Raw genomic sequence first — 115,343 nt, 5'->3', positions numbered from 1 at the left:
GCCGGCCTCACTGAGGCTAGCCACACGGGTGGGTGGGGTACGGCCCGGGCCAAAGGTCACTGAAGTGACGCCGGTTTCTGCCTCACTCTCATGGGCAGTGGCATCGATGGTGCGGAACAACTGGCCACTGTCGGCCTGCCAAAGGCGGATGGTGCGGTCGGCACTGCCACTAGCGATCCAGCGACTATCTGGGCTGATGGCAACACTGTTGATCAACTCTGTGTGCCCCTGCAATTGCAGCCGCTCGTTCAGGGTGTCCAAATCCCAAAGGCGCACGGTTCGATCCGCCCCTGCACTCGCCAAGAAAGTCCCATCCGGGCTGATGGCCAGAGTTTCAACCGACCCCTCGTGGCCCACTAAGGTCTCTAGGCGCTCTCCTGTAGGCGGATCCCAGAGTTTAACCAGGCCGTCATCACCCCCGGAGGCGAGTAGGGTTCCATCCGGGCTAATGGCCAGAGCGGTAATGGCAGCGGGCCCCTCTAGGGTGGCTTGTAACCGTAGAGCCTTGGCCCAACGCACTGGGTTCAAAGCCACGGGATTCGAAGCAGGGGAAGGGATCCGAAGCGAGGGATCCCCAGAGGCAACTGAACTGAGGGTAGAAGCTTCCTGCTCTGGAGAGGTTTGCAGATTTAGGACGGGGAAAGAGCCAAAGCCTGACCGGATCTGCCATAGCCCTCCCAACGCGAGCACCCCTGAGGCTGCCAGGACTCCCCCCAACCATGCGGGTGGAACCTGAAGCCGCGCCCGCAAAGAGGGTCGAGAACGTGGTGGGGTGGTCGGTTCCTGCAAGGAATCCCAAGCCACCGGAGCAGGATTGGGCAATATTTCGGTGTTGGCGGTGGAGAGAACCAATTCTGGCAAAGCCTGTAGCGCTTCGAGAGCTTCTACCGCCGAAGGGAACCGTTGCCGCCAGTCGTAACAGACCATGCGATCCAGAAAGGCGGTGAACGGGGCACTGGTCGAGGCCAGATCGTGCCAGCGCAGTTCGCCGGTCAAGGGATCGTGAAAGACCTTCTGGGGTGGGATTCCAGACAGGGCTTGCAACGCGATCAACCCCAAAGCATAGAGATCACTGCTCAAGCGCGGATTTCCCCCCAACTGCTCGCTGGGTATATAGCCAGGGGATCCGATGCCGATGGTGTAGTCGCTAGAACCCTGAGCAGGTTCAGTTTGGGCCAGAGGGCTTAGGGTTATTTGCTTGACAGCGCCAAAGTCGATCAGAACCAGTTGCCCATCCGTCTGTCGGCGGATCAGGTTGGTGGGCTTGAGATCGCGGTGGATCACCCCCTGCTGGTGCACAAAAGCCAAAGTTTGCAAAACATCCTCCAGCAGCGCCCGCACCTCGGCTTCTGGCCAAGGGGATCCGTTCTGTAAGGCTTGCTCCAGGGTTTCTCCCTCGATCCACTCCTCCACCAGGTAAAACTCCGCCCCCTCCTCAAAGTAGGCCAGCAGGCGGGGGATGCGATCATGGGATCCCAACTGTTCGAGGATCTCAGCTTCCCGCTGAAACAGGCGCCGGGCTACCGCCAGGGCTTCCGGATCGCTAGAACGGGGCTGGAGATGCTTCACCACCACCCAGGGCTGTCCGGGGCGATGGCTATCTTGGGCCAGATAGGTTTGCCCGAAGCCGCCGGATCCCAGCTTTTGGTTCAGCCGATAGCGGCCACCGAGGGTTTGTCCCTCCATAAGAACTCCAGTCGAATGTGGCCCCATCCCCAGGGAGGATACGGCTCCGTCAGACTAATCATGCCACAGGGGCGGATCCGAGAAAATGGGCACAGCGGCAAGGGGTTTACGGCTCTACAGTAGACTATCCTGGAGCATCTTGTGCAGTTGGCTCCTCCGCCAGCAAAATGAAGTAGACATTTTCCAAGCCTTTCTCAAAGCGCAGGGTTTTGATGATCCCCTGTTCACGGGCTAGCAGGGTATTGACGATGATCATGTCCGGCTGATCGGCAACTGCCTTTTGAATGCCCTCTTGCCCGTCGCTAGCTTCGGAAACTTGGTAGCCACGGCTTTGTAAAGCCTCCATCAACAGACGCACGGTAGGCAAATGTTCGTCAATCACCAGTACCTTACGGCGGGAGGTTCGCTGCGCGATCAAAGCGTGGATCGACTCCAACAGCGCCTCCATATCAATGGGTTTGGTGAAGTAACGGTCGATGCCCAACCGATAGCCTCGCTCCCGATCTTCCACTATTGAAAGGATCACGATCGGAATTTCGACCGTATCCGGGTTGCTTTTCAAGACAGCGGCCACATCAAAGCCGCCCATCTCTGGCATCATCACATCCAACAGGATCAGATCCGGGTGGTGCAACCGCGCTTGGGCGATTGCTTCGACGCCGTCTTGGGCCTCGATCACCCGGTAGCCTTCAGATTCTAGGTTCTCTTTGAGTAAATGCCGCAGGTGCTGCTCATCGTCCACCACCAGAACGGTTTGGGATCCCTGTGAGCCAGATCCAGCCTCACCCTCTGCTGGGGTCAGCTCAGGGGTGGAGGCCACATGATCTCGCAGTTGGCGCACAAGGCCCTGCAAATCAACTCCGCCGGCGGAGGCGCTCCCTGAGTCTGTCCAGCAGGGTAGGGTGAAAATAAAGCGGCTGCCCTGGCCTAAGGTGCTCTCTACCCTAATTTTGCCGCCGTGGTGCTCGACAATTTGTTTGCTAATCGGCAGGCCCAAGCCTGTACCCTGAGGACGGTCGGTGAGGGTATCTCCCGCCTGCTTGAATTTATCGAAAATACGCTCTTGATCTGCGGTGGCAATGCCGATGCCGGTGTCGATGATGGCGATCTCCACCTGTTTGTCCTCCGGGCGCCCTGGAGGGTCAGCGGGTAAAGCCCTAGCCCGACAGGTAATGGATCCCTGCTCGGTGAACTTGAGGGCATTGGAGAGCAAGTTGATCAGCACCTGCACCAGCCGATCCGGATCCCCATAGACCTTGGGCAACTGGGGATCCACCTCTTTCAGGATGGGCAAGCCTTTTTGTTCTGCCAGGGGGGTGATGGTGCCAATTGCCCGCTCTAGGATCCCCTCCAGGGCTAAGGGTTGCATGTGCCATTCGATTTGACCAGCCTCCATCTTGGCCACATCCAGCACATCGTTGATCAGGGCTGTAAGGCGTTCCCCTTCCGAGAGAATAATGCCGAGGTTGTCACTCACCTGGCTGACGGCTCGTTTCAGCTTTCGCTCTGCTGTCGGGTCAGAGGCTTGTTCCGGAGCCAAGGCGGGAAAGATCACCTCTTCTAGGCGCTTTTGGATCAGCTTGGCAAACCCCAGCACCGACGTGAGCGGGGTACGCAGCTCGTGGCTCACGGTTGAGATGAAATCCGTTTTCATTTGGTCGATGTGCTTCTCGCTGGTGATGTCGCGGATCAGCATCACACACCCCAAACAGGCCAGGCTCCCGTTTTGCGGGCGTTGAATGGCGGCGGCTACAGCTTTGCCCACCCGTTGGTTGGCCAGCCTTATCTCTGCCGATATGGGTTTTGTGGGATCCAGCAGAGAGTGTTCGGCCAAAGCCACCACATCGGCGTTAAACACTTGCACCACCGGCAAAGCCAGCCAAGCAGACCCGTCGAGGCTCAAGCCAAACAGGGTCAGCAGGGCCGGATTCACCCGTAAAATCCTACCCGTCGGATCCGTCACCAACAGCCCGTCAGCAATGTTTTCGATCAGAGCATCCAGATAGGCGAGGGTATCTTGCAGCTCGTTCACCGCCTGAGCCAACTGGGCTGTCCGTTGTTCCACCCCCTGCTCTAAGGCTCGGTTGCTCTCCTGCAAGCGTTCTGTATATCGCTTGAGGCGTTGGATCATGTTCTGGAAAGCCTGAGATAACAGCCCGATCTCGTCGGTGCGGTTGACCCGCGGCATTTCTTGCCATTGCCCCTCTTCCACCTGCGCTGCTGCTGCCGCCAACTGCTGCAATGGGTTGATCAGATCCCGCAGCAAAAAGACCAAAATGAAGAGGATCCCGCCTCCCAACAGAGCTAACCAAACGATGATCAACTGCTGGTTCACCTGCTCGACAGTCGCTCCGACAGCCTGCCGCGTTTGCTGAACTGAAGAGAGGATCTGCTCCTGCGGCACCACCACCCCCAGGCTCCAGTCGGGATACTCCACCGGACGAACCGCAACTCGATAGCGCCCCTGTGGCAATTCCAGATCCCGCAACAAGGGATCCCCAGTCATCATCTCTTGGGCTAGCTCCACCACCTGGGGTTGTTCGGATTCCAGTAGGCTGGTATTCAGCAGCTGCCCAATTTCTAACTGCCGGGATCCCGGACTGACCAACCCAAACAACTGGGAATAGGCTTCCGGAAAGGCGATGATCTGCCCCTGTTCATCCAACAAAAAGGCAAACTCCTCTGAGCCGGCATGGATAGAAGTCCCGTTGTTGCCGCCCAACACCTGAGCCTGCAAAATTTCCCCCACAATCGTACCCAGGCTAAGATCGATACCCGCCACCCCCAAAAACTCCCCCTGGACATCGCGAATCGGAGCCACCGCCGAGGTAAGCAATCCTTGACCGGCTGTATCTTCGTACACCTCTGTCCAGCGCACCGCGCCACTGGGATTATTTTCGGGACGAACGATGGTGTAATAGGTGCCCTCAACCCGCTCATCAAACTCGGATAGGGGGGGCAACTCCGGCGCGAAGAAAGTATTGGGATAGTAGCGGGTAGAAGAAGATTCCAAAATCAGCCAACTGGCCACAATACTGGATTGGCTCTCTTTCAAGGCCCGCAACAGCGGATCCAAATGGGAAATGGCGTTGAGCTCCTGGGTAATCTCAGGGGGAATCTCATCCGCAGCCGAGAAAAAAACAGAAACCGGATCTGCAGCGGCGTTGATCCAGCGTCGGTTGGGGTAGAGGGTAAGGGTTTCTTGGGGGTTGTAATTTTGTTGTCCGTAGAAGGTTTGCTCCTCAAGGTACACAGCCGCCTGCTGAGCGATCAGGCTGGCGGCAGCCCCCACCTGAGCAAAAATGGCGTTGTAATGGGCGGCTTGCTCTTCGGTAATGCGAGTCAGGGCAGCATCCACCTGAGCGCGAATGGTGGCTTCGTTTTCGGAGGCGGCAAATTCCCCCAGCTCCTGAATGCGTTTCGAAGAAATTTGAATTAAGGCCAGCACGGAGGCAGAAGATACCACCGTCACCACCAACGAGATCCGTAGCCCAATCCGGGAGCGTAACCAGCCAAACATTCACCTACCTCCGTAAGCCCAACAATTCCGCCGCTTTGGCCGTCAGCACATCCGGGTCGAAGGGTTTGGTGATGTAGAGATCCGCCCCTACTTCTTGTCCCCGTTGCTTGTCAAATTCCTGTCCTTTGGCTGTGAGCATGACGATAGTGGTGTGCTGAAGCTCGGGATCCTGTTTCACCTGTTGGCAGACATCAAAGCCGTTCAAACGGGGCATCATCACATCCAAAAACACGATCTGGGGCCGCTCTGTACGGATCAACTCCAGCGCTTCCTCTCCATTGGCTGCCAGGATCAACTCCACTCCTTCCGCTTCCAATTCCTCCAAAGTCTGTTCCAGCAGCAGACGAATGTGAGGCTCATCGTCAACAATCAAGATCTTCTCAGACATGGATCGGCAGCAGGGGGAACTGTCCGTCATTGTAGGGATCCCGTTGCGCAGATGGGGTATATCTTGACCAGATGCCAGAATCTTTTAACCTAGGCTTGCCCTTCCTGTTACCCATCTCCAGCCAGAGAAAATCCACTACACTAATGTGAGTTACAGCTTTTTCCAGCGTTATCTGATACAGCAGATTCAGGTCAATCCCTTGCTCCACAAGGTTTTTTGCTTAGCTCAAGAGCCTGCGTGAAGTCAGAAAAGACTGTAATCGTGTGAGCCAAGCTGCATCCCTGTGCTCTGCTGCCCCAAGCTGACCCTTTCCACACCTTATGTCTTCTGTAAACCAGACTCTGCCTATTCAGTGGATTGATGCGGATTCGGGAGAGGTTGTGGAAGAATCTCCTTGGCAGATCAACCCTCATCCAGGCACCTATATTCAGCTGGCAGAGCAGTACTACTTGGTGTTGGAAAAACGCCATTCCTATCAGTTGCGCCAGGGAAAATATAGCCTCTCTGGGATCCGGGCTGTGGTTCGCGCCGTAACCCCACCCACAGAAGACGGGAGCATTCTCGGGGATCCCTCTTGCCAATTCAATGCTCGATCGCCGCTGCTGCGTTGTGCGGTTAATCCCCTAGGGCCTTGTCAGGGATGCGCTCACTACAAGCCAATTTTTTAGGCAAAACGGTGGCCCAATTGCATGGGATCATGTACAGTAATCTTCTTCTTATGGATCGAGATATATTTTTTCTTGCGTAGCTCCCCTAGAAGACGGGTAATCGTCACACGAGTAGAGCCAATTGCTTCCGCGATCGCCTGGTGAGACAGCCTGAGATCGATTGTGACTCCATCCGGGCTGGGCACACCAAAATCACGACACAGGATCAACAAAAAGCTGACCAGACGGGATCCCATATCACGGTGAGCCAGTGTCTCGATCATCATCTCCGTTTGCAGAATGCGCGAAGATAAGCTCTTGAGCAACAGCATAGAAAGCTCAGCATTCTCCCGCAAAGATTTTTCCACCTGTTCGATCGGCAGCGAGAGCAATTCGGCAGGAGTAAAGGCCACCGAGTGATAGAAGCGATCGGAGCGCTGCCCCGTGATAAAGGAGAGCACTCCAAAAATGCTGTTTTCTCGCAGAAGGGCGACGGTGATTTCTTCCCCCATCTCGTAAACCCGCGAGAGTTTAACGGCCCCTTTTGCCAGGAAGTAAACCCGTTCTGCGGGATCCCCTGGGAAAAAGATCGTTTTACCCCGCTCAAACGTTTCGATAACAGGTGGGTATTGATGTCCTCCCAACTGTTTGAAGGCTGTGATCAAAGATTTTTCCGCTACAGCCACCGCCATACTCATCAACCTTTTGAGGTCAGTTTATACCTAAGACCAGCCCAGAGGTCTTGGGTTGGGGTGCAACCGTACTGACCTCAGAAATCATCACGACGGCAGGAAGTCATATTTAGGAATTCATATTAAAGTAAAAGGTTATGCCCGAACATCTTTGTAGCAGGGGTTACATTTTTAGGTTTCGTTCATTCTCTACAGGGGATCCTTTAACCAAAGGCGGGGTTAGGATGAGAGCCATTGCCGTTGGGGCGGCAGGGATCGTGACAGGTTGGAAAGGTCTCATCAATGGTGATCTCGGAGGCAGTTGTTGCCGCACCTCTTCGGCTTAGCCGTCAGCACTTCACGGTGCGGATGCCAGAGCCCGCCAATCATCTGTTCGAGGTGGAGCTGCAACTGCGCGAAGTGGAGCCGGAGGTTCCTTTGCGGCTGCGGATGCCCGTTTGGACGCCGGGATCTTATCTGGTGCGGGAATATGCCCGGCATGTGCAGGAGTTTCGGGCCGAGAATGAGCAGGGGATCCCCTTGCCCTGGCGCAAGATCGACAAAAATACTTGGCAAATTAGGACTCCGTCCCGCTTGCACGAGCAGCCCCCTTCCAACGGCTCCCAAACCGTCTATGTCCGTTATCGGGTCTATGCCTACGAGCTAACGGTACGCACCAATCATCTGGATCTCACCCATGGCTATTTCAACGGGGCGGCCTTGTTTCTGTATGTGCCGGGGCGGGAGCAAGAACCCCATACCCTGACGGTGATCCCACCCAAGCCCGACTGGCGGATCGCCACCAGTTTGCGGCCTTTGTCCTCACTCATGCCCACAACAGGGGATCCCGGCCTCGGCCAGTCGTTTGTGGCGCAGGATTACGACGAGCTAGTCGATAGCCCGGTGGAGGTGGGCCTGCATCGGTTGGCAACATTTGAGGTAGAAGGGATCCCGCATTCTTTTGTGGTTTGGGGAGAGGGGAATCTGGATTTGGCTCGAGCAGTGGCGGATACTCAGCGGATTGTCACCACCACGGCCAACTTCTTCGGGGGGCTGCCCTACGACCGCTACTGGTTCATTGTGCATTTGTCGCCAGAGGGCTTTGGCGGTCTCGAGCACAAGTGCAGCACCACCCTTAACTACTCGCGTCTGGAGTTCCATCAGCCGGAGAAATACCAGCGCTTCTTGTCGTTGGTGGCCCACGAATTTTTCCACACCTGGAATGTGAAACGCTTACGGCCCCTAGCTCTGGAGCGCTTTGATTACAACCAAGAAAATTACCTGGAGTGCCTCTGGTTTTGTGAAGGGGCCACTAGCTACTACGAGAGCGTGATCCTACTGCGGGCGGGCATTCTCACCCCGGCGGCTTTTTTGAAAACCCTCTCTGAGCAGATCGCGCGGCTGCAACGGATCCCTGGCCGTGCCGTGCAGTCCTTGAGCGAATCCAGTTTTGATACCTGGATCAAGCTCTATCGTCCCCACGAAAATACCCTGAACAGCCAGGTGTCCTACTACTTAAAGGGGGCCTTGGTCTGTTGGTTGCTGGATCTGCACATTCGCCAGCTCTCCGGTAACAGAGGATCCCTGGATACGGCTCTGCGGGATCTGTGGCAACGGTTTGGCAAAGTAGACCATGGGTACAGCGAGGGCCAGTTGCGAGAGGCGTTTGAACGAGCGGCGGGAGCAGAGCTGAGCCAGTTCTTTGCAGCCTATGTAGATGGGACGCAGGAGCTTGACTACGACACCTATCTACAGCCCTTTGGCTTGAGCCTGAAGACCTATTTCAGTCACCCGAACCCAAGTCCGTACTTGGGCCTGAACTTTAATGGCGAGGGGAATCGCATCAGTTCGGTGGATATGGGATCCCCAGCGCAGCGGGTGGGGATTTGGGCAGGTGATGAGCTGCTGGCAGTGGAGGGATTTAAGGTGAGCGCTGCCCAGTTGCCAGATCGTCTGCGCGCGTACCAGCCCCATCAAGTCATCTGCCTGAGCGTGTTTCAAGCGGAGCAACTAAAGAATTTCTGGATCCCGTTGGATCCACCTCGCCCCGATGGGTATTCCTTGGAGGTGTTGCCCACTCTGACTCTCGACCAACAACAGCTACAGCAGGAGTGGCTGGGGGTTGTCCTCAAACTATAGGTCGGGTTCTCAGATTCAGGATCTGTGACAGGTCTTTTTTGTTAAGGATTTAATATCAAACCTGGTTCAATCTAGTCTCCTATCGGGAGGCTAGGCCACGATCTGTACCGCCTGCTCCAGGCACCACCAGGGATCCTCTACAAAAGCGGGCAGGGGGGTATTGCCGGATTTGCCCAGAATGGCCAGCCGGATGTCTCGATCCAACCGAGAACCGGCCCCATAGGGATCCTCAGAAGCAGGCTCTAGCCGTTGCCCGAGAGGAGGCATGACCATCACACCCGGCTGCATACTGCTCCCACTAACCCAAATCTTGAAGCGATCCACCGCCATGTCCAGACCTTCCGGTAGTTGCATCTGCAGCAAGTAGCGCGGCCCAGATCCGATCAGCAGCGTCTCGCTGGGGCGCAGGCGGGCGGGCAAATCCGGCTGGTAGGGGTAAACCAAATCCACGCTGTACTGCCGTTCATCCAAGGCAATGGCGTAGACGTGAACCGGGGTGGGGGCATTGTTTTTCAGGGCAATGGCCAGGTTACGGCCTGCCTGGATTTGCACCTGTCCCTGCTCGTTGCGTACCAGTGGACTGACCTCCGCCGCCACAGAACGGCTAGCTGGGGTTTCCAGTTGCAGAAATTCCACTTCCAAAACGCTGCTGAGGGCCTCGGTGGGGGGTCTGAGCTGCAGTAAGTTGCTAAAGGCGGCCACATGCTCCAGCAGCCGCAACAGCTTGCGGGGTAAGGCCTGTAGCTTTTTAACCGGGATCCGAAAGGCTACCAAGGCGGAATCTTCCCCCCGCCGGTAAAAGTGGTAGATTGCATCCGGCAGCAGCTCCACCCGTAAATCTGCAGCCTCGGGATCCGTCAGTTTCAGCAGCGGGGAAGGGGGGAAAGCCGCCAACAAATTCGCAATAGGCATTTGTACTCGACTGGGATCCCCACAGGTGAAGGCCACCGACAGAGGCTGAAATCCGACAGAAGAAGGGGGGGCAATCATGCAGAAAATCCCAGATAATTCATTTCGGCTGCGCTGGAGCAGCCAAGCTCTATGTTACCTGCATCCCGATTCGGAAAAAGGGGGGTAGCGATTGCGCGTGGATGGGCTCTGGAGCGACCCTAAGCATGTAATTAAACTTAACAACAATGGCCAATGGAACGGATTGTAAAACTGGCCGGGGATCCCGTCTGCAAATGATCTCTTAATGGTCTATTCTTGATCCTGTTGTCGGGTTAGTGGTTGGAGCGGAGTTGACCCCTCCCCTTCTCAGACTGCTCTACGGAGAACCATGTTTAGCAAATCTTTTCCTTTTCAAAATTTGTTCACGCTGGCGTGCCGTCGCTTCCTTGCTTTGATCTTGGTCGCGTTGGTGGCTGTATTTGGCTGGGGGCTGGCTCCGAAGTTCGCGGCTGCCGCCAGAGATATTCCTGCGGTCGCGTTGTCGCCGACCGAATCCATTACCTTTACCGAGCGGGAGTTGGCCAGGGGCAAAAAGCTCTTCGCCTCTACCTGCGCCCAATGCCACATTGGCGGCCAAACCTATCCCAACCCGGATGTGGGCCTAAAGCTCTCTGATTTGGAAGGGGCAACCCCCCCTCGTGATAATGTGCTGGCCATTGTCGACTACGTCAAGAACCCCGTCACCTACGACGGGACAGAGTCTCTGCTGGAGTATCACCCCAACACTCAGCTCCTCAGCGAGTACCCCCGTCTGCGTAACCTCAGCGATGAAGATCTAAAGCTGATCGCAGGCTATATTCTGGTGCAGGCAAAAACCCTGCCCGGTTGGGGGGGCACCAAGAGCGAAAGCCACAGCGACTTGGCAGGCTATCTCTAATGCCCAATCTGGGTCAGAAGCTGCCGAGACAGTCAGGGATCCCGTCTCGCCTCTGGGTGTGGATCGGGATCTTTATCCTGCTGTGGCTGGGATTGGCTAGGCCGGTGGCGGCTCGCATCGATACCTACGTGAACCAGTATTTGCGGGTGAGTGGGCCGGTGGAATTGCCCCTAGATGCCGAAGGGCATACCCTCACCTTCACCCCAGAACAGCTCACGGACGGTAAAAATCGCTTCCAGTCCGCTTGCCTGAACTGTCATGTGGGTGGTGCAACCCTGCCAGCCCCGAATATTTCCCTTTCCCTGAAAGATTTGCGCGGAGCTACCCCACCCCGAGATACGATCCAAGCCTTAGTGGAGTACCAACGGGATCCCCTCAGCTACGATGGCTCCGATTTCAGCTATGGCTGCCGCCCGGTGCCCCCTTCCTGGATGGACGATGAGGCCCTACAGAACTTGGCGGCTTTTATTCTTAGAGCGGCCCAAGTCGCCCCCGGCTGGGGAGCGAATGATTTGATGGCTCTCCGAGCTGTGCCGAGCACGACCGATGCCGGTTAACCTACCGTCTGAGATGGTAGTAGTGGCGCTCCACCCACTGCCGCACGTGGTTCTCTTCACTGAGGGTGAGCTGCTCCTGCCCATGGCGAATTTCCCAAACCCAACGGCCAGAGGGATCCCGTCGTCGCCAAATGCGGGGTTCATCTGAGGGGGTCAGCCAAGCCACCAGAGCGTTCAGGGCGTTGTGGGCTATGCGAGCCAGTTTTTGCCCACGGGAAAGGGGAGCAAGATCGGCAGCAATGATCCGGCGGCTACTGGGGATCAAAAGGTGTTGCATCGGTGGGTTCCAAACGCGTCTTTCCCCACTCTCGGTGATGGGCTAAGGCTTGTGTAGATACAGTTTGTGCTCCTTTGACCAGACCAGTTCCCGAGTTTGACAACTGTTACAGCCCCTCTAACCCAGATCCACGCGGGATCCCTATGTATGATGGAGAAGAGAGTTTAAGAAACGTAAAGTGACATCCTCATTATCGCAAGCCGTCATTTTGATCACAGGGGCAACGGGTGGCATTGGAAGTGCCCTTGTGCCTCGGTTAGCTCAGGCGGGATCCCATTTGGTCTTGACGGCTCGGCGGGCGGAACCTCTACAGGCGTTGGTGGAGAAGGCTGCCGCTCTTGGGGCCGCCTCTGGGCTAGGGATCCCTGTGGATGTAACAGATTATGCCCAGGTGGAAGCTCTGGTCGCCCAAACGGTACAAAAGCATGGGCGCATTGATGTGCTGATTAACCTAGCCGGGGCTGGGATCCTAAAGCCTGCTCCCCAGATTACCCCCGAAGATCTAGAGCAGATGTTGTCAGTCAATCTCAAGGGCAGCTTCTACACCAGTCAATGGGTTGCCAATCACATGCGAGAGCAAAAATCCGGGCATATTCTCAATTTTCCTGGTATTCTGGGCCGTCATCCCATGGCCATGGCCTCCGCTTACTGTGCGGCTAAGTTTGCAGTGGTCGGGTTTAGCAAGTGTATGGCAGATGAGCTGAAGCGATTTGGGGTGAGATTCACCTTGTTTTATTTTGGCGGTGTGGATTCCCCCTTCTGGGATCCGATTAGCTTGAAAGTGCAACGAGACAAAATGCTAAGTCCTGCCACCGCTGCTGAGGCGATCCAGTTTGCACTCTCTGCACCTGCCAATGCAGTTCCCAGTGAAGTGGTGTTGCAGCCGGAGAGTCACCAATTTCTTTGAACGGTCTTTGGATTATCCATTGCTTCGGCCTGTTAAGCCGTAGGAGCACCTCCCTTTGCGATTTCACTGGCCCAATCAAGCAGATGGTTAACGGATTCTATATCCTGCGCTTCTGCGTAGAGTCGTAGCAAAGGTTCAGTGCCGCTGCCCCGAATCATCACCCAACTGCTATTGGCTAAGGTCAATTTGTGGCCATCTTGGTCGAAGTGTTTGACAACTTTCTGCCCCAAAATTTCAAGGGGGGGATCCAAATGGAGTTTTTCCAGAACCTGAGTTTGTTGGGTTTGATCGGCGAGGTGCAGATCCCGACGTCGGTACACAGAAGTGAATCCGACTCGTTCTTGCAGAGTACGGTAAATCTCGCTCAGGTCCTGCCCTGTGTCTGTGACAGCTTCGATTAAATACAGCCCCGAGAGCAGGGCATCCCGTTCGGGAATGTGGCCCAAGTAGCCAATACCACCGGATTCTTCCCCACCCAACAGTACCTCTGTGCTCATCATGCGCTCGGCGATGTACTTAAAGCCCACGGGCATTTCCGTGATCGGCAGGCCGTAGTATTCTGCCACCTTAACGAAAAGTTCGGAACCACTGATGGTTTTCACAATTTCGCCCCGCAATCCGCGCCGCCCTGCCAAATGATCCATCAGAATTGGGATCAGGATTTGCGGACTGAGAAAGTTCCCCTGGCCATCGATAGCCGCAATCCGGTCAGCATCGCCATCAAACACTAGACCCATTTTCAAGGGGGCGGGATCCGCTGCGATGATCTGAGAAGACTTGTGCAGGTTCTGCGGCAAAGGCTCCGGGGCAAAGCCCCCAAATAAGGGATCCCGATAGGCTTGTAGTTCAGTGATGGTGTCCCCCAAAAGACGGGTGAGGCCACCCGAGCCAGAGCCAAACATGGCATCCACCCAAATCTTGGCTGGGGAGCCTTTGAGCTTTTCCAAATCCACAAAGCGGCTCAGTTGAGTGACATAGCTTGGCCAGGGATCCCAGCTTTGAATCGGGGCTTTCTGGGTATTGGCGGAGGACAGGTTTTGCATCTCCTGCTCAATTTGAGTGGTGATCTCCGGCGGGACAGATCCGCCAAAGCCTCCTTTTACCTTCAGGCCAGAATAATGGGCTGGGTTGTGGCTGGCGGTGATCACCAAGGCGCCGTGGCATCCCTGTTGTTTGGCCGCCCAACTAAACGCAGGGGTGGGGGCGGCACCAGTGGAGAGGTAAACCGGGATCCCTAGGCTAGCGACAACCTCAGCCGTATGGGTCGCAAATTGTTCTGAAAGAAAACGGTTGTCATACCCGACCACGATCCCTTCGCCGGGGTAGGTACGGGTCAACACTTGGGCACTAGCCTGGGCAGCAATGCTCAGCCGCTCGAATGTGAAACCATCAGCAATGACGGCTCGCCAGCCATCGGTGCCGAAGCGAATGGGGGGGGTGAACATGGTGCTATATCGGATCCCGTCGCATCAACTCATAGCACGTTCAGGAGAGCGAAAAAGCGGGTGCTCTCAGATTTCTCAGCCCCTTCTCAGGCAAAATTTGCTGCTTTATCAGCTTCTGTTTGCGACATTCTCAGCTTGAGCAGGGGGAATGGGAGAGGTGTTTCTCGCAGGGTTCATAGATCTCGCTCCCAAACTGACGGCCCAAGGCATCTGCGAGGGAGTTCCTCCGCGTATTGATGTGGGTACAGTTTCTGTAAAGTTGTGGTGCCAGGATGTTCAGCCTATTCCTTCTGCTGGCGTTGATTGGGGTGATCTTCTTAACCCGGCAGCTACAGCAACTCCTACAAAACATTCCGCAACGCTACTGGATCTCTCTGGGTGGAGGGGTTTCTCTAGCCTATGTATTCACGGCTTTTTTGGCGGAAATGACCGAGCTGCAACAACACCTGATGCCCCTAGAAGTGCCAGTACTGGGCTACTTGATCGAGCACATTCATCTGCTGATGTTGTTGGGCATTGTCACCGTGTACGGATTGGAAGGGTTAGCCCAGTCTTCGCAGCAAGAGGCTTGGCTGCATCCCAGGATCTTTACTGTTCACATCAGTTTCTTTGCGCTCTACAACGTACTTCTGGGTTATCTGCTAAGACACACGGTACAAGAATGGCTCAGTTGTCTGTTGCTGACCATCGCTTTGGCGATCCACCTCAGCATTGTCTGTAAAGATCTATTCGAGCATCATCCCCATCTGTTTGACAGTCGGGGGCGCTGGCTGTTGATCGGATCCCTTTTTGCCGGTTGGCTCATGGGGCAGAGGGCCATTTTGCCGGAGATAGCCTTAGCTGCCAGCATTGCCTTTGTAGCTGGGGTTTTGATCTTTCAAGTGCTCAAGCACGAACTACCCGAAACTGAAGGGCACTTTGGGGCATTTTTGGCCGGCGTTGTGGGTTTTGGCGGATTGTTGGTGGCGATTACCTGGGTGCGCATCTGGGAGTAAATCGGTCGGCAAGTAGGGGATCCCTGCCCGAAATTTCTCGGATCTGGGTGGATAATCACCATTCCTAAACCTAAACTTAACAAGCACTTAACCCTAGGTTGCTATCGTCTTTCTGTTCCTTGAAGAAAGATTAAGCCCTCACTGAGGAGTCAATACACACTATGATGAAAAACTTCTTGACAGGTCGTCGCTCTGCGCTGGTGGGCCTGGCTGCCACCGTGGCCGGTGTTTCAGTGGCTTTGACCGGGTTGGTGCATGCCCAAGCCCAAGATTGCCCCCGTCCACCGCAGATGGATGAGCGTTTCTGCGACCGTGATGGCGACTTGGTGGCAGATGCCCCGGAAGATCCGAGCGAATGGATCGACCCGGATACTCTGATCTTCGCCTATACCCCTGTTGAGGATCCCTCTGTATATGAGAACGTTTGGGGTGAGTTTCTTGAGCACATGGCCGCTGTGACCGGCAAAAACGTGGAGTACTTCGGTGTGCAATCCAATGCGGCTCAGTTGGAAGCGATGCGGGCGGGCCGTTTGCACGTCACCGGCTTTAACACCGGTTCCAATCCCATGGCGGTGAATGCGGTAGGTTTTGTGCCCTTTGCCATGATGGCCAGCTTGGATGGCAGCTTTGGCTATGAAATGGAGATCATCGTCCGGGCTGATAGTGATATTCAGTCTATCGAAGATCTGCGTGGCCGCCAGTTGGCCTTCACTTCGCAAACCTCTAACTCGGGTTTCAAGGCTCCCTCGGCGCTACTGCAAGCTGAGTTCGACATGATCGAGGGCCGTGACTTTGAAGCGGTGTTCTCTGGCAGCCACGAAAACTCCATTTTGGGCGTGGTGAATGGCGACTACGAAGTGGCTTCGATTGCCAACTCGGTGCTCACCCGCATGGATGCTCGCGGTGCCGTGAACAAAAATGACCTGCGGGCTATCTACGTGTCCCAAACCTTTCCCACCACCGGTTATGGGTATGTTTACAACCTCAAACCGGAATTGGCGGAAAAAGTGAAAGAAGCCTTCTTCACCTTTGAGTGGGAAGGAACCAAGCTTGCAGAAGAGTTCGGCAAGAGTGGCGAAGAACAATTCATTCCGATCACCTACAAAGAGTACTGGGAAGTGATCCGCCAGATTGATGAAGTGCAAGGTGTGGAGTACAGGCTCTAAGCCTCAATTGCTAAGTTCAGTCTAAGTCGCTTGGGATCCCTATTCAGATGGGGATCCCTTTTTCGTCTTGGAGCGCTACGAACGGGTTAATCTCATCCGTTTTGAACACCCAAACGAGCCAGATCTCGCTTCACCTCAAAGGCTAATTCACGATTGTTCGGTTCAGTGGCCAGGGCTTTTCTCAGGTAGGCTTCCGCCTGCTGATTTCGCCCTTCGTAGATTAAGTAATTCCCAAAGCGTTGATAGGCTAAGGCAAGCATATGCACGGCCTCACTTGAGCGAGGAAACCGCTTCAGGAGGGCCTCTGCTTGAGCCACAGCAGTAGGCAGTTGTCGGTTGCGCCAAGCGGCTCTGACTCGGGCAATCCCCTCTTTCAGCAATTTTGGATCCGGTTGGTCTTCAGAAGGGGATCCCGTGCGAATCACGACACGACCCTCCCGGCTAGAACCTGAAGTACTAGGGGGCAGAGATTGCCGTTGTGCGTCGTACTGCCGCCGTTGCTCCGGATCGCTCAGCACCTGGTAGGCTTGGCGGATTTGCTGAAACTGTTCTCGGGATCCCTCCCCGGCCACATCGGGATGGAACTGCCGCGCCAACTGACGAAAGGCCTGCTTAACTGCTTCCGTATCTGCTTCAGGAGACACGTTCAGGATCGCGTAGTAATCCATAAACGGCAACGGGTGTAGATGAGAGGAAAGGGAACTTAGGCCATGGGTTCTGGCAAACGCTCTTCAGCAACAACCCATCGGTACGCCGATCATGCCATGGCAACCAAGGCTTGACCAGTCATAGACCCGCCCTTCTGGATACTGTTCTACACCGTCACGAGTGTCTCCGGTTCTGCTGCTGCCGCTACCATCCACTCCTGAACAGCAGGGATCCCTAACACTGCCTCTGCATAAGCCGCCGCAATGCCCTCCAACTTGACCCCGTAGGTTTGGAACCGGCTGACCACTGGCGCATACATAGCATCGGCAAGGGTAAAGGAACCGAATAAGTAATCGCCCCCCTGACCATACTGCCGCCGACACTCCTGCCAAATCTGAAGAATACGGGTGATATCCCGTTGGGCTGCCGCCGGGATCCGCACATCGCTGCGCCGGGCTCGGCAATCCATCGGTAACGCCTGCCGTAAGTCAGCAAACCCCGCATGCATTTCGGCACTGACTGCCCCGTGCAATAGCCCGTGCCCCTGGGTCTGTGGGCCAAAGGTAAGCTGTGGGGAAAGTCTCCGCTAGATATTCTGCAATCGCCAATGAATCCCAAATAATTAGGGAGCTATGTCGCAAGACGGGAACCCTTCCTGTGGGGGAATAGAGGGCAATTTGCTCAGCAAACTCGGGGGTATCAAGAGGGATCCGAATTTCTTCAAAAGGTTGTCCCACCTGCTTGAGGGGTAACCAAGCCCGCAAACTCCAGGAAGAATAGTTTTTATTGCCGATCACCAAGCTCCACTCCCCCATCGTTAGTCCCTCTCTAGCACCTTGTTTGTCAGTATGACGACCGACAGAGATCCAGTGTTAGACTTTGCCCAAGCTGCCCGGAGCTTAGCATTCTACCCCAACAAGGATCCCTGTTTTTCTGCCCAACTCTTTTGTATGAGTGTGTATGAGTGAAGCCCTTCACCAAGCCCTTGAAGATCAAAATCCACAACAACTGTTAGCCCATTTACAACAAGGGGAGGATATCAATGCTCCCGATCCCCAAGGATTTACCCTCCTCCATAAAGCGGTTGTTCTCGGTAACTTAGAACTGTTGGATTTGCTATTGGCTTATGGCGCTTCTCCCAATGCTTTGGATTCTACGGGAGCAACTCCCCTCCATTTGGCTGCAGCTAAGGGCCGAGTCACCCTTGTGGATCGCCTGTTGTGGGCAGGGAGCGATATCCATCTCCCGGATCGCTATGGATATACCCCTTTGCATCGGGCTGCTCTAACCGATCAAGCAGAGGTGATCGGTCTATTGATCGAAAAAGGTGCCAATAGCCATGCTCTTTTACACTGGTCTGCGGCAACCGGTCGCAAAAGCATTCTGGCGCGGCTGTTAGCGAAGGGATCTCCGGTGGATGCTGCAGATGAAACGGGTCGAACCCCTTTACACGAAGCCGCTACCCAGGGGCATTTGGGCATTGCTCGCTTTTTGCTCTTGTATGGGGCCAATGTGAATGCGCGCAATCGCTTTGGGGCCACACCGATGCACTGGGCTGCTTGGGAAGGCCATGTGCAAATGTTGGAACTGTTGATCGAAAACGGAGCTGAATTGAACCCGCGCAATGAGGATGGACATACCCCCCTAGCCTATGCCCAAAAGCGCCAGCACAGAATGGCCATCCAGTGGTTACAAGATCGAGGCGCAACCTTTTGATACAGATTCATGAATACAGACTCATGCAGAGATCCCATAAAAAAAGGAGAGAGGACGTTAGGGTTTCCTCCCTCCGATCTCTTCGTCGCGGTTAGCGTCAACGCTGCTCCGATTTTACCTGAAGTTCCATCTTTTCGATCCTCTGATCTTATCTTTCCATCTCGTTTTTGAGCACAAAAATAGAGTATAAAAATAACAAAAGCTAGGCAAAAGAATCGCCCTGCAAAAATCAAAAAACATTATGATTTTCATCCTGCTCCTCTCACCCACAGGATCCCTAGCCAAGACGTCGTATGGCCTCAAGCGCCGAACCCATCGCCTGCACGCCCCCGAGGGACTGAACCTTAACCCAAGCCTTAAACTAAGATTAGATCTCAACAACTAGCCCCTTGACTCCGGAGAAAAAGGGATCCCCGCCTAACGCAGGATGGCTAGTTCCGCTAGCGCAGGATCCCTATCGCATCCAAGACAAGAGAGGAAGACTGATGGACATAACTCCATCACTCAACTTGAGGACAGCATAATCTTATTGAGACTAAATTGCAATATAAACCTTTGAAATTATCGTGTGCCCTTGTGGGCTCTTTGCAAAAGACTTGCATTAAGCTGGGTGGGTCTGATAAAGTACTTGGCTGAACGGCAGTTGGTAAATATTTTCAGTTGGGATCCCGGCAGCACCGGGGCAGTGGAGTTGCGGGCATGGCATGGCAACAGGTTGGGTCAGGCGTTTGGCATACCCATTTGGGCCAGTTGGCTCCCCAGTGGTGGCTGGGTTGGAGTCCTGAGGGAGGTTTTCAGCTCTATCGTAAAGAAGCTTCTGGTTCCTCGACACCTGCTTTGAGGATTCGCTACCTAGAGCACGATCAGTGGCTGGATGTGTTTCTGGGGGAAGCAGAGCAACACCCCCAGCGGCGCCGTAGCCTTATGGATCCGACAGCGCGGGTAGCCCTGCACTATTTGCCCGAGGATCTGCCCCAGATTCAAGTGCTGCAGCGTCCTCATGAACGGATCCCTCTAAATCTTTGGCAACGGCTAACCGCCTATAGAGATTGAGATTGTTATAGCAAGCTCATATCAAGCAAGGTACTCGACGTTACAGCCTTTTCCGGCTTCATGGACAACACAAGGTCAAGAAGAAATTCTTGTCGGACAAAGGGTTAGCCTGATCGGCTGTAGTCTGTATCGCTGGAAAAGGCTGCATCCTCCGACTGACCAGGTTCCAAAGGGATCCTTTGTCTCAAACACTCTCATGCTCAAGTCGCTATACCCCTGACAAGCCTACATGAATCTTGGTCAAGGCAAGGTGCGACACTATTGCCTTTTGTTGCTGAATAGGCCCGGCTATCTTGTCGATAGAGGAAGCGGGGCTAGGTTGGATAGGGATGGCGAATCGTTACTTTGCGCCACGCAGACCAGATGCCATCTGATTTGCCAAGGGAGAAAACACGCGAGGACATCTTCACTCACCGTGTGGTTATGAAAAACAATGAAAGGCAGCTAACGACCGAGCACACCCGCTCAAACCAAACGGGTTCAATTCACACCAGGGATCCTCACCCTGCTGCTGCCGAACCACAGCCAACGGCAAAAGCTCAAGCGGAACAAGCCTCTCCCCCACCGTCATCGAAACGCAAACGCTCTTGGAAACCCGCTGTCTATGCCTTAGGAGGGGTGGGTTTTGTGGCTCTGGTGGGCTGGGCGTTTTGGCCGTCCCCTGTGCCGGTGGATATGGCGGTGGTGGAGCGGGGGCTGTTACAGGTTACTGTCGAGACAGAAGGCAAAACTCGTTTGCGAGAACGTTTCGAGATCGCGGCCCCGGTGGATGGACGGTTAGAACGGATCTCGGTGCGGGTAGGGGATCCCGTTTCCTCAGGCGACGTCATAGCCCGTATCGATCCCCTGCCCTTGGCTTCACAGGTACAGTCTATTCAGGCCCAGATCCAGCGGCTGGAAGCGGAAAAACGAGGGGTGGACACCCAACGCCCCAAAGCGGCATCACTGGTGCAGGCAGAAGCTTCTATTGCTGCGGCCCAAGCCCGTTACCAGCAGACCCTTGCCCAACAAGCCGAAGCTCAAGCCACGTGGGAGCAGGCTCAACGGGAACGGCAACGGATCGAGGATCTCTTCGGTCAAGGGGCCATCCCCCGACAAGCTCTGGAAGAAGCGGAACTGGCCGTAACCAACCGTGGCCAGATCCTCACCGTCCGCCAACTAGAGGTGGAGCAGGCCCAAGCTGCTGTCCTTTCTGCCCAACAAGGGTTACAACTGCTGCAAGCCCAACAACGGGATCCCGACTATCTGCTGCAGGTGTACGATGCCCAGATTCGTAGCCTAGAAGCCGAGTTGGCCAGCCTGGCAGATTCTGCCCAGCGCACCACTCTCACCTCCCCAAGTGCAGGGCAGGTTTTACGGGTTCATCAGGAGAGCACCCGCTTTGTGCCGGCCGGTACGGTGTTGGTAGAGGTTGGGGATCCCGGTCAGTTGGAACTAGAGATGGATGTCCTCTCTAGCGATGCGGTCAGGATTCAACCTGGGGATCCGGTTCAGATCCGGCAGTGGGGCGGAGCGGAGGTATTGCAGGGCAGCGTGCGCACAGTTGAACCAGCAGCCTTCACCAAAGTGTCAGCTTTGGGGGTAGAAGAACAACGGGTCAACATCATCGCTAATATCGAGGATCCCCCGGCCCGCTTGGGGGATGGCTACCGAATTGAAGCCGAAGTGATCATCTGGCAAAACGAGGAGGCTTTGAAACTTCCCCTCAGCGCCCTGTTCCGCTGCCAGGAAGAGTGGTGTGTCTATGTGGCGGAAGAGGGACGTGCTCAAGCCCGGCAGGTGGCTCTAGGCCAGCGCAGCACCACAGCCGCAGAGGTATTGGAGGGCTTAGAAGCTGGCGAAACGGTGATCCTTTACCCCTCCGATCAAGTTCAGCCTGGACGACGGATCCAACCTCGTTAAACTGAATCTGCTGCATCAGATGCTGCATCAGATAAAAAGGCTGTAATTCACTTGCGATTGATCCTAAACATCTATTTTGTGTCTTCAGATACAAATTATGGGCATTAGCTAGCTCATCAGGATGTCGGTGTGAACGTCTTCTGGTTTCCGAGAGAGCAATCTATGCAGAGACTTTTGGGCTTCAGGTAGGTGGGGGTTTAGCTCCAAAGCCCGGCGGAACTCCTCGATCGCCAAATCCAATTTGCCCAGCCGAGCTTGCACAGTCCCAAGGCGGTAATGGGCAGCCACGTAGCTATTGTTCAACTCCAACGCTTCTTGGTAACGTTGGGCCGCAAAAATCAGGTTCCCTTTCACCCGTTGTAACTCCCCGAGGCCAAAATGAGCCTCTGGCAAATCGGGATCCTTCCGCAGGGCGCTCTCGAAGTAGCGAACCGCCACTTCCGCCTGCCGGGAGTTGATAAAGCGTTTGCCGGAATCATCCGACTGTTTTTGAGCCAGTTGCAGCAAACCCAAAGTAGCCGTGGCAACCTGAAGCTCGGGATCCAGCTCCAGCGCTTGATGAAAGCGTTGTTCGGCTTCTGCAAAATTCCCCTGGGTCATCAGAACAACGCCCGTACCGTACATCGCCAGGGCAAAACTGGGCTCCTGCACCAACGCCTGTGCAAACTGCTGCCCGGCCCCAGGCAGATCGCCCGCCTGGATAAGGGCCAAGCCATAGTCTGCTAGTAGCTGCGGCGAGGCGACGGGGGTGAGAGTCTGGGCGGTGCGGTAGGCGGCAATCGCTGCTTTCAGTTGTCCGAGTCGGTAGAGGGCGACACCCATTTGGTGATGTGCGTCCGTCAGAGCATCGTCGACGGCCAGAGCTTCCCAGCAATGATCAACCGCAGCTTGGTACTGCTTCTGGAGGATTTTCAGCTTGGCTATGCTGAGCAGAATCTCTGCCCGTTTCGGGGCCAGGCGCTGGGCTTGAGTCAGGGCTTCCAGGGCCGCTGCTCCCTCCCCTTCCGCCGCTAGGGCTTCTCCCCGCAGTTGTTGAACTTGAGCTTGCAACCCCGGAGATTTGATGTTCAGGGTCAGGGCTAGCTTCAAGGGATTCAAGGCCAAGCCCGGTTGTCGTTGCGACAGCAGCTGTTGCGATTGGGTGAGTAAAGCTTTGACCAGGTGCGTATCAACATCTGGCTGTCGGGGATCCAGCCTACGGGCCGACCAAAGGTGATCCAGCCCGTTTTGCAGTTGCCCCGTTTGAACTAGCAGTTGTCCCAGCTGCAGATGGGCAGGGGCCATATTGGGGTTGACGCTCAAAGCTTGTTGCAAAGCTCCGATCGCTTGGCTCAATTGCCCCCCTTCGATCAACCTCAGGGCACGGCTGTAGTGGGGGCTGGCTTGGTCTTTCGGGGTTTGGCTACCCGCAGCAGCTGAGTTCCGACGACGCAGTTGCCGTCCGGCGAGCCAAGTGAGGCTGAGCAAGCTTGGGATCCCCAATAATCCCCCTGTCATCCAGGCCCACCATCCTCCTGGTAGGAGCAGAGTTTCGCTGGGGCTGTAGGTGGGGGTAGCGGCACTGGTGGCACTGGTGGTGGGCGGCGGCACTTGGGCTTGCTGGGTCGCAGTCGGTTGACCCTGGGCTTGGGGGCGCTGACCTTCAGAGGTATTCGGCAGAGGATTGGCCTGAGCAGGTTGCAGGCGACTGAGGGGAATCTGCAACTTCAGTTGCTGGGCTGCTTGAGTTTCTGTAGCCGAGACGAGGCGAGAAGGGTTGGGGGTGGATTGACGGGCCAGGGTAGCGGCGATCTGTTCTTCCCGTTCCGCCTGAGCGCCAACACTCACCCGCAATACCGCTCGGGATCCGACGGCTGTAGGGTTGGTGGGGTCTTGGTCAAGAGAGCCTTCCAGTTGTGTGAGAGCAGCTTGCGTTTGGCCTTGCTGCGCCAGGAGTAGCCCCAGATGACGTTGAGCTTCTGCATCGTTGGGATCCAACCGTACCGCCTCTTGCAATTGGGCGATAGCTTCTTCTCGGCGGCCCACTTGTTCCAGAACCAAACCCAGGTAGCGGCGGGTGAGGGCATGGGTGGGTTGTTGCTGGCTGGCCTGTTGTAGGTGCTGAATGGCGTTGTCCAGGGATCCCCCCTGTTGCAGCGCTTGTTCCGCCAAAGCTATGCCCAATCCTGAGCGGGCTTGCCAATGATTGGGATCTGTCTGCAAGATCTGCTCAAACAAAGGAATGGCGGCAGCAGCATTGTCTTGGGCCACATGAACTTGGGCCAGTTGGAAACGGGCCTCCGTCAGGTTCTCATCCAAAGTTAAGGCCCGTTCGTAGCTGTCGCGGGCGGCCTGCAGATCTCCTGTTGCCTGCTGAGCCTTGCCCAGTTGCAACCGCAACTGAGGATTGTCGGGATCCGCCTGTACGGCTGCCTGTAGGGAGCTAATGGCGGCCTCGGTATACCCCTGGGCTGAGAACCATTGTCCCAGGCGTTGCTGGGCAGCCACATGGGCCGGATCCAGTTGGGCAGCCTGCAGGTAATGACCTAGGGCGGGATCCCAGCTTTCCTGCTGGGCGTAGGCGGATCCCAATTGAAAGTGGGCCTCGGCATCATTCGGGTTTTGGGCGATGGCTGTTTGTAGAGCCGTGATGGCCGCTTCCGTTTGGCCTTGGCGCAGGAGGGCGACACCCAATTGACGCTGAGCACCGGGAAGCTGGGGATCCCTAGCCAAAGCGGCGCGGTACCGTTCAATCGCCTCAAATGGGCTGTTCTGAGCCGAGTGGATTTCCGCCAACAGGAACTGAGCAGGGGCACTGTTTGGGTCAAAAGAAAGCAACGTGCTCAGCTCACTGGCAGCAGCCCTGAAGTTGCCCTGTTGGTAAAAAGCTTTGGCCAAATCCAGGCGGGCGGCAGTATTGCCTGGATCAGCAGCTAGTTGGGTTTGGGCTTGAGAGATGCGATTGCGGGTCTGGTCGAGGCGGGTTTGGGCGTGCAACAGCGCCGCCTGCAGACGGGGATCCCGCGGGCGATGGCGCAACCCAAGCTCGTACTGTTCGATCGCCTGTTGCCACCGTTCCGCTTGAGCCAGTTGCAACCCCTGTTGGTAGCCCTGTTCCGCCAATTCCCCATCCCGGGAAATTTTGTAGGTTGCTCCCAGTCCCACCAGAGATCCCAACAGGAGTACACCTAGAGCCAGTTGCACCCCGCGATGTTTGAGGGCTAGGGGCTGGGGGAACAGAGGCCAGAGGGTGCTGCGCTTTTCTGACGGGCGTGGCTCGGCTGGTGTAGGGGGCTGATCAGAGAAAGTGGGCTGAGGCTCTGAGTCAGATTGGGCCTTCGATGCCGGCGGGGCTGTTTCGGGGGGGGCTGCCGCTACCGGTTCTGGAGCGATTTCGGCTGGGGGTGACTCCTTGATCACCAACTCTGTTTGCTCGGCCTCGGATCCCTGATGTGAGAACCGCAGCACTTTACGCCATTCCGCTTGGGTTTGCCCCATCTGTCGTCCGTAGAGGATCAGCCGTTCGATCTCAGATAGTCGTTCCGCTACCCAACAACTCGCCACCTGCTGCACCAGTTGAGGCCGGTTCGGAATGTGCTCGCTGGGATACTCGATCAAGATGTGCAGCTCAGCAGCTTTGCCCACCACACGGACTTTGAGAGGAGCCAACCTCACAGCCAAAGTTTTTTGTAGCTCCTGGGTATCGATGGGGGAAGCGGTCATAGTCATAGGGGAGGACTTCTAAAGTTCTAAATAAACTAAAAGAGGCCAACAGCCTGGGGAGAGGTATTGTCTAGGGATTTGGACATAAGCATGGACAAGATGTCAGGCAGAAGACGAGCGCCACTCGATACGAGTTGCCGCTTTAGTCGTCAGGCCTGAGAGCTTGACTTCATCCCTATCAAACCCGAATTTCCCCCTGTTTTCACGAGAGAAATAGCGGAGAAATCCACGGATCCTCTACGTAGATCTGCTGAAACTACTGAGGGATCCCCTAGTATGCCCTTTTGACAAGAGAACTGCGCAACTTCTGCAAAATTATCGTGAGACCTGACAGAGAGGGATCCCTCTCTGTCGCGTAGCTGGTTTTGCGGCCAGTCGATGGGGCGTTGCCGTCGCAACAGGCTAGGGTGACGGGATCCCAAGCGTTTTTGAGGGTGCCCCATGGTTTTATCTGCTCAGCGCCTCTTCGAAGCGGCCTTGCTCAGCCTGTGCATCAGTTCGGCAGCCCAGGCTCAAACCCCAATTCCTCAACAAACCCTGATCCTCAATAGCAATGCCACTGCCGTTAACAGCGGCTCCGGCAATGCCACCACCATCCAAAACACTATCTTGATCATGCCCAATGCGCCCGCGCCACGTCGCTCCGGCAGTTGGGGCCTCAGTGGCAGCCGCCCTCGTCCCACCCCTCCTCCCACCCCAATTACGATCATCATCGTCAACGATGCTGTGGAACCCACGCCAGAACCCTGTCGAGGTCGTTGTGGCGGATCCCTGCGGTTTCCATAGGGTTGAGCACCGCAACGGATCCCGTTGGACAGGAACCCATCAAGCAAGTGGGGAGGCCGCTTTTGGCACCCAAGACTGCCCAAGTCCGCAATGTAGCCAGCGCCAATGCCCGGATCTGGGTTGATATAATTCAGAGCGATTGTCCGCCCTGTGGGCGACAGCCCGTTTCAACTCAAATTTCACAATTTCAGTGGTGTGCGAGGGATCCCCATGAATCGTTCCAGGCAACTCTGCCCTTGGCTAGCTTCGGCTCTCACCTGTGGGATCAGCCTACTGATGGGGGCGTCGGCTTGGGCCCAATCGGCCCCCGAACCAGGCACCCTTGATTTGCGCACCGGCGGGGATACCCCCGCCCAAACCGCTCCCACAGCCCCTGCTGCTGGTGAACCAGAAGTTCTGGTGGCGGAGGTGGTGATCCAGGGGACGGAAGACCCTCAATTGATCGACCGGGTCTACAGCGTCATTCGCACCCGTGCCGGGGAAATTTCCACCCGTTCCCAACTGCGGGAAGACATCAACGCCGTCTTTGCCACGGGATTTTTTGCCGATGTGCGGGCGGTTCCTTCCGATACCCCACTGGGGGTGCGGGTCACCTTTGAGGTACAACCCAATCCGGTCGTCAGGGCTGTGCAGACGGAAGGAGCGAGAGTTTTGGCTCCCGAAGTGTTGCGGGAAGCCTTTGCAGAGCAAGAAGGGCGAGTTTTGAATTTTGGTGATCTGCAAATCGGGGTAGCGGATATTGAGCAATGGTACGCCGATAATGGCTATGTGCTGGCCAAGGTTACAGATGTGCGCTCCTCGGAAGATGGCACGATCATCCTAGAAATTGCCGAAGGAGAGATCGAAGACATTCGCGTGCAGGGTAACGACAAAACCCGCGACTTCATCGTCACCCGCGAACTAAAGGCCAAACCGGGGGATGTCTTTAACCGTAACCAAATTCAAGAAGACCTACAGGCGGTTTTTGACCTGAACCTGTTTCAGGATGTGAATGTTGGCCTCAACCCCGGCCAGGATCCCGACAAGGTAGTGGTGGTGGTCAATGTGGAGGAACGGCGCACCGGCACCCTCGGGGGCACCTTGGGGGTCAGCTCTGCTACGGGGGTGTTTGCTGGCCTCAACCTCTCGGAGCAAAACCTGGGGGGCAACAACCAAAGCGCCAGCTTCAATGTGCAGGTGGGCACCACCGAAACCCTCTTCGACCTCAACTTCACAGATCCGCAAATTGCCACGATGGACATTCCCACGTCCTACAACGTCAATGTGGCCAACCAACAGGCTTCTAGCTTTGTTTTCAATGAGGGCTTCGCCTTGCCCAATGGGGATCCCGTGCGCATCAACCGCCTCGGGGGTGGGGTAACTTTCTCTCGCCCAATCGGGGAGAATTGGCGGGCCAGCCTGGGTACCCGAGTCCAGTTTGTGGAGGCCCGCGATAGCAACGGTGAGCAGCAGCGCTTTGACGTGTTGGGCAACCCGATCACCTTCAGCGAAAGCGGCCAAGACAGCTATACCACTCTGCGGTTTGGTCTTGTGAATGATACCCGTGACAACAGCAATAACCCCAGCCAGGGATCCATTTTTCGCATCTCTACGGAACAGTCGGTGCGCCTATTCCAAAATGGCCTCAATGCCAACCGCCTAGAAACCAGCTACAGCCAATTCATCCCTGTAGACCTGTTTGAGACCCGCAGCGACCGGCCCCAGGTGCTGGCCTTTGATGTGCGGGCGGGCACGACCATTGGCGATTTAGCTCCCTACGATGCCTTCGGCATTGGGGGTGGCAACTCGGTGCGCGGCTTCTTTGAGGGGGGGGTGGGCTCCGGTCGCAGCTTCGCCACTGCCACCGCTGAATTGCGCTTTCCAATTTTCGACCCGGTGGGGGCGGTGGTCTTCGCCGACTACGGCACTGACTTGGGCAGTGGAGCCGCCGTGGCCGGGAATCCTGCCTTGGCCCGTAACAAACCCGGCAATGGCCTAGGGTTAGGGGCTGGCATTCGCATTCAGTCTCCACTAGGGCCGCTGCGCATCGACTACGGGGTCGGGCAGGGGGATGCTGGTCAGGGTCAGTTGCACTTTAGTATTGGCGAAAAGTTCTAGAGAACCGCTAGAGATCCCCTCGCTGCCACCTGCTACCCAAGCTGCCTGGCGACCCTTGCTATGGTGGGAGCAAGTGCCGTTGATGGGGACTACAGCATGAACAAGCAACTGGGCCAAAAGGTACGTCAGGGATCCCTAGTGCTCTTACTGGGGCTGGGTTTGATGTTGGGTGGGGCCAGCGGCTGCGGGCAACTGGCGCGGTTGGGGATAGGAACCACCCCGATTGCTACCGTGGCTCAAAAACCCACCCAGCACGCCGATGTGTGGATCCGCGGCCAGGTGGTGAACCAGGTGGGGGTATTTGGGCAGGGGGTATATGAGCTGCAGGACAACAGCGGCTCCATTTGGGTGATCACCGACAAAGGGATCCCGGCCATGAACAGCACCGTCACCGTGCGCGGCAAAGCCCAAGAGGGTATCACCGTGGGGGGACGCGCCTTCGGGGTTTCTTTGGTGGAAGCAGAACGGTACTAACCTGCCCCCAAAGCCAACATCGACACCCGCCCAGCCAGGGTTTTGGCAATCTGGGTTAAGGCTTGAGCCGCAGCCGACTCAGGATGGCCGACCACAATCGGTTTGCCCGCATCCCCCCCTTGACGTAGGGCAATTTCCAACGGGATCCGCCCCAACAACGGGATCCCCAATTCGCGGGCGGTGGTTTCCCCGCCTTCTGAGCCGAAAATATCGTACTGGCGATCCGGCAAATCAGGCGGGATAAAGTAGCTCATGTTTTCCACAATGCCCAGAATCGGCACCTGCAACTGCCGGAACATATTCAAGCCCTTGCGGCTATCCAGCAGCGCCACCGACTGAGGTGTTGTGACGATCACCGCCCCAGCCAAAGGCACCGCCTGCGTCAGGGTCAGTTGGGCATCGCCAGTGCCAGGGGGCATATCCACAATCAAATAGTCCAACTCTCCCCACTGCACCTGATAGAGAAACTGCCGGATCACCCCATTCAACATCGGCCCCCGCCAAATCACCGGCTGATCCCGCCCGATCAACAGGCCCATCGACACCATCTTCACGCCGTAGTTCTCCAGCGGGAAGATATCCTCGCTGCCATCCTCCCGTTTTTGCACAAACAGAGACTGATCCTGAAGCCCCAACATGAGCGGCACATTCGGGCCGTAAATATCAGCATCCAGCAGCCCCACTCGCGCCCCACTTTGGGCCAACGCAATGGCGACATTCACCGATACCGAAGTTTTGCCCACCCCCCCTTTGCCGCTGGAGATGGCGACGATATTGCGGACTCCAGGGATCCCTTGCCGATCCGGTAGGGAGGGGGAACGGGGGGTTTCTGCTGTCACCGTGACATCGATGGTTTCAATCGGGGCCAACTGGCGGATGGCCGCCTTGCACTCATCCACAATGAATTCCCGCAATGGACAGGCAGGAGTAGTCAACACCAGGGTAAAAGCCACCCGTTCTGGCTCCACCCGAATATCCCGAATCATGTTCAGTTCCACCAAGCTACGGCGCAGCTCCGGATCCTGAACGGGCCGTAATACCTCTAAAATGGCGGCGGCATTGAGGGTGGAAGTTGTCATGGAGGAGAAAACCGGACGACATCGAACCACTCTTCACTGTAATCGTTTTTTCCACTGGGATTTCGCCAGCCGAGAAGGACAGCAACAAAACTGGCCCCAAGCCTAGCCAGGGTGAAACACACTGGCCTAGGCTGGGCAGAGTTGGACGGCAAGGATCTACAGCGACCTGCAGGAGGATGACGAACCATGGTGCAACTGATGGTGGGGGTGGGACTATGGCTGGGCCTGACTTTTTTGGCCCAGTTGATCCCCCTCCTGGACAAAATCGGATCCCACCGGGCTGCTCGCCGCAGTTGGGATCTCCACAACCCCCACCGCCTTCTGCCCTCCTCCCAATGGGATTCCTCCTGTCAATACTTTTCCCGGTCGATGTATCTGCCCTGCGCCGTCAACCCGTTAGGCCCCTGCCGCTGTAGCCACTATGTCGCGCTTCCTAAAGACTCCACCAGTCAGGCCCCTTATCCCGAGCAGGAACAACAGAGGGTCATTCAATAGTATCTAGAGTATCTAGCTCATGCCCAGAGACAGCGGGATCCCCACCCTGGGCTAGTCCGGCAAACCAGACCCTGAAAGCTCCAGATGACATCCGATGACACCCATTCCAATCGCTTGGCGACAGCCCGGTTCCCCGGTAGGATCCGATGCGTCAGGCACAAGGAAGCACATCATGGCTGAAACAGTAGCAGAACTGCTGCAACGCTACGGCAGCGGCGAGCGGGACTTCAGCAACACTCACCTGGCGAATGCCAACCTGGAAGGGGCAGATCTGTCTGGGATCGACTTTAGCGGGGCGGTGCTCAAACAGGCCCAACTGGCTGCAGTCAACTTGGAGCGAGCTTACTTGAGGGGTGCAGATTTGAGCAGGGCTGATCTAAAGGGATCCAACCTGCGCCTGGCCACCCTAGAAAATGCCCAACTTCAGGGATCCCAGTTGCAAGGGGCCAACCTGCGCGGGGCTAATCTCATCGGTGCAGACCTGAGTGGGGCGGATCTGCGTGGGGTGGATCTGGCGGGAGCCAACTTGACCGGAGCCAACCTGAAAGGAGCCACTTTAACCCAATGCAAGCTCAAACTGGCCAACCTGCGCGAGGCAGTCTATGACCAGACCACACAACTGGAGGAGGATGTTTCTGCAGCTGAGCTGGGCATGATCCGAGCCTAGACCCTCCCTAATCTTTCTGCTCCAAGTCCAGAGCCTCTTGCATCTCAGCATCCGTGTAACCCACAGCCCGCAGTTTTTCCAACACCATCTGGATTTCCTCAGCGGAAAGCTCCTGTTGTCGTACCCGATCCCAGAGATTGGCCACAATTTGCATCAACAAGCCCCTGCTTTCCGCTTCGAACAGCTCAAAGGCCGTGGCCAACTCGATCGCCTGCAACACCTCTTCTCCAGTACCAATCGGCTGATCGATGGATTGATCTTCCAATTGAGTGAGCAACTGGCGCAACTGGTTCAGGCCATCCCCAAGAGCAGACATACAGCAGCCTCAAACGGCACTTGGATTCCCACCCTATCAGACTGTAATCGTTCAACAGAAGGGATCCGACAGATTCCACTCCAGCTGGGGCTATCCTAATAAAGAGGAATCGATATGATTGTCAGAAAACCAAGAGGAGATGCATCAGTATGGCCCAAGCGAATGTCCTGCCCAACAGCCCCCAGTCCTTGGCGGGAGAAGCTCGCACCGCTCCTGACTACAGCAGTACAGTCTATCGGCAGGCCTACTCACGCATCAACGGCATTGTCATTGAAGGGGAACAGGAAGCCAACGATAATTACCTAAAGCTGGCGGAGATGCTGCCGGACTCTGCAGACGAGCTGCGTAAACTGGCCAAAATGGAGCTGCGCCACATGAAAGGCTTCCAATCCTGCGGCAAAAACCTGCAGGTAGAGCCAGATATGGAGTTTGCCCGCGCTTTCTTTTCTCCGTTACACGACAATTTCCAAAAAGCGGCGGCAGTTGGGGATTTGGTCACCTGCTTTGTAATTCAGTCTCTGATCATCGAGTGCTTTGCCATTGCCGCCTACAATATTTACATCCCGGTCGCCGATGATTTTGCTCGCAAGATCACCGAAGGGGTAGTCAAGGATGAGTATCTTCACCTGAATTTTGGGGAACGCTGGCTAGGAGAGCATTTCACCGAAGCTAAGGCACAAATTGAAGTGGCCAATGCGCAAAACCTGCCCTTGGTTTGGCAAATGCTCCAACAGGTGGATGAGGATGTGGAAGGCATCCACATGGATCGGGAAGCGATCGTGGAAGACTTTATGATCGCCTACGGTGAGGCTTTGGCTAATATCGGCTTCAGTACCCGCGAAGTGATGCGCCTCTCGGCCCAGGGATTGCGGGCTGCGTGAGATCCCAATGGCTCTGTTTGGCCTGTGACGCAAAAGGATTGGGTGGCTAGCCCAGATCCAGGGAAAGGCCTAACCCTCAGGGTATGGTCGTGTTCTGATGGGATCCAAGAATTGAATTATCCAAGTGAGTAAACCTCTATGTTCGGCCTGATCGGGCACTTAACCAGCCTTGCCCATGCACAACGGGTGGCAGACAAGCTGGGGTATCCAGAATATGCGGACAGCGATCTTGAGTTTTGGTGCATGGCTCCCCCTCAGGTTGTGGATGAGATCACCGTCACCAGCATCACTGGCCAAAAGATTCATGGGCAATACGTCGAATCGTGCTTCTTGCCGGAGATGTTGGCGGGCGGACGGGTGAAGGCGGCCTGTCGGAAAATCCTCAATGCCATGGCTTTGGCCCAACGACGTGGACTTAGCATCACCGCCCTGGGGGGATTCAGCAGCATCATTTTTGAGAACTTTCGCCTCGACAGCCTCAGACGGGTGCGCAATATCGACCTAGAGGTGCAGCGGTTCACCACCGGCAATACCCACACCGCCTACATTATCTGTCAGCAGTTGCAATCGGCGGCCCAACGTTATGTTATGGATTTGGCGGCAGCGACGGTAGCCGTGGTGGGGGCGAGTGGGGATATCGGCAGTGCCATCTGTCAATGGTTGGCCGCCCATACCCAGCTGGGCAAATTGTTGCTGGTGGCGCGGGATCGACAACGGCTGGAAGAATTACGGGCCAACCTCAAGCAGGGGGAGATCTGTTCGGTGGAAGAAGCCCTCCCTCGTGCCGATTTCATTGTTTGGGTGGCGAGTATGAATCAGGGCCTGGTTCTCAATCCCCAGATGTTGCGGGATCCCTGCGTGATCATTGACGGGGGCTACCCGAAAAATATTGCCTCTAGCCTGCAGCGACAGGGGGTATACGTGATCGATGGTGGCATGGTGGAGCACTCCCTCGATATTGAATGGAACATCATGCAGTTTCTCAATGTGGCCAATCCAGCCCGTCAACTTTTCGCTTGCTTTGCCGAGTCGATGTTGCTGGAATTTGAGGAGCTGCATACCAATTTCAGTTGGGGACGCAATCTGATTACCTTAGAAAAGTTAGATTTGATCGGGCAGCTTTCCCGCAAGCATGGGTTCCGCCCGCTGATGCCAGAAGCCTGAAAACTCAGCTCCCCTCGGGATCCCTGTTGGCTATCGTTTTTTGAGAAGGGATCCCTAAAAACTTGCAACCTTATGGAAGTTGTTTTCCACCATGTCCAACTCCTTTACCGCTCACCTTTGGCAAGCCATTCAACTGATTTATCAGCAGATTTTGGCCCATCCTTTTAATCAAGAATTGGCAGCTGGAACCTTATCTCGGGAACGGTTTCAGTTTTATCTACAGCAGGATGCCCTCTACTTAACGGATTTTGCCCGCGCTTTGGGTCTGATTGGAGCTCGGTCGGAAAGATCTGAACAGGTAGTGAGTTTTTTGAATTTCGCCCTTGGAGCGATCGTAGCCGAACGTAGCCTGCACGAAAGTTATTTTCGTCTCTACGAAATCCAGCCGGAAATCACCTACGCCCCCACTTGTTTTACCTATACCCGTTCTCTATTGGCTACGGCAGCGTTGGATCCCTATGAGGTGGCGATCGCTGCTGTGCTGCCCTGTTTTTGGATTTACCGTGAGGTGGGATCTGAAATATATCGAATGGCTCAACCCCACAACCCCTATCAACAATGGATCGACACCTATGCTGGTGAAGAATTTGCCCAGGTGGTACAACAGGCTATCGATATCACGGAATCTGTAGCTGAGCAAACCACCGCAGCCCTGCGGGACAAGATGATGGCAGCCTTTGTTACCGCTTCCCGTTTGGAATGGCTCTTTTGGGACAGTGCCTATCGCCTGGAATCCTGGCAGCCGGAGTAACCTTTCCCACCTCTGCCCCATAACGCTCTATAGCTGGGCGAGCAACCTGCGCGCCTGGTCAAAAACCGCATCGAACATTGGCTCTGTCAGCCGCTTGGTGGCCGTATTGCGTTGGCTGGGGTGGTAGGAGGTGAGCAGATATCGACCCTCTGCCAGGGCAGTGACTTGGTTGTGGGCAAACTTGGGGCGAGGCTTAGGGGGATCCAGCAACGGCAGGGTGTGCTGAAAGGCAAAGTGGCCCAGAGGGAGGATCACCCGTACCTGAGTTAGCCCCTTCAGTTCCTGGGCCAGGTAGCCCAGGCAAGTCTTGGCTTCTGTCGGGGTGGGGCGATTGTCTGGGGGCGCACAACGTACCACCGCCGAGATGTAGCAATCCGTGAGCTGGAGGCCATCTTGTCGATGGGTGGAGGTGGGCTGATTGGCAAAGCCAGCTCGGTGCAGTGCCCGAAACACCCAATCCCCGCTGGGATCCCCGGTAAATACCCGCCCGGTACGGTTGCCGCCATGGGCTGCCGGAGCCAGCCCGATAACCCACAACCGGGCCTGGGGATCCCCAAATCCAGGAATGGGCCGTCCCCAGTAGGAGTGTTCCCGAAAGCGAGCCACTTTTCGAGCTGCCACCTCCTCCCGCCAACCAACCAAGCGTGGGCAGCGACGGCACTCGATGATCTCAGTCTCCAGGGCCAGCCAGTCTCGAGATCGAGCCCTGGGATCCCTCAGCGGAGCACCCTCACTCGTCCTCGTCATCCTCCTCCAATTCATCGAAGGCAGGGGTGGAGTCGTCGATCAGTTGATCATCCTCTAGGGCTAGACGTGATGGCAGTGATGGCATTGCCACCGGTTCTTCCTCTTCCTCGTGGGGCTCCGATTCAGACAGGCTCTTCTCTTCATAGGTGCTAAAGCCGGTACCCGCCGGGATCAAGCGCCCAATGATCACGTTTTCCTTGAGGCCGCGCAACCAGTCTGACTTGCCTTCGATGGCTGCCTCGGTCAGTACCCGGGTGGTTTCCTGGAAACTGGCCGCCGAGATGAAGCTGTCGGTGTTCAAACTGGCCTTGGTGATCCCCAGCAAAACGGGGGTGTACTTGGCCGGAGCCCCACCGGTAATGGCCATAGAGGAATTGGTATCCTGGATCTGCCGCAGCTCCACCAACTCACCCGGCAGCAGAATGGTATCGCCACTGTCGTCCACCCGCACCTTCGAGGTCATTTGGCGTACCACAACCTCGATGTGCTTGTCGGAGATCTCCACCCCCTGGGAGCGGTACACATTCTGTACCTCGTTGACGAAGAAGCGCTGCACTTCTCGCAGAGCCAAACGAGCCGCTTGGTCATCCCCTAGGGTTTGGCGGTGGTACTCGTAGTAGCTTTCCAGAATGTCATGGGGGTTGGCGGGCCCATCTGTCAGGGGATCCCCCACTTCTACCGGCTGTCCATCGGCTACCATCAGATTTTGCCCTGGCAGCAGCGGGTAATCGGTGACCGTACCATCGCTCTCGATAACTTTCAGATCCGGCTCTTCCCCCCGCCAGCTCAGTTGAACAGTACCGGGCCGCTTGGCGAGAATGCACATTTCCTTGGGCTTCCGAGCCTCCAACAGTTCCTCAATCCGCGGCAGACCCTGGATGATATCCCCGGTTTTGGCTCGCTCAAACACCAACAGGCCGAGGGAATCCCCCCGTTGCACCAAGTCCCCGTCCCCCACCTGCAAAATGGCCCCGGCAGAAACTAGGTAGGGCCGCGCTATGCGCAGCACCACTTGGCCATCCGCCACCTGCATCACCTGTCCCGATTCGGGAGACGGGATCCCGGGGGCAATCTCATCCTTAGCCCGCACCAGATCCCCCACTTTTAGGGTGGTGCTGCCCGTGAAGGGCACGCTCACCTGATCGTCTTCGGTGACCACCAACACCCGCCGAACCACCTCCGCCCCTTGGCGGATCCCTTGCACGATCCCGGCCTTTTTAGCCTGAATTTCCGTGCGGGCAATCACGGATCCAGTGGTGATGCTGTCCCCTTCTCCCACCAACAGTCGGGTATGGGTGCTGCCCTGAGTCAGATCCGCCTCCACATCGCGGCGCAGCAGCAGGGTTTCCAGGATCACCAGTTGCAGGCGGCGAATCTCGGGATCCTCGTCGTCTTGAATCAGCTCGATATCCGCCTTCAGTTGCGGGGCATCGGTGTCGATCTCCAGCACCAGTTGCGTGCGCAACAGTTCCACCCCACCTACCGACCGGACGCGCTCACCATCCTTGAAGGGAATCCGCTGCACCGCCCGCAGACGAATCGAGCGGCCAGACTCGCTGGTGGATTCTTGGCTGGGCACTGAGGGATGGTCGGGAATTTCGTACTCCTGCACCGGACGCAGCAGCAATCCTGGCCCTTCGGGAGTTTCCACATGCTCCAGATAGACCAGTTGATCGGGCACGATGCTACTGAGCACCTGTTGTCCTGGCTGGATCAAGGTGCCCTCTTTCACCTCCATGTCGGCGGGGTTTTCCACCAAATGCAGGGATCCCGGTTTGATGATGATCTCCCGCAGAATGTCGTTTTTCTGGATCACCTCGACGATGCCGGCGTTCTGGCAGAAGATATCCTTCACCACTTCGGTGCCCGCTTCTACAAACTGGCCATCCTCCACATTCAGCAGTGAAATGTCCTTGTTCACCTCATGGGTTTCCTCCGGGATCCACAGCAGGGTGCCCCCCTGGATCACCTCGAAGCCCTGTTTGGCCTTGCCCCGCCGTGCTACCTCAATGCCCGCGAACTTGACCAAGCCGCCGGTTTGGGTGCGGAAATCGCTCTCGATCAGCTCCGCCACCACCTCGTCGTTGCCCACCTTAGTGCCGGGGGTCGCTTTGAGGACGAAGGTTTGACCACCGGCGGTATCCAGCAAAAACTGTTCTCGACTCTGATGAGATTCCACCCGCACCCGCGCCTCGTGCAAAACCACAGAAGCGTTGATGATTTCCACCTCGCGCCCACTCTTGCTATCAGTGCGCTCTGGCAGTCGCACGATACCGCCGTGCTCCGTTGCTAGGGAGGTTTCTGCGATCACGTCCCCCGCCTGCACAGTATCCCCGTTCTCTACTACAGGCTCGGCACCGGGGGGTAGGTTGTACACCTGGCCCGACATCACCCAAATCAAGCCCTGCCGTTGCGCCGTGTAGGTGATGTTGCCTTGACGGTCGGTTTTTTCTTCGATGGGCAGATCGGCGAAGCGAATTTCCCCGGCTAGGTCAGAAATCACCTCTTTTTGGGCTTTTTCGGTGCTCTTGCGGGTGGCCTTGGCCAGCGACACTTCCGCGATCATCTGATCCGGCTGCACCTTGGCTCCATCCCGCACCAACAGGGTGGATCCCTGGGTGACATCGAAATGCTCCCGCTGCCCGTTGGATCCCTCAAGGGTGATTTGGTTGTTCACCTCCACCTGCAGGGCATCATCCCCGTGGCGGGTGCGGAAGGGGCGGGTACGGAAATTCTTGGGAAACCGCACCACTCCGGCAAAAGGAGCACGAATTTGTCGAGCCACTTCCCCCGTGAACACGCCGCCGGTGTGGAAGGTGCGCATCGTCAACTGGGTGCCCGGCTCCCCAATCGATTGGGCGGCGATAATTCCCACCGCTTCTCCCATATCCACCAAACGGGAATGGGCCAAGCTCCAGCCATAGCAAAGACGACAGACGGAACGGTTGGCCTCACAGGTGAGGGGAGAACGCACCATCGCCTGACGAACGCCAGCGTTGACGATCGCCTTGGCCAAGTCGTGATCCACCTCTTGGTTGCGATGGGCGATCACCGCTTGGGTTTCAGGGTGTAGCACATCCCGCGCCAGCACCCGGCCCACCAAGCGATCTTCCAGGGACACTACCACATTGTCCCCATCCATCAGGTACTCCAGGACAATGCCATGCTCAGTGCCGCAGTCGGATTCCCGCACGATCACATCCTGGGACACATCCACCAAACGGCGGGTCAAATAACCGGAGTCGGCGGTGCGCAGCGCGGTATCCACCAAGCCCTTGCGGGCACCGTAGGAGGAGATGATGTATTCCGTAACCGTCAGGCCCTCACGGAAATTGGTTTTGATGGGCAAGTCGATGATTTCCCCCTGCGGGTTGGCCATTAGGCCGCGCATACCCACTAACTGCCGCACCTGAGAGACATTTCCCCGCGCCCCGGAGTTGGCCATCATGTAGACGGAATTGAGGGGATCGTTTTGCTTGAAGTTGCTGAGCAGCTCATCTTTGATCTGGTCGTTGGTTTGGTTCCAGGTATCGATGACTTTTTGATAGCGCTCTACCTCCGTGATCTCGCCTCGGGTAAAGCGCTCGGTGGCTGCTTCGATTTCCGCTTCCGCTTGCGCCAGCAACTGCCGCTTACTGGGGGGAACGCGCAGATCCTCGACGCTGATGGAAACCGCCGCTTGTGTGGCGTACTTGAAGCCCATCGCCTTCAAGGCATCGGCCATCTGGGCGGTGCGGGCGGTGCCATAGCGGGCAAAAGACCAGGCAATCAGGCTGCGCAGCTCTTTCTTGCCAATTTGATAATTGCGAAAGGGCACGGCGGGCGGAGTGGTGTTGCCGTCGGCAACCTGTCGCAACAGGTCAGCAGAAGGTCGTCCTTTTTCGCTCATGATTCCTCGATGATGGCTGAATGATGGTGGCAATAGGGCCAAGCAGTGACAGAAGGGATCCCGTCTCCTACCTCACTGGGTTGCGGTTAGGTGGAAAGGGCTTCCTGCACGATTTTGTTGAAGATGATCCGGCCTGGGGTGGTGCGAATGTACTGGCTAAGGATGTTGCCATCGCGATCTTCGCGGATGCGCCGGTAATTGGTGACCTTGACTCGAATGCCGCCAGGTTCCTCCATAATTTCCGGCTCGGACTCTTTTTCTCCTTTGCCTAGTTCCATCGGGCCGTTGTAGCGTACCCAAACTTTGGCATGTAGATCCACAGCACCACGGTCGTAGGCAATCAGGGCATCCTCAAGGCTGGAGAAGTAGCGCTCCCCATTCAGGGGCTGTTGTGGGTTGTCGGCAGTCAGATAGTAGCAGCCCAAAACCATATCTTGGCTGGGGGTGATGATCGGGGTGCCGGTGGCGGGGGAGAGGATGTTGTTGGTAGCCAACATCAGCAAGCGTGCCTCGGCTTGGGATTCCAGCGAGAGAGGAACATGCACGGCCATCTGGTCGCCGTCAAAATCGGCGTTAAAAGCCGGACACACCAGCGGGTGCAACTGAATAGCTCGACCTTCCACCAAAATGGGCTCAAAGGCTTGGATGCCGAGGCGGTGCAAAGTTGGGGCCCGATTGAGCAACACAGGGTGGCCGTCGATCACCTCCTCCAGCACATCCCAAATCTGTGGGTCGTTGCTTTGGATCAGCTTTTTGGCAGCCTTGATGTTGTTGACAATGCCCCGTTTGATCAGCTTATGAATGACGAAGGGCTGAAACAGCTCGATCGCCATCTCCTTGGGTAAGCCGCACTGGTTCATGCGCAGGCTGGGGCCGACCACGATCACCGAACGCCCAGAGTAGTCCACCCGTTTGCCCAGTAGGTTTTGCCGAAAGCGCCCCTGCTTGCCTTCGATGATGTCCGATAGCGATTTGAGGGGACGGTTGTTGGCTCCCACCACAGTGCGTCCACGACGGCCATTGTCGATCAGGGCATCCACCGCCTCCTGCAACATGCGCTTCTCGTTACGGACGATGATCTCGGGGGCAAGAATCTCCTGCAGGCGAGCCAGACGGTTGTTGCGGTTGATGACACGGCGATAGAGATCATTCAGGTCGCTGGTGGCGAAACGACCCCCATCCAACTGCACCATCGGGCGCAGATCCGGTGGAATGACCGGGATCACCTGCAACACCATCCACTCAGGCCGGGATCCCGTGGCGATGAAGTTGTCGATCACCCGCAGCCGCTTAATCAGGCGAGCTCGCTTTTGGCCGCGGGCACTGGCAATTTCCTCCCGCAACTGCTCGGCTTCTTTTTCCAGATCGATGTCCATCAATAGACGTTCGATGGCCTCGGCTCCGATCATGGCCCAGTGATCCGGCAGTTGCAGCTCGGATCCCTCTTCGTACATCTGATCCTCGATCTCGAGGAATTGGTCTTCCGTGAGCAGTTGCTTGTAGGAGAGGTTTTGGGCATTGCCCGGATCCACCACCACGTAGGCGTTGAAATAGACCACCTGCTCCACATCCCGCAGCGGCATATCCAGTAGGGTAGCAATGTGGCTGGGGATCCCTTTCAAATACCAAACATGGGTGACAGGAGCCGCTAACTTGATGTAGCCCATGCGGTGGCGCCGTACCCGTGACTCGGTTACCTCCACCCCGCAACGCTCACAGACAATGCCCCTATGCCGTACCCGTTTGTACTTGCCACAGTGGCATTCCCAGTCCTTGGCGGGCCCGAAAATGCGCTCGCAAAAGAGGCCATCCATCTCCGGCTTGAGGGTGCGATAGTTGATGGTCTCCGGCTTGGTGACTTCCCCCACCAACTGGCCATTGGGTAGCGTGCGCTGGCCCCACTCCATAATCCGGTCGGGAGAGGCCAACCCAATTTTGACGTAATCAAAACGCTGCTCTGTTCTCGCCATCGCTGTTCGCTCCTGACTTGCTGTGCCCTTGCACCTGATCTGATGGATCTACAGGGGTGACCAATGCAATGCCACCCCTAGTCTGGACGGGCTCCCAACCCGTTTCTTCACATGCGCTTAAAAGTCGTCCTCATCCTCTCCGTCGTCTTCATCCTCATGGCTGCGACTGGCGAAGGTGTAGGCCGCCGCCGCGGGGGAGAGGTCATCTGACGTAACAGATTCATAGGTAGGCCGTGAGGGAGTATGGCGACTGGACACATCCGCCATCAGATCCGCCTCCAAATCGCGGGTTTGCCCTTCACTATCCACTTCCACCTTGTGTACTGACACATCTAGGCAGAGGGACTGCAATTCCCGCACCAACACCTTGAAGGATTCCGGTGTACCCGGGCGAGGGATCGGCTTGCCTTTGACAATGGCGTTGAGGGCCTCATTGCGACCGACCATATCGTCCGACTTGACCGTGAGCAACTCCTGCAGGATGTAAGCGGCTCCGAAAGCCTCCAAAGCCCACACTTCCATTTCCCCAAAGCGCTGTCCGCCCTGCTGAGCCTTACCACCTAGGGGCTGCTGCGTCACCAGAGAGTAGGGGCCGGTGGAGCGGGCGTGGATCTTGTCATCCACCAAATGCACCAACTTCAACATGTAGGCGCGGCCCACCGTGACGGGCTGGTCGAAGGGTTCACCCGTGCGGCCATCGAATACCTGTACTTTGCCGCGGTGCTTCCCTTCTGGGTTAAAGATCCAATCCCGCCCTGTTTTCGCTTTCGCCTCCTCCAACTTGGCCTCCACTGTCAGGCGTGAGGCCTCCAGGCCGTGCATTTCGTCAAAGGGCATCAACTTGAAACGCACCCCTAAGTTTTCGGCTGCCCAGCCCAGCAAGCACTCAAACACCTGGCCCACATTCATCCGGGAGGGCACCCCCAGCGGGTTCAGCACCACATCCACTGGCGTACCATCCGCCAGATAAGGCATATCCTCACCGGGCAAGATGCGAGAGATGATGCCTTTGTTGCCATGGCGACCGGCGATCTTATCTCCCACTTGGATCTTGCGTTTCAGGGCGATATAGACCCGCACCACCATGTTGGCCCCAGGCGGTAGCTCATCCCCCTGTTCACGGGTAAAGATGCGCACGTCCACCACTCGACCGCGCTCGCCATTCGGCACCCGCAGGGAGTTGTCCCGCACATCGCGGGCTTTTTCCCCGAAGATGGCCCGCAACAGGCGCTCTTCCGGCGGTTGATCCGATTCCCCTTTCGGGGTGACTTTGCCCACCAAGATATCCCCAGATTCCACCCAGGCCCCGACGCGCACGATGCCGTTCTCATCCAGGTTGCGTAGGGCATCTTCCCCTACGTTAGGGATCTCGCGGGTGATCTCTTCCGGGCCTAGCTTGGTTTGTCGGGCTTCGATCTCGTGCTTTTCAATGTGTACCGAGGTAAAGACATCGTCGTAGACCAACCGCTCGTTGATCAGGATGGCATCTTCGTAGTTGTAGCCCTCCCAGGGCATGTAGGCCACCAGGACGTTTTGCCCCAGCGCCAGTTCACCCCCTTCTGTGGCAGGGCCATCGGCCAGCACCTGACCAGCAACGACGCGATCCCCAGCTTTGACCAAGGGACGCTGATTGAGACAGGTATCTTGGTTGGAGCGCTGGTACTTTTGTAAACGGTAGAGGATCGGATCCCCGTCGTTGTCAGGACGGATCACCACCTCATCGGCGGAAACATTCACCACCACGCCATTGGTGCGCGACACCACCACCATGCCGGAGTCTCGGGCTGCTTGGGCTTCCAATCCGGTACCAACGTAGGGCCGATCCGGTTTTAGGAGAGGCACCGCCTGTCGCTGCATGTTTGCCCCCATCAGGGCCCGGTTGGCATCGTCGTGCTCCAGGAAGGGGATCAAGGAAGTGGCCACCGAGATCACCTGTACCGGCGCCACCTGCACATAATGCACTTCCGTCGGATGGGCGGTGGTGAATTCCTGGCGATAGCGAACGGGCACCAAGTCTCCGGTGATACGGCCCTCTCGATCTAGGGGCACATCTCCGGGTGCCACCCGATATTCGTCTTCCTCATCGGCGGTGAGGTAGACCATACCCAGGTCTTTGCGCACCAGGCCATTCTCGACGCGGTAGTAGGGGCTCTCCACAAAGCCATACTGGTTGACGCGGGCATGGGTGGCCAGGGATCCGATCAAACCGGCGTTGGGGCCTTCTGGGGTTTCGATCGGGCAAATGCGACCGTAGTGGCTGGGGTGAATATCCCGCACCGCAAAGCCGGCTCGTTCCCGACTCAAGCCACCAGGACCCAGCGCCGAGAGCCGTCGCTTGTGGGTCAGCTCTGCCAGGGGATTGGTCTGATCCATGAACTGGGAGAGCTGGCTGGAGCCGAAGAACTCTTTGATGGCAGCGACCAAGGGCTTGGGGTTGACCAAGGAGGCTGGGGTGAGGTTCTCCGACTCTGATACTGTCATCCGTTCCCGAATGATCCGCTCCAAACGGTTGAGGCCGACCCGCACTTGGTTTTGTAGCAACTCGCCTACGGAGCGCACCCGGCGGTTGCCCAAGTGGTCGATGTCGTCCACATGACCGATGTCGTACTCCAGGTTGATCAGGTAGTCGATGACGGCCAAAATGTCAGGGATGGTGAGTACCCGCACATTTTCCGGCACGCTCAGGTTCAGCTTCTTGTTCAGCTTGTAGCGACCGACCCGGCCTAAGTCGTAGCGTTTTGGATCAAAGAAGCGAGATTCTAGCAACTGTTGCCCCCCCGATACGGTGGGAGGTTCACCGGGACGCAACTTGCGGTAGAGCTCCATCAGGGCTTCTTCTTCGCTGTAGTGCCCCTCTTTTTCCATGGTTTTTTGGAAATATTCGGGGTGGCGCAGGCCATCGTAGATTTCGGAATCGCTGAGGCCGAGGGCTTTGAGCAGAACAGCCGCCGAGAGCTTACGGGTTTTGTCGATGCGCACCCAAACCAAGCTGTTTTTGTCGGTCTCGAATTTCAGCCAAGCGCCCCGGTTGGGGATGAGGCTGGCACTGTAGGTGCGGCGACCGTTTTTGTCCAAATCGGACTTGTAGTAGACACCGGGGCTACGGACGATCTGGTTGACGATCACCCGTTCGGCACCGTTGATGATGAAGGTACCGCGATCCGTCATCAAGGGCAGTTCGCCAATGAAGACGTCCATGTCTTTGATCTCGCCCGTCTCTTTGTTAATCAGACGGGTGGGCACGCGCAGCTGCGCTTGGTAGGTGGCGTCGCGCCGCTTGGCTTCGTCGGGGTCGTAGCGGGGCTGGTTGATCTTGTAGCCTTTGGAGGGATCCCCAAGGCGGAACTCCGGCAAAAAATGCAGTTCCAATTTGCCAGTATAGTCGACGATAGGGGAAAAACTGAGGAGTTCCTCTTCAAACCCTTCTCTCAAAAACCATAAAAAACTCTCCCGCTGAATCTCTACCAGGTCAGGAAAGGTAGGAGCGGAAGGAAGTTGAACTAATTGTGTCATGCGTTGCTTAGGAGGGATCGCGCTGCAGTCAGGTCTTTTATTATAGAAATCTATCCGAAGAGCGTCAACGAACGTTACAAAGGCGCGGGCGCGGTGGCGACCAAGACATCCTCCGTTCTGAGGGAGAGAATTTTGGCAAAACCGCCTGGGATCCCTGTTTTGGCCTGGATAGGGGCTAATACTCCCCGCCCGCCTTAAGGATTGTTAATATCCATTCACACTCAGCGGAATTATTCTAGTCATTGACCATTCGCTCACCTGCTTTGGGTTGCTGACTGGAGATCTGAGGGGGTGGGTGGGCTGACAGACTGAGCCGCGGGCTGAGTTTGTCGGCGCAAGTGGCTTGATCAACTTTGTCGTGGGATGCACGGTGTCGATACAGTCCATATCGGCAGGATGTGGCGTCGATCCAGATGAGAAGGGAAAGGCATAGGTTTACAAAGCTTCTCAGGCTGAGGAAACCTTTCGGATGATAGAGACATGGTTTGCTAGGAGGGTTTTGTGAGTCAAAGTTCCAACAACAGTTCCAATAACCGTTTGTCGGTACAACTGCGTGAGGGCACGAAGCAGTCCCACACGATGGCGGAAAATGTTGGCTTTATCAAGTGTTTCCTGAAAGGAGTGGTGGATAAGCGCGCCTACAGCCGCTATGTGGGCAATTTCTACTTTGTCTATGGCGCTTTGGAGGAAGGGTTTATGCAACTGCGGGAACATCCGTTGGTGGGCAAGCTTTACTATCCAGAGCTTTGGCGCAAGGCCAGCATTGAGCAAGATTTGACCTATTTTGTCGGCCCTAACTGGCGCTCAACGGTGCAGCCTTCTCCTGCCTGCCAGGTTTATGTGGATCGGATTCGGGAGATCGCCAAGAACGATCCTGTGTTGCTGGTGGCCCATGCCTACACCCGCTATATCGGCGATCTATCCGGTGGCCAAATCCTCAAGAAAATTGCGCGGCAGGCCATGGGCTTGCCGGAAGGGGAAGGGACAGCTTTTTACGATTTCGAGCAGATCCCCCACGAAGGCAAGTTCAAGCAGCGTTACCGTGCTCAGATGGATGCTCTGGGGCTGGATCAAGTCACCATCGACCGCATCGTGGCGGAAGCCAACTATGCCTTCAAGCTGAATATGGATTTGTTTAAGGAATTGGAAGGAAATTGGCTGTTGTCCATGGCTCGCTTAACCTGGAATTCCCTGAAAAGTCAGTTTCAGCGTAAGCCGACTCGTTCTGAGGCGGCGGCCCCTAGCTCCTGAGCCAGTTTGAAAATCCGACTTCCCGAGGGATCCCTATCCCAGGGGAGCCTTCTTTTGGACTTCACTCACATTCGAGGGTATCGCGGGTGGCCCGCCCCGTCACGGGGTTAACGCCTGTCGCCCGTTCGCAGAGAATAGCGAGGGCATCTTGCCGCACCAACACATTGGTGAAGTCCGCCCCTTCAATTTGGATCCCATCCACCCGAGCCAGCCACATCATGCTGTCTTGCAGTTGCGCTTCTCGCAAGTCTGCCCCTTGCAAGTTGGCCATATCCAAGGTAGCGCTGCGCAGATCCGCCCCCTGTAAGTTGGCTTTGCTCAGGTTGGCCCCAAACAAATTCACCCCCGCAGCCTTGACGTGATTGAGGTCGCTTTGGCGCAGGTTGGCCTTGAGAAATTTGGAGCCGGTCAGGTCTCGCCCCGCAAAACTCATCCCCTGCAGATCCCGTTTGGTGTAGTCTTCCGCCTGGGCTGGGGAGTCGAACAGGGTTATCAACAGGCCGATCATCAACGCGAAGACCAAGACACCCCGGCAGAAGCGGGCCAGCGGAGCAGTTCTCGTCAGAAACAACGTGGACAGGGCAGCAAACATCATGGATCCCTAACCTATCGATACCGTGGGGATTGCTTTTATCCTACCGGATGGGGATCCCGCTCGCAGATTGGGCTATCTTGGCCTTTTATCAGGCTGAATCCGCGAGGGCAGTAGGGATCCATGTCCAAGGTTGAGATCCTCGATGCAAACCACTTGGCGCAGTTAATCGCTCAGCTAGCCGACGAGATTGGGGCGGATCATCCTCACTTGGAACGGCTGGCTTTAATCGGGATTCGCACCCGCGGGGTTCCTTTGGCCTATCGGTTGCGGGATCAGATGGCCGCTCGGTTTGGGATCCCACCCCAGGTGGGGGAATTGGACATCACCTTCTTTCGGGATGATTTGGGCAGTGGCGGGTTGCGCACCCCAGACCGTAGCGAGATGCCCCGTGATCTGACCGGCAAAGAGGTGGTGCTGGTGGATGATGTCATTTTTCGAGGACGTACGATTCGGGCGGCTTTGGAAGCCCTGAACCATTTCGGACGACCGGAGCGGGTACGATTGGCTGTGCTGATCGACCGTGGTCATCGGCAGTTTCCGATTCAACCGGACTACTGTGGCCAGCAGTTATCAACAGAGCCGGAGCAAATTGTGCGGGTGCACCTGCTGGAAACGGATGCCGAGGAGCGGGTGTTGCTGTGTGCCCCAGATCAGGAGAACTCTCACTCCTATGCCTGAGGTCGTCCAGTCGATAGCTTCTGCGAGGGTCTTGCCGCCAGCCCACATCGTTGGGCAAGAGATGGCGACACATTTGCTGATGGCAGCCCTACAGAAAGGCCGGGTGACCTCCGCCTATTGCTTTTTCGGGCCACAAGGGGTGGGGCGAAGTTTGCTGGCCCGTTGGTTCGCCCAGGCGCTCCTGTGCGAGTCCAGCTCAGGGATCCCTTGTGGGCAGTGCTCCAGTTGTCACTGGTTGCTGGCGGATAATCATCCCGACCTGCATTGGGTGAGTCCCTCCTATTTGCATCAAGGCCGTCTCGTGGCGGCTAACTCGGAAGAAGCGCAAAACTTGCAATGGCGCTCCCCACCCCAAATTCGGCTAGAGCAAGTCCAGGCTGTGGCGCGGTTTTGTGCCCGTAGACCGATTCGTGCCCAACGCTCGGTGGTGGTGATGGAGGGCTGTGAAACCTTGGCCGAAAGTGCGGCCAATGCGTTGTTGAAAACCCTGGAGGAACCGGGCTTAGCTCATATCATTCTCATTGCTCCCCAGGCGGCCTCGCTGTTGCCGACAGTGTTATCCAGGTGCCAGAGGGTACCGTTTCGCCGCCTCAGTCCAGAAGAGATTGGCCAGGTGTTGAGTGGGTTGGGCTACGAGGAGTTGGCAGGGATCCCTAGGTCAGACCTGATCGCTTTGGCCCAGGGCAGTCCTGGATTAGCGTTGGTAGCCCACGAGCAACTGCAAGGGATCCCGCTGGAACTCCTTCAGGAACTCAAACGCTGGCCCCATTCCCTACCACAAGCTTTGGAATTGGGCAGAGCCGTAGCTACCCATTTGGATGTGCCAGCGCAACTGTGGTTGATCGACTATCTACAGCAGCATTTTTGGGCGCAGGGATCCCGTCAACCAATCCAGCAATTAGAGCACATTCGCCGACAACTGTTGCAATTTGTGCAGCCCCGCCTCAGTTGGGAGGTTAATTTGGCTGGCTCGGATGCAAGGCTCAGTTTCTGCACGTAGGGTAGCTATGAGGGAGCCGCTCCCACTTGTGGGAGGGGACAAAGCCATCGCCAATTTGTGTACAGAAGCAAAACGAGGCGAGCAGCTTCTCGTCGGTTGTCCTGACTGGGCACAGGATCAACGCAATGGGGAGTTGAGCAACAAAATAAGGCGCTCCTCCAAAAACTTGAGGTTAGCCAGCACCTGGCTAAAGGCTTCCTCTTGAGTCCAGTCCATCAGCTCCATCGCTTTGGCGACCAGAGCTTGTACCGGAACAGGTTCCTGCCCAAAGACCTCGATCAACCAACGCACCGAGAAAGGATCCACACTGATATTCCCTTCTGCCCCTGACCAGCCGTTGATGTTGACAGGGCCATTGTCGCGGATGGCATTCTCAAAGGCAGCCCTGGCATTGAGCCGCAGCAACAGAGGATGGGCCTGTACCGAGCCATTCCACCATTCCTCTTGGGTAAAAGGTTCGGGGCTGGAGGTGGGGTGGCCGCACCAGAAATCGATGAGGCGGGTCATGTTGGGGAAAATCAGCTCAATGAAATGCAGTTGCTCTTCTTGACTGAGCTTTTTGATGTGGCGCATGGCATAGGGCACGGGCTTGTTGAGCACCCGTTCCAACTTCCAGGCTTGCCAATTCACCATGCTGATGAACTCCAGCTCGGCTTGGCGCAACATCTCAAACACCTGCGGCACTGTGAACCCTTTGTCACTCCGGAGCAGGAAGTTGGCCAAAATGCCAGTGGTCGTTTTGATGGCATCGCCATTCCAGTGGCTTTTGACAAAGCTACCCTCGTTCAGGGCATCCATCAGTTCTCGCAGAATGGGAACGGCCTTGGAGGCCGGCTCATCCATCACCCCCAGCAATTCCATAGCATCCTGCATATGAAAAATAAATTGCCGCTGGTAAAGGCTATGAACATTGGTGCGGATGATGCCATCGGGTTTAAGCACTTGGCGCATCCCTTTTAGCCCGGCCACCTGATCGTCTAGTAGGTAGAGCACATCATTACAGGCGATGAAATCGAAGTGCTCGCCGAGAGCCGTCATATCGGTGATATCCATCACCTGAAAGCGGGCTTGATCAATGTGGTGAAATTGGAAGCGTTGCTCGGCCATTTTGATCGATTCCGCCGAAATATCCACCCCAACAAAGTGGGCACCAGGGTTGGCGGTGGCCAGCACCAGGGTTTCCCAGCCGGAACCACAGCCAGCATTGAGCATGAGTTTGCCCGCCGGATCTACGACTTTGCGCTCCCGCAGATAACGAGCGGTGGTAATGCTATTGGCAAAAAGGGCGGAATTATCCGTAACTGTCTGCTCAATCGGTACATTCGGGTACGGAAATTCGTCGAACTGAGCCTGAACCAGACTGGGGATGGATTGCTCCGGCATAGGGATCCCTGCTTCTCTGGAGCTTATGGTAACGAACTCTGAATACTCATGAATACTCAACATGAATACTCAACAGGATTTAACCCAGCTGCCGCTCGCTCTCTTTGTCGAACACATGGAAGCGATCCATATCGAAGATCACCTCAACCCATTGGTTAACGTGTATTTCAGTGCGGGGATCCACGCGGGCGACAAACTCTTGCTCCGCCAGGATCCCTTCTTTGTCGCTGGTGCTTAGGTAGAGGATGACTTCATTGCCCATCAGCTCGGTGACGGAGACCTTGGCTCGCACGGAGGCAGGTTGGATGCCTTGGGGTTGATATTGGGGATCGTGAATGTTTTCGGGGCGGATGCCGAAGATCACGGCTTTGCCAACGTACTGTCGATAGGGATCCGCCTTGTAAGGGGGAATAGCGACGCGGAAAGCACCGGTATCCACCCAGAGTGTGCCCTCTTGCTCAAGCAGCTTGGCCGAGAAGAAATTCATGGAGGGGCTACCGATGAACCCGGCCACGAACATATTGGTGGGGTGGGTGTAGAGGCTGTGGGGGGTATCGATCTGTTGCAGATGGCCATCCTTCATAACGGCGATACGGCTGCCCATGGTCATGGCTTCCACCTGGTCGTGGGTGACGTAGATGAATGTGGTGCCCAATTGCATGTGCAGTTTGCTGATCTCGGCCCGTGCCTGCACTCGCAGCTTGGCATCCAGGTTGGAGAGGGGTTCATCCATCAAAAAGACAGCCGGATTACGCACAATTGCCCGCCCGACTGCCACCCGTTGCCGTTGGCCCCCCGAGAGCTCCTTGGGTTTGCGGTTGAGGAGGTGCTCGATGCCCAGACGTTTGGCCACTCCCTTGACGCGATTTTCGATCTCCACCTTGGGTAGGCCGCGCAGCTTCAAGCCAAAGGCCATATTCTCCGCCACGCTCATGTGCGGGTAAAGAGCATAAGACTGAAAGACCATGGCGATATCGCGGTCTTTGGGGGGCACTTCGTTCACCACCCGGTCGCCAATGTAAATGGATCCAGCGCTGATTTCTTCTAATCCGGCCAACATGCGCAGGGAGGTGGTTTTGCCACAGCCGGAAGGGCCGACAAAAACCAGAAACTCCCCGTCTTCGATGGCGATATTCAGATCATGCACGGCAGTGGTGTCTCCGTATCGCTTCGTCACATGCTCGTAAGTGACACTAGCCATGCTCCGGCTCCTTGTTGCAAAGAGATTACGCACCCAAACCCTATCGAAACTTGAGGGCGCAAGTCAAACGGGATCCCGGAGGATCAACAGGTTGCTCATATTCTGTGAGGATTCTTGATGAAACGAAGCGGTTGGGAATGACGATCTCGGCTTGATTGGAGAGATCGGACTGCAACAGGATGAGATGACTTTAGAATTGGTGACTTTGCAGGGTACCAGCCCAGGGTCTAGCGAGGTAAAAACTTTGCAGATGATGGAAATTGAGCTGGAAAAGGGCACCCGCTATCGCAATGCCGGACGGGGAGCCACTTTAGCGTTTGATGACAAACGGCTGAACTTTAACTGCGGGGTGCCGAGTTAAAAGATATCTTGATTCAACAACTTAGTCAGGCGTTCCAGACCTTTTTTTACCTGGCGCGAGACTGTGACTGCACTGATACCCAGCCGCTCCGCCGCTTCCTTTTGGGTGAGGTCATAAAAAAAGACAAACTCCAGGATGGTGCGGGTGCGTTGCTCCAGCTTGGCCAGGGCATTTTGTAGACGAATGCGGTCTTCTTCTGCCAGTTGAAAGCTGCGGTAGCGCTGATCCGGAACGATATCCCCCAGAGCAACGCTGTCCTCTTCGGTCTGAATCGGGGCATCCAGGCTGAGCAAAAGGTTGTTTTGTAGGGCCAGCTCCATCTCCTGCCAGTCCTGCTCTGTCATCTGGAGGGCCTCTCTCACCTCGACTTCGTAGGGAGGTCGACCCAACTCCTGCCGCAACCGGGCGATCTCCTTCTTGGCTTGCCGTTGCAGCGTGGCCCAGCGGCGCGGGATCCGCATCGTCGGGCTCTTGTCCCGCAGGTAGTGTTGAATTTCTCCCCGAATGTAGGGCATGGCAAAGGAACTAAAGGCCAAACCGCGGGTAATATCGAAGCGCTCGATTGCCTGAATCAAGCCTAAGCAACCAATTTGCATCAGGTCGTCGTACCCTTCCGTACATTGATTGCGCCAGTGATGGGCTTCTTTGCGCACTAAGCCCAGGTTGAGTTCCACTAAACGATTGCGCAAGCAGGGATCCGGACGCTGGTGGTAAAGACGCAGCAGTTCAGCAGTGCGAGTTTTAACATCTTCAGTAGATGCCATAGCGTCACACATGACTGGGAGTTCAGAATCGCTAGGAGGGAGAGAAGATAGACTAACTTCTGACCGACTCGGTAAGGATGTCAGGGCCGCAGCGGGCGAAGCGAGGCGAGGGGCAATCGTCATGGGCGACCACTTTGACAGCTAGGTATACCAAACAAAACTGCAATCGAAAGGCTGGGGAAAACCATTACAGATGGGCATCTACACCCCATCAGGCCGTGAACTAGCCTGCGGACAGTGTTAGGAACACAACTCAGAATGACTGAGATCTGCTACCAACCCAGTGTTCTCAGTTTGACCAGGTTTCTTAGCCTAGGCAACGGCATCCCTACGGAAAAAGCTCAGGTTTCATCCGTAAAAGAGCGTAATTCTACCCTCAGCTCGGATAAATTGTTGTATTTTTTACCCCTAGCAGGCTCCTGGGTACGGTCTTTGGAGCCTAAGAAGCAGCCGGCGAGACAGAAAGATCCGCCGTTGTTAAGAGAACTACAAAACTCGGCTCCTCCCGAATCAGGTCGAAATAGGGTTCTGAAGCCAGCAAGGGGCGGTATCGTTCGGGATCCAGCCGCAGAGCTTGCTCTAGGGCTTGCAACGTTTGGGGAACTTGGCCTTCCCAGGCATAGCAGCAGGCTTGGGAGTAGTGGGCCTCTGCATAGTCAGGCTGCACCTGTAGAGCTTGCGCAAAACTTTGAATGGCCAGCTCGTAGAGGCTTAGATCCATCAACGCCAAGCCTCGATAGACCCAAATTTGTCCCTGCTTCGGATCCCGTTCGAGAGCACGGTCGTAGCTGTTGAGCGCTTCCATCGCATTGCCCAGTCGGTGTTGGGCAAGACCACAGCCGGCCCAGAGGGCAGTCGATTCCAACCCCAGTTGCAGAGCCCGTTCGTAGCTGACCAAGGCATCCGCGTAGCGTTCCAGCCGAAACAGAGCTAGCCCGCGACTTTGCCACACCTGGGCATCCACAGGATTGATGGCGAGTGCTTTGTCGTAGCTGGTCAGGGATCCCTCCAAGCGGCCCAGAGAGGCCAAAGTCAACCCATGCAGATACCAAGTCTCTGGGCTATCGGGGCTGATGGTGAGGGCACGATGGTAGGCGCGCAGGGCTTCTTCTCCCCGACCCATTTCCCGCAGGGTATTGGCTTGGTTAAAACAGGCCTCGAAAAAGTCTGGCTTCAGTTGTAGGGCACGGTCATAACTGGCCAGGGCTTCCTGGTGGCGGCCCAACTCATCGAGGGCAGAAGCACGGTTGTTCCAGGCTTGTGGAAAATCTGGTTTCAGCTCCAGAGCGCGGTCGTAACTGGCAATCGCCGCTTGGGTTTGCCCCATTTGGTCAAGGATGGTGGCGCGATTATACCAGGCAATGGGATCCTGGGGTTGCACCACCAGAGCCCGATCGAAGGGATCCAACTGGGCCGTTTGCTCCGGGGAGAGATCCACAGGCTGAGGTGGGATAACCGATTTTGCATCGGTAGAAGCAGCTCGGTTGCGACGGCGCAATTGCCAGGCCCAGCCCCCAGCCAAGAGCAATAGACCCACCCCCAGCACCAACACCCCCAAGTCTTGGGGGGCAACCCCAAATGGCATGATCAACTCCTCATCTTCACAACATCACCAGAAATGGCAACGGATTGCTCGGCCCTGACGCCGACATCAGCTCGATGCGCTTTTCCCCCGGATAGGTACTGGCGTCGATTTCAAAAGTTACTGTCAGTTGGTTGGGGCTGCTCTGCACCGGTTCTTTCGACTGCCCCAAGGGATCCCCGAGGCTGACCCGGATCCCTTTACCCGCCGGACTGACCCGGATCTCCGTCACCTGATCCAGATGGGATCCCTCCAGGGTACAGACAATTACATCCCCCACAAAGGCTTCTAGGGGCCAACCGCGCCGCACTTCCGGTCTCAACCTGTTCTTGATTTCATCCATCCTGATCCCTGTTGATCCCAGCGAATCTCAATTGTCCAAACCAAAGCTGCTGGAGTGACAGATGGCGGCTTCCCCCGTAGGAGTAGCACTGACCCAGCCCTCCAAAGAAGTCGGTGGAGCAGGAGCCAAGACCACCGCTGTTTCCCGTAGCAGAACCTTTCGATCCGCTCCAACGCTCACCAGGCGTGGCAACTCCCCCAGGCTATCGGCTACCGCAAACAGCACCCGTTCTTGGGCCTGTGGATCCCAACCCAGCAGCTCTGCATAGCCCAGCACCGGCGGCGGATCCCAGATTTGTACCGGTGGGATCCTTACAGAAGAGTCAGGCAAGGGCCAGATCACGGCTCGATCCCAGCTCAGATCCGTTTGGAACCAACCCTCATACTCGCGAGCCAACAGGGTGTGATCTTGCCACCCCAAGGGCAGGATCATAGCAAAGTCCAGAGGCTCCCGGGGGGCAAGCACAGAAGTCGAGGCTTGATAGATCACTTGCAACACTCGGGTACGGGTGTTTTCGGCAAACAACACACTCGTCAATCTGCCCCCCTGTGGGGTAGCCACCAAGTCCAACCGCGTGTACACCTGCCACTGCGGATCGGGCGAAGGCAAAGGCTCACTGCGCAACAGACCAACCACCGTGCATTGTCGCTGCCGAGCTTGATCCCGCAATCCATACACCCAATCCCAGGGGATGGAGACCGCAGGTGCAGGATGGGAGTGGATCCTGGCTTGTAAAGATGCCTCTGGAGCAGTCCATGCCGAGCCAGCCCAGCCCACCCAAACAGCCGCAAAGGCTCCCCCCAACCTCTCCAGCCCATTTCGCCTCATCTGACCCGCCATCCACTTCACCTTCTTGTGTTCGACAACGGCTACAAGGCTCACTTAATCTCCTAATCTTCTTCTGACAACCGCAGCTGCACCGACTGGCCATGGGCCGGTAACCCCTCCGCCTGGGTGAGAGCCTGAATGGCCGCCGCTACCTCCCGCAGCGCCATGGAACCGTACTGGATTAGGCTGGAATGCTTGAGGAATGTCTCGACCCCCAAAGCCGATGCATAACGGGCTGCCCCAGCAGTGGGCAACGTATGGTTGGGGCCGGCCAGATAATCCCCCACAGCTTCCGGGGTGTGGTGCCCCAAGAAAATCGCTCCCGCATGGCGAATCGGCTCCAACAACGCCCAGGGATCCGCCACCTGCAGCTCCAGGTGCTCCGGTGCAAACAGGTTGGACAAGGCCACAGCCGTGGCCAGATCCGGCACTACCGCGATTAACCCGTAATTCACCACTGACTTTTCCACCATCAGACGGTTGGGATGGGCTTCCATTTGAACCGCCACCGCCTGCTGCACCTTTTGGGCCAGTTTCGGATCGGGGGTCAAGAGGAGCGCCGCCGCCAGAGGATCATGTTCTGCCTGGGCCAGCAAATCAGCCGCCAAATGGGTGGGGTTAGCACTCTCATCGGCGATGATCAACACCTCGGAAGGCCCGGCTAGAGAGTCGATGCCCACCGTGCCATACACCTGCTTTTTGGCCAGGGTGACGTAGATATTGCCGGGGCCGGTGATCACATCCACCTTCGGGATCGTCTCGGTGCCGTAGGCCAGCGCCCCGATCGCCTGAGCTCCCCCGACTCGATAGATGGTCTGGATCCCGGCTTCTTGGGCGGCCACCAAAATGGCTGGACTGATCCCTTTCCCCCCCGAACCGTCAGATCCCGGTGGCGTTACCAGGACAATTTCCGGCACCCCCGCCACCTGAGCGGGAATGGCGTTCATCAACACGGTGCTGGGATAGGCAGCACGCCCACCGGGAATATACAGACCGGCTCGATCCACGGGGCGATACTGCTTGCCCAGAACAATTTCCGGGGCAGGAAAACTCACCCAACTGCTGGGCACCCGCTGCCGGTGAAAGGCTTCAATGCGCTGTTTGGCTAGGCGAAGGGCGGAAAGCAACTGGGGAGACACGGCTTGGTAGGCCGCTTCTAGCTCTGCCCCAGACACCTTCAGCTCCGAGAGACTCAACTCCACCTGATCAAACTCTGCTGTGTATTCCAGCAGGGCCCGATCCCCTTGACGGCGTACCGATTGTAGGATCTCCCGCACCGTCGATTCGCGGTGGATGTTTTGGTCAGCCTGAGTGCGCTCCGAGATCCGTCTGAGCTCGGCTTCAGCCTCGATCATCTGGGTGACGATTCTCAGCATGGCAACTCCTTCGCGTGGCGTGCCGTAGGCACAGGGTAACGAGGGATCCGGCGGCATCGCGGTAGCAAAGCAGATCTTTACTGCACCGGTTTGCGGCGGCAAGAGGAGAAATCCCTGGGCCGGGATCCCTTCTGCACCTAGCGTGAGCCGGGTCGGTCATGGTCATAGCTTAGCTTGTATTTTCGTCAGCCAAAAACTGGGCAGAGTCCTGCAATGGGGCTATCCAGAGAGATTCTGGAGAGATTGAATAGCCCCTTCTACAGGCGCAGTTCAGCCGATTTGATCAGGTTGCGAAAATCATGGATCACCTCTTCACAACGGTGGAAAAACGCCAGTACCCAGTCCCGCAGCACCCTCTGCTGCGATTCATCCAGTTCTGTGAGGGGGCCGTCGTAGCGGATCTGGCCACTGCGCTCGATCTCGAACTGGTTCAACAATTCCGCGTCGGCTCCCTGGCGTTGCAAGACCTCCTGCCGTGCCGCCTTCCAATAGTTGACGATCACCGCCTTACCCAGATAGCCCGTTGTCATCTGACAGAGCCGATTCAGGGATCGCATGAAAGTATCCATCTCCATGGATGTGCCAGAGGTGGATGTGCTAGAGGGGCGGGTGGCCGTGGGCCGAGTGGTGTTTGGGTTGGCCTCCATTTGGCTAGTAAAGAGGCGAAAAGTCGCCAAGCCCTTTTGGGTATCCCGTTGTAACTCCGCACGCAGGCGGTTTACAGCCAAACTGTAGACAGGCATCACCAAGTCGTCGTTGACTGCTACCAGCAACACCCACTCGGCGCCGAGGGGATAGACAAACACTCGCTGCTCGGCAAACTGGAAGTCGAAATAGTCAAACCCCTGCGGCATTGTTTCCAAGACCTGAAACAACCCCTGGGTTAGAGCCTGCTGCTGGCGAGAATCCAGATCTTGAAAGGAACGGTAGAAATAAGGGCGGCCTGTGCGGCTCAGGAGTGCTACTCCCATCACCCCTTGGATGGACAAAAAGCTATCGAGAGTTTCTTTCTCCATGCCCAGTAGGAGCCAGCTTGAGTGAACACATCTTTATATCCTGGCTCAGAATACCCGAAGATAGATGATTAGCTTGACCCCCCTGGGATTACGATACAACCCAAAACTGTCTATCCCGATAGCGATGGGCAACCCAGACAATACAAACCGTTTCCCTGGGTAGTCCTGTTCAGCTTTTCTTCAGCAAGTTAGGCCTGCCTGTTCCAACACACTGAGCAATTCTGGGATCCGCACCCAGGCATCTTCTCGATCCAGATCTGGGCTAGCCAAGAGGGACACCAAGGCCGGATCGCAAACCGGGGCCACCCAGGGGAAATACCTCAACTCCGCCACCTGGGCAATCGTCCAAAAATAGGGCAATACAGCGTTGCTGGGGAAAATCTCGATCACCGTGGTCTGGGGCTGACAAAAGACGAGATTGGTCAGGCCCGCCCCATGAATGCCGATCACCGCTTCTGCCCCCTGCATGAGGGCGATCTGCGCTGGCAAGGAGAGGGTCTCTAGCTGCACCGACACAAACCCCAGAGGCTGCAAACACGCCAGTACCTCGGCTTCATTCACCACTCGCCGCCAACGAGCCCTGCTGCGACTGATGTAAATGCGACGGGGGCCTGGCTCGGATCTGACCTGGCTATCTTGGCCCAACTGCCGCAAAACCCCCAACCCTCTAGGGGTCAGACAACCCACGGGGCCAGCGGCTGAGGGGACAATCAAGATTTGGGCTTGCACATGGGATCCCCCCAATGCCTCAAAACTAAGAATGCGTTCCGGCGGGATCCCTAGGGTGACCAAGGTTTGCCGTTGAAAAGGTTTGCCCTGATAGCCCTGAATCAGGATCGGGATGGGATGGTTGAGGAGCCCGGCTCGGCGCAGGATATCGAGGGCAGGCAGAATATCCACCATCCAGTGGAAGTAGTTAACCGCCCCCAAAGGCAGCAAGGCTACAGGGCCATCCAGCCGGATCGGCGGAGGGAGATGCGGTAAGCCCAAGATGGGATGGTGCTGGAGGTGATCCGGCCAGTAGTCTTGGTCGAGAAATTCTGGCGGTGGCAAACACAGGGATAAATCCGTGAGCAGTTCCCCTCGGCGGGTCAGAATAGCACTGCCAAAGCTGGCGTAAAGATGGCGGGGATAGTGGCCCACATGTACGGATCCCTGGGGAATTTCTACAACAAAGGTCTCGGGCAAAGGGATCCGCTGCGGGCGCAATTTTTGTCCTACATTCAGGTCGGAGGAAGGGGGAGACTGTAAGCTCAGGCTATCGGCTGCGTCCAGGCGTCGATACAGACCTTCCCCCGTTGCCTGATGCCATTGCCAGGTGGTTAGGTAGCCCTGAGCCGGAGCAGGCCAGAGATCCGATGACTTCCCTTCAGACAGGGCATTCTCCTGAGCGACCGGCGCTTGGGCAGGGATCAGAGCAAAGCGTTGCCGCCAAGCCGAATAGACCTCTAACCACAGATCCTCTGGATCTTGTTGTAGATCTTGGCGGCGGGATCCGGAGCCAACTCCAGTCCACCCAAGCTCCAGCAGCAAGAGCAGCAGATTTTGCAAAGAATCTCTCTTCTGATCTCGCTGAGCCAAGGCCCTCCACCAAGCCTGTAACCACTCTTGTTCTGTTTCTACCGCCCGCCCCAACATTTCCAGGGCGGCATCTGGTTGATCCAGGTGGATCAGCGCCTCCACCCAATAGCTGTAAAGGCCCTTGGCCAAGGGATCCCGGACTGCGGCAGCCTCAAAACACAGGATCGCCTGTTGAGGATCCCCTAAATCCAGCCATACCATGCCCAACTGCACCCAAGGCTCGGCCCCATCATCAGGCTGAAGGTATGCCGCCCGTTGCAAAGATTCAATAGCCTCTCTCCATCGACCCAGCTTGATCAGAGCCAGACCCCACTGCAAAAAACTCTCCGCTGCAGTCGGATCCCGTTGACAAGCCTGCTCAAACCAAGTCGCCGCCGATGACCAGAGCCGACTTCGCCCTTGGGTCAAACCGATGCGGTGTGCCGCCAAAACCTGAGCAGAAGAAACCTCCGGCTCGGGGAAAGCATCCCTCAAATCCAAGAGCTGTCTGTACAGAGTTGCCGCCTGCGGCCAATGACCTCTACCCCACAAATCCTCCCCCATCTCCTCTAGCGCCTTAGCCAAACGATGGGTGGCCTCGGGTTCAGAACCCCCTGCCGCTACCCAAAGCAACACTCCCTCCTGCCAAATGAGTTGAGCCTCCAGTTCCTGACCAAGAATGCAGTAAACGGATCCCAAACACCAGTAGGTCTCGGGCGCATCGGATCCCTGTTCAATTTGCTGCTGCAAATAGGTGGCAACTTGTGCGTAATTCCCTTGCCACCAATCCTCACCGATCGAAGCAAGCTTTAGGGGGGAGAACGGGAGAGCTAGGCTGGGATCCATGTCTTTAGGATGAGAAACAGTGTTACAAACTGCAACAACCCTCCCACTCTGGGTGCATCACCCTAGTATTCTAGGCTTGGCTTCGTCTTCAGGGATCCGGCCTTTATCCTTCTCAGCGAGGGGTTCTGGTTTGATCGCAAGGCAGCCCTCCTTCACATAACACCGTCCTCGGCTTTTGTCGGCAAATTCTTTCGATCAAAACGGAGTTTAAGAGATCGATGGGTATCAACGCATCAGGTGGCACAGTCGTCTCCAGCCCCCGTCTTTACCAAACCGTGCCCGTATCGACCATCTCCCAGGCGGAACAGCAGGATCGCTATCTGGGGCGCACCGAGCTGGATCGTCTTGATGATTTTTTCTCCAGCGGACTGAAACGGCTGGAGATCGCCCAGGTGATTGCAGCCAACTCCGAAATCATCGTCAGTCGTGCCGCCAACCGCATCTTCACAGGGGGGTCGCCGATGGCCTACCTGGAGCGACCGGAAGTGGTCGAAGATGTGAAGGAGGGCTTTAAGCTAGGCACCGCCTTCTACGTCGAATCCACTGGTGGCTTTGTCGAGGCTATTCGTAATATTTTCAGTGCCAGTGGCGTCGAAATTCCTCCCAACTTCCGCCCTATCAACGTTTCCCGCTATGGCGCTTCGAATATGCGCAAATCCTTGCGGGATATGAGTTGGTTCCTGCGCTACGTCACCTATGCTCTGGTAGCTGGGGATCCCAGCATCATCACCGTCAACACCCGTGGCCTGCGGGAGATCATCGAAAACGCCTGTTCCGCCGAGGCCACCATCGTCGCCATACAAGAGATGAAGCGGGCTTCCGCCGGTTACTTCCGTCAAGATGCCGCCGCCACCGCCATCATCAACCAATATTTCGATGTCTTGCTGAGCGAGTTCATCGCCCCTACCCCTTCCGACAAGCTGCGGCAACGCAACGCCAGCACCGCCGATGGCACCAGCCTGCAAGGGCTACAACTGCCCCAGATCTACAATGCGGCTGCCGAGAAAGTGCCGGTATTCGCCATGAAGCCAGGGCTTTCCAACTCCGAAAAAGAAGATGCCATCAAAGCGGCCTACCGCCAAGTGTTCGAGCGGGATATCCGTCGTGCCTACAGCCTCAAGGTTTCCGATCTGGAATCGAAAGTAAAAAACGGCGAGATCTCCATGAAGGAGTTTATCCGTCGCTTGGGCAAATCGGAGCTGTACCGCAAGCAGTTTTACGAACCGTTCATCAATAGCCGTGTCGTGGAGCTAGCCTTCCGCCATTTCTTGGGACGGGCGCCCGAAACCCGCGAAGAGGTGCAAACCTACTTCTCGATCATCTCGGCAAAAGGCTTGGCCGGGTTGGTGGATGCTTTAGTAGATAGCCGCGAATACAGTGACTACTTCGGCGAAGAAACCGTGCCCTATCTGCGCAAACTGGGGGTAGAAGCCCAAACCAGCGCCAACTGGGGAGCCAAATTCGACCTCTACAACTACGCTGCTCCGCGGCGCAAAGTGCCCCAATTCGTCACCCTCTTCGCCCGCTACGATCGGCCTCTGCCGGATCAGCACGTCTACGGCTCTGGCAATGATCCGCTGGAAATCCAGTTTGGCGCCATTTTCCCGAAAGAGACCCAATCGCCTAGCACTCGCCCAGCGCTGTTCAACAAAGATGTCAAGCGCATCTTGATCCGGCGCGGCTTTGCCCTAGCCAACGAGCGCACCACCCCCAATACCGCACCGATTCCCAGCAGCTTGGGGGCTAAGATCTTCAAGCTCACCCAAGCCCCGATCAACCGCAGCAGCAAAATTGGGTCCCGCTCTGGGGCGACGGGCAGCGAGGGATCCACCCAAGCGGTGATTCGGGCTTGCTATCAGCAGGTGTACGGCTATGTGCCCTACGAAGGTCAGCGGCTGACCCGCTGGGAGATCAAGCTGGAATCCGGCGAGATCACCGTCAAAGAGTTTGTTCGCCAACTGGCCAAATCGGATCTGTTCCGCAACAAATACTGGTCGAGCCTCTACGTCTGCAAAGCCATCGAGTTTATTCACCGCAAGCTGCTCGGTCGGCCCACCTACGGTCGGCAGGAGATGAACCCCCTCTTCGACATCGCCTCTAAGAAAGGGTTCTATGCTGTGGTTGATGCGATTTTGGAAAGCGAAGACTATCGGCAAGCCTTTGGGGAAGATACGGTGCCGTACGAGCGCTACCTCACCCCTGGCGGCCTTTCTCTACGGCGCATGCGGCCCGGTTCTAGCGATATGGCGGCCACAAAGCCGATCCGTACTGACGATGAGATCCCACTGTTTGTCAAGTTGGGGCAGCCGCAGGATCTGCCTTCGGGAGAGCTGGAGATTCAGCGGCGGGCGCAGCAAGGGGTGCCCAAGGTGCGCCAAGAAACCCCGATCTTCAAGCTCACCAGCATTGCCAACAAGGCCGAAGTGAACAACCTGATCCGCGCTGCTTACCGGCAGGTGTTCGAGCGGGATATGGACATTTACAGTGTCAGTTCTGAGCTGAGCGTGGCCGAATCCAAGCTGCGCAATGGGGAGATCACAGTCAAGGAGTTCATCGAAGCGCTAGGGTGCTCAGAGCTGTACCGCTCCGAATTCTATGCTCCCCACCCGAACACGAAGGTGATCGAGTTGGGCACCAAGCACTTCTTGGGACGTGCACCGCTGAATCAGCAGGAGATCCGTAAGTACAACCAGATCCTAGCGACCCAAGGGGTAAAAGCCTTCGTGCGCGCCCTGTTGAACACCCAAGAGTATCGGGATGTCTTCAATGAGGATGTGGTGCCCTATCGCCGCTTCCCCACCTTGCCTGCGGCCAATTTCCCCAACACCCAGGATCTGTACGGTCGCCTAACCAAGCAAAACGAAGAGTTGGTAGTGCCCAGCTTCAGCCCGGTGGGCAACGATCGCAGCTAAGTTTTTGCTCCCTTTGTTTCGTTATGTTCTAATCTCCATCAAGGCCCCCTGCTAGGGGGTTTTCTTATGGAAAAAAGGATCCTGAACTCCTCAGCTCCACAGAGGCAGGGGAGATTGAGCTTCGTAGCCCAGGTGCCGTAGTGCAGCAGGAGTGATCACCCGCCCCCGGGCGGTGCGTTGTAAATAGCCGATTTGTAGCAGGTAAGGCTCGTACACTTCCTCAATCGTCTGGGGATCCTCACCGGTGACCGCTGCCATCGTATCCAACCCCACAGGCCCACCCCCAAATTGCTCCACGAGCATGGTTAACAATTTGCGATCCGTCCAATCTAGTCCCATCGGATCTACATGGAACAATTCTAGGGCGGCGGCGGCAACAGCTTGGCTAATGTGGCCATCCCCTCGCACCTGGGCATAATCTCGCACCCGTTTGAACAAGCGGTTGGCAATACGCGGTGTCCCTCGGGAGCGCTGAGCAATCTCGGCAGCCCCTTCGGGATCAATGGTGGTATTCAAAAGGCGGGCGGTGCGCAGAACAATCTGCACCAACTCGTGAGGCTCATAAAAGCGTAGCCGTTGCACCTGGCCAAAGCGATCCCGTAATGGAGAAGTGAGCGCCCCAACGCGGGTGGTAGCCCCCACCAAGGTGAAACGCTCCAAGGTCAGAGAGGTCATGCGGGCGGAACGGCCTTTACCAATGGTGATATCGAGGCGAAAATCCTCCATGGCCGGATAGAGCAACTCTTCCGTGACTTTGGGCAGACGGTGAATTTCGTCAATAAAGAGCACATCCCCCCGCTTCAGACGCACCAGGTAACCGGCAATGTCGCGGGGGCTTTCTAGGGCCGGGGCAGTGGTCATGTAAAACTGGGATCCCATTTCAGCCGCCAAAGCTGCCGCCACTGTGGTTTTGCCCAGGCCGGGTGGGCCGTAGAACAGCATGTGATCCAAGGGTTCTTGGCGGGAACGGGCCGCCGCGATCACGATGGCCAACACTTCCTTAAGTTCCGTTTGGCCAATGTACTCCGCAAGAGTGCGGGGACGTAGGGATTCCTCTGGCCCTTCGGCAGGGTGGGCTTGGGGCTGCAACAAGTCCTCACCGGTTTTGGGGGCATTTCCAGCCGCCAGCACCAAAGAATCGGAGGCAGAGATGCTTTGTTGTTTGGAGTATTGGGAGTCTGCGTTGGCGTCTAAAGACGCTCTTCGAGCCTTCCCTTGTTTTGTGCCCCGTTGCGGGTGATCAGCATCTCGTGAGGAAATAATGGCCATGCAATCTTCACCAACCCAACCTAAAATAGCCCCAATACCTAAGGCTACTGCCACACTGTGACATACTCCCGACGCTGACCGCCTAGTACAGCAAGGGTTTTTCTTCCGAGCTTGACTCAGTTGAGCGTTTTTGAGTGAGGCAATGCCCAAACTCACCGTCTTGATGAGAATTGCTGCATTCGTATCCCGGTCGGGTTCTGTGCCGCAATGTGGACAAGAATGCCATCCTTGACATTGTTGTTGAATTTTGAATTCTTGCCTCGGGCAAGCCTTATACAGCAGCCCGCTATTTAGCAGGCCTGTCTATTGCTTGTATTGCTTAAGGCGGTTAAAACCGCGCTAGACTTCACTTGCCCCTATGATTCAAAGACAGGGGTTTGCGCTCATCTGTTGCAGTCAGGCTGGATTTTGGATTATGGCCTTTGATTGGTTTCGTCGCCGCTTCACCGAACAAAATGAGCCAGAAGCTGGCTTGGAAAAGCCGACTGAGGCCGCGGGTCAGTCGGCACCAACACCATCGGCCACCCCAAACCCTTCACCCCCTGAAACCACCCCGGAGGACTACCTCGCTTTTGCCAAAGCAGCTTATGCCAACTTAAAAGCCCGGGAAACCTCTCAAGCTGCCCCGGCTCGTCAGTTCCCCCCAGAGGTGCCTACCCCGTCCCAAACCGTCGAGACGGCGGAGCCGACCCCTACCCCCTCAGAAATCAAGCGCGAGTCCCCCGCCCCTCCCGTATCTATCCCGGAGGGATCCTCCCAGCCCGCCACTCCAGCAGCGGAGGAGATACCCGCTGTTCACGCCAGTGGGACGGAGTCCGTATCTGCCCCTGTCCAATCGGTTGCTGCTCCTTCCTTTTTCGATCTAGCCCCTCGTGCGGTAAAACGTCTGGAGGCCCTAGAAGCTAGCGCCATAGCTGAGCCGGAACCTGTTGCCGCCACCCTTTCTTCTCCGGCAGAAGCTCCTTCAGAAGAACTTGTTTTTGACGAAGGCTTCCGCTGGTCTGCAGAGATCCTGGCGGCCCAAGGGCGCAGACCGGAGGAAATCTCTGCCGAAGAAATCTCCTGGCTGCAAAAGCTGCGGCAAGGGCTGGGCAAAACCCGCCTGAACTTGATTAACCAACTAAAAGCCCTGGTGGGCCGTGGCCCCATTGACCAGGATGCCGTTGAAGAAATTGAGATGGTATTGCTGCAGGCGGATGTAGGCATTGATGCCACCGAGCGGATCATCCAAGCCCTGCAAAAACGGATGCGCGAGGAGGTGTTGCCCCCGGAAGAAGCGGTGAAATACCTGAAACAGCAGATGCGGCAGATGCTCAGCGTCGGGGATCCCACCTTTGCGCCGCAACGGGATCATTTGAATGTGTGGCTTATCGTCGGGGTGAATGGGGCGGGCAAAACCACCACCATCGGTAAGATCGCCCATGTTGCCCAGGGATCCGGCTACAAATGCCTGATCGCTGCCGCCGATACCTTCCGGGCCGCCGCCGTGGAACAACTCAAGGTTTGGGGAGAACGAGCTGGTGTTGAGGTGATCGCCAATCCTGGCCAGAACACCGATCCGGCAGCGGTGGTGTTTGATGCAGTGACAGCAGCCCAGGCCAGGGGCACAGAGTTATTGCTGGTGGATACGGCCGGTCGTTTGCAAAACAAAAAGAACCTGATGGATGAGCTGGCCAAGATTCGCCGCATCATCGACAAAAAAGCCCCCGAGGCAACGGTAGAAGGGCTGCTGGTCTTGGATGCTACGCAGGGGCAAAATGGGTTGCGCCAAGCCCAAGTGTTTGCCGAGGCCGCCAAGCTGAGCGGGGTGATCCTAACCAAGCTGGATAGCACCGCCAAAGGGGGGATCGCTCTGGCCATCACCCAACAGATGCATCTACCCATTCGCTTTATTGGCGCTGGGGAGGGACTAGAAGATCTGCGCCCCTTTTCCAGTTACGAGTTTGTGGAGGCGCTCTTGAGCGAGTATTGAGGCACCCCCTCACTTCGGAGAACGGCCCGTGAAGGAGATGCCCACCGCTCCTACTTTGTCTCCCCAGGCTTCCCCAGGGCATGCTCTGCCCATCCGGACACTGCGAACCTTAACCTGGAGTGCTTGGGTGGTGGGAGCCGGTTTGTTTTTGGCGTTGGGCGGGCGGTGGTTGGTGCAGGGGGGAGTGGATCTGGCCGTTCGCGTTAGCGGGACGGAGTCCTTGCAGATTCAGGATACAGGCGCTTTGCACGAATTTGTGGCCACCTTGGCCCAGGTGCTGTCGGGGGTGCTGGGCTTCACCATCTCGGTGGTGGCAATTGTAGTGCAACTGAGCGCCGATCGCTTTACCCCCAAGGTGACGGAATTATTTCTGCGGGAGAAGGTGAACTTCTACATCATCTTTTTTCTGATTCTGGCCAATGTGGTCAGTTTGTGGAGTTCCATGGCTCTGAGCATTTATGAGCGTCCGGCGTTGCTGATTGGGCTGAATTTGGTGCTGGGCACGGCCTCGTTTTTGGTGTTGATCCCCTATTTCAATTTTGTCTTTAATTTCTTGCAACCCGCCTCGATTATCCATCGCATTGAGCAACAGGTGCAGCAGGCGGTCTTATCTGCCCTTGCCTCTGGGCCTGAGTGGTGTCGTTCTTCTCGACAAGAGCACGCCTCTGAGGGATCCCCACAGTCCAAATCCTCACTTGCCCATCAGCGCTGTCTATCTGCCCTGGATGAAATTAAAGGCATCGCCACCAGCGCCATCCGCCAGCAGGAGGGGATCATCCTTTTAGATGCTCTGGACAGCCTCAAGGCCTTCTGGTTGTTCTATGCCGCCCGCAAAGAGCAATTGCCCCGCAACTGGTTTCTCCTCAGTCCAGCGCTGCGCCGGGATCCGGATTTTGTCTCGGTGGACGAGGGGCTGCTGCGGCAGATCGAAATGGAGGGATCCTGGGTGGAGCTGAAGATCCTGCGGCAGTATCAAGCCTTGTTTGGGGAAGGGCTGAATGGTATGCGCCAGGTGAGCACCCTGGTGGCCATTCACAGCCGGGAGCTGGGGATTCGGGCTTTACAAACTCAAAAACTGATGGTAGCCGGATGGGTGATCAAATTTTTCAACACCTATCTGCGGGCGGTGATCAACACCCAAGATATTCGCACAGGCTACAACTTGCTCAAGCAGTACCGCATGGTGGCTGAGGCAGCGCTACGACAACATCACTCTGCTCTGGTTCTGGAGATCGTGGGCCACTTTCGCTACTACAGCCTCATCGCCTACAAAGCAGGCCTCTTTTTCCTTTCAGAAACCTTTGGCTTTGATCTGGGGCTACTGGCGCAACTGAGCTGTGCCTTGCGGTTGGAAACCACAGAAGCGATTTTGCAGGTCTTGCTACGTCTGGATCAAGATCCAGAAAGCGAGCAACAGGAAAGTACACTGCGTGGGATCCGCAAAACCCAGGTACGTCTGGCCGCCTATTTTTTGAGTTGTGGACGGGAAGATCTGGCCAAGTTGATCTACCTGGATATGCACCATGAGCCGCTGGTACGCCTGCAAATTATTCGCCAGGAGCTACAATCCACCACGGCTGAGTTTTGGGAGTTTACGGATCGGGGGGAGAATTTTTACTATTTGGATCCCGTTCTGCAACCCTATGCCGACCAGTTCTTTGGCTGGTTTCCGGTGTTCTCCCCGCAGATGAATGCTGGGCAGGAGCCACTGTATCCTAGCGGGCAGGGATCCCTAGAGCTTCCGTAACACCAACGGCAAGGGTTCAACCTCTAGGGCCTAGAGTGGGAGGCACAATCGTTTCCCTCGTTGCTGTTCAGATGGGTTGTCCCATGCGTCATTTCGAGAACCCAAGCAATCTCGGTGCTTCTCCCCGCTTGGGGATGGGTTACCTGCCGGGATCCAGCGATTTCATGCAGTTTCGTCGGGATCCCCACTTGCTGCCGTTTTTGGGCCTGAGCCTGCTGATCATGGGTTTGGCCACACCCCTATTTTTTCTGTCTGGGGCGGATCCCAGTTTGGATGGCTGCGATGAGAGCTTTTATGCCCAGATGGCCCGCGAGCTGCTGCGGGGGGGCCATTGGTTGGGGCCAACCTTTTTGGGGGAGCCTTTTTTCGAAAAACCGCCCCTCCTGACCTGGGCGGTAGCCATTAGCTTTGCCCTGCATGGGGTGAACGAGTGGGCGGCACGGCTGCCAGGGATCCTCTCCGCCTTGATCTCGATCCCGCTCATCGGCTGGATTGGACGCTTCTTCCTGCCGGTACGGGCAGCCGTTTTGGGTATGGTTGCCTTGCCCTTGTGTTACCTCTGGGTACAGCAGGGGCGGCTGGTGGGTCAGGATGTGCCCCTCACCTGTCTGGAGTTGATCGGGATCTTGGCTCTGGTCAACGGCTTGCGGGGCCATAAAGCCTGGTTTTGGCTGACGGGGCTGGCCTTTGGCTTAGGTCTGCTGATGAAGAGCGCCATGATCCTGTTGCCAGGGGCGGCCCTGATCCCCTACTTGGTACAGCAACGGCGCCATTGGGTGGGGTCGGCGCAGTTTTGGCTGGCAAGCTTGCTGGGGGTGGGGGTTTTCGGGCTGTGGTTGGGCTTGGCGGTGCAGGTGTACGGCTTAGAGGCCCTCACCACCTTGGTGGGCAAAGTGCAGGATTTGGGAGCTGAACCCTTTCATGCCGATGCCACGGGTTTGTACTACTTCTGGCATATTCCGGCCCATGGCTTTCCCTGGACGATTTTGGCCCCGTTGGGGGGAGTGCTGCTGGTGCGGCAGAAGCCAGGGCCAACCCTACTGATCTGGTCTTTCCCGCTGCTGCTGTTGTTGTTATTGCAGGTTTATCCCACCAAAACCCCCTACTACACCGTGCAGCTCTACCCCTGGTTGGCACTCTTGGCCGGAGTAACCCTAGACCAAGCCCTGCAGATGCGAGAGCAGCCCCGCTTGACCGGGATCCTCTCTTGGGGACTGGCGGCGGTGGGGCTGTTGCTTCTGGGCCTAGGGGTGGCGGTGATGCTGGAGGTGGAGGGGTTAGCCCTCTTGCAACCCCATGCTTGGCCGTTGCTGGGGACTGGCATCTTGTACACCCTCTTGCCGGGGATCTGGAGTTGGCGGCGGGTGCTGCACTACGCGGGCAGGTTGTGGATGGGATCCCTGTTGTCCGCCGGGATCCTCACCCTGAGCACCATCGTGTTGCGGCCCGATTTCGGCAATTTCAACCCCGCTTTTGCCCAAATGGACTGGGATCAGATGCTGCCGGGATCCCAAGAGACCGTGGTGGATATTGGGCGGAGTGGCTTGCCGGATGTTTGTCAGGCTCAAGCGGTTGCCTTCTATACGCCCAATCCTGGTGTTTGGGTGGATGATCAGGCTCTGGTGCAAGGGGAACATGGATCCCACCTTTGGGTATCGCCGGTGCAAGCTGGTCGCGTCAGCGGGACGGAGTCCAACCAGGTGGAGCTTGCGGCTTTGGGGTTACAACCCTTGGCGGAGGTGGAGGGCTGGCAACTGATGCGCCGTCTTGGCCCCAGACCGGATCAGCCTGTTGGGCCGGTAGAAGAGAGTATCAGGGATGCCTTTTTCCCGACTTTATAACTTTATACTTTATAGGCTTTATATCTGAGGCGACCTGGAATCCCGGCCAGATCAGGAATTAGCCCAATTAGCCCGTATGGACTGTAGGGGATCAAGGGCCCGAGGTACTGGAAAAAGCTGTATAGTCATCGGGTTGGAGGGCTCCACAACCTAGAGATTTCTCTATCGGTTTTAGAGATTCCTCTATCGGTCGGAAAAGGGAGTTGTGCTTCTCCTAAATCCAATCGGACAGTACAGTGTATAGAGAGACAAGCATCGAAAGGACGAATCTTCCATGACCCTTGCAGAAGGCGCACAACTGGTCACGTTCGCAGTGTTATCGCTGATGGCTATCGGGTTTGCCCTGGGAGTCGTTTGGGCCCCCAGTATCGTCTACTCGGGTTTTCTGCTCGGGGGAGTTTTCCTCAGCATGGCCGGGCTATACCTTCTCCTGAATGCCGATTTTGTTGCGGCAGCACAGGTACTCATCTACGTCGGTGCCGTGAACGTGCTGATCCTGTTCGCTATTATGTTGGTGAATCGGCGCTACAACTTTGCCCCTCTGAAACTGGGCTGGCTGCGCAATGGCGTGACAGCAGTGGTGTGTTTAGGGCTGTTTGCCCTTTTGGCAGCGATGGCCTTTGATACTCCCTGGGAATTGCAACCGATCCAATCCCTGAGCAGCGTTTTGGTGATGGGTGGGCACTTCTTCAGCGATTATCTACTGCCTTTCGAGTTGGCCTCGGTGCTGCTGTTGATGGCGTTGATTGGGGCAATTGTTTTGGCACGTCGAGAATTTGCCCTCCCGCAGATGGGAGAAGGGGATTTGAGCCTACTAGAGCGGGCCAGACCGCAGATTGAATCGGGCAGCGAGTCAGAACCAGAATTGGTGAGCACCCGTTGAGCGTTTCTCGGATCCCTGGAAATTCAAACTCACTTGTTACACGCACGACCTTTGAGGAGTATGTTGATGTTGCAGCTGCAATTTTTTCTGTTGGTGGCGGCCACTCTCTTTTGCATTGGCATTTATGGGTTGATCGTGAGCCGCAATGCGATTCGGGTGTTGATGTCCATTGAGTTGATGTTGAACGCGGTGAACCTGAATTTTATTGCCTTCTCCAACTTTCTTGACTCGGGCATGATTCGTGGGCAGGTGTTTTCGGTGTTCGTGATTACGGTGGCAGCTGCAGAAGCGGCGGTGGGCTTGGCGATTGTATTGGGAATTTACCGCAATCGAGCCACCATCGATATGGAGAGTTTTAACCTGCTCAAGTGGTAGAGCCGAACACTACTGTCTCTGCAGATAGAAATCTCTACAGGTAGAAATTATTTAGCGGTCATTTCCTAATCTGAATCTGAAATTGATTACAGATAACCTCGATCGCTTGGAGGATCGGAATACTTTTCCCCTCTTTCCTATCGGCCAAAAGCGCGTTTCACCTCAGGCAGCAGCAGCACGTATACGATGATGCCACTGATAAGAATACTTCCCAGAGACATGCCGCCTCCTACACCTCCGAGAAACTGTAGCAGTCCAAACCCCAAACCCAGCGCCTGCATCACCAAAGATCCCAGCCATCCCCAGCCCCTAAGTTGCAATAACCCAACGGAGAAGACAATTCCGAGAAAGCCGTAAGCCAGGCTGAGCAGAAAAATAAAAGTTACCAAACTACCCAGCACTATCCCGAAGATCGTATCTCCACCGGAGGCGGCCAGCCCCCCCACCACAGCTCCGGCCATCACCCCGAACAAACTGACCAACAGGGTTAACCCAGCAAACAGCATTTGAATGAGCGCAATGAGGGTGACGCTGGCAGGTCGTTCCATGATTTTGGGTTAGGTAAAGGCCAAGATGCCGGAATAGGCCAAAGCTCCCAAAACCGGCAGGAAAACGAGCAGTCCCAACCAGCGGGATTTGTTCAGGCGGGGCGGGATGGCAAAGATCACCCAGATGGCAAAGATCAAATTCACCAAGGGGATGAAAAAGAGGATCACCCACCAACCCGGCTTGCCCGCAGCTCGACACATCACCCAAATATTGGCAATCGGGATCCAGGCTAACCAAGCGTTCGGCACACTCAATTTTTGCCCAATCACCATCAAGGTGTAGCTAAAAAAGACGTAAAAAGCGATTGAAATCAGACCAGATAAAGATTCATCCATGAATTTTAATTCCCCGAAAATTTATCAGTTTACTGAAACAGCAAGAAGCCTGGGGGATCCCAGTTTCTCAGAGGCTTTTCACAATTTTCACAAGCTATGAACTATGAACCCTAGGATCACCCATCCCAACCCCAAAATTAACCAAAAGGGATCCCTTTGCCCAGAGATAATTCATTAAAATAAATTACAAAATTAAATCACGAAAGGGATCCCAGCGAAAGGTTCAGACGCGGGGAGGCAAGGGAGGCAGATTCACCCCCGGCACCAAAGATTCCAACAGGCCAATACAGGCATCCCAGAGCAACTCGATCACGTAGTGAAAGCCCTCTTCTCCTCCATAGTAGGGATCCGGAACTTCTTCGTCAGGATGAGAACGACAATAACTGCACATCAAGCGCACTTTCTCGGCGTATTTGCCCTGTGGATCCAGACTGAGAATGTCTCGATAATTTTGCCGATCCATCGCCAGGATCAAATCGAACTCCCGCAAATCCGTCGGGCGAATTTGGCGGGCCTCACCTCGCAGATCCAGCCCATAGCGTTGGGCAGCCTGGCGCATGCGCCGATCCGGGGGGCTGCCGGCATGATAGGCGCCGGTACCGGCGGAGTCACAGAGAATCGCGTCCGGGATCCCGCTGCTGCGCAGGAGGTGATCGGTGATCCCTTCGGCAGTGGGGGAGCGACAAATATTACCCAGACAGACGAAGAGTAGCTTCTGGCTCATGCAACCTCCAGAGCAGCAAAAAATCCCTCCTTACCTTACCAGCCTTCTCCCCTGAGGTGGATAACAACCATCGGGTGGATCCCTGGTCAGAATGGAACTAGTGTTGCTGCTGGTCTCTCTCCCCAATGCCCGATTCCACCCCCTACCCGCACCCCCAGGATGTGGCCAATCTGATTCTCTACGTGCAAACGGAACTGGCTCTGTTTGAGCAAGTTGCGGCCCAAGAAGGGATCCCGCCTACAGCCCTGCGACCGATCCAGCGTTCTCAGGAGGCATTGCGGCGTGCTGTGGATCAACTCGAACTGCGGGATTGGTACCGAGAACTCACCCATGGTTTTCGGGATCAGTTGGGGCGGTTGGAGGAGTGGCTGTAATCAGCAATAGGTTTTTGGGCGGAGTCCTGCCAGAATAACGACAGCCTCCCCCCTTCAGCCCGTCATGCTGCAAGTCCAGAACCTTTCCTATCATCCGGCAGCCGCGTCCCAACCGATTTTGAAGGATCTTTCCTTCCAGTTGGGATTAAACCAGTTGGGATTAATCGTCGGCAAAAGTGGGGCGGGTAAGAGCACCCTGCTGGAAATTTTGGCCGGGTTGGCGCGCCCCACCCAAGGACAGATTGTCTGGGAAGGGGTGAATCTGTTACCCACCCAATTGCGAGGTATGGCCGGATTGGTGTTTCAGTTCCCGGAACGACATTTTTGTGGTCTCACCCTCTTGGATGAAATGCGCTTTGGCCACCCAGAGTTGCGGGAAAAAGAGATCGAAAATGCCCTCAAGCAGGTAGGGTTGGAAGGGATCCCGTTGCGCGGTTCCCCCAACCATTTGAGTGGTGGGCAACAGCGGCGGTTGGCCCTGGCGGTGCAGCTGATCCGCAGCCCATTTTTGTTGCTACTGGATGAGCCGACGGCAGGGTTGGATTGGTCGGTACGGCGGCAGTTGATCGAGCTGTTGGCGCGGCTGAAATCGATGTGGACGGTGCTAGTGGTTTCCCATGACCCGGAGGAGCTGTCCCAGATTGCCGATGTGCGATGGACTTTACAGGCAGGATCCCTGCAGCCTCTCCAGGCGGATGCCCTGCTTCACAAATCGTAAAAATCATAAATAACGGCGGGGATCCACGGGCTGGCCGTTGCGGCGCACCTCGAAGTGGACATGGGGGCCAGTGGAAAGCCCGGTTGAGCCCGCGGCAGCGATGGTTTGTCCCCGCTGCACCGATTGCCCGACGCCAACGGCCACGCGGCTGTTGTGGGCGTAGAGGGTGGTGATACCACCGCCATGATTGATGATCACGGTATTGCCGTAGCCGCCGTACCAGCCGGCATAAATGACCGTACCTCGATCTGCTGCTCGTACGGGCGTTCCGGTAGGCACCCCAAAGTCGATACCCGCATGGAAGCGGCGGGTGCGATAGATGGGGTGAACCCGCCAGCCAAAAGGACTGGTGATCGGCCCCCCCACCGGAGCCACCAAGCGGCCTGTGCCCTGCACCGGATCCCCGCCGCCCCGCTGTTGCGATTGCTGGGCGATCAGTTGCTGGATCAACCCCGTCAGTTGTTGCGAATCGGCTTCCAAACGCCGCTGTGCCGCCTCAAAAGAAGCTCGCTCATTGGCCAAGCGCCCAACCAGTTGTTCTTGGGTGGCGGCCTGCTGCTGCAACTGATTTTTCTGGGCCGCCAGCTCCTGCAAAATCAGGGAAATCTCATTGCGCTGCACCTCTAGGGCGATGCGTTGTTGATCCACCTCGGTGGCGGTGACCTGAAGTTCTTGGATCAATTGCCGATCCGCTTCGATCAACAGTTGCAGTTGGTGACGGCGGTCGAAAAACTCGTTCAAATCTCGGCTACTCAGTAACAAAGCCCACCAATGTTCAGCCCCCTGCCGCTGCATATAGCGCAACCGGGCAGCCGTACCCTGTTGTTGCCGTTTTAGGCGATCCTCTAAATCCTCCAGATCCTTTTGGGCCTGCTCCAGTGCTTTTTGGGCTTGTTCCAGGCGATACTGGTTATCCCGAAGGCTGGATTCCGTTTGTTGGATGTTTTGCTGCAGGGATCCCATGCGGCGGCGGGCTTCCTGTTCAGCTTGGCGCAGTTCCTCTAGGCGGCGTTGGTTACCTTGGATCTGTTGCTGGATCTGCTGCTGCCGTTGTTGCAGTTGGTTGACATTCTGGGCTTGCGATGGCGCTACCATCCCCAGACCTGCCACCAGCAGTAGGGTGAGCAACCCGAATACCATCCACGCCCTTAGGCTTCGTGCCACGCGATTCAAGCCCCACCTTTCCCCACAACCACAGGGCTTATCCTACCAAAACTCACCTGAGCTGCCCTCTCCCGATATCGGATTGTGATGTTTGCTTGTCCTGAACCCAGCCTGGATGACCGTTTGACCCACCCTTGGTTGCTCCAGTTGTGGCAGCAGCCTTTGATCGGGGTGATTCGTGCCCAAGAGAGTTTGGCTCAGGCCACCCAACAGGCGACGGTGGCCATCCAAGCCGGGATTCAACACATTGAAATCACCACCCAAGTTCCCCAGTACTTGCAGTTGATTGCGGAGTTGCGACAACACCATCCCCAGTGCTGGATCGGGGTCGGTACGGTTTTGCATCAACACATGGCCAAGCAGGCTTGGCAGGCGGGGGCACAGTTTTGTGTCTCTCCCTTTGCCGATGAGCAGGTCATCCGCTGGGCGCAGGAGGTAGGGTTACCCATCGTGCCGGGGGCCCTCACCCCGACAGAAATTGGGTCAGCTTGGCGGGCGGGGGCAACAGCGGTGAAGGTGTTCCCGGTGGAGAGCCTGGGGGGATTCCGCTATATTCGCCATCTGCGGCAACCGTTGGGATCCCTGCCCCTGATCCCAACAGGGGGGGTAACCCTGGCCAATGGATTGGAATACCTACGGGCCGGGGCATGGGCAGTGGGAATTGCTGGAGACTTATTCCCACCAGAAGCGTATTTGGATACAGTGTCTGATGGACAAAAGCTGGAAAATCGTATTCGTCAAGCTCTCGTACCGCTGATACAAATGCGGCAATTTCCGCAGAAATCTGGCCTAACCTGACCTACCCACTAGAATAGGGGGCGTATCGGTGTGGAGTGAGGCCCGCATGGATGGATTCCTGGATCTGTACCTACAGTTCAATATCCCGAGTCCAATTGAAGAAGCCACCTGGTGTGATTGGTTTGAGATTTGGTTGCGGGAACTGGGGGTGACGATCCCGTGTGAACTGAGCCTTTGCCTCACCTCAGACGATCACATCCGCGAGCTCAACCGGGAGTTTCGCCAAATCGATGAGCCCACTGATGTGTTGGCTTTTGCCGCTCAGGAGATGCTAGCCCCGGTCGGGATCCGTGAAGTGTCGGGGGTACGGCTGCTGGGGGATATCGTCATTTCGGTTCAAACCGCTCGCCTGCAGGCCAAAGCTCAGGGACACCGTCTCTCGGATGAGCTGGCTTGGTTGGCTACCCACGGGTTGCTCCACCTGCTGGGGTGGGATCACCCAGATGAACTGTCCCTACAGCGCATGATGCAGCAACAACGGCAGCTACTCTCGGCGATCCAACTGGGCTCGGAGGTGACGCATGGCCAGTAGCTCTAGCCGTTCTCCCCAACGTCTGCGGCTACTTGAGCGCTCTCGGTTGGTGGCGTTCCGGCGGCGTGGAGTGTATTCCAGCCCGGCTGTTGTGGCTCCTACTCCTCCATCTGCGGCAGATCCTTCAGGGGATGCCCAGCCTCCGACAACGGATCCCTGGCAACGACCTCCCTCCTGGCGGGTGGCGACGAACCTGGGCAAAAGTTTCTACTTTGCGGGCAAAGGCTTGGCCTATGCCGTCCGCACCCAACGGAACTTCCGCATTCATCTTGCTGTGGCGGCGGTGGCTTTTGCGCTGGGCTTTGGCCTGAAGCTAAGTGCGGTGGAAATGGCCCTGATCAGTTTGGCGACGGGGTTGGTGATGGCCCTCGAGCTGGTGAATACCGCCCTAGAAGCGGTGGTGGATCTGACGTTGGGCAACAAATATCATCTGCTGGCGGCGATCGCCAAAGACTGTGCGGCAGGGGCAGTGTTGATTGTGGCAGCGGCGGCGCTATTGGTAGCGGCTTGGCTGTTTCTGCCCCCTTTGTTGCTGCTGGTACAGAATGGCTTGGGGACGGTGGAGTAACTCGCAGAGTAGCTTTATCTTCACTCCAATTCTTACCAACCAATTTTAGAAAATTTAGAAAATGGTCGGCTCATCTGAGCTGGAAACTGCTAAGACCCGTCCGCCCTGCCGATCTAGGTTGAGCAACTTAGCCTCCGATTCAATATCCAGTTGCCGCCAGGCACTGACCATGGCAGATCCCACCCGTTCCCGATCGTCGGGGGCACAGAGGGCCAAAAGAGTAGGGCCCGCTCCACTGATCACCACCCCGTAGGCTCCAGCAGCCTGTGCGGCGGCTTGGACGGTTTTGAACCCGGTGATCAATTCCAAACGAGCCGGTTGGTGCAGGCGATCCTGCAGGGCTACTTTCAGCCAGTCCACACGGCCCAACTGCAAACTGCGAATCAACAGACCAAGGTGGCTGCTAGAAAACACCGCATCCGCCATGCTCACCGATTTGGGCAGAATCTCGCGGGCGGCTTGGGTGGAGAGCTTAAAATTGGGCACCACCGCCAAGAGGCCAATGCTCTCGTGCCACTCGATCGGGCAAAACACCCATTGCCCTTGCTGCCCCTGCACACACAACTGACAACTGCCCTGCAGAGCAGGTACCACATTGTCTGGATGGCCTTCGAGGGCGATGGCCAGTTGCAGAAGGGTTTCCGGAGCTAGGTTGAGCCCCCCGATGGCATTGGCTCCCAGCAACCCCCCAACAATGGCGGTAGCAGAGCTGCCCAACCCACGGGAGAGGGGCACGTTCAGGGTGATCTCAATTTCTACCCCCGGCACGGGTTTGCTCAGCAACTCAAAGGCACGGCTGAAGGCTCGGTAGACGAGGTTATCTTTGCTCTGGCTGACGTGGTCGCCGCCGCGATAGTGAATGCTGAGGCCAGAAGGGATCTCACGGAATTGGAAGCGATTGTGGAGATCCAAGGCTGCACCGATGCAATCGAAGCCTGGCCCCAAGTTGGCGGTGGTAGCCGGGACGATCACCTGTACTTGCTCTTTTACCAAAGGGTCAACTCCTTAGAAAACGGCGGGCAACCCAATTGCCCACGAGCTGGGATCCCTTTCGCCCTAGGGACAACCCGCAGAGTCAAGGCAACCAGGCCAGGCCAGCCAGTAACGCCGAGAGGATCCCGATTAATATCCAAACAAGTTTAGTATCAAAGCGATCAGCTCCGCTGGAGCTGGAGACATCCGTAGCGTCAGCGGCAGGACTTGAGCGGGTGCTTTTGCGTTGAGGCTGTCGATAGGCTAGGCGGTGTTCCGGTGGTTCGGCATCCTCCAATTGGCTGAGATCAGGGATTTCGCTCAGCCATTCCGGCGGACGTCGCAACCGGGGGGCCTGCCAAATGCCCAGGATATAGCGAGCCTGCTGAGCCACCTCTGGGTCAGGATGGCGCACTAGGGTTTGAGCCAACAGGATCGCCTCCTGAGTTTGTCCGAGGGCTTCCTGGGCCAAGGCCTGCCAGAGCCGTAGCTTGCCCGAATGCGGATAGCGACTTTGGGCCTGCCGCACCTGCTCCAACACTTGGCGATACTGGCCTTGCTCGAACCCTGACTGGATCAGGGCCAAATGCTGGGGCAATCTCAGGTCTTCGAAAGGGCTCACTCCACGGATCCGGAAGTTAGGTCAGCTTCTGTTCTACCCCAAACCCCACCAAGATCAGATCTTGCAGAGGTTGGCCTGCCTCGGGACGCTGATAGGTGAGAATCTGCCGCAAGCGCAGCCGCGGATTGAGCAGGGTAATGGTGTCTACGGCAACGACACGGGTGTAGGTGGTGGTCATGCTCAATTGCAGGGATCCAGGATCAAAGCGAAAGGTGGCAACAATCGGTCGATCTTCTTCATAGGCTCGATCCCGCAGATAGTCTCCCTCTAGGCCCGCCAGGTTTTCCTGCTGCGGCACGAATAGCATGTTTAGCTCCTGCGCCACCTCTTCTCCGGTTTCAGAGACGGTCTCGAAGGCGAGGTGAAAGCCCAAAAATCCATCCACACTGTGGTTGGGGTACTGGTTGTCGGCGAGAACCTTATGCTTAAGGTCAGGGGTCAGAGTGCGGATAGTGAACTCGGTGCGGGATCGCTCTACCTCGCCGCGAGTCAGGTGATGGTAGGTTCGCTCTGTGCTCCAGGCACCAATGCAGCAGTTGAAGAAATAGTGAAATTGCTCAAGAGGCTTCATGCGAGGTTCATTTGCAGGATAAGGTCATCGTTTGGCTAAACAGTCGCCCAAGGCCGCGCAAAATCTGTATTCCTGATCCTAAAACGAATTGTTAACCTTCGCTGCTCTATCCCTAGCCTTTCAGGCCGCTTGTCCCACCGGCCTCCCTTCGGCCAGGGGCATCTGCTGCCCGAACAACTGCAAAGCCCGCTGCAACTGCACATCCTCCGGCCCAGCCAGGGTCTGCACGGCTCCCTCCGCCACCACCACATCCGGCTGGATCCCCTGGCGATGGATATCGTGGCCGTTGGGGGTTAGGTATTTGGCGGTGGTCACCGCCAACCCCGAGCCATCCGCCAGTTCCAAAAGAGATTGGATTAGCCCTTTGCCGAAGGTGCGAGTTCCCACCAACTGGGCCCGCCTATTGTCTTGAAGTGCCCCTGCCAATACTTCGCTGGCACTGGCACTGCCCTGATTCACCAACACCACTAGGGGAGCTTCTGTGAGAATATCTCCGGTGGCGGGAATACTATCTTGAATGCCGTGTCGATCCGTCACCCTCACAATATCGCCACTTGGGATCCAAAACCGGCCGATTTCGATTGCTGCCTGCAACAGTCCGCCCGGATTATTGCGCAAATCGAGAATGTAGCCCCGCACCGCTTGCGCTTCTGCTGTCCGGATCGCTTGCTTGACTTGGGCGGCAGCATTGCCGTTGAACTGGCTGAGGCGAATGTAGGCGATGGATCCCTGGGGCTGCTCAAAAAACCGGGTGCGTACCGGGTTGATGGTGATGGATTGCCGTACCAGTTCCAGCTCCCAAACGCGATCCTGTCGTTTCACCTTCAGAGTGACAGGGGTACCACTGCGCCCCCGCATCCGCTCGGCCACTTCATCTAGGCTCAAGCCCGACACCGACACCTGATTCACCTCCAGAATTTCGTCCTGACTTTGGATCCCGGCTTGTTCGGCAGGAGTGCCCTCCATAGGGGCAATCACTCGCACCGAGCCCTGATCATCGATGGCGATTTGCAAACCAATGCCGCTCAGTTCCCCAGCGGTCGAGGTTTGCAAGCTCAGATAGTGTTCCTTATCCAGAAATCGAGTAAAGGGATCCCCGAGGGTAGCTAACATCTCCTCGATGGCGTGGTAGGTTTGCTGCCGCTCACTCAAGGGCCTAGACAGCACCCGTTGCCGCACTTGCCACCAGTTTTGTCCGTTAAAGGCGGGATCCACGTAGGCCCGATCCACATAGGCCCAAGCCTGAGCGATCAGTTGCTGTTCTTCTCCCCACCGGCTGGCCTGTACTTGACAAGCACCGATGCCCAGGCTCACCCAAAGCAAACACCCCAACAGCAGAACGCGGATACCCCAGCGCAATACCGTTCGCGACAGCGGGACGGAGTCCTTTGGGATCCCCCACAATCTCCGATTCATTTCCGCCCATCCCGACTTCTGCACAACCCACTGATCCAGAAGAACATTAAGAAACATGAACAAAAACAGACATGAAAGGTTACTTTGGCTCGCTGAGAGGGGGATCCCCAGCTCCAAAGCTGAGCCTAGCTCAATGATCGTGTTACATTGCTGGGTGAAGTGGGTCTAACCCGCCCCGAGACATCGACTTTTCAAAAATTGCAGGCATTATGAGCAAAGTTTACGACTGGTTAGACGAGCGGCTGGAGATTACGCCTTTCGTCGATGATGCAACTGGGAAATTCATTCCGCCCCACGTTAACATCTTTTACTGCCTGGGCGGGGTGACACTGGTGTGTTTCTTAATTCAGTTTGCCACGGGCTTCGCCATGACCTTCTACTACCGTCCGACGGTGGCGGAGGCGTTTGAATCGGTCAACTACATTATGACCCAGGTGAATTTCGGCTGGTTATTGCGTTCCATCCATCGCTGGAGCGCCTCCATGATGGTGTTGATGATGATTTTGCACACCTTCCGGGTCTACCTGACGGGTGGGTTCAAGAAGCCCCGTGAGCTAACCTGGGTAACCGGGGTCATTTTGGCGGTGCTGACGGTCTCTTTCGGCGTTACCGGTTACTCGCTGCCCTGGGATCAGGTGGGCTATTGGGCGGTCAAGATCGTCTCGGGTGTGCCCAGTGCCATTCCAGTGGTAGGGGATCTGTTGGTGGAGCTAATCCGCGGCGGTGAAGCTGTTGGCCAAGGGACGCTGACTCGCTTCTACAGCTTGCATACTTTTGTGTTGCCCTGGTTAATTGCGGTCTTCATGACCATGCATTTTCTGATGATCCGTCGCCAGGGTATTTCCGGGCCTTTGTAATCTGTTCGTGAACTGTAACTCTCAGCAACTTTTGCACCTCGACAAGGAGAACTTCCATGGCTGTCTCGAAGCAGGTTGTGGCTACCGAGGCGATCACCCGTAAGGTTGACCTCGACAATCCCAAGGTAGTAGCCAAACTGAAGAAAAACATGGGCCACATGACCTATGGTGAGCCCGCCTGGCCCAATGATTTGCTGTACATGTTCCCGGTGGTCATCCTGGGCACGATTGGCCTAGTGGTAGCGCTGTCGGTGATGGATCCGGCGGGTGTAGGTGAGCCTGCGGATCCCTTTGCGACTCCTCTGGAAATTTTGCCGGAATGGTATCTCTACCCGGCTTTCCACCTGTTGCGCATTGCGCCTAACAAGCTCTTGGGGATTGCCCTGATGTCGGCCATTCCGGCTTGTTTGCTGTTCGTCCCCTTCATCGAAAACGTCAACAAGTTCCAAAACCCCTTGCGCCGTCCGGTGGCGACCACGGTGTTCTTGATCGGCACTTTGGTCACCCTCTACCTAGGCATTGGTGCAACCCTACCTCTAGACAAATGGGTTACTTTGGGCCTGTTCTGAGCTGTTCTGAGTTAGAGGGAGTGTCCATTCCTCCTGCGTCTTGAGTGGACGACCCAAAAGTGCAGTGTGGCGATGGCCGGGCTGCACTTTTTTCGTGGATCGATTTCTTGGACAGGTGCTAAGACCCAAGGGATCCGAAATGGTAGTATCACTAAGCCCTTGCCCTCCTTCAGATTGCTATGGCCACCTCTGCACGTACCTATCGGATCACCGCGCTGGCCGGAGATGGCATTGGCCCAGAAATTCTGCGAGTGGGACGAGCCGTATTGGATGCCGTGGCGAAGCAGAGGGGATTTGCCATCCAATGGCAGGAGGGCCTTGTCGGTGGCATCGCCTACGAGCACACCGGGGATCCCTTGCCGCCAGAAACCTTGAAAATGGCCCAAGACAGCGATGCGGTCTATTTGGCTGCTGTTGGAGACTTTAAGTACGATACCTTGCCTCGGGAGAAACGTCCGGAACGGGCTTTGTTGGGGTTAAGAGCGGGCTTGGGGTTATTTGCTAATCTGCGCCCGGTGAAAATTCTCCCCCAACTGGTGGAGTCTTCTTCTCTGAAGCGGGAGGTGATCGAAGGGATCGACCTGATGGTGGTGCGAGAATTAACGGGCGGCATCTACTTTGGCCAACCCAAGGGGATCTTTACGGATGCGGAGGGATCCCGGCGCGGGGTGAACACCATGGTCTACAGCGAAGCGGAGGTGGATCGGATTGCGCGGGTAGCCTTCGATCTGGCCCAGAAGCGCCGATGCAAGCTCTGCTCAGTCGATAAGGCCAATGTGCTGGAGGTATCGCAACTGTGGCGGGAGCGGGTTACGGCCGTGGCCACGGACTATCCCAACGTCGAGCTCTCCCACATGTATGTGGATAATGCCGCCATGCAGTTGGTGCGCTGGCCCAAGCAATTTGATGTCATCCTGACGGGCAACCTTTTCGGGGATATCCTCTCGGATGAAGCGGCAATGCTGACGGGATCCATCGGCATGTTGCCTTCAGCTTCTTTGGGAGCCTCTGGACCGGGAGTATACGAACCGGTGCATGGATCGGCCCCCGATATCGCCGGACAAGACAAAGCCAACCCCATTGCCCAGGTGCTCTCTGGGGCGATGATGCTGCGCTACTCATTGGATCAATCGGAAGCTGCTGCCCAGATCGAACAGGCGGTGGAAGCGGTGCTAGCCCAAGGCTACCGAACGGGAGATATTTTCTCCGAAGGAATGACCCTGATCGGTTGTCAGGAAATGGGGGAGAAGATTTTGGCTATGCTTGAGCGCTAATTCATCCAGTTTCATCCAGTCGTTTGAGCCCCAGACGCAACAGAGAACCCTAAATCAACACTTGCCAAATGCCTTGGCGCTGCTACCCGCGAAAGGATTGGTAAACCATGAAGGTAAACAGAATTTTTTTCGCAATACCTTGTTACTTAAACCTGAAGAAATTCCTATTGAGGTAAAACTTAAACTTCCATTGGTCTTCTCTTAATCTTGAGCCACTAGCCTTGTGTTGACCGGTTAAATGTGTAGCAAAAATTGCACACAAGGCTGGTGTTTTTGACTTTAGAACATCCAGGCTTCCAAGAACTTGACAAGGAGGGGACTCAACGTGAATATCAATCCACATAACTCCAAGCTTCGTCCTGGGGATGAGCCCATATCCAATCATTCCAACAACCCGACTTTCAGCAGTATATTAAACAGTCGCCTGCAACGTCGCCAGGTGCTTCAGGGCGGCATTGCTGCCGCGGTCGCTTCCTTTTTTGCTTCCCCAGCCTTGAACTGGGTCTCTGGATCTGCCAAGGCTACTAGTGGCAGTGCTCTGTTAGGATTCAAGGCCATTCCTGCCAGTAACAAGGACACACTTGTTGTACCAGAGGGCTACACTGCCCGTCCTCTGTTGGCTTGGGGTACTCCAATTAGTGGCAACTATCCTGCTTACAAACTGGAAAACACTGGTGCTGAACAAGGAATGCAAGTGGGTAGCCACCACGATGGCATGCACTTCTTCCCAATCGAGGGCGAGGATCCCTACCAGGGGAGTTCCACCGAAGGCTTACTGGTGATGAACCACGAGTATGTTGAGCCTCGCTACATGCACGCTGCCGCTGCAGGGCAAAAGCTTGATTCAGATCAATACCCCACCAACCCTGATGGCACACGGGATCCTGACCAAGTACTCAAGGAACTGAACGCCCACGGGGTGAGCATTGTCCACATTGCCCGTCAGGCAGATGGCAGTTGGGAGGTGGTGCGGGATCGTCTTAACCGTCGTATTACCGGCCTTACCCCGATGGAAATTCATGGCCCGCTGCGGGGATCCGACTTTGTCAAGACCAAGTTTAGTCCTGATGGCACCATGACCCGTGGCACCCTGAACAACTGTGCCCACGGTGTCACCCCCTGGAATACCTACCTCACCTGTGAGGAAAACTGGGCCGGGTATTTCTCCAATCTCAAGCAAGAAGATCAAAAGCCCAGCCTGCCCCGCGAACAATCTCGCTATGGGGTGAGCACCGAAACCTCCCGTTACGGGTGGGAATTGGCCAGCAACAAAGCGGATGAGTTTGTCCGCTTTAACGCCACACCCACGGCTGCTGATGCCACGCAAGACTATCGCAACGAGCCGAACGGGTTTGGTTGGGTAGTGGAAATTGACCCGTTTGATCCCAACAGCACTCCGAAAAAGCGCACTGCTTTGGGTCGATTTGCCCACGAAGGGGTGGTATTCCAGCCGCCGGTGGAAGGACGACCGTTGGTGGCCTACTCTGGTGATGATGCTCGTTTTGAGTACATTTATAAGTACGTTTCGGCTCAGCCCTATACAAAAGCCACTGCAGGTGGTCATCTGTTGGATAAAGGTACTCTTTATGTGGCCAAGTTCAATGAAGATGGCTCCGGCGAATGGTTACCGTTGGTGTTTGGCCAAAATGGCCTCACCCCCGAAAATGGCTTCAATAGCCAAGCGGATGTGTTGGTGAATACCCGCACGGCTGCAGATTTCGTCGGTGCTACCAAAATGGATCGACCAGAATGGGGTGCTGTCGATTCGAAAACTCGGATGGTGTATTTCACTCTCACCAACAACAGCCGTCGGGAAGAAGCCCAAATTGATGCAGCCAACCCACGGGCCAAAAACAATTGGGGACACATCATCCGCTGGAAAGAAGCCAACAACCAACCCGATGCCAAGCGGTTTGAATGGGATATTTTTGTCTTGGCAGGCCCACCTGATAACAGCCGTAAGTTGTCCGGTGAGTCTTTGAACGAAGACAATATATTCAATTCTCCTGATGGTCTATGGTTTGATGCTGACAGCCGTCTTTGGATCCAGACTGACAGCAGCGAGAGTGTGCTGAACAAAGATGAGTTTGCCCCGTTTGGCAACAACCAAATGTTGGCAGCCGATCCAGAAAGCGGAGAAATCCGTCGTTTCTTGACAGGACCCATCGGGCAGGAAATCACAGGTGTGATCACCACTCCTGACCGACGCACTATGTTCATCAATGTGCAGCATCCTGGTTCTACTACAACCGATGAAGAGTTTGCCGCAGGCAATCAAAAATCTCGCTGGCCCAATTTTGACAACAACATTTATCCCCGCTCTGCCACGGTGGTAATCACTAAGGATGATGGTGGGATCATCGGTGCTTGATCAAAGATTCTGCTCAGATGAGATGATCAGAATCGGAATTGATCACGTCTAGGACAACCTAATAGGGCAGGGATCCCTAGGGAGTCTCTGCCATTTTTTGCTTCTTAGAGCATCTAACTTAGAGCACCTGAGACGGAATTTGATTCAGCCCCATCTCACTCAAACAACCCCAAATCCGTTACTGCTCCGAGGCTACTGCTAGACACCAGCTTGGCATATTTGGCCAAGGTGCCCCGTTTGTAGCGAGGTTTGGGGGCAGACCACTTTGCTCGCCGTTGGGCTAGTTCTTCCTCACTCACGTTCAGCTGCAGCAGCCGCGCCGGGGCATCGATGGTAATGGAATCTCCTTCTTCCACTAGGGCAATTGTGCCCCCCACATAGGCCTCTGGAGCCACATGGCCCACCACCATGCCGTAGGTTCCCCCCGAAAAGCGGCCATCGGTAATTAAGCCGACGCTATCTCCTAGGCCAGCCCCAATAATGGCCGAGGTGGGGGAGAGCATTTCCCGCATACCTGGGCCACCTTTGGGGCCTTCGTAGCGGATGACAATCACATCCCCTGCTCGGATCTGGCCGGCTAGGATTGCCTGCAAACAGGCTTCTTCGGATTCAAACACCCGTGCCGGCCCAGTAATCCTGGGATTCTTCACCCCTGTAATCTTGGCTACCGCCCCTTCACTGGCCAGATTCCCTTTCAGGATTGCTAGGTGGCCTTGAGCATACATCGGGTTATTCCAGGGACGGATCACCTCTTGGTCAGGGCGGGGCTCATCCGGCACTTCCCGTAGCACTTCCGCAATCGTCTGGCCGGAGATAGTCAGGCAGTCTCCATGCAGGAGGCCGTGATTAAGAAGTATTTTCATCACCTGTGGGATCCCACCAGCTCGATGCAGATCGGTAGCCACAAAGCGCCCTGAAGGTTTCAAATCACAGAGCACCGGTACCCTGGCGCGGATGGTCTCAAAATCATCCAGAGTGAGAGGTACTTCAGCCGCATGGGCAATCGCCAAAAAGTGCAGCACTGCGTTGGTGGATCCCCCCACGGCCATGATTACCGAGATAGCATTTTCAATGCTCTGGCGGGTAATGATGTCTCGCGGTCGGATGTTGGCTTTGATTGCTTCCGCCAATACCTTAGCGGATTCGGCAGCACTATCGGCTTTTTCGTCGTCTTCGGCAGCCATAGTGGAGGAGTAGGGCAAGCTTATGCCCATGGCTTCAAAGGCACTGGACATGGTGTTGGCTGTGAACATGCCGCCACAAGAACCGGCTCCAGGGCAGGCGTGGCGTTCCACTGCCAAAAGCTCCTCCTCCGAGATCCGCCCAGCGCTGAACTCTCCCACTGCTTCAAAAGCACTCACCACCGTCAGGTCGCGGCCATTGTAGTGCCCTGGTTTGATGGTGCCGCCGTAGACGAAAATGGCCGGAACATTGATGCGGGCAATGGCGATCATCGCCCCTGGCATATTCTTATCACAACCGCCAATGGCTAGCAGGCCGTCCATACTTTGTCCGTTCACTGCTGTTTCAATGGCATCAGCAATCACTTCCCGCGATACCAGCGAGTATTTCATGCCCTCTGTGCCCATGGAGATGCCATCGCTGATGGTGATGGTGCCAAACATCTGGGGCATACAGCCGGCAGTTCTTAGGGCGGCTTCAGCACAGTTAGCCAGAGGTTGGATCCCCATGTTGCAGGGGGTGATGGTGCTGTGGCCGTTGGCAATGCCCACAATCGGCTTGGAGAAATCTTCATCCTGAAAACCTACCGCCCTGAGCATGGCTCGGTTGGGGGATCGCTGCACCCCTTGGGTGACAACTTGGCTGCGCAGGGTGGGAGAAGAGGTTGCGGTCATGGGAAAATGGGAGCAAGATATTTATGGTTCTAAGATCCAAGTACAGGATCCAATTTATTCGCAGTGGGATTGATCCTATCCTGTTTTTCCTAGTGGGTAGTGCCTGTCCCAGCAGAGAAAATCTGAAGCAACTCTTTAAGTTCTCACCGACGGGGAAGATCATCAGCCAGCCTACCTAGTAAAGGGATCCTAGTGGGTTGGATCCTAGTTCTTCTGTTTGTCCCTGACATAGCCTAGAGCACAGCGGATCTAGAAGTAGGTCTTTTCTGTAGGATCCCTTGCCTGACCTTTCCCCTTCGCACTCGCGAAGCCCCATATATGGCTTTGAGTTCTCCCTCCTCCCCTAGTGTGTTGCCTAGCAGCACCGAACGAGAGATGTTGCGGGATGTGCTCACTCTCTCCCGCCATGTTCTGCAGCAGTTTGAAAGTTTTACCGCCGAAGCTCAAGACTTTAGTGCTCTGCTCAACCGCATTGCTCTGGCTGGCAAGATGATCGCCCGCCGTCTAGGCCAATCTGGACTGATCGAAGATGCCCTCGGGATCACCGGCAGCGTTAATGTCCAGGGGGAAGAGCAGCAACAGATGGACGACTACGCCAACCGGGCCTTTATTCGGGCTTTAGAACAAACAGGATTGGTCTGTCGGTTGGTGTCTGAGGAGATGAAAACCCCAGCCCGCCTACCCGAAAATTGCTCCCTCAGCCGTTTGGCCCTGCTGATCGACCCACTGGATGGCTCTTCCAATATCGATGCCAACCTGACCGTCGGCTCAATTTTCTCTGTGCTCCGCCCCCTAGACAACCGCCCCGAAACCGATAACGAGGATCTGCTGCAGCCAGGTCGTAACCAACTGGCGGCTGGCTACATTCTCTATGGCCCCAGCACCCAACTGGTGTACTCCATCGGCAAAGGGGTACACAGCTTCACGTTGGATCCCAGCTTGGGGGAATTCATTCTCTCCCAGAGCCCTATTCGCACCCCCGAGCGCGGCTCCGTTTACAGCCTTAACGAGGGGTATTTCTGTCAGTGGAGCGAAGGGATCCAAAACTTTGTCCGTTATGTGCATCGTCGCGATGGCTATACCTCTCGCTACAGCGGTGCCTTGGTGGCGGATTTTCACCGTATTCTTCTGCAGGGGGGGGTTTACCTCTATCCCGGCACCCAACAGAAACCGGAAGGCAAGTTGCGCCTCATGTACGAAGCAGCCCCGCTAGCCTTTTTGGCAGAACAAGCGGGGGGTATGGCCACCACCGGCACAGAATCGATTTTGGATATTCCTCCCCAAGCCCTGCACCAACGGGTGCCGTTGATCATTGGTAGCCGTGAAAACGTGGCAGAAGTGCAGAACTGCCTGAATGGTTCGCTGAGTCCTTAACTGCTGTTTCTTGACTCCGTCCCTACTACCCAACCCGAGCTAATTCTATGGTGACCCTGGCTGAAAACCCCCTCCGCGTTGGCCTCAACCAAGAACGCACCCCGGATCCCTGTATTTTGGTGCAATTTGGCGCTTCAGGAGACCTTGCCGCCCGTAAGCTGATCCCGGCCTACTATCGGCTATTTGTGCAACGGCGCCTACCGCCAGAGTTTACCTTAGTGGGGGTGGCTCGCCGCGACTGGACCCACGAAGTTTACCGCGAAAAAATGCGGGCTGCTATGCAAGAATTTGCCGCCAAGGATCTCGGCCCTGAAGCCCTCTGGGAAGAATTTGCCAGCCGTTTGTTCTACTCCCGCCTGGATATTGGCGATCCGGACAGCTACACCCAACTGAACCAACTGCTCAGCCAACTGGATGCGGAACGGGGTACCCGCGGCAACCGGGTTTTCTATCTAGCTGTTTCGCCAGATTTTTATGCCCAGGCCATTCAGCAGTTGGGGGCGGCAGGGATGGTGGCGGATCCCATCAAAACGCGGGTGGTGATCGAGAAGCCTTTTGGCCACGACCTCACCTCCGCCCAGGAACTGAACCGGATTGTGCAGCGGGTTTGCCATGAGGAGCAAATCTACCGCATCGATCACTATCTCGGTAAAGAAACAGTGCAGAACCTGTTGGTCTTTCGCTTTGCCAATGCCATTTTTGAACCCCTCTGGAACCGTAACTTCATCGATCATGTGCAGATCACAGTGGCAGAAACCGTGGGCGTTGAGGATCGAGCAGGTTATTACGACTCCTCTGGCGCACTGCGGGATATGGTGCAGAACCACTTGATGCAGGTGTATTGCCTGACGGCGATGGAACCGCCGGTTTCGTTGCGCAGTGATGGGGTGCGCAACGAGAAGACTAAAGTGCTACAAGCAACTCGTCTGGCAGATACGCGCAATGTGGCCGCAGCGGCCATTCGGGGTCAGTATGGGGCCGGTTGGATGGCAGGCAAGCCAGTGGTGGGTTATCTGCAGGAGCCCAATGTCAACCCAGCTTCCACCACGCCCACCTACGTGGCCCTGAAACTGGAGTGCGATACTTGGCGGTGGAAAGGGGTGCCCTTCTATCTGCGCACCGGCAAACGGTTGCCCAAAAAAATCTCGGAGGTAGCGATCCACTTCAAGCAGGTACCCCTCTCCCTGTTTCAGTCGGCCGCGCGGGAGGTGAGTCCCAATATTTTGGTGCTGCGGATCCAACCCAATGAAGGGATCTCGCTGCGCTTCGAGGCCAAAATGCCGGGGCCGGAGATCCGCACCCGCTCTGTGGATATGGATTTTCGTTACGGCTCTGCTTTTGGCGCAGGGACTCCCGATGCTTACGACCGCCTACTGCTGGATTGTTTGTTGTCGGATCCGACGCTGTTCACCCGTGCTGATGAGGTGGAAGCGGCGTGGCGCGTAGTCACCCCGGTGTTATCGGCCTGGGAATCGGAGCCCAGTAGTGGCAATGGCAGCGGTGCTGCTCCACCTGTTTTCACTTATGAGGCGGGCACTTGGGGTCCAAAGGCAGCGGAAGATCTGTTGGCCCAGTCGGGGCGGCGTTGGCGACGGCTTTGATCCGGGTTGGGTCGGATTTTCCTATAGTAGACCCCTCTGGAATGTTTAAGCCTATGTCTTGTCTAACTCTGCCTACCAAAAGCATGATCGGTGGGTTGACACTGATTCTGGGGATAACCTTGAACGGGATCCCTTCTCTTGAGCCTAAGGCAGCAGCTCAAACTGCTAGCTCTTTTCGCCCCGGCCCTTGGCAACCGATTGCCCGCATCAATCCCACCCAGCCGATACAAATTCGCATTTTGAATCAAGCGGGATCCCTTTTAGAATATGGGTTGACAGGCCCCAGAGATGATGTGGAAAGTTTGCTCGCTGGAGACGCTGTTGTGCTTCAGATCGATCAGTTTCCCGCCTATTTAACGATCAATACCCTGGAGCGCTCTGCTCTTAACTATGGCTTGTCGGCGGAAGGCAATCAACTCAGCCTGGAAGTCCGTAAGATCAACGATGTGAATGGAGACCGCACCCTAAATGTGGACGATCAAGGGGGCATTTACATTTACTAACCATACTAACCATCGGGTGGATGAGACGTCTGCCTGGGGGAGTACCAGTGCTTGGGTAAGGTACGGCTATGATCCCAAGGCCTCTCTTGCTGGCTTGGGCCTGACTAGGGAGTACACCTCTATCAGGTCAGCCTTACAGCTCTTTCACGGGTTCCCTGTTAGGATTTACTTTATCTTTTATAACCCCTAGTTTGGGCTGGCATGGCACCTCCGACTCCTTCCATTCCTGACCTCTCCAGCCAAGTGGGCCTTCTCTATCCACACACCCCGCTTCTTTCCAGTCAGGGTGCAGATTGGAGAGGGTTTCACCTTGTGCTAGCCCAGCAACCGCCTTTTTCCATTCCAGAATACAATCCTAGTTTTCACACCATCTGTGTGAATTATGGCAATTCTGTCAAAGTACGATCGAAACTAGATGGGCACACCGCAACCATCGATTCCGTTCCCGGTGACATCGGTATTTACCCTGCCGACTTGTGGCAAGAGTTTGAGTGGTATCAAGAAGCCACCTACCTCGACTTGTTCTTGGAGAAAACTATTTTCGTGCGAGTGGGAGCAGAACTGTGCGAGCGAGAAGAAATTGAGTTGATCCCTAGGTTGCGTCGTGATTTCGACCCCTTAATCTATCAAATTGCCGTTGCCCTTAAGACATCTTTAGAAATTGACGGTTCAGCCACTAAGCTTTATGCGGATGCAATGTCCACTGCGTTGGCAGCTCATTTGATCTCTCGCTATTCGAGCCAAAAATTCAAGCCAAAAAGCACTGCGAAAGGCCTATCTGATCAAAAATTACGACAAGTCGTTGCCTATATACAGGAATATCTGGATCGTGATTTAAGTTTGTCAGAGCTGGCTAACCTAGTCCAATTAAGCCCTTATCACTTTTCTCGGCTTTTTAAGCAATCGACTGGTATGGCACCGCACAAATATCACATTCAGTGTCGTGTTGAACAGGCTAAGCAACTTCTCTTGCAGAAACACCTGCCTATTGCTGAGATAGCTTATGCAGTGGGCTTTACCAGTCAAGGGCATCTCTACCATCACTTCAAGCGGCTGACGGGTGTTACCCCCAAAGAGTTTTTGAGGCAGCACTAGCAAGAACTTGTAAAAAAGGCGCAAAAATCTGGAAGACCCCTGCTAGGGGGATGTTGACAATAGAGATACCAAGCTACAGCCTTCTCCAGAGTTATCTGATACAGCAGATTCAGGTCAATCCCTTGCTCTATAAGGTTTTTTGCCTAGCTCAAGGGTTTGTGTGGAGTCAGAAAAGGCTGCAACTCGGCCTGTGGCGCGAGAGGTAATTGGGAGAATGTTGAGAAGATGTTTTCCCCCACTGACCTAGATAGCGACGGCTTCTAGGGTCAGATGTTCCTGACCTGTGATGTTGTGAAAACCAATGGGTAAGGCTCAAGGTTGTTATGACCTTGGGAAATTTTTGGCTGACTGGGAATAGGATCCCTTTGAGAGATCTTGATGTTTTCAGACTTAGCTTGATGCGCCGAGCTCTGATTTGTAGTGGATGGATTTTCCATCCCAGTTGGATGACTTCAAGGGAAAGACGATGTACAACGAGGATCCCCGCCAGGCTGAGGGGGAAGCTGTAATCCAGCGCCGCATTCCAAATATAGAAGATTATGATCGCATGTTGCAGCGACGTGATCGCCTTCTTATTGCCACCGCCAAAGCAGCCAATGTTTTACTGACGATGGAAAACTTTGACGAAGTCATTAACACGGCCTTGAGAATATTTTTAGAAGGAGCTGGGTGTGATCGAATCAATATATTAGAAAGCATCTATGAGTCTTCATCAGCTTTGCCGAATCGCTTTAATTTCATTTATCAGTGGTCAAGTCCTAGCTTGAGCAATCCTAAAAGCAACCTGGGCGATAGCTATATCCGTACTGAAGATATCGATTCGACTTTTTTGCGGCAGAACTTTTTGGAAGGAGATGGCTTTGGGGGCTTGCTAGATGAGTGGATTGAGCCTCTCCGTAGTCTACTGGCTCGTGCTCAAGTCAAGTCTGCCTATTCGGTTCCCATTCGGGTTAATGGTCAGTGGTGGGGGGCACTGTGCTTCGATTACTGTCAGGAGGCGATTCAGGTCAGTCCCGCAGAAGTTGCGGTATTGAGAACTATTGCCGATTGCATTGGCAGTGCCATTCAACGGGAGCGCGCACAAACCATCATCCTTCAAGCTGAGCAAACTCGGGTTGCCGAATTGGTAAAAGCGAACACTGCTCTCAAGCAATCTCTCGATACTCTTGCAACAGATCCTGATCTGGATGGCTTTATCGGCAATACTCTCAAACTAATTGCCCAACAGTTTGATGCTCCACTGCTTGAATATTGGGTTCACGCGGATCCCCATGCTTATGTACATCTCACCTATTGGCAAGGCCAAATCCTTAACACGGTACAGCGAACACAGCTCTTACAACAGCTCGACGGGGATCCGGATCAGCTTTTTACCTCACTTGGGTTGCTTCCTTTTCTTGATATTCCACTCAGCGTTGGAGATATGAACATCGGCGATCTAGCTATCTTTTTGCCTAGCTTTCGCATGTTTTCTGGACAAACTGTTGAACTAGCACATGCTCTCGCCCAGCAATTGACCCTTGCTGTGGCCTTAAGTCGCCTTGCAGAAGAAGCTCAGCAAGCAGCTTTACTTCAGGAGCGTACTCGCATGGCTCGAGAAATCCACGACACCTTGGCACAAGCGTTTGGAGGGATCCTCATGCAACTACAAGCAGTCCACTACTTCACAACCACTCAGCCTGAAAAAGCTCAAGCTCACTTACAAACTGCTCAAACCCTGGCACAAGAAGGCTTGGCAGAAGCCCGCCGATCTGTCTGGACTCTATACCTGGAGGCAACCGAATATGAAGACCCGTCGCAAACCATCGCCAAATTCATCGAGCAAACGACATCTGGTCAATCAGTACCGATCCAATTTCAGATTGAAGGCACACCCTATCGTCTTCATCCTGACTTAGGGCTCAACCTGCTGCGGATCACTCAGGAAGCGATCACCAATGCGTTGCGTCATGCTCATGCCCAAACCATTCGTATCCAGCTGCACTACAGCCCACAAACGATACAGTTGACAGTTCAGGATGATGGCTGTGGATTTGATCCTGAACAATCTAGTCACGGATTTGGCCTCTTGGGTATGCAGCAACGGGTAGCCCGGATTGGAGCAACCTGGCATCTTGTCAGCCACCTGGGTCAAGGAACCACCATTGCGGTCATCCTCAACATGACCCCTCCGCCAAAGTAAGCGGTTAGAAACTTCGTTCACAGGATCTTCTCATCTTTACCTCAGCTTCCTCTCCGAAAAATTCTGCAAAATTGAACATGCTGCCATGATAGAACCGACTATGCAGCCTCAAATCCCTAAAACCATCCGTATTTTGGTTGCCGATGATCACCCCATTGTTAGTCATGGCTTAGTTGCTATTTTGAATGATCAACCAGACATGAAAGTGATTGCAGAGGTTAATAACGGACAAGATGCCATTACATTGTTTCGTATTCACCAGCCTGATGTTGCTATTCTTGATCTACAAATGCCAGAAGTAAGTGGTGTGGAAGCCATTACTAGAATTAGAGCTGAGTTTCCCCATGCGGCTATCATCATGTTTTCAATTTATGAGACTGGTGAAGATATTTATCAAGGACTCCGTGCTGGAGCCAAGGCATACTTGCTTAAAGACACCCCTTGCTCAGAAATTTTAGAGGTGATTCGTGCAGTTAGCGAAGGGCAACGGTATGTCCCGATTGAAATTGGTACCAAACTAGCAGCCAGGATGGAACGGCCATCCTTAAGTGAGCGAGAACATCAGGTTTTAACTCTGATGGCGAAAGGGAAAAACAACAAAGCCATTGCCTCCGAACTTAACATTACCGAAAATACTGTTAAATTTCATGTTACTAATGTTATGATCAAGCTTGGTGCTCGTGATCGCACTCATGCTGTGGTGAATGCACTTCAGCAGGGCATTATCAAGCTCTGATACAAACTTCTCCAGCATTTTAATTCACATCTTCTCATGACAAAGATCGCTTATCCCCAGTCCAGAAGGGCTAGAGCTTATTATCTGCTATGACTAACACAATCTAATTCCCTGTTCAAAAAGTATTATCTTTAGGTTCAGTTATATGCCAATCAGAAAAAAGCTACAATATGATTTTATCCTGAACATACCCCTACCCATTGGAATAGGAAATAGACTCAACTTTCTTAGGAAAGAAATCATCGTCTTCAGCATAGTAAGAGAAAGGAATTTTCCCAGTACAGTGAGGGATATTCAGCCCAGTGGAGAAGCCATCGCTTAGTCGATCGGCTAAACCCAAAGGCTTATTCCTTATCTAAGGACATTAAACTATGTTGAGAAGAAATTGGGCCAATTTAATAGCAATGCTTGCAGGAAGCTGCATGGTGTTGACGATTCCCAAAAGTCAAGCTGAGGTGATCAATCGAGGAATCGAAGCTAAACCCTATCATGAAGCACGTCCTGCTCCAGACTTCCTCCAGCCTGATCTAAAAATTGTTGTTGGACAACCCTCACCCTCTGAAATCAATCCATCCTTCCTCGGGCCAGTGTTGTTGATGAAGTCAGCACATATCGATCTGGTTGCTGGCACAGCTACTCTTCCTTTGCACAAGGGGCAACTAGCCTCTGGCGAAACAGTCTGGTTTATTATTACCGATTCCACTGACCAGAACTTATCTGACCTCCACGGAGTTAACTATTCGCCCAAGCTGGCCTATGGTTACACGGGACGGAATCAACGTACAGCCACAATTAGTAAGGATGGCACCTGGATCTTTAGTCAGGGCAAGGTAGATTTCAGTCCAAAGTTAAGTATAACTCCTGGGGCTTCTGATGCTCCTTTCCCTCCTGAAGCAGTCATGCCGGGATCCATTGGGGATGTCTCTTACACACCACTAGTTAAAGTAACGAATGCCACCAAGGATGTATTATTCAACGCGCCGATGTTAGCTTTTAATCAAACAGAGGAACAGTTAAATGTTTTCTGTGATGGTAAAGCTAATCATGATTTAGTACATGACAAAGTGATATCTATTTGTCCACGGGATGGCACCGTGACCATGGCTCTGACTCTCGGATTTACCTTTGGCAAACCTATCCTCTATCTTTCTACAGAATCGAACGATCCAACTGTTGCAGCTCTAGAAACAGCAACTTATACTCCTGCAATGGAAGATCTTCCCTTTGCCAATGAAGATGCTTTGCCTGGGGAATCTGCTGAACGGATTTATGTATTTGTAAATGGTGCTACAGGCTTGGAGAATCCACATCGACAAGGCTTGTACAGCGCTTTGAATGATGGACGGGGCCCTCTCAATGTATTGGGAGGGATCCCTACACTTAATTTGGATTACAGTCCAATGTGGCGCATTTTCCCAGCAGTATGGACGGATGAAGCTGTTCAGAAAGGGTATCGCGCACGAATGACCGATGCTGTACATATTGAGGATATGGCTGCCAAGGGATTTATTAAATCCCTAGATGGTGGAGATCTGAGGGCAGTAGGGTTTATTGTCAATTGTCCAGTAGTTTATCGGATCAACTAATTCAAATCAGGAAAAATTACAGCTGCTCTGTTCCTCAAATGAGATCTCGATGTACTTTCCTTTATCGATTCTCTCATGAGATTAATCGATAATAGAGAGTAAGGATCTGAGCAGCACACTCTTCACAATTGCAATCTTAGTTGCCATCATGCTAGTTCAAGTTAGAGTTACAGCCTTTTCTAGGATTATCTGATACAGCAGTTTCAGATCAACTCTTTGCTCTATAAGGTCTTTTGCCTAGCTTATGGGTCTGTGTGAAGTCGGAAAAGGCTGTAAACCCTAAAACAACAACAAGAATCCCTAAAACAACAACAAGAATCGACTTTCTATCCTGTGGGGTCTCTAAAATGGTTTCAGCCCAAGTGCTTAGTCAGCTTATTCCTCCGATTAGTGAACGTGATCATTGTCAAGGTAGCCATACAGCTCAAGTAACACTTGTCGAATATGGTGATTATCAATGCCCTGAGTGTCGAGTTGCTCATTTTATCATTCAGTTAATTCGAAAGAGGTTTGGAGATCAGTTTAGGTTTATTTTTCGTCATTTCCCACAATCTGATATTCATCCTGAAGCGTATCATGCTGCTGAAGCTGCTGAAGCTGCTGCCTCACAGAACAGGTTCTGGGAGATGCATGGTCATTTATTAGAGAATCAGTCAAATCTCACGGATAGTCATTTGGTTGAGTATGCCATTGCCCTCTATTTAGATGTTGATCAGTTCTTAGCGGAGATGACTAGTGATTGTCATATGGCACGAGTACAGGCAGACATTGAAAGTGGTATAAAGAGCGGTGTGAATGCAACACCAACCTTTTTCATTAACGGCATCAAGTATCAAGGCATTCAAAATCTAGAAGAGTTAATTGAGTCTCTTATCAAGACTAATCCATGATAACAAAAAATAGACACAATTATTTGATTTGAGGTCTGTTAGCATGTGTAATCAGATTTATTCTTCTCCTGATTTTTCAAGCTTCTTGTCCTTTCCACATCCCTTCACTGAGTTAGACTATTTGACTGCACTTAGCTATCGCTCAAGAGATTTAGAGACATATCTGACAGAAATTGTTAGAGGAGTTAGTCGATTTATTCAGTCTGACTGGACAATTGTTACGATTTCTTCGGAAGACAAAGTTGAGATTATTGCTAGTACTATTGAAATGGATCAGAATAGTGGTTTTTTGCTGCATGACACTTTAATTGAAGACGTAATCCAATCTGGAAAGCCAGTGATCATCCCTGATAGTCGCCAGCTTCTTTACTCCAACAAAGTGCCTTCGAACTATCTTGCTTATTTAGGCGTACCCCTTAAAATTGGAGATGGGGATGTCATTGGCACAATCTGCTCCTTTCTGGAAAAGCCAAGACTCTTTCTTGCTTCTGAAATTAACATCATTGAGCTATTTGCACAAAGAACCTCTATCGCCATCGAAAATCATCGGCTTTATCAACAGCAATTGAGATTAAATCAGTGCTTGTCTCAAGAAGTTTTATCTTATTCTGCTGAGCTAAAAAAATCCCAAGAGAACTTCCTTGAGCGAGAGCGCTTGGCTGCTATTGGTGAATTTACAGCTATGATCGTTCACGAGGTGCGAAACCCACTGACCACGATCGAGATGGGGTTAGAATATGCTGAACGAAGATTAAAATCCGATGCTGATCAAGAGAGACTTACTCTTGCTGTTGAAGAAGCACAGCGACTCAATCGATTGCTGCAAGAAATACTGAGTTATGCCAAACCACAAATTCTGAATCTTGTCAGCCTAGATGCTGGTGAGTTTTTGGATGACATCATTAGTCAGGTGCAAGAACTACCTGAAGCCAAAGGACGTTTTGTGAGTTACTGTCGTGAAAGGCAAGTTTTTTCCGTGTTAGCGGATAAGGATAAGCTAAGGCAGGTTTTTATCAACATACTACGAAATGCCTTTGAAGCAATTCCTCTTCAAGAAACAGTCACTTGCTCCATTATTTCAGATGTTAATCCTGGTTACATAACTATTCAGTTTCATAATAAGGGTGAACCTATACCAACCGATATATTACCAAAACTCACTACCCCTTTTTGCTCTACAAAACCTTCAGGAACAGGGCTGGGGCTAGCTATCTGCAAGCGAATTATTACAGCTCACAAAGGCGAACTGTTGATTGAATCATCTTTTTCGGGAACGATGGTAACGGTTCAACTTCCTAGTCTAAAAAATAATACTATTGTATAGGTTACTTGACTTAAGAGCTAGTAAGATCTATACTTCAAACAAGTCCTATTTTACCTTTCTTTAGCAGTGATGCGCCCAGATTTCACTGCCTCTATTAGGCGTTGAAAGTCTAACTCCACTTGATGGGCATAAGCTATTGCAAAATCTGTGATCAATTGATCAAAAGTGTCTGTCTTTCCCAGATATCCGCTGATCATTGCTGCATCCCCCGTCCGAGAATGAGTACGAGCCAGAGCAGAACCACAAATCTCAGAGTAGTCTTCCAGGCTACAGGCTGACATTCCTTTGAGCTTAACAGAGGTTTTCCAATCTTTTAATTGCCGAAAATAAAAGTCTTGTCCGTCAGTATTGCTCGTCCAACCCAGAAAAATATCACTGGCGGCTTGGATCAAACGTTGCCCTGTGACAATGCGTTGCCCTGCATGCTCATGTGTAGATGGTTCTAGATGAGATTCTAAGACGGAGGGCTGGGCTTGTTTATACTGTAACAGCAGGGGATCCCCATTAGCATCTAATAACAAGGCTACACCACAATGGGTGCCGACACTACCCACTCCCACAACCTTGAGGGCTACATCCACCAATTGATAGCGATCTAATAAGAACTGTCTATCCCACTGTAAACTATCTCGGTAGTCCTCAAAAAGAGTGGCTACTTCTGAAAAATAATCCGAGCGATTAGGAGGATGAAATAATAGAGGATAATCCTCAATAAATTGCCATTTTCCATTGATTTTTTCTGTTATTTTTTGAGCTTTTCGACTCATATTTTGTTGAAAGGCTCTCTTCGCCATGTCTATCCAATGCTTGCGTGTATCTGTATCCGGCGCATGCTCAATTAGCCAATCCGCATCCAATCGGGCATACCACACATCCAAGGTTCGCATTTGGCTGTATTGGGCTAGAGCCAGTCGATAGGCTCGGGCGCAAGCTCGGGTTGCTACAACACAGGCAAGATCTGGCAGTTGTAAGGCTTGGCCAGCGACATAAATACTGGTTGCCAGTCGTTTTAGATCCCATTCCCAGGGCGCTATCAAGGTCTCGTCAAAATCGTTGATATCAAAGACTAGATTTCGTTCGGGGGTGGCAAATCCACCAAAATTCAGCAGATGACAATCTCCACAGGCTTGTACCGGGATCCCGGTATAGGGTGTAGTGGCCAAATCCGCTGTCATAACAATCGCGCTACCCCGTAGAAACGTGAACGGAGATTGCATCATGCGCCAGTAACGAATTGGGATTAACTCTGCCCTCCGCCCCTGGTTGGACTGTTCAATTCAATGAGCGCAATCGGATCCTGACGGGCCTGAGAGGGTTGCCATTCTCGGTGAAGGGATCGGGGTACAGTTTGACGCAACGCCTGACCAGCAGCTTGCCGCTCTGGACGAGACATGGGTTGAGAGGGAGGACTAAATGGGCTGGACAAGTGAAGGGCCCCAGGTTGAAGGGATCCCTGGATGGATAGGCTATCTTTGGAAGAGATTTGTGTCATAGAGTACAACACCTCCAGCCTTTTGCTAGCTTCAGTGTCGCTGATGATGGCTGTACTTATCCGCTTTGAATTAGCTTTGGGCAGAGTATCTGACTGAGGCAAGATAAGATTTACAGCTAGGAGCATCACTGTGTTCCTGGACACTAAGCCGCTGTTGAGCCCTTTCCTGCCAAGCTGTTGCCGATGTTGAGCACCCCTTCTGACTTTGAGTTGGATTTTGATGTTGCCATTCCTGCCCCAGGCCGAGTGTATCGGGGGCACCACATTCTAGAGTGGGTTCCCCTAACTGTACTGGGATCCCATGTGCTGGTGATCGGGGGAGAACGATCCTTGGCGGTGGTGCAGCCGGCTCTTGAGCAAAATTTTGCTCGGGATCCAGAGATTCGAACCCACTGGACAACCTACGGTGTGGATTGTAGCGAGTTAGAGTTGGAGCGTTTGCAGGCTCTGACAACAGCGGAACAGATCACCGGCATCCTGGGGGTGGGTGGAGGCAAAGCCCTAGATGCGTCCAAATTAGTAGCCCATCGATTGCGGCTCCCGATTGTGACCGTGCCCACTTCTGCAGCCACTTGTGCCGCCTGGAGCGCTCTCTCCAATATCTACTCCAATGCCGGAGCCTTTCAACAGGATGTGGCGTTGGACAAAGCGCCTGATGCCCTTATTCTCGACTACAACCTGATTCGACAAGCCCCACCGCGCACCTTGGTAGCTGGAATTGGGGATGCCTTGGCCAAGTGGTATGAGTCTTCCGTCAGTAGTGGCGCTTCTGAGGATGCCTTGGTAATTGGGGCAGTGCAACAGGCCCGCGTTTTGCGGGATTTGCTGCTCCAGGGATCCCTGGCGGCCCTACAAAGACCCGGTGGAGTGGCCTGGAAGCAGGTGGTCGATGCCTGTATTTGCCTGGCGGGGATCGTCGGCGGCATGGGAGGGGCCAAATGTCGTACAGTAGCAGCCCATGCGGTTCACAATGGTTTGACACATCTGTTGGGGCATCGTGCCACCCTGCACGGCGAAAAGGTTGCCTTCGGGATCCTGGCCCAATTGCGCCTCGAAGAGATCCTGCAAGGGAGTCAATTGGCTTTGGCGGCACGTACCCAGTTGATGGAGTTTTATCGTCAGGTGGGCTTGCCCCTCAATTTGCGAGATTTGAACCTAGCTCATCTGGGATCCGCCGAACTCCTACAAGCAGCTCAAGTGGCCTGCCAAGCAGGATCAGACATTCATCACTTGCCGTTTCCCGTCAGCCCGGAAGCACTACTGGTTGCTCTCACCACTACCGATTTGACCAGCTCAAGTCCTGTCGTGCCCAAACCTTGAAGTATCTGTGGTGACCCAGAGACTTTGCAGGCCCGTCTTTCCGTGAGCCCCAGCCCAGTCATAATAGCGATCTTCTGGAATCTTGGCAGCAGAGATCCTCTGAGCAGCAAGAGGGATGATACCTTAAGAAAAAGCGTAGGATCCCAACCGGAGCCATTGCAATGCTGAAATGCACCACCCGCCACGTTCATATTTTTGCTGGTGAGGTCACGGCGAATAACGACTTCCTGCCCCGAGAAGACCTGTTCACCCTGGATGTTGATCCGGACAACGAGCTGGTCTGGAATGATGCCGCCCTCCAGAAGGTCTATGCCCACTTCGAGGAGTTGGTAGCGGGCTACAAAGGTCGGGACTTAACGGAGTACAATATGCGCCGTATTGGATCGGATCTGGAGCACTTCATTCGGTCTCTGCTTAAGCAAGGGGAGATCGCCTACAACCTACAGGGGCGTACCCCCAACTTCAGCATGGGTTTCCCCCAGATCCCGGCGGAAGAAATTGTCGGTCAGTACATCCCCAAAGGCTAGTATCTTGCTCATTGCTTGTTGAACTGGATTTCTGTCTGCACTTATCGCTGGAGCGCTTTTCCTATGTCTGGAGAACCTACCCCGGAAACCTCTGTGCCCGAAGAGGCCGCTGCCCAAAAGCCCTCTCGAGCCAAAGCTGCCAAACCAGCTGCCCCCGAGTCAGATGGTGCTGAAGCAACCCCAAAAGCAGCTGGCAAGAAAGCAGCTAAAGCTAAAGAAGAAAAACCCTTTGAGCAAGAAATCACTGAGGATGTGATCCCAGCTGCGGTGGCTGCTTTTCAAAAACGGGGAGTGGAGGATCTGCAACTGCGCCTAGAGGGAAAAACCTTGCTTGGCTCCTTTGCGGGCGGAAAAAAGCAATTTAGTGTGTTGTTCGCCGAGGGATCCCTCAACGGTCGTAAGTTCTTTCGCTGTGCTACCGAGGGATCCCCAGCCAGCACCATTGAGTCGTTCATGATCGATGAACGGCGGGTGGATGTCAATCTGCTGGTGTTTTACCTGGTACAGCGGCTTTATGCCCAGCAGTGGTATTGAAGTAGTGTTGAACAAAATTCGCTGCATTCTACTAACCTCGCGTTAGCACGTTGCTGTTGAGGTAAGGAAGGCAGTCTCTGCTTTCACTACAACTGCCAACAGTCTTTCGGGTAATCGTTCTAACTCTGCTCTTCCATGCGTTGCCTAAGCGCAGTCAAAGTTGCGCCTCCTGTGCTCACAACCCTGTAACCCCGCTTTCAGAAAACAAGCTTCCAGTCATTCGACATAAACCGCAGAGATCAACGAGCGCGGAGTCAAGGTCAACCCAACCCAATGGAACCGAAATAGCCAAACTTCAGGATCTGTATCTCGCAAGTTTTCCGTGAGAAACTCCCCAAAAGGCTGACCTGAGGGCAAAAGTTGTAGTCATGCCTACCAAGTAGCAGCGGCGGTGAGGGCTATTCTGTCTACGATGAATAGGTTGCCCCGTCCTGTTTGGAATGGGATCCCGTTATCCTCAGCCTTAGGAATTGTTAGCTATGTCCGCTCCTGTGATTACCCTCAGCCATGTCAGCAAAGTTTACTCCAATGGCACGGTGGCTTTGCAAGACATGAACATGACCATCCAAGAAGGGCAGTTTGTCAGCTTGGTAGGGCCATCCGGTTGTGGCAAAAGTACGGTGCTGCGGCTGATCGCGGGTCTGGGGGGTATGACCACAGGCTCCATCGAATGGGGTCAATCCTTGACGGAGAACCCCAAGCTGGCTTTTGTCTTCCAAGAACCAGCTCTCATGCCTTGGGCAACAGTGATGGACAATGTGCGGCTTCCCCTCAAGCTGGCGGGTGAACCCAAGCAAAAGGCCGACCAAGATGTGTTGGAATCGTTGCAACTGGTGAGTTTACGGGGGTTTGAGCGCAGTTTTCCACGGGAGTTATCGGGTGGGATGCGGATGCGGGTTTCCATTGCCCGAGCGCTGGTCACCAAACCCCAAGTGCTGTTGATGGATGAACCGTTTGGGGCCTTGGATGAGATCACCCGCAGCAAATTAAACAGTGATGTACTGGAACTATGGCAAGCAAAACGCTGGACGGTGATCTTTGTCACCCACAACATTTATGAGGCAGTTTACCTCTCCAATCGAGTGGTGGTGATGGCAGCTCGCCCAGGTCGGGTGGTGGCCGATATCCCCATCGATGCGCCCTATCCCCGCTCGGAGGAGTTTCGCACCTCACCCCTCTACAACGACTACTGCCGCGAAGTTTCGGCCCGTTTGCAAGAAGCCATGCACGGTACCGCTCAGGATCATCACCTGCGCCCTCTCTCAGCTGGACGTTCCCGCTAACGGGATCCCTTGTTTATTTACTTTGTTTTCTGTTGTTTAGCGCCCTTTCACCCCCAAACCCCACGATGATGTTCGACCGTTTCACCCCAATTCTGACCAGGCTGCACCGCTGGCTGGGATCCCTTTTGGGCGTAGCTGAGGACTTTCCCCTGCACTTGCCGGATTGGGATCTGCCCAAACTGGCCGGTACGGTTGGAGAAAAACTCAGACCCCCACAGACAGATACTGCCTCTGTGAAGAGTACTCCCGTGATATCACCCACAGGGCTGAACCTGCGCAAATGGTTCAATCTGGATATCATTGCCCCAGTGATCGTCGGGATCCTCTTCTTGGTGGGCTGGGAAGTGGCGGTGCGAGTGACGGGAATGCCCCACTACCTGTTGCCAGGGCCGATTTTGGTGGTGCAAACTCTGTTTCAAGAATGGGGAACGCTTTTCCCTTCCCTGCTGATCACGCTGCAAATTACGGTGGTGGCCTTCTTTTGTGCCACGATATCGGGGCTTTTAATCTCGATTTTGTTTACCCAAAGCAAGTGGATTGAGCGCAGCTTTTTCCCTTATGCGGTGATTTTGCAGACCATGCCAATTGTCTCGATCGCGCCGCTGATCATCATTTGGTTACGTAACAACACTTTTGCTGCCATGGTAGTTTGCGCCTGGATTGTGGCCTTTTTCCCGATTATTTCCAATACCACCCTGGGCCTAAATAGCGCCGACCACAATTTGCTGAACCTGTTCCAGCTTTATAAAGCCAATCGTTGGCAAACCCTGATCTATCTGCGTTTGCCTAGTGCTATGCCCTACTTTATGGGAGGGTTGCGCATCAGTGGTGGTTTGTCTTTGATTGGGGCTGTGGTGGCTGAGTTTGTTGCCGGTACGGGTGGCCAACGGGCCGGGATCGCCTACCAAATTTTGATTTCCAGCTTTAATTTGCAGGTGCCCCGAATGTTTGCGGCCCTGATCATGGTCACCAGCTTGGGGATCTTGATCTTTGTTTCCATGAGTGCTTTATCCGACAAGATGTTGGGCAAGTGGCATGAGAGCGCCATGCGTCGAGAAAACTGAGGGCACTCCCCTAGGTAGGCGTGGAACCCACTGCCGAGCAAGCTCAAGAACTTTACAGGTGAATAGAAATCGGCGAAATCGGCGGAAGCTTCGGAGCTACCTCAGGGGGATGAACTCGGTGCGGGAGATGATCTGCTGACCTGCATCAGAGGCGGCGTAGTTGATGAAATTGGCCACAGCAGGGCTGGTTTGCTGAGGTACGGCTAGGAACACACTGCGGGACAAAGGGTAGCTGCCCCTTTGGATGGCCTCGCGGGTGGGCATCTGGCCATCGATGGGCACAATCCGCACCGTTTGCTGATTTTCCACTTGGTCTACAGTGCTGTAAGTAATGCCATCTTCACCGAGAGCACGCAAAAGCGGTGTGGTAGCATCTTCACTAGCAGTGGTGAAATTCGGCCCATCCGGGGCAAAAGATAACCCCAACAAAACCAAATCTTGGAAAACGGTATAGGTGCCGCTCTGGCGGGCCCGGTTAAGAACGCGAATGGGGCGGTTCGGCCCACCCACTTGGCTCCAATTGGTGATGCGCCCCTGAAAAATATCCGCTAGCTGCTGCAGCGTCAGGCCGCCTTTGTAAGGGTTATTGATACTCACTGCCACCGCCAGCGCATCTTTGGCAATCGGGATGGCTTGTATACCGGCTTGAACTTCAGTGGCATTCAGCGGGCGAGAGGTAGCAGCAAGCTGAATTTGGCCATTCATGAGAGCCTGCATGCCAGCATTGGATCCATTCGGTTTACCATCCGGGATCCCGTAGGTGATGGGAATACTGGGGTTCCTTTGGGTATAGCCGGCTCGCAAAGCCAAGACAATGCGAACCATGGTGACGCTGCCATCCATCTGGATCACGGCCGGGTTTGGCAAGGAGGTATCCAAATTGATGGGGTTCGCCGGTGCATTGGGAACTTGGGCTTGAGGTTGAGTTGGTGTTGTTTTTTGTAACTGGGTCGGTTGAGTGGCAGGGATCCCTGCCTGAGTAGGTGTAGACTCAGTCTTAGAAGGATTGAGTTGGGCATTCAGCAGGCCAGAGCTATACGCATACCAGCCGCCACCCCCCAGCAAACCCAGCAAGAGAATATAGACAATTGGAGGTGGGCCGGAACGTTGAGCAGTCATGGGATCCCCCTACGGCAATGTAGACCTTTTCTCCTCTGTTGTACCAATCGGTCGCGTCGATCTGGTCAAGCGGTAGGTTAAGGCAGATCCGGTTGCAGCAGCAGCATGATCTCCTCACACCAAGCTAACCAAGATTCCTCAAAACGGATCCCTTTGCGGAGGGTGGCGTACTGAAAACGGTAGTGTCGCGGCAAAGTTTTGGGATCGGCAAAGTATTGCTCTTCGATGCGGCGGTAAATGGCCAGTCGCTCCAGATGTTGCCCCCGTTGTTGTTCGAGTAGGGCTTTGAAAGCAGGCCAATCCACCAAGTGCCCGACGAAGGTTTTCACCAGCAGCTCATCCCGTGTCGGGGAGGCTGCCCCTGGTTCCATAATCCACTGGCGCAGGTAATTCAGCCCTTTGGGGGTGACCCGGTAAATCTTTTTGTCCGGTCGGTGAGTTTGGCGGATCACCTCCGATTGCAATAGGCCCATCTCCTCCAGTTTGCTCAGCTCCCGATAGATCTGCTGGTGGCTAGCTTGCCAAAAAAAACCAACAGAGCCATCGAACCGTTTGGTCAGGTCGTAACCGCTGCAGGGTTCTTCCTGTAAGGCTGCCAAAATTGCGTGGGTTAAGGCCAAGGGATCCCTCTTGACGTATGCAACTGGGTGTATATACATTCTAGTTATGCACTCAGTTGCATAAGCAGACGAACATCGAGATTTCAGATGGTTTGGGTCTGGGTAGGGGTGCTAGGTAGAGCAGGGCTGAGGTTAAACAGGAGGGCGTATGCAGGATTCGATACCTCTAAGTGAGTTGAAGAACATTGGCCCAACCGTTGCCAAGCGCTTGGCAGAAGTGGGGGTAAAAACGGTGGGGGATCTCAAGTCGGTTGGGGTGGCCAATACCTACAAGCGGGTCAGAGCCAACCATCCTGAAGTGACTATCCCGGTTTGCTACTACCTTTACTCTTTGCAGGGAGCCTTGGACGGCGTGCATTGGGATGACTTGCCTTCAGAAGTCAAAGCTAAGTTGCTGGCAGAAACAAGCTTTAAGGATTAGCGAAGGGGATCCCTTTTTGAATAGGCAGAAGGCCCAAACCTTTTGATTCATTATTCTCTATGGAGACCCAATCATGACGGACTATTCTCAAGCGGACGTAGAGCGAATTTTAACCCGTGCCCTATCCCAACGTGCCCAAACAGAAACCTTTACGGCGCAAGACCTGCAAGAAATGGCTTTTGAACTGGGAATTTCTCAAGACATTTTGGAACAAGCCATTCACACTGACCACCCCCTAGAGCCGACTGCGCCGCCTAAACCGCAGTTGGATGAAAAGCACCGTAAACATCGAGCAAAAATTCGACAAATTGGGATCCAATACTTGATGACTGGTATTTTTTTGGTCTTGATTAACCTGTTCACGGCAGGGCGGATAACCTGGGCCATTTTCCCCATTTTGGGCATGGGATTAGGGTGGGGACTGAAAGCCACAACTCCGGTAGAGGAATTGAAAATTGGGTGTAAAAAAGGGGGGGTTAGCTGCTAACGTAATTTGTTAATCCCTATCTGCTTAGCACTATGTTTCGGATCCCGGCCTTACCCTACGACTATGAGGTTCCTAGCCTGTCTCAGTTGGCTTTGGTGATCATCGATATGCAACGGGACTTTCTCGAGCCAGGAGGATTTGGAGAGATCTTAGGCAATGATGTCGTACACCTGGGAGCGATTGTGCCTACCCTCAAGGGGTTGCTGGACTTCTTCCGACAAAAGGGGCTGACAGTCATCCACACCCTGGAATGTCATCAGCCGGATCTCTCTGATTGTCCCATCAGCAAACGGAGGCGCGGTAAGGCTTTGGGGCACAAAGGATCCCTGACGATCGGAGATGCAGGCCCCATGGGGCGGATCTTAATCCGAGGAGAAGAGGGCAACGAGATTATTCCAGAGCTGGCTCCAATTGAGGGGGAAATTGTCATTCACAAGCCTGGCAAGGGGGCCTTCTACGCGACCAAGCTGCAAGACATTTTGCAGAAACAAGGGATCACCCATCTGTTATTCACCGGAGTCACCACAGAAGTCTGTGTGCAAACCACCATGCGGGAAGCCAATGATCGGGGCTACGAATGTCTGATGGTAGAAGATTGCACCGCCAGTTATTTCCCGCAATTTAAGCAATCTACCCTAGAAATGATTCGGGCGCAGGGAGGCATCGTGGGTTGGACGACCTCTGCGCAGGAAATTCAGAGGGCATTAGGTCCAAACGATTAGACTCCGCCGCACTCACCTGTGAAGCAACATGTTACGATTCAATTCTGAAAGGGAGTAGTCTGGCGGTTCGCCGCACTCTGTATCGACATACTGGCCACAATGGCCCGGTGCAGAAGACAGAACCAACTTAGTTTGGCGTTCTGGTGACGAGACTTTCACTGAGTTTACGCAGGGGTGAGCTTGGTGAGTCTGTCTGACTTCTCCGGCCTCGCTCCGATGTGTGACCCCTTCTGCACACAAGAGAGGTTGGAGGCAACAAGATGTGGGCTGGTTTTGTGGCGAGTTTGCTGCTGGTGACAGTAGCGGAGTTTGGGGATAAAACCTTTTTCACCCCCCTGATTCTAGCCATGCGACATCCCCGCCGCTGGGTTTTTCTGGGGGCATGGGCGGCTTTGGCCGTGATGACGGTGCTGGCGGTGGCAGTGGGCCAGTTGTTGTTCAGCTTGTTTCCGGCCACTTGGGTGCAGATCCTCTCCACCGGGGTGTTTTTGGCTTTTGGGCTGAAAATGCTCTCGCAAGCCCACCAAATGACTCCCCAACATGAAATGGAAGAGGAGGAAGAAGCCCTAAAGCTCGTGGAGCAGGCAGAAGAAAAGGGGGCAGGTCGAGGCGGGGCTTGGGCAGTTGTTTCCGAAGCCTTTACCCTGACGGCGGTGGCGGAGCTCGGAGACAAAACCCAAGTGGCTACGATTTCTTTGGCCGCGGCCCATCCGGGATTCAGTGTATTGGCAGGGGCAACCCTTGGACATGGCCTGATGGTGGGGGTTGCTGTGCTAGGAGGTCGATTCTTGGCAAATCACATTTCTGAACGGGCGATCCACTGGATTGGGGGATCCTTATTCCTGGGCTTTGCTCTGTTGACCGGTTGGGAACTGCTCAGCTAAGGCTCCAAGCCCAATGCAAAGGGAGCCCTATCCAAATTCTTGTTCGATAATGCGCCAACTGGCGGCGAGCACTCCCGGTTCTAAGCTCAGACGGCTAACGATCACTTCTAGAGACTGATCATCGCGGGTTTGGGTAACCATTTCCGCTTCTACCTTGACAAGATCCGGTTTCTCCTCCAGGTCTTCGCTGTGGAGGGCCCGCAACTTCAGATGGCTAGGAGCCAAGGCCTGTAGCAATAGGGCGCGGATATGAGCTTCTTCCAGGCTTTTGCAAGTAAATGAACACTCGTAGACCAGTTCTAACTCAGTACCTTTGAGGGGCTGCTGGTTAATGCGGTAGCCAAGAGGCCGCAGCAGAATGTTGGAGATCAACACCGCTCCAGTTCCAATCGCTGCCTGTAGAATATACCCTGCTCCAGAAAATGCCCCCACCGCTGCAGCACACCAGATGGTGGCGGCAGTATTCAACCCGCGCACACTGGCGCCTTCCTTAAGAATGACTCCTCCCGCCAGGAAACCAATACCCGATACCACTTGGGCCGCAATCCGGGTGGGGCTGCCTTCATCCGGGGTGAGAACCGAGAGCATGACAAACAAAGCTGCACCTGTCGCTACCAGGGTATTGGTGCGTAAGCCGGCCATGCGTTGTCGCCACTGCCGCTCCAAGCCGATCAGGGATCCCAGGGCAAAGGCGACCCCTAAACGAATGGAGAAATCCAGCCAAGACAGGGGCATAACAAAGCTCTCTATGTCAGGATTCTTGCATCGCGATCCTATCGTCGTCATCTCGATGACTAACCATGCTTGAGCTTTTCTTTAGGATGAGAGCCCGAAATTCATGTGCTACCATTAGCTTAGAGCTCTGAATCTAGAGATATCAATAAAGAAGGCATTTCTCGTGTAGCCTGTTCAACGTGTTTACAGCCTTTCCAACTTTATGTGCGCCACAAAGTGAAGAAATTCTTGAGAAATTCTTGTCAGATAAAGGGTTGGCCTACATCGGTCGTAGTATGTATTACTGGAAAAGGCTGTAACCGTGGTTAACTTTTTAGTGGTTAACTTTTTATCTGTTTCCTTCCATCCCAGAGACATGATTCACGAAACCCCGATCTGTCTTTCGAATGGATGCTTCTATCGATTTCTCCACCTTCTACATGCATTCAGATTCTGAGGATCCCATCCAGACTTCGCCTCGTCTGCTGGTTTCCTATCTGCCGTTTTTGTTCGGTCTTGTGGATGATGTTCTCATCGTTGGCCTATCCCGTTTAGGATGCCAGATAGAGTGGATGAAAGCTCTAACCCCGATTGTGATGGCTTGTACGATAATCTATCTCCTGCTTCAAGTCTATCTGCACGGGATCCCAGCCTTGTTTCACCTCGTGCGTCGGTTGAATCTTCACGGTGTAGTCACATCGGCAAGTCTGTCCCACAGATCAGAACTGGGCAGAACTAGGGCATTCGAATGACGATTATGACGTGAGACTTGATGGGAGTGGATCTCACATCTAATCCATAACCATCTAATCCATAACATATTGGCATTCGGGATCCTGATCCGAATCGAGATTCCGCGTTGAAGTCACTGCCATATTCACCCTTTACCATACCCTCTGGGTTCAGAGCTAGAAGGGCTAATTTGGGCACTCTTGATGTACTGATAGAAAGCCAATGTTAGAACAAAAGGGATCCCAGTCTGACTGCTCTAATGCTTACCTCGTCTCCCCTAACCCTTCGCATTCCGCCCCTAGAAAATGGGGATCGGCTAACTCGTACTGAGTTTGAACAGCGGTATGAGGCTATGCCTGAGCTCAAGAAAGCGGAACTGATCGAGGGAGTGGTTTATATCATGGGATCCCCCCTGCGAATCATGAGCCACGGTCAACCTCACGGCCAGATCATGACGTGGCTTGGCACTTACAACGCCTACACTCCTGGCTTGATTTTGGGCGACACCCCAACCGTACGGCTGGATCCCGATAATGAACCTCAGCCAGATGTGGTGCTCTTTCTGCCTGGCAGGGGAGCTATCGTCAGTGAAGATGACTACATCGAGGGATCCCCAGACCTCATTGTGGAAATTGCAGCGAGTAGTGCCTCGATTGATCTGCACGATAAAAAACGGGCCTATCGCCGCAATGGGATCCAAGACTACATTGTCTGGCGCACCCTAGAGCAGCAGCTAGACTGGTTTTGTCTAAAAGCAGATGATTATCAAGTCCAAATCCCAGATGAACAAGGGATCCTTCGTAGTCAAGCCTTTCCTGGATTGTGGTTGGATCCGGTGGCTCTATTGACTGGAGATATGCCCAAGGTCTTGTCGGTGTTACAACAGGGTTTAGGCTCAGCCGAACATCAGACATTCATACAGCAGATCTCTTCAAGTGGGGAGCCTACCTAGCCTACCTAAAGAAGACCTCCCCCATCCCGGATCTCTTGGGCTGTCCAATCTACACAATTCCAAAGGCAAAGGAGGTGTCGATACTGCGGATCAAGGCTGATGATAAGAATACTTTGCACTCAAATACATTTACCCTGCAGAAAGAACGCCCCGACAGCTTTCAATTCTGTATCTATAGGAACGTTCCTTCCGCAAGGCCAATCCAAACTGTGTCGTAAGATCACCCATTCATCATTTCAGCATCGAATCACTCAAGTGATGATGCTCACCTCTCCTGTATCCAAGTCATAATAGGCTCCCACGATTTTAATCTCATTTTTCTGTACCAACTCGGAGATTAGTACAGAGCTATACAAGGCTTCAACTTGATTTTTCACATTCAGTTTAATGGCCTCTTCTACATCATCTGGAATGGGAGCTTTCGCAGACTGCTCCTGGATGGTTTTTACAGCAGGCTCTATGTAGGGCACTAGAGAAGCAATATCATTTTGAGTTGCAGGTAATTCTTGCCGCCCAAATACGGCAGCAATTGCTCCACAACGCTCATGTCCTAATACCATTATCAAACGGGATCCCAAAACTGCCGTCCCAAATTCCAGACTACCTAGAGCCTCTTTTGTAAGAACATTTCCTGCTACACGGCAGACGAAGCAGTCTCCCAAGCCTTGATCAAACAAAATTTCAACTGGGACGCGAGAATCAGCGCAACTTAAGAACGCTGCAAAAGGAAATTGATCTGCTGCTACATCTCTGATCGCAGATACTCCTTGGCGAGGATGAAGGGTCTCTCCAGAGACAAAACGCTTATTTCCTTCCATCAACAGACTTAATGCCTCATCAGGCGTAAGCTGATCGCTAGGCTTGCGACTTGGTTGAGCAAAGAGGGGGGATCTGCTTATAACTGCCATGCCCAATCCCAAGGCCCCTACAGTTTTGAGAAGAGAACGTCGCCCCACAAATCCAAATGTTTGAGTCATGTTTGTTGCCTCTCAGAATGAATCTCTCAGAATGGATAAACGACCAAGAGTGAACTCTTTAAAGATTCGAACAGCAAAATCGTATCTAGGCTAGATTTTTGAATTTGAGACTGTCTAAATACGCTTTTGTATTGTTCGGATCAAATTTTGCGCCATCAAAGAAGGTTTCAACACCACGAGAAGTACTGGATGGAATATCAGCCTCAGCTACACCCAACTCCTTGGCAGCTTCACGCCAGATATCTTCTCAGTTTACCTTGTTCACAATGGCCTGGAGGTCAGTATTAGCAGGTAAATATCCCCAGCGGACATTTTCTACTAAGAACCATAAATCATGACTCTTGTAAGGGTAAGATACGCTGCCTCGATCATCTTTCCAGAACAATGGCCCCATCATCTTATCTTTAATATCTGGTCGGCCATCACCCATAATATATCGACCTTCAAACGGGGGAGTAAGAATCTCTGGCGGGACATTCAAATAATTGCGCTTGGAAAGGATTTCGATTGCTTCAGGACGATTACTGTCTTGGTCTAGCCACTGTTGAGCTTCCATAATGGCCTTCAAAAGAGCTTTTGTCGCTGTAGGGTTTTTGTCCACCCAATCAGCACGAATCGCTAAATATTCTTCTGGATGATCTGGCCACAACTGAGCCGTCAAGGCTGCCATGAAACCAATGTTTTCTGCAGAAATTCGATAGGGCCATGGATCCCCAGTGCTGAACCCATCCATGATCCCCGTCTGCATGTTAGCTACTGTTTGGGCAGGAGGGACTACAATCAGCTTTACATCGTCTGGATTAATATCACTACCCGCTAACCATAGCCGAATCCACAACTCTTGATTGGCTCGGGGAAAAGTAAAAGCCGCTGTGAATGGAGTACCTTTGGACTTCAATTCTGCAATGTATTGAACAGCTTTAGAGGCATTGACATCAAGACCTTTCCTCAAGTGCTTACCAGCAATGGCAATACCATTTCCATGGGTTGAAGTTTGCAGCAAAACATACATCGGAATTTTGGTGTTTTCCTTCGTAATCACGCCCTCCGTGATGAGGTGAGGCATGGGCATTTGCCATTGACCACCGTCGATACCACCACCAGCGGAACCAATTTCTACGTTATCCCGAGCGGCTGCCCAAGAAGCTTGCTTCAGAACTTCCACATCTGGCATTCCATGTTTGGTAAACAGCCCCTTTTCTTTGGCAATGATGAGTGGCGCTGCCTCTAGAATAGGCAAATAGCCCAGTCGAATACCAGTAGTTTCTGGGCCGCTAGCCTGAGCTACATAGTAACCTTGTCCCCGTTTAGGGTTTGCTAGAACGGCTCCAGCTGCTCCTAGAGCTGCTGCACCAGAAGATACGAGAAATTACCGACGTGGAATCCGCATCATGGTCATAATACTCCTTGTGAAATCTTGACAGGTGACTTCGCAACATTACACAGCAGGCACACCAGCAAATTCCAACAAATGTCGGTAAGCCTTATCGCGCTGCAACACTATTTAGAAACTCAGTTAGGTAAAGAAAAATTTCTACCTAATGTCTTATCGCAAAAGATATATAGAGTATAGTATTTCTTTATTATTAGAATGATAGGTTTTAGTCTATAATTTAGAATTATTTTGACACTACGGATAAGTTTGGCGGAGATGTTCTCTGAGCAGAAGTCCAGTCGCTTAGCCTCTGTTTTTGTCATCAGTACCGATTTTCCTGCAGAGAGACAAGGACTATGGCGTGATCACTCAAGTCATTGGTTTACAGTGGGAGCTGCATCCTGTAGGCAAACGGCTCCTCCTTGTACGTTCAACAAAGGGTTCTTGAGTCTAACCCCGCAGGCGACCGGAACGCAGAATACTGATGATCAGCCAAAGGCCGAGCACACTGGCCACCGCAAAGAGCAGCTCGCTCAACCAAAAAACTTGAAATCGTTGGGTTTGGGCAGAAATAATGGCCGCCCCGATGATCAAAGAACCCACCACAATGCTGTAGGAAAGGCGATTGGCAGAATTATCCAGGCTGCTGCGGATCCCGTCTAGCTCTCGCATGCTCAGGTTCCAGCGTTGGGTTTCAGAGGTGATACGGCTGAGGAGTAACTCCACCTGACGGGGTGACTGCAAAGACAGATTCTTCAAATCCAGCGCCGTGCGCAACAATGAGGGCAACGGGGCTTCTCCCACCAACTGGGCCCGGAAGACATCGGCCATCAAGGGGCGAATCTGCTCCGGCAAGTTGTAGTCAGGGGTTAACTGGCGGGCGATCCCTTCTAGGTTGGCCAATGCTTTAGCACAGAGGCCCAAATTGCCTGGGATCCGAATGTGGTTCCGCCGGGCCGCCTGCAGTACCTCGTAGAAGAGCTGGCTAAAATCCAACTCTGACACGCTCAGGGTGTAGTACTGCCGCAACAGGCGCTCGTAGTCGTTTTGCAATTGGGCCAAGTTAACCGGCTGGTCTGGGGGGGCCAACTCCAAGGTCAGTTCCCCACAGCGTTGGGCATCCAAACTTACAATCGAGAGGATCATCTCCAACAGAATTTGCTGAGTGCGGGGATCCAGCCGCCCAATCATGCCACAGTCCAGGAGCGCTATCCGACCAGATCCCAGATAAAACAGATTACCGGGGTGGGGATCGGCGTGGAAATAGCCATCAATACAGATCTGCTGAAAAAAAGCACGGGTTAACATGCGGGCCATTTTGCGGGGATCCCCGTCGCTGCGATCCGCCTCCAGCAGCGGTTGACCGTCGATCCACTCCATCGCCAACACTTTCGGAGTGGTGAGGGGCCAGTGAATTTGGGGTACGACCAGCTGTGTTGAGTCAAACCAGCGGCTACCTTGCAAATGTTGCCGCAACTGATCGGTATGGTGGGCTTCTTGGGTGAAATCTAATTCCGCTTGAATGGCCCGACAGAACTCATCCGCCAAAGAAACCACATCCGCCAGCTTGCCAAATTCCGTTTGGGCCACCAGCTCAGCGATACTCCGAATCAAGCGGGTATCCCGTTCCACCACTGCTTCCAACCCAGGCCGCTGGATTTTTAGGGCCACCCATTCTCCACTGCTCAAACAGGCGCGATGGGTTTGGGCGATGGAGCCAGCAGCCACAGATTCCGTTTCAATGCTGCTGAAAACCTGCTCTAGAGGTTGGCGCAACTGCTGGCGCAGGAGCATTTCTACCGCGCTCCAGGGCACAGGGGGCACATTGGCTTGCAGGGTACTGAGGGCTTCAATATAGTCACGCGGCAACAGATCCGGGCGTGTGCTCAACAGCTGGCCCAGCTTGACATAAACCGGCCCCAAGTCCACCAAGATATTACGCAGCACCATGGGAGGGGGCAGTTGGGGTTCCCCAGCTTTCCCGAAAGAGAGCAAGCGCCGCATGTAATCCCAGCCATGGCGCAAGACTACCTCCAGAATCTCGGCCTGACGCGCCCCACTTTGGGCCAGACGAGCGAACACCACAGCCTTTCTCCCGTGTACGGATGGTATCGAACCATTCTGTAAATCTATAAAAAGGGAATCGGGGCTGCCTTGCGCGTGCCATCCCAACCTGTTTCCAGCCCTTCCCGCAGCACCCGCAGTACCTCATCGGTATCGGCATTGGGATCTGCGAACGAAAAGACGTGCTTAAAGCGCAGTTTGCCCGTTTGGTCGAGCACAAATTGTCCCGGCAGCGGTGCCCCCAGTGCCTGACCGACACCATACAGTCGGAAGGTGGTGCAGTCGGGATCCACCAGCAGCGGATAGGGCAGCTGCAGATCGGTTTGGATTTGTTCACTCTGGATCGGATCGGTGCTGGTGATCATCAGTAGTTCCGCCCCCAGCGCTTGAATCTCGGCATAGCGAGCTTTCAGATCCTGAATGTGGGGGTAGCAGAAGGGACAGAAGAGTTTTTCTGTGAAAATGCGGGTAAAGGCCAGGACCACAGGCTTCTGGCCGCGGTAGTCCGATAGGCGCACGGGATCCCCTTGCACCCGCGGCAGCTCAAAATCAGGGGTCAGTTGGCCGATCTCTAGGCTGTTGTTGGCCGGTTGGGGAATGAAGTTATCGGCAAAACGACGATTAAATAATCCGGTG

General features: G+C 54.7%; 100 protein-coding genes and 1 pseudogene (2 of these 101 running past the window's edge). 56 read left to right on the top strand and 45 right to left on the bottom strand.

Annotated features, from left to right (window positions below):
* The 3 genes from L1047_RS02675 to L1047_RS02665 form a co-directional block, all read right to left on the bottom strand.
* Positions 1-1,686, bottom strand: the 5' portion of a protein-coding gene (locus tag L1047_RS02675; protein ID WP_235277187.1) for a serine/threonine-protein kinase. Its footprint begins 510 nt before the window's first position; 1,686 of the gene's 2,196 nt are visible here — the first part of the coding sequence; the start codon lies at positions 1,684-1,686; its stop codon lies beyond the left edge, outside the window.
* Between the two features lie 124 nt (positions 1,687-1,810).
* On the bottom strand, positions 1,811-5,206 hold the full coding sequence (locus tag L1047_RS02670; protein WP_235277185.1) for a response regulator: 3,396 nt from the start codon (positions 5,204-5,206) through the stop codon (positions 1,811-1,813).
* A gap of 4 nt (positions 5,207-5,210) precedes the next feature.
* Complete coding sequence (locus L1047_RS02665) at positions 5,211-5,594, bottom strand: response regulator transcription factor (protein WP_235277183.1); 384 nt, start codon at positions 5,592-5,594, stop codon at positions 5,211-5,213.
* Between the two features lie 380 nt (positions 5,595-5,974).
* Between L1047_RS02665 and L1047_RS02660 the strand changes: the two genes are divergently transcribed.
* Entirely contained in the window at positions 5,975-6,262 is a 288-nt protein-coding gene (locus L1047_RS02660) for a DUF6464 family protein (RefSeq protein WP_235277182.1), read from the top strand.
* Here L1047_RS02660 and ntcA read toward each other — a convergent pair.
* Positions 6,259-6,933: a global nitrogen regulator NtcA gene (gene ntcA / locus L1047_RS02655; protein WP_235277181.1), complete on the bottom strand. Its 675-nt coding sequence runs from the start codon at positions 6,931-6,933 to the stop codon at positions 6,259-6,261. The two genes, L1047_RS02660 and ntcA, sit on opposite strands and share 4 nt — an antisense overlap.
* A gap of 282 nt (positions 6,934-7,215) precedes the next feature.
* On the opposite strand from ntcA, the gene L1047_RS02650 reads away from it, so the two are divergent.
* Positions 7,216-9,051, top strand: a complete 1,836-nt coding sequence (locus L1047_RS02650; protein ID WP_235277180.1) for a M61 family metallopeptidase — start codon at positions 7,216-7,218, stop codon at positions 9,049-9,051.
* A 90-nt stretch (positions 9,052-9,141) separates the two neighbouring features.
* Here L1047_RS02650 and L1047_RS02645 read toward each other — a convergent pair whose 3' ends face one another.
* A complete protein-coding gene (locus tag L1047_RS02645) occupies positions 9,142-10,041 on the bottom strand; it encodes a hypothetical protein (RefSeq protein ID WP_235277179.1) in 900 nt (299 codons plus the stop codon).
* A 289-nt stretch (positions 10,042-10,330) separates the two neighbouring features.
* Here L1047_RS02645 and psbV point away from each other — a divergent pair, with 289 nt between their 5' ends.
* Together psbV and psbV2 are read left to right on the top strand one after the other, a co-directional pair.
* Positions 10,331-10,879, top strand: coding sequence for a photosystem II cytochrome c-550 (gene psbV, locus L1047_RS02640; RefSeq protein WP_235277178.1), 549 nt, complete (start codon positions 10,331-10,333; stop codon positions 10,877-10,879).
* Positions 10,879-11,436, top strand: coding sequence for a photosystem II cytochrome PsbV2 (gene psbV2, locus L1047_RS02635; RefSeq protein ID WP_235277176.1), 558 nt, complete (start codon positions 10,879-10,881; stop codon positions 11,434-11,436). Before psbV ends, psbV2 begins: the two co-directional genes overlap by 1 nt.
* Position 11,437: 1 nt before the next feature.
* On the opposite strand, the gene L1047_RS02630 is transcribed toward psbV2, so the two are convergent.
* Positions 11,438-11,713: a hypothetical protein gene (locus L1047_RS02630; RefSeq protein WP_235277174.1), complete on the bottom strand. Its 276-nt coding sequence runs from the start codon at positions 11,711-11,713 to the stop codon at positions 11,438-11,440.
* Between the two features lie 178 nt (positions 11,714-11,891).
* Between L1047_RS02630 and L1047_RS02625 the strand changes: the two genes are divergently transcribed.
* Positions 11,892-12,620, top strand: coding sequence for an SDR family oxidoreductase (locus L1047_RS02625; RefSeq protein ID WP_235277173.1), 729 nt, complete (start codon positions 11,892-11,894; stop codon positions 12,618-12,620).
* A gap of 32 nt (positions 12,621-12,652) precedes the next feature.
* On the opposite strand, the gene L1047_RS02620 is transcribed toward L1047_RS02625, so the two are convergent.
* Positions 12,653-14,065, bottom strand: a complete 1,413-nt coding sequence (locus L1047_RS02620; RefSeq protein ID WP_235277171.1) for a phosphoglucomutase/phosphomannomutase family protein — start codon at positions 14,063-14,065, stop codon at positions 12,653-12,655.
* 272 nt (positions 14,066-14,337) lie between these two features.
* Here L1047_RS02620 and L1047_RS02615 point away from each other — a divergent pair, with 272 nt between their 5' ends.
* On the top strand, positions 14,338-15,060 hold the full coding sequence (locus tag L1047_RS02615) for a hypothetical protein (RefSeq protein ID WP_235277170.1): 723 nt from the start codon (positions 14,338-14,340) through the stop codon (positions 15,058-15,060).
* 161 nt (positions 15,061-15,221) lie between these two features.
* Entirely contained in the window at positions 15,222-16,226 is a 1,005-nt protein-coding gene (gene phnD / locus L1047_RS02610; RefSeq protein WP_235277169.1) for a phosphate/phosphite/phosphonate ABC transporter substrate-binding protein, read from the top strand.
* Positions 16,227-16,318: 92 nt separating this feature from the next.
* Here phnD and L1047_RS02605 read toward each other — a convergent pair whose 3' ends face one another.
* From L1047_RS02605 to L1047_RS02595, 3 genes are all read right to left on the bottom strand, one after another.
* The gene (locus L1047_RS02605; protein WP_235277167.1) at positions 16,319-16,894 is read right to left on the bottom strand and encodes a J domain-containing protein; all 576 of its coding nucleotides are present in this window, start codon (positions 16,892-16,894) and stop codon (positions 16,319-16,321) included.
* Between the two features lie 146 nt (positions 16,895-17,040).
* Positions 17,041-17,382, bottom strand: a complete 342-nt coding sequence (locus tag L1047_RS02600; RefSeq protein WP_235277166.1) for a glutathione S-transferase C-terminal domain-containing protein — start codon at positions 17,380-17,382, stop codon at positions 17,041-17,043.
* Positions 17,363-17,689 (bottom strand): glutathione S-transferase N-terminal domain-containing protein, encoded by a 327-nt coding sequence (locus L1047_RS02595; RefSeq protein ID WP_235277165.1) that lies wholly within the window; start codon positions 17,687-17,689, stop codon positions 17,363-17,365. The genes L1047_RS02600 and L1047_RS02595 overlap by 20 nt, the downstream gene beginning before the upstream one ends.
* Before the next feature lie 145 nt (positions 17,690-17,834).
* Here L1047_RS02595 and L1047_RS02590 point away from each other — a divergent pair, with 145 nt between their 5' ends.
* The 3 genes from L1047_RS02590 (at position 17,835) to L1047_RS02580 (ending at position 21,545) form a co-directional block, all read left to right on the top strand.
* A complete protein-coding gene (locus tag L1047_RS02590) occupies positions 17,835-18,590 on the top strand; it encodes an ankyrin repeat domain-containing protein (protein ID WP_235277164.1) in 756 nt (251 codons plus the stop codon).
* Positions 18,591-19,289: 699 nt separating this feature from the next.
* Positions 19,290-19,643: a hypothetical protein gene (locus tag L1047_RS02585; RefSeq protein WP_235277163.1), complete on the top strand. Its 354-nt coding sequence runs from the start codon at positions 19,290-19,292 to the stop codon at positions 19,641-19,643.
* A 423-nt stretch (positions 19,644-20,066) separates the two neighbouring features.
* A complete protein-coding gene (locus L1047_RS02580; RefSeq protein ID WP_235277162.1) occupies positions 20,067-21,545 on the top strand; it encodes an efflux RND transporter periplasmic adaptor subunit in 1,479 nt (492 codons plus the stop codon).
* Positions 21,546-21,653: 108 nt separating this feature from the next.
* Here the strand turns inward: L1047_RS02580 and L1047_RS02575 are convergent, their stop codons facing one another.
* On the bottom strand, positions 21,654-25,253 hold the full coding sequence (locus L1047_RS02575) for a tetratricopeptide repeat protein (RefSeq protein ID WP_235277160.1): 3,600 nt from the start codon (positions 25,251-25,253) through the stop codon (positions 21,654-21,656).
* 435 nt (positions 25,254-25,688) lie between these two features.
* Here L1047_RS02575 and L1047_RS02570 point away from each other — a divergent pair, with 435 nt between their 5' ends.
* From L1047_RS02570 to L1047_RS02560, 3 genes are all read left to right on the top strand, one after another.
* Positions 25,689-26,033 (top strand): hypothetical protein, encoded by a 345-nt coding sequence (locus tag L1047_RS02570; protein ID WP_235277158.1) that lies wholly within the window; start codon positions 25,689-25,691, stop codon positions 26,031-26,033.
* 210 nt (positions 26,034-26,243) lie between these two features.
* Complete coding sequence (locus tag L1047_RS02565) at positions 26,244-28,130, top strand: BamA/TamA family outer membrane protein (RefSeq protein WP_235277156.1); 1,887 nt, start codon at positions 26,244-26,246, stop codon at positions 28,128-28,130.
* 96 nt (positions 28,131-28,226) lie between these two features.
* Positions 28,227-28,604: a hypothetical protein gene (locus tag L1047_RS02560; protein ID WP_235277154.1), complete on the top strand. Its 378-nt coding sequence runs from the start codon at positions 28,227-28,229 to the stop codon at positions 28,602-28,604.
* Here L1047_RS02560 and L1047_RS02555 read toward each other — a convergent pair.
* Complete coding sequence (locus L1047_RS02555) at positions 28,601-29,683, bottom strand: Mrp/NBP35 family ATP-binding protein (RefSeq protein ID WP_235277152.1); 1,083 nt, start codon at positions 29,681-29,683, stop codon at positions 28,601-28,603. The two genes, L1047_RS02560 and L1047_RS02555, sit on opposite strands and share 4 nt — an antisense overlap.
* Before the next feature lie 186 nt (positions 29,684-29,869).
* On the opposite strand from L1047_RS02555, the gene L1047_RS02550 reads away from it, so the two are divergent.
* The gene (locus L1047_RS02550) at positions 29,870-30,178 is read left to right on the top strand and encodes a DUF6464 family protein (protein WP_235277151.1); all 309 of its coding nucleotides are present in this window, start codon (positions 29,870-29,872) and stop codon (positions 30,176-30,178) included.
* A gap of 172 nt (positions 30,179-30,350) precedes the next feature.
* Positions 30,351-30,845, top strand: a complete 495-nt coding sequence (locus L1047_RS02545) for a pentapeptide repeat-containing protein (protein WP_235277149.1) — start codon at positions 30,351-30,353, stop codon at positions 30,843-30,845.
* Positions 30,846-30,852: 7 nt separating this feature from the next.
* On the opposite strand, the gene L1047_RS02540 is transcribed toward L1047_RS02545, so the two are convergent.
* Entirely contained in the window at positions 30,853-31,161 is a 309-nt protein-coding gene (locus tag L1047_RS02540) for a hypothetical protein (RefSeq protein WP_235277148.1), read from the bottom strand.
* Positions 31,162-31,310: 149 nt separating this feature from the next.
* Here L1047_RS02540 and L1047_RS02535 point away from each other — a divergent pair, with 149 nt between their 5' ends.
* The 3 genes from L1047_RS02535 to tenA all read left to right on the top strand — a co-directional run bounded on the left by L1047_RS02535 (position 31,311) and on the right by tenA (position 33,957).
* On the top strand, positions 31,311-32,042 hold the full coding sequence (locus L1047_RS02535) for an aldehyde oxygenase (deformylating) (protein ID WP_235277147.1): 732 nt from the start codon (positions 31,311-31,313) through the stop codon (positions 32,040-32,042).
* A 138-nt stretch (positions 32,043-32,180) separates the two neighbouring features.
* Entirely contained in the window at positions 32,181-33,206 is a 1,026-nt protein-coding gene (locus tag L1047_RS02530; RefSeq protein WP_235277146.1) for a long-chain acyl-[acyl-carrier-protein] reductase, read from the top strand.
* Positions 33,207-33,297: 91 nt separating this feature from the next.
* Positions 33,298-33,957, top strand: a complete 660-nt coding sequence (gene tenA / locus L1047_RS02525; RefSeq protein ID WP_235277145.1) for a thiaminase II — start codon at positions 33,298-33,300, stop codon at positions 33,955-33,957.
* Between the two features lie 27 nt (positions 33,958-33,984).
* Here tenA and L1047_RS02520 read toward each other — a convergent pair whose 3' ends face one another.
* From L1047_RS02520 to rpoB, 4 genes are all read right to left on the bottom strand, one after another.
* The gene (locus L1047_RS02520) at positions 33,985-34,704 is read right to left on the bottom strand and encodes a uracil-DNA glycosylase (protein WP_235277144.1); all 720 of its coding nucleotides are present in this window, start codon (positions 34,702-34,704) and stop codon (positions 33,985-33,987) included.
* Positions 34,688-38,593 carry a DNA-directed RNA polymerase subunit beta' gene (locus tag L1047_RS02515; RefSeq protein WP_235277142.1) on the bottom strand — a complete coding sequence of 1,302 codons (3,906 nt, stop codon included), beginning with the start codon at positions 38,591-38,593 and terminating at the stop codon, positions 34,688-34,690. The genes L1047_RS02520 and L1047_RS02515 overlap by 17 nt, the downstream gene beginning before the upstream one ends.
* A gap of 86 nt (positions 38,594-38,679) precedes the next feature.
* Positions 38,680-40,563, bottom strand: coding sequence for a DNA-directed RNA polymerase subunit gamma (locus tag L1047_RS02510; RefSeq protein WP_235277141.1), 1,884 nt, complete (start codon positions 40,561-40,563; stop codon positions 38,680-38,682).
* 117 nt (positions 40,564-40,680) lie between these two features.
* Positions 40,681-44,076, bottom strand: a complete 3,396-nt coding sequence (gene rpoB / locus L1047_RS02505; RefSeq protein WP_235277140.1) for a DNA-directed RNA polymerase subunit beta — start codon at positions 44,074-44,076, stop codon at positions 40,681-40,683.
* 537 nt (positions 44,077-44,613) lie between these two features.
* Here rpoB and L1047_RS02500 point away from each other — a divergent pair.
* Positions 44,614-45,327 (top strand): biliverdin-producing heme oxygenase, encoded by a 714-nt coding sequence (locus L1047_RS02500; protein WP_235278840.1) that lies wholly within the window; start codon positions 44,614-44,616, stop codon positions 45,325-45,327.
* A gap of 61 nt (positions 45,328-45,388) precedes the next feature.
* Here L1047_RS02500 and L1047_RS02495 read toward each other — a convergent pair whose 3' ends face one another.
* A complete protein-coding gene (locus tag L1047_RS02495; RefSeq protein WP_235277139.1) occupies positions 45,389-45,922 on the bottom strand; it encodes a pentapeptide repeat-containing protein in 534 nt (177 codons plus the stop codon).
* Positions 45,923-46,042: 120 nt separating this feature from the next.
* Here L1047_RS02495 and pyrR point away from each other — a divergent pair, with 120 nt between their 5' ends.
* Positions 46,043-46,600: a bifunctional pyr operon transcriptional regulator/uracil phosphoribosyltransferase PyrR gene (pyrR, locus tag L1047_RS02490; RefSeq protein WP_235277138.1), complete on the top strand. Its 558-nt coding sequence runs from the start codon at positions 46,043-46,045 to the stop codon at positions 46,598-46,600.
* Positions 46,593-47,600 carry a DNA polymerase III subunit delta' gene (gene holB / locus L1047_RS02485; protein ID WP_235277137.1) on the top strand — a complete coding sequence of 336 codons (1,008 nt, stop codon included), beginning with the start codon at positions 46,593-46,595 and terminating at the stop codon, positions 47,598-47,600. The genes pyrR and holB overlap by 8 nt, the downstream gene beginning before the upstream one ends.
* A 117-nt stretch (positions 47,601-47,717) precedes the next feature.
* Here the strand turns inward: holB and L1047_RS02480 are convergent, their stop codons facing one another.
* Together L1047_RS02480 and L1047_RS02475 are read right to left on the bottom strand one after the other, a co-directional pair.
* Positions 47,718-48,983, bottom strand: a complete 1,266-nt coding sequence (locus L1047_RS02480; protein ID WP_235277136.1) for a class I SAM-dependent methyltransferase — start codon at positions 48,981-48,983, stop codon at positions 47,718-47,720.
* 79 nt (positions 48,984-49,062) lie between these two features.
* Positions 49,063-50,184 carry an ABC transporter ATP-binding protein gene (locus L1047_RS02475; protein ID WP_235277135.1) on the bottom strand — a complete coding sequence of 374 codons (1,122 nt, stop codon included), beginning with the start codon at positions 50,182-50,184 and terminating at the stop codon, positions 49,063-49,065.
* 184 nt (positions 50,185-50,368) lie between these two features.
* Between L1047_RS02475 and L1047_RS02470 the strand changes: the two genes are divergently transcribed.
* Positions 50,369-50,545 (top strand): hypothetical protein, encoded by a 177-nt coding sequence (locus L1047_RS02470; RefSeq protein WP_235277134.1) that lies wholly within the window; start codon positions 50,369-50,371, stop codon positions 50,543-50,545.
* Here L1047_RS02470 and L1047_RS02465 read toward each other — a convergent pair.
* The 7 genes from L1047_RS02465 to L1047_RS02435 all read right to left on the bottom strand — a co-directional run bounded on the left by L1047_RS02465 (position 50,542) and on the right by L1047_RS02435 (position 58,860).
* The gene (locus tag L1047_RS02465; protein WP_235277133.1) at positions 50,542-51,321 is read right to left on the bottom strand and encodes an RNA polymerase sigma factor SigF; all 780 of its coding nucleotides are present in this window, start codon (positions 51,319-51,321) and stop codon (positions 50,542-50,544) included. The genes L1047_RS02470 and L1047_RS02465 overlap by 4 nt on opposite strands.
* Before the next feature lie 427 nt (positions 51,322-51,748).
* The gene (locus tag L1047_RS02460; protein ID WP_235277132.1) at positions 51,749-52,894 is read right to left on the bottom strand and encodes a tetratricopeptide repeat protein; all 1,146 of its coding nucleotides are present in this window, start codon (positions 52,892-52,894) and stop codon (positions 51,749-51,751) included.
* A gap of 16 nt (positions 52,895-52,910) precedes the next feature.
* Positions 52,911-53,234 carry a hypothetical protein gene (locus tag L1047_RS02455; RefSeq protein ID WP_235277131.1) on the bottom strand — a complete coding sequence of 108 codons (324 nt, stop codon included), beginning with the start codon at positions 53,232-53,234 and terminating at the stop codon, positions 52,911-52,913.
* A gap of 27 nt (positions 53,235-53,261) precedes the next feature.
* Entirely contained in the window at positions 53,262-54,062 is an 801-nt protein-coding gene (locus L1047_RS02450; RefSeq protein WP_235277130.1) for a hypothetical protein, read from the bottom strand.
* A gap of 62 nt (positions 54,063-54,124) precedes the next feature.
* On the bottom strand, positions 54,125-55,438 hold the full coding sequence (gene hisD / locus L1047_RS02445) for a histidinol dehydrogenase (protein ID WP_235278839.1): 1,314 nt from the start codon (positions 55,436-55,438) through the stop codon (positions 54,125-54,127).
* Between the two features lie 257 nt (positions 55,439-55,695).
* Positions 55,696-56,454 (bottom strand): hypothetical protein, encoded by a 759-nt coding sequence (locus L1047_RS02440; protein WP_235277129.1) that lies wholly within the window; start codon positions 56,452-56,454, stop codon positions 55,696-55,698.
* Between the two features lie 180 nt (positions 56,455-56,634).
* Entirely contained in the window at positions 56,635-58,860 is a 2,226-nt protein-coding gene (locus L1047_RS02435; RefSeq protein WP_235277128.1) for a glycosyltransferase 61 family protein, read from the bottom strand.
* Positions 58,861-59,078: 218 nt separating this feature from the next.
* On the opposite strand from L1047_RS02435, the gene L1047_RS02430 reads away from it, so the two are divergent.
* Entirely contained in the window at positions 59,079-61,772 is a 2,694-nt protein-coding gene (locus L1047_RS02430; protein WP_235277126.1) for a phycobilisome rod-core linker polypeptide, read from the top strand.
* Between the two features lie 90 nt (positions 61,773-61,862).
* Here the strand turns inward: L1047_RS02430 and ruvB are convergent, their stop codons facing one another.
* Entirely contained in the window at positions 61,863-63,041 is a 1,179-nt protein-coding gene (gene ruvB / locus L1047_RS02425; protein ID WP_328286021.1) for a Holliday junction branch migration DNA helicase RuvB, read from the bottom strand.
* Positions 63,042-63,456: 415 nt separating this feature from the next.
* On the opposite strand from ruvB, the gene ftsY reads away from it, so the two are divergent.
* From ftsY to nuoK, 5 genes are all read left to right on the top strand, one after another.
* A complete protein-coding gene (ftsY, locus tag L1047_RS02420) occupies positions 63,457-65,013 on the top strand; it encodes a signal recognition particle-docking protein FtsY (protein ID WP_235277124.1) in 1,557 nt (518 codons plus the stop codon).
* Positions 65,014-65,050: 37 nt separating this feature from the next.
* Entirely contained in the window at positions 65,051-66,760 is a 1,710-nt protein-coding gene (locus L1047_RS02415; RefSeq protein ID WP_235277122.1) for a DUF2254 family protein, read from the top strand.
* 83 nt (positions 66,761-66,843) lie between these two features.
* Entirely contained in the window at positions 66,844-68,601 is a 1,758-nt protein-coding gene (locus L1047_RS02410) for an ArnT family glycosyltransferase (protein ID WP_235277120.1), read from the top strand.
* Between the two features lie 274 nt (positions 68,602-68,875).
* Positions 68,876-69,484 (top strand): NADH-quinone oxidoreductase subunit J, encoded by a 609-nt coding sequence (locus L1047_RS02405; RefSeq protein ID WP_235277118.1) that lies wholly within the window; start codon positions 68,876-68,878, stop codon positions 69,482-69,484.
* A gap of 66 nt (positions 69,485-69,550) precedes the next feature.
* Positions 69,551-69,859, top strand: coding sequence for an NADH-quinone oxidoreductase subunit NuoK (gene nuoK / locus L1047_RS02400; protein ID WP_443081674.1), 309 nt, complete (start codon positions 69,551-69,553; stop codon positions 69,857-69,859).
* 137 nt (positions 69,860-69,996) lie between these two features.
* Here nuoK and L1047_RS02395 read toward each other — a convergent pair whose 3' ends face one another.
* The 3 genes from L1047_RS02395 to L1047_RS02385 form a co-directional block, all read right to left on the bottom strand.
* Positions 69,997-70,407 carry a hypothetical protein gene (locus tag L1047_RS02395; protein ID WP_235277116.1) on the bottom strand — a complete coding sequence of 137 codons (411 nt, stop codon included), beginning with the start codon at positions 70,405-70,407 and terminating at the stop codon, positions 69,997-69,999.
* Positions 70,408-70,416: 9 nt separating this feature from the next.
* Positions 70,417-70,743 (bottom strand): DUF5684 domain-containing protein, encoded by a 327-nt coding sequence (locus L1047_RS02390; RefSeq protein WP_235277115.1) that lies wholly within the window; start codon positions 70,741-70,743, stop codon positions 70,417-70,419.
* A 223-nt stretch (positions 70,744-70,966) separates the two neighbouring features.
* On the bottom strand, positions 70,967-71,467 hold the full coding sequence (locus tag L1047_RS02385; protein ID WP_235277114.1) for a low molecular weight protein-tyrosine-phosphatase: 501 nt from the start codon (positions 71,465-71,467) through the stop codon (positions 70,967-70,969).
* A 125-nt stretch (positions 71,468-71,592) separates the two neighbouring features.
* Between L1047_RS02385 and L1047_RS02380 the strand changes: the two genes are divergently transcribed.
* Together L1047_RS02380 and L1047_RS02375 are read left to right on the top strand one after the other, a co-directional pair.
* Complete coding sequence (locus L1047_RS02380) at positions 71,593-71,841, top strand: hypothetical protein (protein WP_235277113.1); 249 nt, start codon at positions 71,593-71,595, stop codon at positions 71,839-71,841.
* Between the two features lie 64 nt (positions 71,842-71,905).
* Positions 71,906-72,559 carry an ABC transporter ATP-binding protein gene (locus L1047_RS02375; protein WP_235277112.1) on the top strand — a complete coding sequence of 218 codons (654 nt, stop codon included), beginning with the start codon at positions 71,906-71,908 and terminating at the stop codon, positions 72,557-72,559.
* A 3-nt stretch (positions 72,560-72,562) separates the two neighbouring features.
* Here L1047_RS02375 and L1047_RS02370 read toward each other — a convergent pair whose 3' ends face one another.
* Entirely contained in the window at positions 72,563-73,723 is a 1,161-nt protein-coding gene (locus L1047_RS02370) for a murein hydrolase activator EnvC family protein (protein WP_235277111.1), read from the bottom strand.
* 87 nt (positions 73,724-73,810) lie between these two features.
* Between L1047_RS02370 and eda the strand changes: the two genes are divergently transcribed.
* Genes eda through L1047_RS16625 form a run of 3 tightly spaced genes read left to right on the top strand, consistent with a single transcriptional unit; the run spans position 73,811 to position 75,621 of the window.
* The gene (gene eda / locus L1047_RS02365) at positions 73,811-74,521 is read left to right on the top strand and encodes a bifunctional 4-hydroxy-2-oxoglutarate aldolase/2-dehydro-3-deoxy-phosphogluconate aldolase (protein ID WP_235277109.1); all 711 of its coding nucleotides are present in this window, start codon (positions 73,811-73,813) and stop codon (positions 74,519-74,521) included.
* A gap of 46 nt (positions 74,522-74,567) precedes the next feature.
* Positions 74,568-75,053 carry an rRNA maturation RNase YbeY gene (ybeY, locus tag L1047_RS02360; protein WP_235277107.1) on the top strand — a complete coding sequence of 162 codons (486 nt, stop codon included), beginning with the start codon at positions 74,568-74,570 and terminating at the stop codon, positions 75,051-75,053.
* On the top strand, positions 75,043-75,621 hold the full coding sequence (locus L1047_RS16625) for a diacylglycerol kinase (RefSeq protein WP_328286020.1): 579 nt from the start codon (positions 75,043-75,045) through the stop codon (positions 75,619-75,621). Before ybeY ends, L1047_RS16625 begins: the two co-directional genes overlap by 11 nt.
* Positions 75,622-75,675: 54 nt before the next feature.
* Here L1047_RS16625 and thrB read toward each other — a convergent pair whose 3' ends face one another.
* From thrB to L1047_RS02335, 4 genes are all read right to left on the bottom strand, one after another.
* Positions 75,676-76,614, bottom strand: coding sequence for a homoserine kinase (gene thrB / locus L1047_RS02350; protein WP_235277105.1), 939 nt, complete (start codon positions 76,612-76,614; stop codon positions 75,676-75,678).
* A gap of 82 nt (positions 76,615-76,696) precedes the next feature.
* The gene (locus L1047_RS02345) at positions 76,697-77,215 is read right to left on the bottom strand and encodes a tetratricopeptide repeat protein (protein ID WP_235277102.1); all 519 of its coding nucleotides are present in this window, start codon (positions 77,213-77,215) and stop codon (positions 76,697-76,699) included.
* Between the two features lie 16 nt (positions 77,216-77,231).
* Positions 77,232-77,786 carry a phycobiliprotein lyase gene (locus L1047_RS02340; protein WP_235277101.1) on the bottom strand — a complete coding sequence of 185 codons (555 nt, stop codon included), beginning with the start codon at positions 77,784-77,786 and terminating at the stop codon, positions 77,232-77,234.
* A 120-nt stretch (positions 77,787-77,906) separates the two neighbouring features.
* The gene (locus L1047_RS02335; protein WP_235277100.1) at positions 77,907-79,202 is read right to left on the bottom strand and encodes a S41 family peptidase; all 1,296 of its coding nucleotides are present in this window, start codon (positions 79,200-79,202) and stop codon (positions 77,907-77,909) included.
* A gap of 209 nt (positions 79,203-79,411) precedes the next feature.
* Here L1047_RS02335 and petB point away from each other — a divergent pair, with 209 nt between their 5' ends.
* From petB to L1047_RS02315, 4 genes are all read left to right on the top strand, one after another.
* On the top strand, positions 79,412-80,059 hold the full coding sequence (petB, locus tag L1047_RS02330; RefSeq protein ID WP_235277099.1) for a cytochrome b6: 648 nt from the start codon (positions 79,412-79,414) through the stop codon (positions 80,057-80,059).
* Between the two features lie 56 nt (positions 80,060-80,115).
* Positions 80,116-80,628 carry a cytochrome b6-f complex subunit IV gene (gene petD / locus L1047_RS02325; RefSeq protein WP_235277098.1) on the top strand — a complete coding sequence of 171 codons (513 nt, stop codon included), beginning with the start codon at positions 80,116-80,118 and terminating at the stop codon, positions 80,626-80,628.
* A 179-nt stretch (positions 80,629-80,807) separates the two neighbouring features.
* Complete coding sequence (gene leuB, locus L1047_RS02320; protein ID WP_235277097.1) at positions 80,808-81,902, top strand: 3-isopropylmalate dehydrogenase; 1,095 nt, start codon at positions 80,808-80,810, stop codon at positions 81,900-81,902.
* A gap of 325 nt (positions 81,903-82,227) precedes the next feature.
* Positions 82,228-84,273, top strand: a complete 2,046-nt coding sequence (locus L1047_RS02315) for a PhoX family protein (protein ID WP_235277096.1) — start codon at positions 82,228-82,230, stop codon at positions 84,271-84,273.
* 155 nt (positions 84,274-84,428) lie between these two features.
* Here the strand turns inward: L1047_RS02315 and ilvD are convergent, their stop codons facing one another.
* Positions 84,429-86,129, bottom strand: coding sequence for a dihydroxy-acid dehydratase (gene ilvD, locus L1047_RS02310; RefSeq protein WP_235277094.1), 1,701 nt, complete (start codon positions 86,127-86,129; stop codon positions 84,429-84,431).
* 375 nt (positions 86,130-86,504) lie between these two features.
* Here ilvD and fbp point away from each other — a divergent pair, with 375 nt between their 5' ends.
* The 9 genes from fbp (at position 86,505) to L1047_RS02265 (ending at position 97,420) form a co-directional block, all read left to right on the top strand.
* Positions 86,505-87,503 (top strand): class 1 fructose-bisphosphatase, encoded by a 999-nt coding sequence (gene fbp, locus L1047_RS02305; protein WP_235278835.1) that lies wholly within the window; start codon positions 86,505-86,507, stop codon positions 87,501-87,503.
* Between the two features lie 47 nt (positions 87,504-87,550).
* Complete coding sequence (gene zwf, locus L1047_RS02300; RefSeq protein ID WP_235277093.1) at positions 87,551-89,104, top strand: glucose-6-phosphate dehydrogenase; 1,554 nt, start codon at positions 87,551-87,553, stop codon at positions 89,102-89,104.
* A 95-nt stretch (positions 89,105-89,199) separates the two neighbouring features.
* Complete coding sequence (locus L1047_RS02295; protein WP_235277092.1) at positions 89,200-89,607, top strand: hypothetical protein; 408 nt, start codon at positions 89,200-89,202, stop codon at positions 89,605-89,607.
* Between the two features lie 201 nt (positions 89,608-89,808).
* Positions 89,809-90,702: a helix-turn-helix domain-containing protein gene (locus tag L1047_RS02290; protein WP_235277091.1), complete on the top strand. Its 894-nt coding sequence runs from the start codon at positions 89,809-89,811 to the stop codon at positions 90,700-90,702.
* Between the two features lie 424 nt (positions 90,703-91,126).
* The gene (locus L1047_RS02285) at positions 91,127-92,884 is read left to right on the top strand and encodes a GAF domain-containing sensor histidine kinase (protein WP_235277090.1); all 1,758 of its coding nucleotides are present in this window, start codon (positions 91,127-91,129) and stop codon (positions 92,882-92,884) included.
* 100 nt (positions 92,885-92,984) lie between these two features.
* Positions 92,985-93,620 (top strand): response regulator, encoded by a 636-nt coding sequence (locus tag L1047_RS02280; RefSeq protein ID WP_235277089.1) that lies wholly within the window; start codon positions 92,985-92,987, stop codon positions 93,618-93,620.
* 422 nt (positions 93,621-94,042) lie between these two features.
* Positions 94,043-95,206, top strand: coding sequence for a hypothetical protein (locus tag L1047_RS02275; protein WP_235277088.1), 1,164 nt, complete (start codon positions 94,043-94,045; stop codon positions 95,204-95,206).
* Between the two features lie 254 nt (positions 95,207-95,460).
* On the top strand, positions 95,461-96,096 hold the full coding sequence (locus L1047_RS02270; protein ID WP_235277087.1) for a DsbA family protein: 636 nt from the start codon (positions 95,461-95,463) through the stop codon (positions 96,094-96,096).
* Between the two features lie 121 nt (positions 96,097-96,217).
* Complete coding sequence (locus L1047_RS02265) at positions 96,218-97,420, top strand: GAF domain-containing sensor histidine kinase (protein ID WP_235277086.1); 1,203 nt, start codon at positions 96,218-96,220, stop codon at positions 97,418-97,420.
* A 50-nt stretch (positions 97,421-97,470) separates the two neighbouring features.
* On the opposite strand, the gene L1047_RS02260 is transcribed toward L1047_RS02265, so the two are convergent.
* The gene (locus tag L1047_RS02260; protein ID WP_235278834.1) at positions 97,471-98,637 is read right to left on the bottom strand and encodes a DUF2252 domain-containing protein; all 1,167 of its coding nucleotides are present in this window, start codon (positions 98,635-98,637) and stop codon (positions 97,471-97,473) included.
* A gap of 458 nt (positions 98,638-99,095) precedes the next feature.
* On the opposite strand from L1047_RS02260, the gene L1047_RS02255 reads away from it, so the two are divergent.
* The 5 genes from L1047_RS02255 to L1047_RS02235 all read left to right on the top strand — a co-directional run bounded on the left by L1047_RS02255 (position 99,096) and on the right by L1047_RS02235 (position 103,640).
* A complete protein-coding gene (locus tag L1047_RS02255; RefSeq protein WP_235277085.1) occupies positions 99,096-100,232 on the top strand; it encodes an iron-containing alcohol dehydrogenase family protein in 1,137 nt (378 codons plus the stop codon).
* A gap of 161 nt (positions 100,233-100,393) precedes the next feature.
* On the top strand, positions 100,394-100,759 hold the full coding sequence (locus L1047_RS02250; RefSeq protein ID WP_235277083.1) for an NAD(P)H-quinone oxidoreductase subunit M: 366 nt from the start codon (positions 100,394-100,396) through the stop codon (positions 100,757-100,759).
* Between the two features lie 63 nt (positions 100,760-100,822).
* On the top strand, positions 100,823-101,293 hold the full coding sequence (locus L1047_RS02245) for a DUF2996 domain-containing protein (RefSeq protein WP_235277082.1): 471 nt from the start codon (positions 100,823-100,825) through the stop codon (positions 101,291-101,293).
* 479 nt (positions 101,294-101,772) lie between these two features.
* Positions 101,773-102,576: an ABC transporter ATP-binding protein gene (locus L1047_RS02240; protein ID WP_235277081.1), complete on the top strand. Its 804-nt coding sequence runs from the start codon at positions 101,773-101,775 to the stop codon at positions 102,574-102,576.
* Between the two features lie 32 nt (positions 102,577-102,608).
* A complete protein-coding gene (locus L1047_RS02235) occupies positions 102,609-103,640 on the top strand; it encodes an ABC transporter permease (RefSeq protein ID WP_235277080.1) in 1,032 nt (343 codons plus the stop codon).
* Positions 103,641-103,736: 96 nt separating this feature from the next.
* On the opposite strand, the gene L1047_RS02230 is transcribed toward L1047_RS02235, so the two are convergent.
* Positions 103,737-104,759, bottom strand: a complete 1,023-nt coding sequence (locus tag L1047_RS02230) for a phosphate ABC transporter substrate-binding protein (protein WP_235277079.1) — start codon at positions 104,757-104,759, stop codon at positions 103,737-103,739.
* Positions 104,760-104,836: 77 nt separating this feature from the next.
* The gene (locus L1047_RS02225) at positions 104,837-105,379 is read right to left on the bottom strand and encodes a PadR family transcriptional regulator (protein WP_235277078.1); all 543 of its coding nucleotides are present in this window, start codon (positions 105,377-105,379) and stop codon (positions 104,837-104,839) included.
* A gap of 148 nt (positions 105,380-105,527) precedes the next feature.
* On the opposite strand from L1047_RS02225, the gene L1047_RS02220 reads away from it, so the two are divergent.
* From L1047_RS02220 to L1047_RS02205, 4 genes are all read left to right on the top strand, one after another.
* Positions 105,528-105,800 carry a TfoX/Sxy family protein gene (locus L1047_RS02220; protein ID WP_235277077.1) on the top strand — a complete coding sequence of 91 codons (273 nt, stop codon included), beginning with the start codon at positions 105,528-105,530 and terminating at the stop codon, positions 105,798-105,800.
* 73 nt (positions 105,801-105,873) lie between these two features.
* On the top strand, positions 105,874-106,287 hold the full coding sequence (locus L1047_RS02215) for a 2TM domain-containing protein (RefSeq protein ID WP_235277075.1): 414 nt from the start codon (positions 105,874-105,876) through the stop codon (positions 106,285-106,287).
* 32 nt (positions 106,288-106,319) lie between these two features.
* On the top strand, positions 106,320-107,009 hold the full coding sequence (locus tag L1047_RS02210; RefSeq protein WP_235277073.1) for a cysteine hydrolase family protein: 690 nt from the start codon (positions 106,320-106,322) through the stop codon (positions 107,007-107,009).
* A 260-nt stretch (positions 107,010-107,269) separates the two neighbouring features.
* Positions 107,270-107,893 carry a TMEM165/GDT1 family protein gene (locus L1047_RS02205; RefSeq protein ID WP_235277072.1) on the top strand — a complete coding sequence of 208 codons (624 nt, stop codon included), beginning with the start codon at positions 107,270-107,272 and terminating at the stop codon, positions 107,891-107,893.
* A 27-nt stretch (positions 107,894-107,920) separates the two neighbouring features.
* Here L1047_RS02205 and L1047_RS02200 read toward each other — a convergent pair whose 3' ends face one another.
* On the bottom strand, positions 107,921-108,622 hold the full coding sequence (locus tag L1047_RS02200; protein WP_443081698.1) for an MgtC/SapB family protein: 702 nt from the start codon (positions 108,620-108,622) through the stop codon (positions 107,921-107,923).
* Between the two features lie 976 nt (positions 108,623-109,598).
* Between L1047_RS02200 and L1047_RS02195 the strand changes: the two genes are divergently transcribed.
* Positions 109,599-110,291 (top strand): Uma2 family endonuclease, encoded by a 693-nt coding sequence (locus tag L1047_RS02195; RefSeq protein ID WP_235277070.1) that lies wholly within the window; start codon positions 109,599-109,601, stop codon positions 110,289-110,291.
* 251 nt (positions 110,292-110,542) lie between these two features.
* Here L1047_RS02195 and L1047_RS02190 read toward each other — a convergent pair whose 3' ends face one another.
* The 4 genes and pseudogenes from L1047_RS02190 to L1047_RS02175 form a co-directional block, all read right to left on the bottom strand.
* The gene (locus L1047_RS02190; RefSeq protein ID WP_235277069.1) at positions 110,543-111,268 is read right to left on the bottom strand and encodes a carbonic anhydrase; all 726 of its coding nucleotides are present in this window, start codon (positions 111,266-111,268) and stop codon (positions 110,543-110,545) included.
* 85 nt (positions 111,269-111,353) lie between these two features.
* Positions 111,354-112,637 (bottom strand): annotated as a pseudogene (locus L1047_RS02185) (CmpA/NrtA family ABC transporter substrate-binding protein); the annotation flags it as partial.
* Between the two features lie 456 nt (positions 112,638-113,093).
* Positions 113,094-114,728, bottom strand: a complete 1,635-nt coding sequence (locus tag L1047_RS02180) for an ABC1 kinase family protein (RefSeq protein ID WP_235277067.1) — start codon at positions 114,726-114,728, stop codon at positions 113,094-113,096.
* Positions 114,729-114,772: 44 nt separating this feature from the next.
* Positions 114,773-115,343, bottom strand: the 3' portion of a protein-coding gene (locus L1047_RS02175; RefSeq protein WP_235277065.1) for a peroxiredoxin family protein. Its footprint extends 11 nt past the window's final position; the window shows 571 of its 582 coding nt (coding positions 12-582); the start codon falls outside the window, past its right edge — the gene reads right to left on this strand; the stop codon is at positions 114,773-114,775.

Origin of the sequence: Synechococcus sp. Nb3U1 (genome assembly GCF_021533835.1) — a bacterium.
Taxonomy (GTDB): Bacteria; Cyanobacteriota; Cyanobacteriia; order Thermostichales; family Thermostichaceae; genus Thermostichus.
The sequence above is the reverse complement of the archived record's forward strand: the minus strand, read 5'-3'. Positions and strand labels throughout refer to the sequence as shown.

Coding starts and splice junctions, on each gene's coding strand:
- L1047_RS02670 (WP_235277185.1), bottom strand. CDS start 5,206: ATGTTTGGCTGGTTACGCTCCCGGATTGGGCTACGGATCTCGTTGGTG.
- L1047_RS02665 (WP_235277183.1), bottom strand. CDS start 5,594: ATGTCTGAGAAGATCTTGATTGTTGACGATGAGCCTCACATTCGTCTG.
- ntcA (WP_235277181.1), bottom strand. CDS start 6,933: ATGGCGGTGGCTGTAGCGGAAAAATCTTTGATCACAGCCTTCAAACAG.
- L1047_RS02650 (WP_235277180.1), top strand. CDS start 7,216: ATGGTGATCTCGGAGGCAGTTGTTGCCGCACCTCTTCGGCTTAGCCGT.
- L1047_RS02645 (WP_235277179.1), bottom strand. CDS start 10,041: ATGATTGCCCCCCCTTCTTCTGTCGGATTTCAGCCTCTGTCGGTGGCC.
- psbV (WP_235277178.1), top strand. CDS start 10,331: ATGTTTAGCAAATCTTTTCCTTTTCAAAATTTGTTCACGCTGGCGTGC.
- psbV2 (WP_235277176.1), top strand. CDS start 10,879: ATGCCCAATCTGGGTCAGAAGCTGCCGAGACAGTCAGGGATCCCGTCT.
- L1047_RS02630 (WP_235277174.1), bottom strand. CDS start 11,713: ATGCAACACCTTTTGATCCCCAGTAGCCGCCGGATCATTGCTGCCGAT.
- L1047_RS02620 (WP_235277171.1), bottom strand. CDS start 14,065: ATGTTCACCCCCCCCATTCGCTTCGGCACCGATGGCTGGCGAGCCGTC.
- L1047_RS02615 (WP_235277170.1), top strand. CDS start 14,338: ATGTTCAGCCTATTCCTTCTGCTGGCGTTGATTGGGGTGATCTTCTTA.
- phnD (WP_235277169.1), top strand. CDS start 15,222: ATGATGAAAAACTTCTTGACAGGTCGTCGCTCTGCGCTGGTGGGCCTG.
- L1047_RS02605 (WP_235277167.1), bottom strand. CDS start 16,894: ATGGATTACTACGCGATCCTGAACGTGTCTCCTGAAGCAGATACGGAA.
- L1047_RS02600 (WP_235277166.1), bottom strand. CDS start 17,382: ATGCATGCGGGGTTTGCTGACTTACGGCAGGCGTTACCGATGGATTGC.
- L1047_RS02595 (WP_235277165.1), bottom strand. CDS start 17,689: ATGGGGGAGTGGAGCTTGGTGATCGGCAATAAAAACTATTCTTCCTGG.
- L1047_RS02590 (WP_235277164.1), top strand. CDS start 17,835: ATGAGTGAAGCCCTTCACCAAGCCCTTGAAGATCAAAATCCACAACAA.
- L1047_RS02585 (WP_235277163.1), top strand. CDS start 19,290: ATGGCATGGCAACAGGTTGGGTCAGGCGTTTGGCATACCCATTTGGGC.
- L1047_RS02580 (WP_235277162.1), top strand. CDS start 20,067: ATGAAAAACAATGAAAGGCAGCTAACGACCGAGCACACCCGCTCAAAC.
- L1047_RS02575 (WP_235277160.1), bottom strand. CDS start 25,253: ATGACTATGACCGCTTCCCCCATCGATACCCAGGAGCTACAAAAAACT.
- L1047_RS02570 (WP_235277158.1), top strand. CDS start 25,689: ATGGTTTTATCTGCTCAGCGCCTCTTCGAAGCGGCCTTGCTCAGCCTG.
- L1047_RS02565 (WP_235277156.1), top strand. CDS start 26,244: ATGAATCGTTCCAGGCAACTCTGCCCTTGGCTAGCTTCGGCTCTCACC.
- L1047_RS02560 (WP_235277154.1), top strand. CDS start 28,227: ATGAACAAGCAACTGGGCCAAAAGGTACGTCAGGGATCCCTAGTGCTC.
- L1047_RS02555 (WP_235277152.1), bottom strand. CDS start 29,683: ATGACAACTTCCACCCTCAATGCCGCCGCCATTTTAGAGGTATTACGG.
- L1047_RS02550 (WP_235277151.1), top strand. CDS start 29,870: ATGGTGCAACTGATGGTGGGGGTGGGACTATGGCTGGGCCTGACTTTT.
- L1047_RS02545 (WP_235277149.1), top strand. CDS start 30,351: ATGGCTGAAACAGTAGCAGAACTGCTGCAACGCTACGGCAGCGGCGAG.
- L1047_RS02540 (WP_235277148.1), bottom strand. CDS start 31,161: ATGTCTGCTCTTGGGGATGGCCTGAACCAGTTGCGCCAGTTGCTCACT.
- L1047_RS02535 (WP_235277147.1), top strand. CDS start 31,311: ATGGCCCAAGCGAATGTCCTGCCCAACAGCCCCCAGTCCTTGGCGGGA.
- L1047_RS02530 (WP_235277146.1), top strand. CDS start 32,181: ATGTTCGGCCTGATCGGGCACTTAACCAGCCTTGCCCATGCACAACGG.
- tenA (WP_235277145.1), top strand. CDS start 33,298: ATGTCCAACTCCTTTACCGCTCACCTTTGGCAAGCCATTCAACTGATT.
- L1047_RS02520 (WP_235277144.1), bottom strand. CDS start 34,704: ATGACGAGGACGAGTGAGGGTGCTCCGCTGAGGGATCCCAGGGCTCGA.
- L1047_RS02515 (WP_235277142.1), bottom strand. CDS start 38,593: ATGAGCGAAAAAGGACGACCTTCTGCTGACCTGTTGCGACAGGTTGCC.
- L1047_RS02510 (WP_235277141.1), bottom strand. CDS start 40,563: ATGGCGAGAACAGAGCAGCGTTTTGATTACGTCAAAATTGGGTTGGCC.
- rpoB (WP_235277140.1), bottom strand. CDS start 44,076: ATGACACAATTAGTTCAACTTCCTTCCGCTCCTACCTTTCCTGACCTG.
- L1047_RS02495 (WP_235277139.1), bottom strand. CDS start 45,922: ATGATGTTTGCTGCCCTGTCCACGTTGTTTCTGACGAGAACTGCTCCG.
- pyrR (WP_235277138.1), top strand. CDS start 46,043: ATGTCCAAGGTTGAGATCCTCGATGCAAACCACTTGGCGCAGTTAATC.
- holB (WP_235277137.1), top strand. CDS start 46,593: ATGCCTGAGGTCGTCCAGTCGATAGCTTCTGCGAGGGTCTTGCCGCCA.
- L1047_RS02480 (WP_235277136.1), bottom strand. CDS start 48,983: ATGCCGGAGCAATCCATCCCCAGTCTGGTTCAGGCTCAGTTCGACGAA.
- L1047_RS02475 (WP_235277135.1), bottom strand. CDS start 50,184: ATGGCTAGTGTCACTTACGAGCATGTGACGAAGCGATACGGAGACACC.
- L1047_RS02470 (WP_235277134.1), top strand. CDS start 50,369: ATGACTTTAGAATTGGTGACTTTGCAGGGTACCAGCCCAGGGTCTAGC.
- L1047_RS02465 (WP_235277133.1), bottom strand. CDS start 51,321: ATGTGTGACGCTATGGCATCTACTGAAGATGTTAAAACTCGCACTGCT.
- L1047_RS02460 (WP_235277132.1), bottom strand. CDS start 52,894: ATGCCATTTGGGGTTGCCCCCCAAGACTTGGGGGTGTTGGTGCTGGGG.
- L1047_RS02455 (WP_235277131.1), bottom strand. CDS start 53,234: ATGGATGAAATCAAGAACAGGTTGAGACCGGAAGTGCGGCGCGGTTGG.
- L1047_RS02450 (WP_235277130.1), bottom strand. CDS start 54,062: ATGAGGCGAAATGGGCTGGAGAGGTTGGGGGGAGCCTTTGCGGCTGTT.
- hisD (WP_235278839.1), bottom strand. CDS start 55,438: ATGCTGAGAATCGTCACCCAGATGATCGAGGCTGAAGCCGAGCTCAGA.
- L1047_RS02440 (WP_235277129.1), bottom strand. CDS start 56,454: ATGGAGAAAGAAACTCTCGATAGCTTTTTGTCCATCCAAGGGGTGATG.
- L1047_RS02435 (WP_235277128.1), bottom strand. CDS start 58,860: ATGGATCCCAGCCTAGCTCTCCCGTTCTCCCCCCTAAAGCTTGCTTCG.
- L1047_RS02430 (WP_235277126.1), top strand. CDS start 59,079: ATGGGTATCAACGCATCAGGTGGCACAGTCGTCTCCAGCCCCCGTCTT.
- ruvB (WP_328286021.1), bottom strand. CDS start 63,041: ATGGCCATTATTTCCTCACGAGATGCTGATCACCCGCAACGGGGCACA.
- ftsY (WP_235277124.1), top strand. CDS start 63,457: ATGGCCTTTGATTGGTTTCGTCGCCGCTTCACCGAACAAAATGAGCCA.
- L1047_RS02415 (WP_235277122.1), top strand. CDS start 65,051: ATGCCCACCGCTCCTACTTTGTCTCCCCAGGCTTCCCCAGGGCATGCT.
- L1047_RS02410 (WP_235277120.1), top strand. CDS start 66,844: ATGCGTCATTTCGAGAACCCAAGCAATCTCGGTGCTTCTCCCCGCTTG.
- L1047_RS02405 (WP_235277118.1), top strand. CDS start 68,876: ATGACCCTTGCAGAAGGCGCACAACTGGTCACGTTCGCAGTGTTATCG.
- nuoK (WP_443081674.1), top strand. CDS start 69,551: ATGTTGCAGCTGCAATTTTTTCTGTTGGTGGCGGCCACTCTCTTTTGC.
- L1047_RS02395 (WP_235277116.1), bottom strand. CDS start 70,407: ATGGAACGACCTGCCAGCGTCACCCTCATTGCGCTCATTCAAATGCTG.
- L1047_RS02390 (WP_235277115.1), bottom strand. CDS start 70,743: ATGGATGAATCTTTATCTGGTCTGATTTCAATCGCTTTTTACGTCTTT.
- L1047_RS02385 (WP_235277114.1), bottom strand. CDS start 71,467: ATGAGCCAGAAGCTACTCTTCGTCTGTCTGGGTAATATTTGTCGCTCC.
- L1047_RS02380 (WP_235277113.1), top strand. CDS start 71,593: ATGCCCGATTCCACCCCCTACCCGCACCCCCAGGATGTGGCCAATCTG.
- L1047_RS02375 (WP_235277112.1), top strand. CDS start 71,906: ATGCTGCAAGTCCAGAACCTTTCCTATCATCCGGCAGCCGCGTCCCAA.
- eda (WP_235277109.1), top strand. CDS start 73,811: ATGTTTGCTTGTCCTGAACCCAGCCTGGATGACCGTTTGACCCACCCT.
- ybeY (WP_235277107.1), top strand. CDS start 74,568: ATGGATGGATTCCTGGATCTGTACCTACAGTTCAATATCCCGAGTCCA.
- L1047_RS16625 (WP_328286020.1), top strand. CDS start 75,043: ATGGCCAGTAGCTCTAGCCGTTCTCCCCAACGTCTGCGGCTACTTGAG.
- L1047_RS02340 (WP_235277101.1), bottom strand. CDS start 77,786: ATGAAGCCTCTTGAGCAATTTCACTATTTCTTCAACTGCTGCATTGGT.
- L1047_RS02335 (WP_235277100.1), bottom strand. CDS start 79,202: ATGAATCGGAGATTGTGGGGGATCCCAAAGGACTCCGTCCCGCTGTCG.
- petB (WP_235277099.1), top strand. CDS start 79,412: ATGAGCAAAGTTTACGACTGGTTAGACGAGCGGCTGGAGATTACGCCT.
- petD (WP_235277098.1), top strand. CDS start 80,116: ATGGCTGTCTCGAAGCAGGTTGTGGCTACCGAGGCGATCACCCGTAAG.
- leuB (WP_235277097.1), top strand. CDS start 80,808: ATGGCCACCTCTGCACGTACCTATCGGATCACCGCGCTGGCCGGAGAT.
- ilvD (WP_235277094.1), bottom strand. CDS start 86,129: ATGACCGCAACCTCTTCTCCCACCCTGCGCAGCCAAGTTGTCACCCAA.
- fbp (WP_235278835.1), top strand. CDS start 86,505: ATGTTGCGGGATGTGCTCACTCTCTCCCGCCATGTTCTGCAGCAGTTT.
- zwf (WP_235277093.1), top strand. CDS start 87,551: ATGGTGACCCTGGCTGAAAACCCCCTCCGCGTTGGCCTCAACCAAGAA.
- L1047_RS02290 (WP_235277091.1), top strand. CDS start 89,809: ATGGCACCTCCGACTCCTTCCATTCCTGACCTCTCCAGCCAAGTGGGC.
- L1047_RS02285 (WP_235277090.1), top strand. CDS start 91,127: ATGGATTTTCCATCCCAGTTGGATGACTTCAAGGGAAAGACGATGTAC.
- L1047_RS02280 (WP_235277089.1), top strand. CDS start 92,985: ATGCAGCCTCAAATCCCTAAAACCATCCGTATTTTGGTTGCCGATGAT.
- L1047_RS02275 (WP_235277088.1), top strand. CDS start 94,043: ATGGTGTTGACGATTCCCAAAAGTCAAGCTGAGGTGATCAATCGAGGA.
- L1047_RS02260 (WP_235278834.1), bottom strand. CDS start 98,637: ATGCAATCTCCGTTCACGTTTCTACGGGGTAGCGCGATTGTTATGACA.
- L1047_RS02255 (WP_235277085.1), top strand. CDS start 99,096: ATGTTGAGCACCCCTTCTGACTTTGAGTTGGATTTTGATGTTGCCATT.
- L1047_RS02250 (WP_235277083.1), top strand. CDS start 100,394: ATGCTGAAATGCACCACCCGCCACGTTCATATTTTTGCTGGTGAGGTC.
- L1047_RS02245 (WP_235277082.1), top strand. CDS start 100,823: ATGTCTGGAGAACCTACCCCGGAAACCTCTGTGCCCGAAGAGGCCGCT.
- L1047_RS02240 (WP_235277081.1), top strand. CDS start 101,773: ATGTCCGCTCCTGTGATTACCCTCAGCCATGTCAGCAAAGTTTACTCC.
- L1047_RS02230 (WP_235277079.1), bottom strand. CDS start 104,759: ATGACTGCTCAACGTTCCGGCCCACCTCCAATTGTCTATATTCTCTTG.
- L1047_RS02220 (WP_235277077.1), top strand. CDS start 105,528: ATGCAGGATTCGATACCTCTAAGTGAGTTGAAGAACATTGGCCCAACC.
- L1047_RS02215 (WP_235277075.1), top strand. CDS start 105,874: ATGACGGACTATTCTCAAGCGGACGTAGAGCGAATTTTAACCCGTGCC.
- L1047_RS02210 (WP_235277073.1), top strand. CDS start 106,320: ATGTTTCGGATCCCGGCCTTACCCTACGACTATGAGGTTCCTAGCCTG.
- L1047_RS02205 (WP_235277072.1), top strand. CDS start 107,270: ATGTGGGCTGGTTTTGTGGCGAGTTTGCTGCTGGTGACAGTAGCGGAG.
- L1047_RS02195 (WP_235277070.1), top strand. CDS start 109,599: ATGCTTACCTCGTCTCCCCTAACCCTTCGCATTCCGCCCCTAGAAAAT.
- L1047_RS02190 (WP_235277069.1), bottom strand. CDS start 111,268: ATGACTCAAACATTTGGATTTGTGGGGCGACGTTCTCTTCTCAAAACT.